The sequence below is a fragment of the Mycobacterium sp. PDNC021 genome, from assembly GCF_048282635.1.
Lineage (GTDB): Bacteria > Actinomycetota > Actinomycetes > Mycobacteriales > Mycobacteriaceae > Mycobacterium > Mycobacterium llatzerense.
The window spans coordinates 4675960-4791302 of sequence record NZ_CP182502.1 but is presented as its reverse complement, the minus strand read 5'-3'; the positions used below and the strand labels follow the sequence as shown (position 1 = coordinate 4791302).

Annotated in this window: 97 protein-coding genes and 5 pseudogenes (1 of these 102 running past the window's edge); 57 read left to right on the top strand and 45 right to left on the bottom strand. The window is 64.2% G+C overall.

What is annotated here, in order from left to right:
* Positions 1-119 precede the first annotated feature (119 nt).
* Both ACNO8X_RS22925 and ACNO8X_RS22920 read left to right on the top strand, forming a co-directional pair.
* Positions 120-1409 carry an oxygenase MpaB family protein gene (locus tag ACNO8X_RS22925; RefSeq protein WP_418002849.1) on the top strand — a complete coding sequence of 430 codons (1290 nt, stop codon included), beginning with the start codon at positions 120-122 and terminating at the stop codon, positions 1407-1409.
* A gap of 344 nt (positions 1410-1753) precedes the next feature.
* Positions 1754-2002 carry a hypothetical protein gene (locus ACNO8X_RS22920; RefSeq protein ID WP_418002848.1) on the top strand — a complete coding sequence of 83 codons (249 nt, stop codon included), beginning with the start codon at positions 1754-1756 and terminating at the stop codon, positions 2000-2002.
* 512 nt (positions 2003-2514) lie between these two features.
* On the opposite strand, the gene ACNO8X_RS22915 is transcribed toward ACNO8X_RS22920, so the two are convergent.
* The gene (locus ACNO8X_RS22915) at positions 2515-2811 is read right to left on the bottom strand and encodes a hypothetical protein (protein ID WP_418002847.1); all 297 of its coding nucleotides are present in this window, start codon (positions 2809-2811) and stop codon (positions 2515-2517) included.
* On the bottom strand, positions 2808-3131 hold the full coding sequence (locus tag ACNO8X_RS22910) for an IS3 family transposase (RefSeq protein WP_418002846.1): 324 nt from the start codon (positions 3129-3131) through the stop codon (positions 2808-2810). The genes ACNO8X_RS22915 and ACNO8X_RS22910 overlap by 4 nt, the downstream gene beginning before the upstream one ends.
* 98 nt (positions 3132-3229) lie before the next feature.
* On the opposite strand from ACNO8X_RS22910, the gene ACNO8X_RS22905 reads away from it, so the two are divergent.
* The 4 genes and pseudogenes from ACNO8X_RS22905 (at position 3230) to ACNO8X_RS22890 (ending at position 4540) form a co-directional block, all read left to right on the top strand.
* Complete coding sequence (locus ACNO8X_RS22905) at positions 3230-3520, top strand: IS3 family transposase (RefSeq protein WP_418002845.1); 291 nt, start codon at positions 3230-3232, stop codon at positions 3518-3520.
* A gap of 7 nt (positions 3521-3527) precedes the next feature.
* A pseudogene (locus tag ACNO8X_RS22900) lies at positions 3528-3704 on the top strand (DDE-type integrase/transposase/recombinase); the annotation flags it as partial.
* Between the two features lie 14 nt (positions 3705-3718).
* Positions 3719-3973 (top strand): integrase core domain-containing protein, encoded by a 255-nt coding sequence (locus tag ACNO8X_RS22895; RefSeq protein ID WP_418002844.1) that lies wholly within the window; start codon positions 3719-3721, stop codon positions 3971-3973.
* A gap of 150 nt (positions 3974-4123) precedes the next feature.
* Positions 4124-4540, top strand: coding sequence for a DUF6262 family protein (locus ACNO8X_RS22890; RefSeq protein WP_418002843.1), 417 nt, complete (start codon positions 4124-4126; stop codon positions 4538-4540).
* 20 nt (positions 4541-4560) lie between these two features.
* Here the strand turns inward: ACNO8X_RS22890 and ACNO8X_RS22885 are convergent, their stop codons facing one another.
* A complete protein-coding gene (locus ACNO8X_RS22885; protein ID WP_418006009.1) occupies positions 4561-5235 on the bottom strand; it encodes a TetR/AcrR family transcriptional regulator in 675 nt (224 codons plus the stop codon).
* A 424-nt stretch (positions 5236-5659) separates the two neighbouring features.
* Between ACNO8X_RS22885 and ACNO8X_RS22880 the strand changes: the two genes are divergently transcribed.
* The 6 genes from ACNO8X_RS22880 to phoU all read left to right on the top strand — a co-directional run bounded on the left by ACNO8X_RS22880 (position 5660) and on the right by phoU (position 12536).
* Positions 5660-6058 (top strand): hypothetical protein, encoded by a 399-nt coding sequence (locus ACNO8X_RS22880; RefSeq protein ID WP_418002842.1) that lies wholly within the window; start codon positions 5660-5662, stop codon positions 6056-6058.
* A gap of 54 nt (positions 6059-6112) precedes the next feature.
* Positions 6113-6550, top strand: a complete 438-nt coding sequence (locus tag ACNO8X_RS22875) for a DUF6188 family protein (protein WP_418002841.1) — start codon at positions 6113-6115, stop codon at positions 6548-6550.
* Positions 6547-9624: an RND family transporter gene (locus ACNO8X_RS22870; RefSeq protein WP_418002840.1), complete on the top strand. Its 3078-nt coding sequence runs from the start codon at positions 6547-6549 to the stop codon at positions 9622-9624. The genes ACNO8X_RS22875 and ACNO8X_RS22870 overlap by 4 nt, the downstream gene beginning before the upstream one ends.
* A gap of 764 nt (positions 9625-10388) precedes the next feature.
* Positions 10389-10778 carry a helix-turn-helix domain-containing protein gene (locus ACNO8X_RS22865; protein WP_418006008.1) on the top strand — a complete coding sequence of 130 codons (390 nt, stop codon included), beginning with the start codon at positions 10389-10391 and terminating at the stop codon, positions 10776-10778.
* Positions 10779-11376: 598 nt separating this feature from the next.
* Positions 11377-11817: a pyridoxamine 5'-phosphate oxidase family protein gene (locus ACNO8X_RS22860; protein WP_418002839.1), complete on the top strand. Its 441-nt coding sequence runs from the start codon at positions 11377-11379 to the stop codon at positions 11815-11817.
* A gap of 35 nt (positions 11818-11852) precedes the next feature.
* A complete protein-coding gene (gene phoU, locus ACNO8X_RS22855; protein ID WP_418002838.1) occupies positions 11853-12536 on the top strand; it encodes a phosphate signaling complex protein PhoU in 684 nt (227 codons plus the stop codon).
* A 25-nt stretch (positions 12537-12561) separates the two neighbouring features.
* On the opposite strand, the gene ACNO8X_RS22850 is transcribed toward phoU, so the two are convergent.
* Both ACNO8X_RS22850 and ACNO8X_RS22845 read right to left on the bottom strand, forming a co-directional pair.
* Positions 12562-13005 (bottom strand): pyridoxamine 5'-phosphate oxidase family protein, encoded by a 444-nt coding sequence (locus ACNO8X_RS22850; protein ID WP_418006007.1) that lies wholly within the window; start codon positions 13003-13005, stop codon positions 12562-12564.
* Positions 12998-13363: a hypothetical protein gene (locus tag ACNO8X_RS22845; protein ID WP_418006006.1), complete on the bottom strand. Its 366-nt coding sequence runs from the start codon at positions 13361-13363 to the stop codon at positions 12998-13000. Before ACNO8X_RS22845 ends, ACNO8X_RS22850 begins: the two co-directional genes overlap by 8 nt.
* A 33-nt stretch (positions 13364-13396) precedes the next feature.
* On the opposite strand from ACNO8X_RS22845, the gene ACNO8X_RS22840 reads away from it, so the two are divergent.
* The 4 genes from ACNO8X_RS22840 to ACNO8X_RS22825 all read left to right on the top strand — a co-directional run bounded on the left by ACNO8X_RS22840 (position 13397) and on the right by ACNO8X_RS22825 (position 19540).
* Positions 13397-13723: a hypothetical protein gene (locus ACNO8X_RS22840; RefSeq protein ID WP_418006074.1), complete on the top strand. Its 327-nt coding sequence runs from the start codon at positions 13397-13399 to the stop codon at positions 13721-13723.
* A 623-nt stretch (positions 13724-14346) separates the two neighbouring features.
* The gene (locus tag ACNO8X_RS22835) at positions 14347-15078 is read left to right on the top strand and encodes a DUF4436 family protein (RefSeq protein WP_418002837.1); all 732 of its coding nucleotides are present in this window, start codon (positions 14347-14349) and stop codon (positions 15076-15078) included.
* A 1298-nt stretch (positions 15079-16376) separates the two neighbouring features.
* Entirely contained in the window at positions 16377-17714 is a 1338-nt protein-coding gene (locus ACNO8X_RS22830) for an oxygenase MpaB family protein (RefSeq protein ID WP_418002836.1), read from the top strand.
* Positions 17715-18931: 1217 nt separating this feature from the next.
* On the top strand, positions 18932-19540 hold the full coding sequence (locus ACNO8X_RS22825; protein WP_418002835.1) for a TetR/AcrR family transcriptional regulator: 609 nt from the start codon (positions 18932-18934) through the stop codon (positions 19538-19540).
* On the opposite strand, the gene ACNO8X_RS22820 is transcribed toward ACNO8X_RS22825, so the two are convergent.
* From ACNO8X_RS22820 to ACNO8X_RS22810, 3 genes are all read right to left on the bottom strand, one after another.
* Positions 19537-21216, bottom strand: a complete 1680-nt coding sequence (locus ACNO8X_RS22820; RefSeq protein WP_418002834.1) for an FAD-dependent oxidoreductase — start codon at positions 21214-21216, stop codon at positions 19537-19539. The two genes, ACNO8X_RS22825 and ACNO8X_RS22820, sit on opposite strands and share 4 nt — an antisense overlap.
* 15 nt (positions 21217-21231) lie before the next feature.
* Positions 21232-22692, bottom strand: coding sequence for a cytochrome P450 (locus tag ACNO8X_RS22815; RefSeq protein ID WP_418002833.1), 1461 nt, complete (start codon positions 22690-22692; stop codon positions 21232-21234).
* A gap of 141 nt (positions 22693-22833) precedes the next feature.
* Entirely contained in the window at positions 22834-23214 is a 381-nt protein-coding gene (locus ACNO8X_RS22810) for a hypothetical protein (protein ID WP_418002832.1), read from the bottom strand.
* A 593-nt stretch (positions 23215-23807) separates the two neighbouring features.
* Here ACNO8X_RS22810 and ACNO8X_RS22805 point away from each other — a divergent pair.
* The 11 genes from ACNO8X_RS22805 (at position 23808) to ACNO8X_RS22755 (ending at position 34361) form a co-directional block, all read left to right on the top strand.
* Positions 23808-24971: a thiolase family protein gene (locus ACNO8X_RS22805; RefSeq protein WP_418002831.1), complete on the top strand. Its 1164-nt coding sequence runs from the start codon at positions 23808-23810 to the stop codon at positions 24969-24971.
* A 211-nt stretch (positions 24972-25182) separates the two neighbouring features.
* Positions 25183-25905: an ABC transporter permease gene (locus ACNO8X_RS22800; protein WP_418002830.1), complete on the top strand. Its 723-nt coding sequence runs from the start codon at positions 25183-25185 to the stop codon at positions 25903-25905.
* Positions 25902-26780, top strand: coding sequence for an MlaE family ABC transporter permease (locus tag ACNO8X_RS22795; RefSeq protein ID WP_418002829.1), 879 nt, complete (start codon positions 25902-25904; stop codon positions 26778-26780). The genes ACNO8X_RS22800 and ACNO8X_RS22795 overlap by 4 nt, the downstream gene beginning before the upstream one ends.
* Before the next feature lie 2 nt (positions 26781-26782).
* Positions 26783-27820, top strand: a complete 1038-nt coding sequence (locus ACNO8X_RS22790; protein ID WP_418002828.1) for an MlaD family protein — start codon at positions 26783-26785, stop codon at positions 27818-27820.
* Positions 27817-28818, top strand: coding sequence for an MlaD family protein (locus tag ACNO8X_RS22785; protein WP_418002827.1), 1002 nt, complete (start codon positions 27817-27819; stop codon positions 28816-28818). The genes ACNO8X_RS22790 and ACNO8X_RS22785 overlap by 4 nt, the downstream gene beginning before the upstream one ends.
* 68 nt (positions 28819-28886) lie before the next feature.
* Positions 28887-29828, top strand: a complete 942-nt coding sequence (locus tag ACNO8X_RS22780; RefSeq protein WP_418002826.1) for an MlaD family protein — start codon at positions 28887-28889, stop codon at positions 29826-29828.
* Positions 29822-30946 (top strand): MlaD family protein, encoded by a 1125-nt coding sequence (locus tag ACNO8X_RS22775; RefSeq protein WP_418002825.1) that lies wholly within the window; start codon positions 29822-29824, stop codon positions 30944-30946. The genes ACNO8X_RS22780 and ACNO8X_RS22775 overlap by 7 nt, the downstream gene beginning before the upstream one ends.
* A 38-nt stretch (positions 30947-30984) precedes the next feature.
* Positions 30985-31926 (top strand): MlaD family protein, encoded by a 942-nt coding sequence (locus ACNO8X_RS22770; RefSeq protein ID WP_418002824.1) that lies wholly within the window; start codon positions 30985-30987, stop codon positions 31924-31926.
* Positions 31923-32879, top strand: coding sequence for an MlaD family protein (locus ACNO8X_RS22765; protein ID WP_418002823.1), 957 nt, complete (start codon positions 31923-31925; stop codon positions 32877-32879). Before ACNO8X_RS22770 ends, ACNO8X_RS22765 begins: the two co-directional genes overlap by 4 nt.
* A gap of 443 nt (positions 32880-33322) precedes the next feature.
* Complete coding sequence (locus tag ACNO8X_RS22760) at positions 33323-34030, top strand: Crp/Fnr family transcriptional regulator (RefSeq protein WP_418006005.1); 708 nt, start codon at positions 33323-33325, stop codon at positions 34028-34030.
* Between the two features lie 79 nt (positions 34031-34109).
* On the top strand, positions 34110-34361 hold the full coding sequence (locus tag ACNO8X_RS22755; protein ID WP_418002822.1) for a hypothetical protein: 252 nt from the start codon (positions 34110-34112) through the stop codon (positions 34359-34361).
* 1502 nt (positions 34362-35863) lie between these two features.
* Here ACNO8X_RS22755 and ACNO8X_RS22750 read toward each other — a convergent pair.
* The 11 genes and pseudogenes from ACNO8X_RS22750 to ACNO8X_RS22700 form a co-directional block, all read right to left on the bottom strand.
* A pseudogene (locus tag ACNO8X_RS22750) lies at positions 35864-37115 on the bottom strand (IS3 family transposase).
* A 316-nt stretch (positions 37116-37431) separates the two neighbouring features.
* Positions 37432-38103: pseudogene (locus tag ACNO8X_RS22745) on the bottom strand (AMP-binding enzyme); the annotation flags it as partial.
* 472 nt (positions 38104-38575) lie between these two features.
* Positions 38576-39502: a DNA-binding protein WhiA gene (gene whiA, locus ACNO8X_RS22740; protein WP_418002821.1), complete on the bottom strand. Its 927-nt coding sequence runs from the start codon at positions 39500-39502 to the stop codon at positions 38576-38578.
* 1099 nt (positions 39503-40601) lie between these two features.
* Entirely contained in the window at positions 40602-41189 is a 588-nt protein-coding gene (locus tag ACNO8X_RS22735; protein WP_418002820.1) for an APA family fibronectin-binding glycoprotein, read from the bottom strand.
* A gap of 87 nt (positions 41190-41276) precedes the next feature.
* On the bottom strand, positions 41277-41948 hold the full coding sequence (locus ACNO8X_RS22730; RefSeq protein WP_418002819.1) for a hypothetical protein: 672 nt from the start codon (positions 41946-41948) through the stop codon (positions 41277-41279).
* Between the two features lie 160 nt (positions 41949-42108).
* A complete protein-coding gene (locus tag ACNO8X_RS22725; protein ID WP_418002818.1) occupies positions 42109-43398 on the bottom strand; it encodes an oxygenase MpaB family protein in 1290 nt (429 codons plus the stop codon).
* A 164-nt stretch (positions 43399-43562) separates the two neighbouring features.
* On the bottom strand, positions 43563-44054 hold the full coding sequence (locus ACNO8X_RS22720; RefSeq protein WP_418002817.1) for a hypothetical protein: 492 nt from the start codon (positions 44052-44054) through the stop codon (positions 43563-43565).
* Positions 44051-47095, bottom strand: coding sequence for an RND family transporter (locus tag ACNO8X_RS22715; protein ID WP_418006004.1), 3045 nt, complete (start codon positions 47093-47095; stop codon positions 44051-44053). Before ACNO8X_RS22715 ends, ACNO8X_RS22720 begins: the two co-directional genes overlap by 4 nt.
* 31 nt (positions 47096-47126) lie before the next feature.
* Entirely contained in the window at positions 47127-47702 is a 576-nt protein-coding gene (locus tag ACNO8X_RS22710; RefSeq protein ID WP_418002816.1) for a hypothetical protein, read from the bottom strand.
* Between the two features lie 127 nt (positions 47703-47829).
* Positions 47830-49281 (bottom strand): aldehyde dehydrogenase family protein, encoded by a 1452-nt coding sequence (locus tag ACNO8X_RS22705; RefSeq protein WP_418002815.1) that lies wholly within the window; start codon positions 49279-49281, stop codon positions 47830-47832.
* Positions 49282-49290: 9 nt separating this feature from the next.
* Positions 49291-50784, bottom strand: coding sequence for an AMP-binding protein (locus tag ACNO8X_RS22700; protein WP_418002814.1), 1494 nt, complete (start codon positions 50782-50784; stop codon positions 49291-49293).
* Positions 50785-51272: 488 nt separating this feature from the next.
* Here ACNO8X_RS22700 and ACNO8X_RS22695 point away from each other — a divergent pair, with 488 nt between their 5' ends.
* Both ACNO8X_RS22695 and ACNO8X_RS22690 read left to right on the top strand, forming a co-directional pair.
* Positions 51273-52601, top strand: a complete 1329-nt coding sequence (locus ACNO8X_RS22695) for a geranylgeranyl reductase family protein (RefSeq protein WP_418002813.1) — start codon at positions 51273-51275, stop codon at positions 52599-52601.
* Between the two features lie 601 nt (positions 52602-53202).
* A pseudogene (locus ACNO8X_RS22690) lies at positions 53203-54375 on the top strand (IS3 family transposase).
* Between the two features lie 420 nt (positions 54376-54795).
* Here ACNO8X_RS22690 and ACNO8X_RS22685 read toward each other — a convergent pair.
* From ACNO8X_RS22685 to ACNO8X_RS22675, 3 genes are read right to left on the bottom strand one after another with little or no spacing between them, the layout of a single operon-like run.
* Complete coding sequence (locus ACNO8X_RS22685) at positions 54796-55941, bottom strand: Rieske 2Fe-2S domain-containing protein (protein ID WP_418002812.1); 1146 nt, start codon at positions 55939-55941, stop codon at positions 54796-54798.
* Positions 55942-55984: 43 nt separating this feature from the next.
* Positions 55985-56803 (bottom strand): SDR family NAD(P)-dependent oxidoreductase, encoded by an 819-nt coding sequence (locus tag ACNO8X_RS22680; RefSeq protein ID WP_418002811.1) that lies wholly within the window; start codon positions 56801-56803, stop codon positions 55985-55987.
* On the bottom strand, positions 56800-57267 hold the full coding sequence (locus tag ACNO8X_RS22675) for a nuclear transport factor 2 family protein (protein WP_418002810.1): 468 nt from the start codon (positions 57265-57267) through the stop codon (positions 56800-56802). Before ACNO8X_RS22675 ends, ACNO8X_RS22680 begins: the two co-directional genes overlap by 4 nt.
* 142 nt (positions 57268-57409) lie before the next feature.
* Here ACNO8X_RS22675 and ACNO8X_RS22670 point away from each other — a divergent pair, with 142 nt between their 5' ends.
* Together ACNO8X_RS22670 and ACNO8X_RS22665 are read left to right on the top strand one after the other, a co-directional pair.
* Positions 57410-58291 carry a helix-turn-helix domain-containing protein gene (locus tag ACNO8X_RS22670; protein WP_418002809.1) on the top strand — a complete coding sequence of 294 codons (882 nt, stop codon included), beginning with the start codon at positions 57410-57412 and terminating at the stop codon, positions 58289-58291.
* Between the two features lie 48 nt (positions 58292-58339).
* Positions 58340-58891, top strand: coding sequence for a nuclear transport factor 2 family protein (locus ACNO8X_RS22665; protein WP_418002808.1), 552 nt, complete (start codon positions 58340-58342; stop codon positions 58889-58891).
* A gap of 700 nt (positions 58892-59591) precedes the next feature.
* Here the strand turns inward: ACNO8X_RS22665 and ACNO8X_RS22660 are convergent.
* The 5 genes from ACNO8X_RS22660 to ACNO8X_RS22640 form a co-directional block, all read right to left on the bottom strand.
* Positions 59592-60542, bottom strand: coding sequence for an oxidoreductase (locus ACNO8X_RS22660; protein WP_418006003.1), 951 nt, complete (start codon positions 60540-60542; stop codon positions 59592-59594).
* 90 nt (positions 60543-60632) lie between these two features.
* Positions 60633-61535 (bottom strand): SDR family NAD(P)-dependent oxidoreductase, encoded by a 903-nt coding sequence (locus ACNO8X_RS22655; protein WP_418002807.1) that lies wholly within the window; start codon positions 61533-61535, stop codon positions 60633-60635.
* A gap of 45 nt (positions 61536-61580) precedes the next feature.
* Positions 61581-62381: an SDR family NAD(P)-dependent oxidoreductase gene (locus ACNO8X_RS22650; RefSeq protein WP_418006002.1), complete on the bottom strand. Its 801-nt coding sequence runs from the start codon at positions 62379-62381 to the stop codon at positions 61581-61583.
* Between the two features lie 367 nt (positions 62382-62748).
* Positions 62749-63612 (bottom strand): SDR family NAD(P)-dependent oxidoreductase, encoded by an 864-nt coding sequence (locus ACNO8X_RS22645; protein ID WP_418002806.1) that lies wholly within the window; start codon positions 63610-63612, stop codon positions 62749-62751.
* Between the two features lie 895 nt (positions 63613-64507).
* The gene (locus tag ACNO8X_RS22640) at positions 64508-64939 is read right to left on the bottom strand and encodes an integrase core domain-containing protein (RefSeq protein WP_418006001.1); all 432 of its coding nucleotides are present in this window, start codon (positions 64937-64939) and stop codon (positions 64508-64510) included.
* A 363-nt stretch (positions 64940-65302) separates the two neighbouring features.
* Here ACNO8X_RS22640 and ACNO8X_RS22635 point away from each other — a divergent pair, with 363 nt between their 5' ends.
* The 7 genes and pseudogenes from ACNO8X_RS22635 to holA all read left to right on the top strand — a co-directional run bounded on the left by ACNO8X_RS22635 (position 65303) and on the right by holA (position 72568).
* On the top strand, positions 65303-66790 hold the full coding sequence (locus ACNO8X_RS22635) for a flavin-containing monooxygenase (RefSeq protein ID WP_418002805.1): 1488 nt from the start codon (positions 65303-65305) through the stop codon (positions 66788-66790).
* A gap of 318 nt (positions 66791-67108) precedes the next feature.
* The gene (locus ACNO8X_RS22630) at positions 67109-67429 is read left to right on the top strand and encodes a hypothetical protein (RefSeq protein WP_418002804.1); all 321 of its coding nucleotides are present in this window, start codon (positions 67109-67111) and stop codon (positions 67427-67429) included.
* A 169-nt stretch (positions 67430-67598) separates the two neighbouring features.
* Positions 67599-67748 (top strand): annotated as a pseudogene (locus tag ACNO8X_RS22625) (IS3 family transposase); the annotation flags it as partial.
* A 119-nt stretch (positions 67749-67867) separates the two neighbouring features.
* The gene (locus ACNO8X_RS22620; protein ID WP_418002803.1) at positions 67868-68680 is read left to right on the top strand and encodes a ComEA family DNA-binding protein; all 813 of its coding nucleotides are present in this window, start codon (positions 67868-67870) and stop codon (positions 68678-68680) included.
* Positions 68677-70173 carry a ComEC/Rec2 family competence protein gene (locus ACNO8X_RS22615; RefSeq protein ID WP_418002802.1) on the top strand — a complete coding sequence of 499 codons (1497 nt, stop codon included), beginning with the start codon at positions 68677-68679 and terminating at the stop codon, positions 70171-70173. Before ACNO8X_RS22620 ends, ACNO8X_RS22615 begins: the two co-directional genes overlap by 4 nt.
* A 30-nt stretch (positions 70174-70203) precedes the next feature.
* Positions 70204-71562, top strand: coding sequence for a glutamine synthetase (locus tag ACNO8X_RS22610; protein WP_418002801.1), 1359 nt, complete (start codon positions 70204-70206; stop codon positions 71560-71562).
* Positions 71563-71605: 43 nt separating this feature from the next.
* A complete protein-coding gene (holA, locus tag ACNO8X_RS22605; protein ID WP_418002800.1) occupies positions 71606-72568 on the top strand; it encodes a DNA polymerase III subunit delta in 963 nt (320 codons plus the stop codon).
* Between the two features lie 66 nt (positions 72569-72634).
* Here holA and rpsT read toward each other — a convergent pair whose 3' ends face one another.
* The gene (gene rpsT / locus ACNO8X_RS22600) at positions 72635-72895 is read right to left on the bottom strand and encodes a 30S ribosomal protein S20 (RefSeq protein ID WP_071286160.1); all 261 of its coding nucleotides are present in this window, start codon (positions 72893-72895) and stop codon (positions 72635-72637) included.
* Positions 72896-73124: 229 nt separating this feature from the next.
* Between rpsT and ACNO8X_RS22595 the strand changes: the two genes are divergently transcribed.
* From ACNO8X_RS22595 to ACNO8X_RS22575, 5 genes are all read left to right on the top strand, one after another.
* Positions 73125-74780, top strand: a complete 1656-nt coding sequence (locus ACNO8X_RS22595) for a circularly permuted type 2 ATP-grasp protein (protein ID WP_418002799.1) — start codon at positions 73125-73127, stop codon at positions 74778-74780.
* A complete protein-coding gene (locus ACNO8X_RS22590; RefSeq protein ID WP_020102144.1) occupies positions 74780-75751 on the top strand; it encodes an alpha-E domain-containing protein in 972 nt (323 codons plus the stop codon). The genes ACNO8X_RS22595 and ACNO8X_RS22590 overlap by 1 nt, the downstream gene beginning before the upstream one ends.
* A gap of 1 nt (position 75752) precedes the next feature.
* A complete protein-coding gene (locus ACNO8X_RS22585) occupies positions 75753-76592 on the top strand; it encodes a transglutaminase family protein (RefSeq protein ID WP_043394198.1) in 840 nt (279 codons plus the stop codon).
* Between the two features lie 66 nt (positions 76593-76658).
* Positions 76659-77090 carry a CBS domain-containing protein gene (locus tag ACNO8X_RS22580; RefSeq protein ID WP_043394196.1) on the top strand — a complete coding sequence of 144 codons (432 nt, stop codon included), beginning with the start codon at positions 76659-76661 and terminating at the stop codon, positions 77088-77090.
* Between the two features lie 72 nt (positions 77091-77162).
* Positions 77163-77771, top strand: a complete 609-nt coding sequence (locus ACNO8X_RS22575) for a GNAT family N-acetyltransferase (RefSeq protein WP_418002798.1) — start codon at positions 77163-77165, stop codon at positions 77769-77771.
* Between the two features lie 5 nt (positions 77772-77776).
* Here the strand turns inward: ACNO8X_RS22575 and ACNO8X_RS22570 are convergent, their stop codons facing one another.
* Positions 77777-78379 carry a type II toxin-antitoxin system PemK/MazF family toxin gene (locus ACNO8X_RS22570; protein ID WP_418002797.1) on the bottom strand — a complete coding sequence of 201 codons (603 nt, stop codon included), beginning with the start codon at positions 78377-78379 and terminating at the stop codon, positions 77777-77779.
* A gap of 69 nt (positions 78380-78448) precedes the next feature.
* On the opposite strand from ACNO8X_RS22570, the gene lepA reads away from it, so the two are divergent.
* Positions 78449-80344, top strand: coding sequence for a translation elongation factor 4 (gene lepA / locus ACNO8X_RS22565; protein WP_418006000.1), 1896 nt, complete (start codon positions 78449-78451; stop codon positions 80342-80344).
* Between the two features lie 56 nt (positions 80345-80400).
* Here lepA and ACNO8X_RS22560 read toward each other — a convergent pair whose 3' ends face one another.
* The 4 genes from ACNO8X_RS22560 to ACNO8X_RS22545 form a co-directional block, all read right to left on the bottom strand.
* A complete protein-coding gene (locus tag ACNO8X_RS22560; protein WP_418005999.1) occupies positions 80401-81315 on the bottom strand; it encodes a zinc-binding dehydrogenase in 915 nt (304 codons plus the stop codon).
* Positions 81316-81481: 166 nt separating this feature from the next.
* The gene (gene mddA, locus ACNO8X_RS22555) at positions 81482-82246 is read right to left on the bottom strand and encodes a methanethiol S-methyltransferase (RefSeq protein ID WP_418002796.1); all 765 of its coding nucleotides are present in this window, start codon (positions 82244-82246) and stop codon (positions 81482-81484) included.
* A 220-nt stretch (positions 82247-82466) separates the two neighbouring features.
* Positions 82467-84296, bottom strand: coding sequence for a family 2A encapsulin nanocompartment cargo protein cysteine desulfurase (locus ACNO8X_RS22550; RefSeq protein WP_418002795.1), 1830 nt, complete (start codon positions 84294-84296; stop codon positions 82467-82469).
* Positions 84283-85206: a family 2A encapsulin nanocompartment shell protein gene (locus ACNO8X_RS22545; protein WP_043985206.1), complete on the bottom strand. Its 924-nt coding sequence runs from the start codon at positions 85204-85206 to the stop codon at positions 84283-84285. The genes ACNO8X_RS22550 and ACNO8X_RS22545 overlap by 14 nt, the downstream gene beginning before the upstream one ends.
* A gap of 316 nt (positions 85207-85522) precedes the next feature.
* Here ACNO8X_RS22545 and ACNO8X_RS22540 point away from each other — a divergent pair, with 316 nt between their 5' ends.
* Complete coding sequence (locus ACNO8X_RS22540) at positions 85523-86761, top strand: thioester domain-containing protein (protein WP_418002794.1); 1239 nt, start codon at positions 85523-85525, stop codon at positions 86759-86761.
* A 58-nt stretch (positions 86762-86819) separates the two neighbouring features.
* On the opposite strand, the gene ACNO8X_RS22535 is transcribed toward ACNO8X_RS22540, so the two are convergent.
* Positions 86820-88856 carry a glycoside hydrolase family 15 protein gene (locus ACNO8X_RS22535; protein WP_192830199.1) on the bottom strand — a complete coding sequence of 679 codons (2037 nt, stop codon included), beginning with the start codon at positions 88854-88856 and terminating at the stop codon, positions 86820-86822.
* Between the two features lie 111 nt (positions 88857-88967).
* Between ACNO8X_RS22535 and ACNO8X_RS22530 the strand changes: the two genes are divergently transcribed.
* The 6 genes from ACNO8X_RS22530 to ACNO8X_RS22505 all read left to right on the top strand — a co-directional run bounded on the left by ACNO8X_RS22530 (position 88968) and on the right by ACNO8X_RS22505 (position 93313).
* Positions 88968-89162 carry a hypothetical protein gene (locus ACNO8X_RS22530; protein ID WP_043394180.1) on the top strand — a complete coding sequence of 65 codons (195 nt, stop codon included), beginning with the start codon at positions 88968-88970 and terminating at the stop codon, positions 89160-89162.
* Positions 89074-89376 carry an Ms4533A family Cys-rich leader peptide gene (locus ACNO8X_RS22525; protein WP_418002793.1) on the top strand — a complete coding sequence of 101 codons (303 nt, stop codon included), beginning with the start codon at positions 89074-89076 and terminating at the stop codon, positions 89374-89376. Before ACNO8X_RS22530 ends, ACNO8X_RS22525 begins: the two co-directional genes overlap by 89 nt.
* A gap of 121 nt (positions 89377-89497) precedes the next feature.
* A complete protein-coding gene (locus ACNO8X_RS22520) occupies positions 89498-90538 on the top strand; it encodes a sulfate ABC transporter substrate-binding protein (RefSeq protein ID WP_418002792.1) in 1041 nt (346 codons plus the stop codon).
* A complete protein-coding gene (gene cysT / locus ACNO8X_RS22515) occupies positions 90535-91419 on the top strand; it encodes a sulfate ABC transporter permease subunit CysT (RefSeq protein WP_418002791.1) in 885 nt (294 codons plus the stop codon). The genes ACNO8X_RS22520 and cysT overlap by 4 nt, the downstream gene beginning before the upstream one ends.
* The gene (gene cysW / locus ACNO8X_RS22510; RefSeq protein WP_418002790.1) at positions 91416-92228 is read left to right on the top strand and encodes a sulfate ABC transporter permease subunit CysW; all 813 of its coding nucleotides are present in this window, start codon (positions 91416-91418) and stop codon (positions 92226-92228) included. Before cysT ends, cysW begins: the two co-directional genes overlap by 4 nt.
* Before the next feature lie 23 nt (positions 92229-92251).
* Entirely contained in the window at positions 92252-93313 is a 1062-nt protein-coding gene (locus ACNO8X_RS22505; protein ID WP_418002789.1) for a sulfate/molybdate ABC transporter ATP-binding protein, read from the top strand.
* 133 nt (positions 93314-93446) lie between these two features.
* Here ACNO8X_RS22505 and epsC read toward each other — a convergent pair whose 3' ends face one another.
* The 7 genes from epsC to ACNO8X_RS22470 form a co-directional block, all read right to left on the bottom strand.
* Positions 93447-94043: a serine O-acetyltransferase EpsC gene (gene epsC, locus ACNO8X_RS22500; RefSeq protein ID WP_418002788.1), complete on the bottom strand. Its 597-nt coding sequence runs from the start codon at positions 94041-94043 to the stop codon at positions 93447-93449.
* A 35-nt stretch (positions 94044-94078) separates the two neighbouring features.
* Positions 94079-95014 (bottom strand): cysteine synthase A, encoded by a 936-nt coding sequence (cysK, locus tag ACNO8X_RS22495; protein ID WP_418002787.1) that lies wholly within the window; start codon positions 95012-95014, stop codon positions 94079-94081.
* Positions 95015-95233: 219 nt separating this feature from the next.
* Entirely contained in the window at positions 95234-97150 is a 1917-nt protein-coding gene (locus ACNO8X_RS22490; protein WP_418002786.1) for a potassium transporter Kup, read from the bottom strand.
* Between the two features lie 302 nt (positions 97151-97452).
* Positions 97453-98184 (bottom strand): sirohydrochlorin chelatase, encoded by a 732-nt coding sequence (locus ACNO8X_RS22485; RefSeq protein WP_418002785.1) that lies wholly within the window; start codon positions 98182-98184, stop codon positions 97453-97455.
* Positions 98163-98864 (bottom strand): phosphoadenylyl-sulfate reductase, encoded by a 702-nt coding sequence (locus ACNO8X_RS22480; RefSeq protein ID WP_043985246.1) that lies wholly within the window; start codon positions 98862-98864, stop codon positions 98163-98165. Before ACNO8X_RS22480 ends, ACNO8X_RS22485 begins: the two co-directional genes overlap by 22 nt.
* A gap of 8 nt (positions 98865-98872) precedes the next feature.
* Positions 98873-100537, bottom strand: coding sequence for a nitrite/sulfite reductase (locus tag ACNO8X_RS22475; protein ID WP_418002784.1), 1665 nt, complete (start codon positions 100535-100537; stop codon positions 98873-98875).
* A gap of 123 nt (positions 100538-100660) precedes the next feature.
* Positions 100661-100783 (bottom strand): Ms4527A family Cys-rich leader peptide, encoded by a 123-nt coding sequence (locus ACNO8X_RS22470; RefSeq protein ID WP_377042186.1) that lies wholly within the window; start codon positions 100781-100783, stop codon positions 100661-100663.
* 99 nt (positions 100784-100882) lie between these two features.
* Here ACNO8X_RS22470 and hemW point away from each other — a divergent pair, with 99 nt between their 5' ends.
* The 4 genes from hemW to ACNO8X_RS22450 all read left to right on the top strand — a co-directional run bounded on the left by hemW (position 100883) and on the right by ACNO8X_RS22450 (position 107063).
* Complete coding sequence (hemW, locus tag ACNO8X_RS22465) at positions 100883-102025, top strand: radical SAM family heme chaperone HemW (protein WP_418002783.1); 1143 nt, start codon at positions 100883-100885, stop codon at positions 102023-102025.
* A gap of 83 nt (positions 102026-102108) precedes the next feature.
* Positions 102109-103911, top strand: coding sequence for an ABC transporter ATP-binding protein (locus ACNO8X_RS22460; RefSeq protein ID WP_418002782.1), 1803 nt, complete (start codon positions 102109-102111; stop codon positions 103909-103911).
* A gap of 2 nt (positions 103912-103913) precedes the next feature.
* Positions 103914-105668, top strand: coding sequence for an ABC transporter ATP-binding protein (locus ACNO8X_RS22455; protein ID WP_418005998.1), 1755 nt, complete (start codon positions 103914-103916; stop codon positions 105666-105668).
* A 42-nt stretch (positions 105669-105710) separates the two neighbouring features.
* Positions 105711-107063 (top strand): salicylate synthase, encoded by a 1353-nt coding sequence (locus tag ACNO8X_RS22450; RefSeq protein ID WP_418005997.1) that lies wholly within the window; start codon positions 105711-105713, stop codon positions 107061-107063.
* A gap of 1 nt (position 107064) precedes the next feature.
* Here the strand turns inward: ACNO8X_RS22450 and ACNO8X_RS22445 are convergent, their stop codons facing one another.
* On the bottom strand, positions 107065-107553 hold the full coding sequence (locus ACNO8X_RS22445) for a MarR family winged helix-turn-helix transcriptional regulator (RefSeq protein WP_418002781.1): 489 nt from the start codon (positions 107551-107553) through the stop codon (positions 107065-107067).
* A 114-nt stretch (positions 107554-107667) separates the two neighbouring features.
* Here ACNO8X_RS22445 and ACNO8X_RS22440 point away from each other — a divergent pair, with 114 nt between their 5' ends.
* A complete protein-coding gene (locus tag ACNO8X_RS22440; RefSeq protein WP_418002780.1) occupies positions 107668-108369 on the top strand; it encodes a hypothetical protein in 702 nt (233 codons plus the stop codon).
* On the opposite strand, the gene ACNO8X_RS22435 is transcribed toward ACNO8X_RS22440, so the two are convergent.
* The 3 genes from ACNO8X_RS22435 to ACNO8X_RS22425 are packed head-to-tail and all read right to left on the bottom strand — an operon-like array spanning position 108310 to position 112071.
* Positions 108310-109665 carry an acyltransferase family protein gene (locus ACNO8X_RS22435; RefSeq protein ID WP_418002779.1) on the bottom strand — a complete coding sequence of 452 codons (1356 nt, stop codon included), beginning with the start codon at positions 109663-109665 and terminating at the stop codon, positions 108310-108312. The genes ACNO8X_RS22440 and ACNO8X_RS22435 overlap by 60 nt on opposite strands.
* 43 nt (positions 109666-109708) lie before the next feature.
* Positions 109709-110371, bottom strand: coding sequence for a VC0807 family protein (locus ACNO8X_RS22430; RefSeq protein ID WP_418005996.1), 663 nt, complete (start codon positions 110369-110371; stop codon positions 109709-109711).
* Between the two features lie 53 nt (positions 110372-110424).
* Positions 110425-112071: a (2,3-dihydroxybenzoyl)adenylate synthase gene (locus ACNO8X_RS22425; protein ID WP_418002778.1), complete on the bottom strand. Its 1647-nt coding sequence runs from the start codon at positions 112069-112071 to the stop codon at positions 110425-110427.
* A gap of 96 nt (positions 112072-112167) precedes the next feature.
* Between ACNO8X_RS22425 and ACNO8X_RS22420 the strand changes: the two genes are divergently transcribed.
* On the top strand, positions 112168-115343 hold the 5' portion of the coding sequence (locus ACNO8X_RS22420; protein WP_418002777.1) for an amino acid adenylation domain-containing protein. It continues 313 nt past the right edge of the window; only the first 3176 of its 3489 coding nucleotides appear in the window; it begins with the start codon at positions 112168-112170; its stop codon lies off the right edge, out of view.

Sequence of the window (115343 nt, the reverse complement as noted above, 5' to 3'; positions counted from 1 at the left end):
ACCACTAGGGGTTGGGAATGCTGATTTAACTGGGTAAACATCGCACCATCGACGGCCTGTTGACACAACATACTGGAAATGTATCATCATGCAAAGTGGTCCAACGGATAGGAGTCGACGTGACAGACGTAGTTGACGTAGGCGGTGCGGAGGTTCAGCGGGTTCCGGACCCGGACGATCTGGTCATCGAAGACATCCGAATCGGGAAGAATGTGTACTTCGCCGGCAGCGTCATCAAGGAGCGTTCGGGTGATGACAGCCTTCGGCCCAAGCAGCGCAATCAGCGTCCGGTTCCGGCTAACTCGCTATTGTGCAAATATATGGGAGATGCGGCGCTTAGTTTTTCCACCGGGCAGCGTCTCGCGATTGTGGAGAATATGTGGCCGCAGCTTGGGCAGGGGTCCTCGGATCATTCCTTGATTTTCAACTCAGGTGGATTTGGGGCGCTGCAGCAACGGGTAAGGAACTCGTTTAAGACCATCAATGGGGTTCTTTATGCTCCGCCAGACGAGGCGATGAAGTTTGGAGTGCAGGTTCGCAATTTTCACAAGTCCGTCCAGGGTGATATGCCAAACGGCCGCGCGTACCATGCGATCAACGCAGAAACCTTTTATTGGGCGCACGCCACCTTCTTCGAGAACCTTTATCGCGCCAACGAGCTGGGAGTATTCGACCAACCTTTGACCCGCGCTGAATGCGAACAGATCTTTGAGGAATCGAAGGACTGGTTCTCGATGTACGGCGTGGATGACCGGGCGCAACCCCAGACTTTTGCCGAATTCGAAGTTTACCGGGCGAGTGTACTAAAAGAGCACCTGGTGAACACTAAAGCGGCGCAGTTCACTGTGGGGTTAGCGAAGCCGAATGCGAACTTCGATCGGTTCATCCCGCCGCGATTCCTGCCACTGGCTCGCGCTGCCAAACCCGTGCTGGTTCCCTTTTTGCGCATCTTCACTGCTGGTGCGTTAGAACCATATCTGCGGGAGCGGCTGCAAATCGATTGGTCCGAACAAGACGAACGCGGGTACCGCCGCTTCATCGCGACCATACGTTTGTATCGGCGTTGGTCGCGGCGGCTACACCTGCCGCTGAGTTTCCGCTATGGGAAGGTGGCAGTTGCCGCTTTTGAGCGCGAGGGGGTGAATCCTGATGACATCACGTTGGAGTCGGCGCGGGAAGCGTTGCGGTTGTCCCGCCTCCACCGCGACGAGTCATTGGTTTCCGCGGGGCAGCCGGTAGCGGTCACGATGGCACCGGCGGACGCCGTATGTGTCAGATGTGAGCGGCCGCTTGAAGACTGTAAGGAATGCGCTGCCACGGGTTTGGTGGATGCCGCACCATGCGATGTCTGCCACGGCGCGCGGCGTGGCTGCCGGGTGCACCACGATCAGTGGGATGTCCTCGCTTAGTGGCTACCGGGGTCCGATGTCTCGGGCCGCGAACCCGACCGCGGCGTACTTGGGCGGGCGATACGTCGCCTTGGTTGAATTGCCTTACGGTCCGAGATCTCGTTGGATTTTGACGGTTTCGCCGTGAAGTTGCACGTGCGGGTGGCCCTAGGTATTTCCGGTTGGACGTGAATACCTGTCAAATAGTTGCGCGCCAATAGGTACGCGGCTCAAGCGGCAGTAGCTTTGTCCGAGTTGTCGGCAGTTATGCCGGGTTGGTCAGGTACGGATCTCGGTCATCAAGCTCGGGTCGGTTCAATCTTTGGCACCACCACCCAGATTTAGGTTTTAGAGGAGATACTTAAATGACTGAATCTGCAAAGAATATTGTTAGAATTGCCGCAGCTGTTATCGCCGCCCCCATCGTCCTGGCGTACCCGTATGCGGCCGTTCCGCTTGTTGTCGCTGCGGTCGTCGTCATCTGCCGCGAGCGCCACGACCGTCTAGCGGCGCAGGTGATCGACGAAGTCGCAGTCGCAAGAGAAGTCGCCCAGCTCACCGACCAAAATCTGGCGTGGGCACTGCGCTCGTGGAGCCGAAACGAGGCGAGATAACGATCTGATTCGAGGTCGTAGGAGTTCGGTCTGGGATTGGTCGCGCACGGCCAGCTGTGTTCATCGACGACAGTTGTGCGGCGTCGCAATTCCCTTCTGGTACGTGGGTTGGCCTGACTGATCGATAGAGCCAAGCGATCTGCACCCGGGTTGTTGGTCAATCGTCGTGAGAGTCGAGGGGCGAATGATCATCGTGAGGCCACATGCCCCTCAGTGTTCGTCGTCGGTCCGCCGGCAAATCGTTGCTCGGCTGCTGTCGGCTACACATGGAATCGGGGCCTGGATTGCGGTGTTGGCGGCACTTCTACCGTGGTTTTGGAAAGCGTTTGGAGGTTCTAGTGCGTAGGCTGATCTTGGTATTGATTCCGGTGGCCTTGCTGGTGGCGGTGTGGTCCATTGTTTCCTACCGGTGTACGTCAGTTGTGACTGAGTAGGCCGCTGCCGCGAGCATTCACTCTGTGGAGACTTAGGGTGTTCACCTCGACAGTCAGAGGCGAACTTTGATGCGTCGTTCATGTTTGAGACATCGTCGGCTGGGACGTTGATAGTCGAGCGTAGTAGGCGCTCTCGTACTCCACCGGTGGGATGTAGTCCATCGGGCTGTGCAGGCCCCGGTTGTTGTACGAGTGGACCCATTGCATGACCGGGTACTCCACATCGTCGAGGGTGCGCAAGGGCCCGGTGCGGAACGGGCTGCCGTGGTGATCACGGCGCCACAACGCCATCTTCAACGCCGTAGTGATCATCGCGGTGCCGTTGACCGCGCAGACCGGCCCGCCGACGATCAACCGCGAAAAGCAGTCGATCACTCAAGGCCGCATAGACAAACCCCGACCTGTCGGCACGTAGATGAAGTCGGTGACCCACTTCCGGCTTGGCTCGTGACGATGAAGTAGCGCTCGAGCAGATCCGGTGCCCGCGAGGCGTTCCTGTCGGCGATCGTAGTGTGATGTTTTCGGCCCCGAACGATGCCTGAGGGGCTCTCGTCACGCATCAATCGGTCCACGGTGCAGCCAGCGACGTCGATGCCCGAGCGGCGCAGATCGGCGGTCATCTTGCGCCGGCCACACCTGCCTTCGGGGGTACCGGTGGTGGTCAGCAGCGCACCGGTGATGCGGGCATCGGTCACGGTCCGCTCTGAGGGTTCGGCGGTTTCCTGTTGCGGTAGGTCCGTGGGGCAACCTGCACACCCAGTTCGCACAGGGCAGCACAGGTCGACTCGACCCGGTGGCCGACGGCCCGCATCTGGCCGATGACCGCGACTCCGGCGGGACGTACGGTTCGCCGCGGATCACCGCTGACCTGTGCGCGGCCGGAGAGCAGGTTTCAGAGAAGGCGGTCGCCAAGATCATGGCCGAGATCGGTCTGGCCGGGATCAGCCCGCGTACCTTCAAAGTCCGTACCACCGTCGTCGATCCCACGGCCTCGTTCCGGCCGGATCCGGGTCGAGCGTCGGTTCGACCAGGGCCGCCCCGATGCGGTGTGGAGCTCGGACATCACGTATCTGGCCTGCGGTGAAGGTGACATGTATCTGTGTGCGATCCGCGACGAGCACTCCAAGCGGGTGCTGGGCTGGTCGGTGGCCGATCGCATGCGTACCGAGTTGGTCACCGAGGCACTGGCCCAGGCGGTCGTGGTGCGGGGCGGCCAGGTGGGCGGCACGATCATGCATTCCGACCGTGGAACTCGGTACACCGCCCAAGCGATGGCCACCGCATGTACCGACGCTGGCCTGCGTCGATCGATGGGTGCCACCGGATCTGCTGGGACAACAGTGGTGCCGAATCGTTGTGGTCGACGTTCAAGCGCGAGTACTACTACCGCCATACCTTCGCCACGACGACGGAAATTGTTGCAGCCGTGGATAAGTGGATGCATTTCTACAACGCTCAGAGGCGACACTCCACGATCGGAATGCTCAGCCCCATCGCCTACGAACAAACACTCAATACGGTCACTCAAGCCGCATAAACCCTGTCCACTTTTCGGGGGGAACCTCAGAGCAGGCGCTAGAACTGCTCGACGAGACGCGCATCCGGCTGATGGAACCCCAGGCCAACAGATCTCAACGCGAGGCAGTCACGAATCGGTGCTGCGTGAAGCCGGCCCCGGCACGCCGCGATGACCTGCACGCCCCCGCCGCCGCCGTCGCAGAACGCCAAAGCGGCTCTGGCCAAACACCGCGATGCGGTCAGCGACGCGAAACGTCGGGCCATCGAGAAGGCGATCGGCCACCTGCGCAAGACTAACGCCGTTCTCAATGTGTCGACGGTGGCCCGACGTGCCGGGGTGACCCGCAAAACGGTCTACAACCACGACGACCTGATGGCGGCTATCGACGCTCATCGAACCCACACCAGCGCCACCGCTGTGACGCAGGCAACCGGCCGCGACAGCAGCATCGTGGCCGCACTGCGTCGCAAGATCACCGCCCAATCAGACGAGATCGAAACACTCAGAACCACCTTGACGCAACAACAAGCCACCATTGGACTGCTGTACGGGCAACTTGAAGACCGCCACCACGGCACCACCTGACCGTGACCGCGCAGCGCGGCTCATGCACCGGTTGCGTCGGCACTTTCGGTGGGCGCTGGCGAAGTGCGGCGATGGGCGGTCAAGAAGTCATCGACGATGGCGACACAGTCGTTGTGACCCATGACGCGAAACCCGGTCATGCGGGCGAAGGCCAAGGGGCCAACCAGCTGGCACAGCACCCGTTCCAGGTCGAAGTCGCCCAGTTCTGCGCGGGCCTGGTCGCTGCGCAGCAGAGCGTCGAACGGCTGGCGGTACTGATCGATCACCAGTGCTCGTACGGCACCGGCCGGGTATTGGTCCTCGGTGTCGGGTTTGGTGGTGGTCGGGCCCAGGGCCAGCCATGCCAGGGTGGTGATGTGCAGCGAGGCGTCGTTGAACAGCGCCGCCTGCCGGGAGAGCAATTCGATGAGCTGTTCGCGCAGCGGTCCGCTGCGCGGTGCCGGAGGGGTCACCTGCGGCAGCAGCCGCTCGAAAGTCGCGGCCAGCAGGTGCGAGGAGGTTTTGAAGTGGCGATACAGCGTGGTACGGGCCACCTTGGAGGCTTTGGTGACCGAGTCGACGGTGACCGCTTCAACGCCGCCGGCGTTCAACAGGGCCGCGGCCGCCTCCAGGAGCCGGTTGCGTGACCGGATACGCCGCGGGTCGACATCATCATCACCAGAGCCGTCGGCGCTGAAGTCGGGCCACTCACTCACAGTCACTCACTTTATTGTCCAAAGCCTCCGGTGTGGCGAATCGTCGATGCCCCACACCACGAGAAAGTTATGCTACCGCGTATAGCGCAGCGAAACCGCCTATGCCAGGAGATTTGGGATTGTCTGATTACACCTGGCTATCAGCGTTTTGGCGCCGTGCAACCCGATCTGCAAGGGATGGCCGACACCGGATCGGTGTCGGCTCGGGGCGCAGCGATGAGAGTCGCGGCAGGCCTGCCCGCACGTGATAGCCGGGACATCGCGATCCTCGATGCCGCCGTCTCGGTCGCCTCGACAGGCGGCTACGACGCAGTACAGATGCACGGTCGCCCAGCGCACGGGCATCGCCGTCAGCTCCATCTACCGCCGCCTTCCCTCCAAAGCCTATTTGCTGGCATGCGCACTAACCCGCGAGGTCGAGCTGGTGCAGGCCCTGCGCGACTGGTCGGCGGTGTCCGGTGGCCCCCAGCAGCGACTTGTCGCGCTCAGCAACTGTCTGCATGAGCAGTGGCAGCGTGATCTGCCGCTGACCGAGGCGCTGACCCGGGCGCTCGTGGTTGCCGACAGCGCCGCGGCCGCCGAGGTCGAGCAGACAGTGACGATGCTCAACCGGCTGCTGGCAACCGCGCTTGGCGGCCCGTCCCCGTCGCCGCGCGACCAGCTACTGGCCTGCCTGCTCGGCGACGTGTGGTTGGCCAATCTGACCGCCTTGATCAGCGGCCGGGCGCCCGCCACCACCGCTCGGGACCACATCGACCGAGCGATGACCCTCATCCCGCGCGCCGGGCCCAATATCATTGCCATTCAACGCTACGTGATGTAGCGTTCCGATACTGCTTAGTATCGTTTTGCTGGTGCGGGGACAGGGGGAGCGATGATGCTCGATCAGTGGATTGAACGGTGCACCTTGCAGCGGGTGTCTTTGAATGACGGGCTGGTGTTGAGCTTCGAGGACTACAACGAGGTGGTCGTCTCCCGACCGTTTCGCCTGGGGTTGCCGCCGGTGGGTCCGTACCCCGCTGAGGTCGTGGTCCTGGACCCGCTGAACATCGCGCCTGCGCACCGCGCTTTGCTGGACCTGGCCGGGTCGATGTGCGTACGGGCATACAGCCACGACGGCGGGGCACTGCACCTAGAGTTTTCCGACGGTCACACCATCGACGTGGAGCCCGATACACATGCCGCGGCGTGGGAGCTATATGGGAAACACCACGGATATGTGGCCTGCATGCCCGGAGGCCGGGTGCAGATGGTCCGACATGATTTGCCCGCCGCGGACAGCGCCGACTACGACACGGCCCCGGCCAGCCAGTGAGCGATCCACTGCGCGGGGGACCGACCCTCACCGCAGCACCCGGGCTACCGCCGCGCCGTCGGCGCGCACGCGCCGAGACCGCGCCGTCGAGTGAATACAGCCCAGCGCTGGCCTGCCTGGGGGCGTTCACCCTGCGCCACAAGGCGCTGGTGATCGGACTGTGGATCGGGGCCGCGGTGCTGTTGGCGGTGCTTTTTCCGCAACTGGAAACCGTGGTCCGCCAACAGTCGGTGGACTTGGTGCCCCACGACGCGCCGTCGTTTCTGACCGTCGACAGGATGAGCGAAGCATTCGGCGAACAGGGTTCCAAGACCGTGCTGTTCGTCGCCTTCGAGGACCCCGCCGGCCTGACCCCACCGACCCGCCAGAAATACGCACAGCTGGTCCTTGCGCTGCGCGCCGACCCCGGCCATGTACTGCTGGTGCAGGACCTGCTGGCCGATCCGGTCACTGCACCGCGCGCCGTCAGCACCGACGGGCACGCGTGGTACCTGCCGGTCGGCGTCGCCGGCACCCTCGGCGATCCGACCGCCGCCGAATCGGTCACCGTCGTGCGCGCCATCGCGAACCGCGTCTTCGCCGCCAGCACCACCACCGTGCACGTCACCGGGCCCGCCGCCACGTTCAGCGATCAGATCGCCAACGCCGAACACGATCTGCTGTTCATTTCCATGGACACCGCCGGACTCATCGCCCTAATCTTGCTGCTGGTCTATCGGTCGGCATTCACCGCGCTCCTGCCGCTGTTGGTGATTGCGCTGAGCTTGGCGGTCGGGCGGGGGGTGCTTTCGGCCCTCGGCGAAGCCGGCTTACCGGTGTCGGAATTCACCGTGGCGTTCATGACCGCGATCCTGCTGGGCGCCGGGACCGACTACACGGTGTTCCTGATAAGCCGCTACCACGAACAGCGACGCGCCGACATCGCCCCGCCGCAGGCCGCGATCTACGCCACCGCCAGCATCGGACGAGTCATCCTGGCCTCAGCGGCCACCGTCGCACTGGCCTTCCTCGCCATGACATTCGCCAAACTCAGCGTGTTCGCCGCGCTCGGCCCCGCCTGCGCAGTGGCCGTGATGGTCGGATTTCTGGCCACCATCACCCTGCTGCCACCGGTGCTGACGCTGGCCGCCCGCCGCGGCATCGGTGACCCCCGGCCCGACCGCACCCGCCGCTACTGGAACCGCATCGCGGTCGCCGTCGTGCGAAAACCCTTGGCGCTGCTGGCATTCAGCCTCACCATCCTGCTGGCCCTGGCCGCGGCAGCAACCACCATCACCATCAGCTACGACGACCGCAAAGGCCAACCCGCCGACACCGAAAGCAACCTGGGCTACCAGCTGCTCAACCGTCATTTCGCCACCGACATGGTCTTCACCCAATTCCTTGTCGTGGAAAACCCCACCGACATGCGCACCGGCAAAGGCCTCGCCGACCTCGACGAACTTGCCTCCCGCATCGCACAACTGCCTGGCGTCAGCAAAGTATCCGGCGTCACCCGGCCCGGAGGCACCCGGCTCGAACAAGCCCAATTGTCCTGGCAGAACCAACAAATCGGCGACAAGATGGCCACCGCCGCCGCCGACGCCAACGCCCACAAAACCGACCTCGCACAGCTCACCGGCGGCGCCGACCTACTCGCCAACGGCCTGGCCCAACTCGACCGCACCCTAGGCACCGTGCTCACACCGCTGACCGGCCTGCTCAATCAAGCGCACACTGCCAATAGCCATATGCAGCGATTAGCCCCGATGCTGCAACAACTTTCGAACACTGCCCCCGAGATCGACCACGCCATCCAGGCAGGACCCGGACTACGCCCCCAAGCCGAACAAGCCCGCAACGCCATCGCCGCCGTCTCGCCACTGCGCGACCTCCTCGACACCGCACCTTGGTGTGTCGCCACACCTCAATGCACCGAACTAAGCCACCAGATGCGCGTCCTGGATGCCCTGCGCATCAACGGATTCTTCGACCGCATCGCTGAGCTGGGCGACCACTACAACCCCGCCACCAACGCCACCGTCACCACCACCCTCACCGACGTCCAAGACTCAATCACCAGCCTGCAACATGCCCTGGGCACTCTGGGTGACCCCGCCGACGCGGCCACCAACATCGCACGCCTGCAACACGGCATTAGCCAACTCGCCTCCGGCTCGCGAGCACTGGCAACGGGCGTGCACGCCCTGGCTGACAGCAACATTCAAATACTCGCCGGGATGAGCCAAATCGCCGCACAACTGCAAAACTCCGCACGTGCCAGCGCCAACTCCGACGCTTCCAGCGGCTTCTACCTGCCCGAAACCGCTTTCAACAACCGCCAATTCACAGACGTCGCAAAACAATTCATCGCGTCCGACGGCAAAACTGCCCGCCTCCTCATCGAATCCACCTTCGACCCCTACAGCGGCGCCGCCATGGCACTGGCCCACCACATGATCACGGTCGCCGACGCCGCCCGACTGAACACCGCCCTGGCCAACGCCACCATGTCCGTCACCGGATTCCCTGCCGTCAACGCCGACATCCAGCACCTGCTACAAGCCGACTTCAGCCAACTCGCCGTCGCCACCCTCGTCGTTGTGGGACTCATTCTGGTCCTGCTCCTGCGCGCGGTGCTGGCCCCGCTCTACCTACTGGGCACCGTCGTGCTGAACTACCTGGCCTCCATCGGCGTCGGCGTCGTGGTTTTCCAATGGATACTCGGTTACCAAATCGCATGGCCCGTACCACTATTGGCGTTCATCATCCTCGTCGCGGTGGGCGCCGACTACAATATGCTGCTGGTGTCACGACTACGCGAAGAATCCGAACGGAACATCCGCGTCGGTGTCCTACGCACAGTCGCCAAAACCGGTTCGGTCATCACCTCCGCCGGACTCATCTTCGCTGCCAGCATGTTCGGACTGATGGCCGGCTCCATCGCCATCGTGATCCAAGTCGGCCTGATCGTCGGCTGCGGACTACTGCTGGACACCTTCCTCGTGCGCACACTCACCGTTCCGGCCATCGCCACACTCCTGCGCGAAGCCAGCTGGTGGCCCCAGAAACAGCCCACCCGGGCCCGGCCATGAAAACGTTACTCCCACAACGGTATCGAGCCGCCACCACCCGAACCCAACCAACCATCGACAGCGCCGCTGACCAGCCCACCCGCGCACCAGCCGGCACCAACACCACACCGGACAACACCAAACACCGCCGTCCCTGCCCGATCCACTGGCCCCGCCCCCTACAGGGCAAGAACCCCTACTTCCACGGCGAGCACGAAAAACTCTTCCGAGAAGCGCTCATGGAACGCGAAATGTACCGGCTCTAAACATCACAACCCCCGGCAAGCCATCCGCCACCTGACAACGCCAACACAACTTGCACGCACCAGCGACCACAACATCGCCGACCGAAAGCGGGAACACCCCCAACCACAGCTGTTCCCGCCTACCTCAAACCCACCACCATCACCTCAGCCAGCCGGATTCTCGCAAAGTCGCGCGCGCTAGGGCCAAAAGTCCCGACTATCCGCAGCAACACGGTGAAAAACACCATATGAACAAAAAGGCGAATCTATGTAAACATTCATAAGCACGCACCAGCTGGTGGAATGCGCAGTCACTCTGGGGAGGGTGACAGAACAAGGGGGAATTGCCACGTGACCACGTCTGTTCGACCGGCTCGTGATCGCCGAGATACCAACATGATTGGCCCGAATCGGCCGGCTGCCGCGACACCGGAAGCGATGGCCGAAAGCCGCAAACCGGGCCGTGACAGTCAGGCCTCAGATCAGACCGAGCAGGTGCGCAGCACCCACCGAACGCGACGTCACCGCCGGACGGGACCGATCGAGCCCGGCTCCCTAGCACCGCGCCTCAACCGCTTGTTCGACACCATCCGTCCGCCCGGCCGCGGACCGCTGCGCAATGTCGAGGTCATCAAAGCCCTGCGCGCCCGCGGGATCGAGTTTTCCTCGCCGTACCTGTCGCAACTGCGGGCCGGCCGCCGCAACCACCCCAGCCTCGAGACGTTACGTCAACTCGCCGAAGTCTTCGGCGTGTCCGTCGCCTACTTCACCGACCCCACCAGCGCCTACAGCAGGTACCTGGACGCCGAATTGTGTTGGCTGCACATGGCACACGACCCGGACGTCCGCCGCATCACCACAGCGCTGCTGGCCCTGCCGCCCCACGCCCGAGAAGAGGTCCTGCAGTCCCCACACTGCGCGGCTGAATAGACACACGGCACGTCAACCGCAATAGGCCAAAATCAGCGCGGGTTCACAAGCATTGCCGCACAACAACTTACAGCCCGCCCAGCTCGAAGGACCGAAAAATCTGATGATACTCACCGCCGCGACCCGCCATCACACACACCCACACGCCGCAGCGGGCCGCATACCCGACGCATGTGTGCGTTAATGGGCCCGCGGGCTCGGTAGTCGACCCCCGCAGGTGCAGACGCAGCCACCCCCCGGGCTAACAACGTCTGCGCCACCACGACCACCGAGCCCGCTCCACCAGATACGTTGCCCACAGACAACATCATTCGCCGTCGGCCACACGACGTCCAACGAACCGCACCGCGAATTCGATCCTTTCAGCGGTAACCACCTCACAACCGACACCCGAGGCCGGAACTCACCTGCGTCGCGGGACCTTGGACCCTACTACGCTGACCGCGCAGATCAGCAAACTCGGAAGATGCTGCAAACACGTCGTTCGGGACATCCGAGAAAGGGGAAGTTATGGCCCTTCGATCCATCATCGGCGCGCGCGCTCGACCGTCCCGCGACGCCGGCCGGCTCGGCTTCACCGCCGCAACGGCGGTGCGTCATGGCCGCGTCTAACCCGCCGCTGCGCACCAGCCACCGCGTCGCCACCGCCCTCGGTAGCACCGAGGCCATGAGACTGCTCGCCAGCATCGATCACGGGCGAGTCGTCTTCACCTGCAACGCGTTACCGGCAGTACGGCTGGTCAATCATCTCGTCGATGACGGGCAAGTGATCCTGCGCACCCGGCTGTATCCCACCGTCTCGACGACGCTGCGGCCCCTTCAGCGCTCAAGCGTCATTGTCGCCTACGAGGTCGACCACGTCGACCTCCATGCACGCACCGGGTGGAGCGTCGTCGTCACCGGAAATGCCACCACCATCAACGATCCCGAGCGGCTCACCCGCTACGAACGACTGAACCCGTGGGTCAACCTGGACAGCGACAGCGTTCTGGCCATCACGCCGCAGATCGTCCACGGCATCCGCATCAACGCTGGCTAGCTGACTAGCCGCGACCTACGACGTCAAGCGAGGCCATGCGCACTGCGTTCCACGAGCAACTCGACGCTCTCAAAGACAGTGTCGCCGAGTTGTGCCATGACACCGCCACGATGATCCACCTGGCCACCGACGCGTTGCTGCACAACGACATGGCCGCAGCCGAACAGGTCATCGCCCGCCGCGACGAGATCAATCAGGTATGCGCCGCACGAGAAGCGGACACCTTCACCATCTTGGCCCGCCAAGCCCCGGTCGCGCGCGACCTGCGCGCCATCCTCAGCGCGTTGAAGAATGTGGCCGATCTGCAACGCATGGGCGCCCTGGCCGCGCACGTCGCCCAGATCAGTCGACGGCGCCACCCCGACACCGCGGTACCAGCTGACGTGATCAGCTACTTCGCCGAGATGGGGCACATCGCAGTCCGGCTCGCCAACGACACCAAACATGTTGTGGCCGAATCCGACTCTGACAGAGCCGCGCAACTCCACGCCGATGACGAAGCCATGGACAACATCCACCGCCGGCTGTTCACCCTAGTGTTGGACCCCCGGTGGTCCCACGGCACCACAGCCGCCGTCGACGTAACCCTGCTCAGCCGCTACTACGAGCGCTTCGCCGACCACGCCGTCGACATAGCCCAGCGCGTCATCTACCAACGCACCGGCACACTCCCGTCACTGCAGGGTCGACACCAGCAACGACGATCGTGGACTGCGTGATTCTGCTGGACCGGTCGCGTCACTATCATGTGCGTTGGTTTGCGCTGATACGGATTCCGCTGATGATCTGTGGTGTGATGGCGAGGACATTGTCGCTCGCTGGGTTCACCCACGGGTGTAGTCGCTCGTAACGGGTGAGCTGCTCCGGATCGTTGATCGTAGTGGCCATTCCGGTCACTACGACGCTCCAGCCTGTGTGCTCTTGGAGATCGAGTTGGTCGACTTCGTAGGCAACGACGACTCCTGCGTTAGGGATCGGCCGTACTGCCTTCGTCAAGGCCTGATTCAGTCGGGTGCGCAGGATCACCTGCCCGTCGTCAATGAGGTGGTTCACCAGGCGAACGGCCGGTAAGGCGTTGCGGGTGAAGATGATCCGTCCGTGGTCGACGCTGGCGATCAGTTTCATGGCCTCGGCGTCGTTGAGGGCGATTAGGGCAGGTTGGTTAGCGCGCGGCGAGCGACTAGACATGGTCATGGTGTCGCACCGCGGGCGTCATGAGGCCGAGACTGCCGTCATATCGTGGGTAGAGCAGTTGGCCTCGGCCGGTGTTCGGGTTGGTGTAGAACAGGAACCGCAAGCCGTGTTCACTGATACGGGTGACTGCCTCGGCCTCGGTCAGTATCGGTGTGGGGCGGGAATTGACGATTAGCGGGACTGGGGGAGGGGCGCCTGTAGCCGGTGCCCAGGACCAGCCCGGCGGATACATACGCCGTTGACGGGCCAGCCGTAGCCCAGATGGTCCGGCCCGGTATACAACTGCGTCTTCGCCGGTTTCGTGATCGGTGAACAGATATACGTCAAAGTCCATCGCGTCCATGACGGCCACTGTCTCTAACGGTGCGGTGATCTGTAGCGCAACGTGCTTACGCCGACCGATCACGGGCTGTCCACCGACCGCGGACAGGATCCGGCGGGTTCGGTCCGGCCAGGGGCGTGGGCGCCACGGTTCCCACGTTCGTATGATCTGACGATCCAACCGCGCGAGGGCTACCCCAAGATTGCCCACGCCGGCGGTGATTGCCTGCATGCGGGTTGGCCGGTCTCGCACCTGCAGGTTCACTTGCATCAGGAGGGGCCCACCCATGCCATCCCGCGTGGTCAGTCGTACGCGCGCATCCCCTGTGATGTGCCGGTGCTCGAGGATCTGACCCACGGCGTCTGCGACCTGCGCAGCCTGCGGCGGTGACACCCGGCCATCCGATAGTACGTAGACCTCTCGCGCTGCGGCAGGCATCGGTCTGCGCGCCAAGTGTGCCCCTCTCTACCGATGTTCTGGGCCGCCGGTTCGGCAATGAGAGTCGAGTCTGCGGGACCACTGGACGGGTCAGTAGGGTCCAAAGTCCCCGAGTCGGAGTGAACCCACTCGGATGCGTGATCGTTTGTGGTACGGGTAACATGAATGGGCGCGATTCGATCGAGCCGCGCGGCTAAGACGCTGTGGGTCAACACCTTCCACGCTACCTAGGGACCTTTGGCCCTACTGGCACCGGCCCTGCGGCAATAGTTTCTGCGGCATTTGCGTCGGTATGGAAGGTCTTAGGGGGTGAAACTACCTGCGATGACCTCGAACTCGGCACGGGAGCCCGCGCACGCGCGCACGAATAGTGCGCCAGACTTGACGCACCGACACGAGAATTATTGCCGAATCGCCGACATACGGAGGTCACCAGTTTGATTTGGAATCTGCGCCCATCCATCAACAGGCGCGCTCTATTCCTGCCGGCGGCGGCGGTGGTGGTCGCGGTCAGCGCAGGTGTCTGGATACAGGGCGGTGAACGCATAGATGCGGACTCCGCCCAAGTCGCTGGAATGTCCGAGGCCCCCGATCGAGTCGACATCGAGGCCTCCGTGCAGCGGGTGGACGCGGCCGCGAGGGAGCTCACCCTGCGCATACGGGTCACGCCCCGCGGCGGGCTGAGCACAGACCACGGACTCTCTCCGGCAGCGGACCTCGTGCTCCTGACCTCACCGGCGGTCCAGCAGGACTTGGAGTTTCGGGCGGATACGAGAATTTCCACCGTCGACGTCCCGGTCGCGCTGTCGGGCGGCTCCATTACGGACTACCCGTTCGACGGCTATCAGACCGAGGTCGAGTTCGCCGCCCGACAAGGAGGGCGCCCCGTCCCGGTCGCCATGAAATTGTCAAACAACGACGCCCTCTTCCACCTCACCCTTGAGGCCGGCGGAGCGGGCGATGTCGCTGCCTTCGGGGTGGGCGTGAGCAGGTCGAACAGCGTCCTGCTCTTCGCGTTCTTCATGATGGCCGCCATGTGGGCCCTGGCTATTGCCGTTATCATCGGTACCCGATTTCTGACCTCCCGCCGCCTCGGCCTAGTCTGGCCCGCTCTCGGCTGGATGGCAGCCACACTTTTCGCCCTCGCCGCCTTCCGCAACACAACCCCAGGATCCCCGCCCATCGGATCGTTGCTGGACTACATCGCCTTCCTGTGGGCTGAGGCGGTCATCGCCCTGTGCGTTATCATTACCGTCGTCGCGGGAGCCAAGGCAGAACCACCCGCCGAACCGCCGCCGCCCTCCTGATTTGCGCGATCGAGTTGGCCACGCAAGCACCGCAGCTTGAATCCACGCGAATGTGGGATCGCTACCGAATCCGTCGTTGACCGCCGCGACGGCATCGATCGCGAATGTGCCAGCCTAGAACCGGACATCTAAGAATTTTCGTCCGACAGGCACTGGTCGCCTGCAATCTACATGGCCAACCTGCAGCGCATAGGAGCCCTGCAGCTCATATCGCCAACCCAGTCGGCGTCGCCACCCGGGCAGGCCGTGCCCTGCGATGTAAGCGCCCATTTCGCTGCGACGGGACGTATCGAGGTCCAGCTCGGCCCCGATACCAAAAATGTTGTGCTCGAAGGTAACGCCAAGAGGTCAACTCAGTTCAACGCTGATGACGAAGCGATGGACGACATTTACCGACGTCTGCTCGCCGTCGCAATGAACCCGCCTAGCCCCGCGGTACAAGGTTGCCGTTGATGTCACCGTCCTTAGTAGTTACTGCGAACGCTTTGCCGACCACACCGTCGAGATCGCCGACCGCGTCGTCTAAAGACCACCAGAACGGGCGTGTGCCCGCCGCGGGTCCTGGCGCTGACTGCGCCGCTCGAATACCCGGATCGCCTCGCGTCTCTTCGTATCCACAGGCGAACCGGCGATGCGCTTTGGCGCGCAGCAGTGTTGGGCGCGGTATTCGGACGGTCGTCCCGGGCAATGCGCCATTGGTCCATCGGGTGATGATTGCGCTGTACACCGTGCTGGCATACCTGGACCCTCCAGGCGATCTCCTCAGCGAACCGTCCGACGTGCCGGCGGGGGTGAAGTCGTGTTTGTCGTCGCCGTGCTGCCCGGGTCAGCGCAGCAGGTCACGTCGATCGCGGCGTACGTGGGCCGGTTGGTGGTCTGCCCCTACCCGGACCGCATCGCGTCGCGCATTCCTGTAGAGGCCGGGCATCGATCACTATTTGTGATACATATCGGCACAATCAGTTCGTTCAACCGATTTGACGTCGTGAGAGAAATCTCGATAGCCCAGTGGACCCGTGAAGGTTCTCTGTCGGGCTTGGGTCGCCACAGTGGGCGGTTGCGCGGGTTGCCAGCTGCGGCAAGTCGAGCTGTTTATGCAGTTAACTGGCATTCGAACCCACCTGACGGCGGTCCGTGGTGGGGCAGACCTTCCACGCTTCAGGATCAACGAGGTCTGGCTAGACCAGTCGGCTGCCTCGTCGGTGTCGAGAGATACTGGGAAGTAGTAACCACCCAGCTGATACAATAATATTCATCCGTATCACATGCGAATGCAGCTCAACCCGGAGGAGATTGACATGACCGAAGTCGACGTGCCGAAGGCTGCGTCCAACCCTGGAGCGGACGAATCAGCGGATGACCATCTGCTGACTGACACCCCGATCACTAAGAACGTCATCTACGGGCCTGCCTATGTACCGCGGTTGGAGGGTGACGACAGCCTTCCGCGTCGTCAGCAGCACCCAATCCCAGTGCCGGCGAATTCGTTGCTCTGGAAGTACTTCGGCGAATACTCGGTGATGCTTGCCGGCGTGGCAAACGCTGGATTGCTGCAGAGCCTCTTTCCACAGGTGGCGCAAGGGGTTTCCGAACACTCGCAGCTGCTCAACTCGAAGGACTATCGGGACATCTTCCAGCGGATTATCAACACCCAGGTGGGTATCACCAAGGTGATGTATTCGTCACCGGAGGTCGCCAAGACTTACGGGATTCAGCTGCGTAACTACCACAAATCGGTGAAAGGTGATATGCCCAACGGGCGTACCTACCATGCACTCAATGCAGAGACATGGTACTTCACCCATGCCACGTTCTTTATGACCATCATGGAGGCCAGTGATGCCGGGCTGTTCCGTAAGCCGCTGACATGGGCGGAGAAAGAGCAGATCTTCGAGGAATCCAAGGCGTGGTACTCGCTGATGGGTGTCGACGACCGCGCGCAGCCGGAGACGTATGCCGACTTTGAAAAGTACTGGGAAAAGACGCTGAAAACGCAGATGTTCGCCAGCAAAATGTCTGATTACAACTTTGTGTTGGTACGCGGCGGAAACTTCGACAAGCTGGTGGCGCCGCGGTTGCGCCCGGCGATGCGACGGGCGGCGCCGCTGATTCGTCGGATGATGCGGCTCATTTTTGTGGCACCGCTTAAGCCGGAGCTCCGGGATGCACTGCGGGTCAACGACGTTTACTCGCCGATTGATGCCATGATCTTCCGCGCGATCATGCGGGTGCAGCGTTGGGTCCGTCAAGGGATGATAATTGCTCGCGTGCCGTTGAAGTACCGTTATATGCCGGTCGCGGTCGAGGCGTTCGAGCGTGCGGGCATACACCCGGACGACATCACATTAGAGTCGGCGAGGGAGGCTCTGCGGCAAGCCCGTGCCGAAGCCAGTGGCGCCCGATCGCTGTCCACGGTAGCTGGCGCCGAGATGGCTCCTGAGGGCGCTGTTTGTGCGAAATGTCAACGGGAACTTGAGGTGTGCGCAGACTGCCAGGGCACCGGTCAGGCGAATGGCGACGTGTGCGATGTGTGTGACGGGGCTGGGCGGGGGTGCAAGGTGCATCACAACAACTGGCGAGAACCTGGTCGCGGTAACGGCGTCGGACTTGAGGACGACTTCTCGGTCACCGACTAGGGCGGTTCTCCTCCTACATGGCGGCGTGCCGAGCCGCTTTTTAGCTGGGTGGCGGCGGTTTCTCGGATTCCCTTGTTGAATGTTGATCAATAGGATCGGGTTTCAGCGCTACGGCGGTCGAGGTCGGGCAGGCGTGGGTAGTGTGCGTTTTGGTGACAGTTGTCCTGTAGCGGAGGCCATCGTGTGCCGGCTTCGGACCAGCCTCGTGTGGACGTCATGTGCCGCGATCGGAATTCGGCCCGCGGTGGATGGTATGGCCCGTCGCGGCTGGGCCGGGGCAGGCTCAGCCGTCGCTGCCTGCCTTCGTGAACGGACAGTCGGTCGCGCGGCGCTGCTGGGTCACAACTTACTGCTTTACCGCGTTTCATTGATCAACGCAACGAGGACCCGTACCGATGAGGTCAGGTCGGGCGAGTTGCCCGACACGATTCGGTAACCGGCAATGCCGGCGCATGTTGAGACGTAATCGACCATGACTCGCCTACTTAGCACTAAAGCACCGAATATCGCACATATCTGATACAAATAGTGACAATAAACTCAAGGTCATGTTTCCACAACCCGACGGAGCATTCCGGTGACCGATACCGAGGTAGTAAACAACGATACGGCACGCCACGGGATCGCCCCGGATGCGTTGGCCATTGACACAGCCGTCGGACGGAATGTGTTCTACGGTGGCTCCCGGTTACCGAATCGCGGTGAATTAGGCCGCACCGCTGTGATGACCGTGGTCGACTCCGAACATCGCCGTAGCGCAGCTCACCGATGCGGTCTGCTGGCTACCGCGCTATCGATGCTTACGGCCAGCTTGTGCGGGAGTTCTCACGCGGCCGCAGAGCCGGAACACGTTGTCCGATATGTCGTCACGGCAGACGCCGGTCAAGAGATGACGATTCACTTCCGGATCGCCCCCCAGACGGAGCGCTGGAGCGGGGCACATTCGGAGAACTACTGGGTCGGCCCAGATGAGCCGTGGGAGCAGAGCGTCACGCTGGAGGACCCGGGTGGCGCCTACGTGTCGGTGAGAAACGTTTGGTGGAATCCAAGTCTGCATTGTGAGATCTGGGTCGATGGCAAGCGGACAATGGAGGGCGCTGGCGTGTGTATTCCACGCCCCGCGCCAGTTGCGGAGTGATAGGCACCCGGTGCTCGCGCAAACCGCTGGTACGATAGCTCACTGTTGTCTCAGATCAACCATCAATACAGGAGGTACGGTGTCGGCTCGGGAAAAGAACCTGATGCACGGGTTTGAAAGCACCGCTGACGATCAGATCCTTGAGGCGGCACAAGACGAGTTCAGTATCTCCGGAATCCAGCGCACCAATATGGATGCGGTTGCGCGTAACGCCGGTGTCAGCCGGGCAACGCTATATCGCCGGTTTCCGACGAAGGCCTCGCTGCTGGATGCGGTTGTGGTGAGGGCTGGGCTATGGGGCGGCAAGCGTATTGCTCGGATGACAGAGGGCCAGACTCCTCAGGAAGCGGTGGTTACGGCGTTCGTCGAATCGGCGCGGATGCTGCGTTCGGTGCCCTTTTTCAGCGAGCTGCTCGACTTCGTTGTGTCGAAGCACGTCGATGGTGATCGCATGCTCACCCATTTATTCAATAAGTACCAGTTCGGTTCAACATTCGTTCACGGCATGACACTTACCTTAAGGCGTGCGGGTGCCACGATGCCCGATGACGAATTGCATGTTGTCGCCGAGATGATGTTTCGGATGGCTGTTTCGATCACGCTTTCACCGTCGCCTGCCATGGATATCTTGAATCAGAAGGCAATGGCGAATTTCGTTCGGCAATACTTAGCCCCGATGGTGTATTAGGCGGGTGTGCTTTCGGCGCTTTTTGGACCGTTCGCAACCTCCAGCATCGTGCGGATGTCGACAAACTTTTCCCGGGGCGCCCCTCGCAACCGGCCGCGTACCGTCTCTGCTGAGTCGATTTTCTCCCAACCCCGCCCGTCGACAATGGCGACTCCCCGACGCCGAAGTAGCGTCAGCGCACCGTCTGCTGCGCCGGTCGGTTCCGGCAGTGTTGCATCGTCGAAGTCAGCCAGCAGACTGTTGGCGGTTTCCAAGCTGCACATCCGGTTGCGGCCGATTCCTCCTTGTGGGCCCCGCTTGATCCAACCTGCTACATAGGTGCCTGGACGCCCGGTGACGGCGCCGGCCTGGTTCGGAATGACGGCGAGCCGGGCGTCGAAAGGCAGCCCGGAGATGGGGCTGCTTCGATAGCCCGTTGCCCGGATGACAAGCCCAGCGGCAATAATCTCTTCGTCGCCGGATACCAGCTGCCCATCCGGTCCGTAGTGGCTGGGCCGGACTCGGACTCCTGTGCATCCAGATTCGCTCCCGACGATCTCCTGCGGTGTCGCGTGAAACCTGAGGCGGATGGTGCGAGACGGGTGAGTCGGCGCCGTCGGTCCACGTTCGGCGATATCGCGCGCGAACCGAATCTTCGCAGCGACGGTGGAGTCGAGAGTGCCTTCGACGAATGCGTGCTGGGTGTCCGGATGCACGCCGAGGTTGCTCGAATCGATCTCGACGCCGGCGTCGAGCAGCTGTGTGAGCGCTAGGAACTCCGGTGTCGAGTAGGCGGCATGTCCGACATCCCGGCGAGCCAGCACAGTGACCTCACGGATCTTGCTTCTTTGTAGGACCGCGAGCACGTCGGACGGGATGTCGGAGCGCCGCAGCTCCTCGGGCCCGAGCGTCAGGATGCGTGCCACGTCAAGTGCGACGTTGCCGTTCCCAATGATCACCGCATGCCGAACCGACAGGTCAATAGGGAGATTCGGCTGATCGGGGTGCCCGTTATACCAAGCCACAACGTCCCGTGCAGACAAGGAATTAGGTAGTTCCTCACCCGGTATCCCGAGCCTGCGGTCATCAGAAGCTCCGGTGGTGTAGACCACCGCCTGGTAGTGCCGCGCCAGTTCGTCGTGAGTGATGTCCCGACCGACGTCGACATTGAGGATGTACCGGAACCCCTCATGCCCGGCAATCTTCTCGAAAAGGCGTTGCACGTTCTTGGTGTCCTGGTGGTCAGGAGCCACGCCGGCGCGTACTAGACCGTAGGGTGTCGGCAGCCTGTCGAACATGTCTACTGCTGCATTCTTGTGCTCCAATAAGCGTTCAGCGACAAAAAACCCCGCTGGGCCCGAGCCGACGATCGCCACCCGAAGCGGGGACGGAAGCGCAGTTGGGGCTGCGCGCCACCGCATGTACGTCCCCGTGCGGACATCGTGATCTCGGTAGTAATCGGCGTTGATGGTCAAATAGGGCCAATCACGCGGGCTCATCTCATCGTCTCGGACAATGGCAGACACTGGGCATTCATCGATGCATTGCCCACAATCGATGCACGTCGCGGGATCGATATAAAGCATCTCCGCGCTACCGAACTCCGGTTCGGACGGGGTTGGATGAATACAATTGACCGGGCATACCGCGACGCAGCTGGCGTCGTTGCAGCATGAGCGGGTAATCAGATGTGTCATTAAATCCAAAGTCCTTTAGGCGGCGTCATGCGTGCTTACGCGAGTACCCGATCGCCATCGCTCCAGGAGCGACCTAAAATAGGCGACAGGGGCTGAGTTTGGTGCAATTCCCCATTCGACCTCCTGATTGCCTTCGGTAACGAGCTGTGTTTGCAGCGTGGCGGGGTCAAACTTGCGTACCGAGGCAGGGAACCCCTCAGAGAACGCCAGCGAGTTCTGCAATGTGGGCAAGATATGCTGTTTATCGACGCTCCATTCGAATTCTCGTAGCAGCGTGTGGTAGACGGAGAATATCTGCATTTTCGCAAAGTGCATTCCGATGCATTTGTGCACCCCTCCGCCGAAGGGCATCCACTTTGCCCGGTGGTCCTTGTCCTCGGCACGTTCCGGAGAGAATCGGTCCGGGTCGAATTGCCGTGGATTGGTCCAAACGTTCGGATTCGTGTGATGCGACCATGTCAACGCTGCTATCGCCGTGCCACGTGGAATGCGATATCCAAGTATTTCGGTATCCCGCACTGCGTTGCGGACCATGCCCGGTACGGGTGTGCGAAAACGCAGCGTCTCCTTCATGATGTTCTCCAGCTCGGTCATTTTGCCGAAGTCTGTGAGGCTGGCGCTCTCTGGAAACGTGTATGCCTGAGCCCGCGCGCGGCGCTGCCACTGAGGGTTGAGGCCAAGGTAATAGGCCATGTTGGTCATGGTGATCGTGGTGGTGTCATGGGCGGCGAACAGAAAGAACAGCAGATGCCGCATGATCTGCCGATCGCTGAACCGATCGCCGTCCACCGTCCGAGCCCGGCACAGTTGCGACATGAGGTCCGGTGTATCGGCGGCCCGCTTCGCGGGTATCCATGAGAGCAGGAAACGATGAAGGTACCGCCGCGCGAGAGTCTGCTTGACAATGTTGACGCTCACCAGGTCATCAAAAGCTTTGCCGACTTTGGCCACCTCATCGGGAGACAAGGTGATTCCCATGAAGATCTCGATGGTAACGCCCATGTTGATGCGTTTGAAAAGCTTGCGCTGATCGACCGTTTCGCCAACAGGAAGGGCGCACACAGCCGACCTGATTTTCGGCGCCACCTGTTCCATATAGTTAGACAGCTGCAATGGTCCCATCGCTTGCTGAAGTAGCAACCTGTCATGCCGATGTTCGTCGAAGTCCATCTGCAGAATCGATCGGGTGAATTGCCCGGCGCGGGAAAGGATGATGCCCCACCCGCCCTCGGCGGAGATATCGTCGTTCTTGTTAAGGGCCACGGCCTCGGCAAATGACGGATCGCCACTCACAATCGCTTGTGGGAACACGAACGGCACGCGGAAGGCTAAACGTACGGCGGGCGCTTCGTACCTTTCTTGCAACTTTCCCAGTGCCTCTCCGGGGGCCATGGACAGGGAGAACCAGGCCAGTCGCAGGTAGTCGAGAAGCCTCAAGGCTGGAACCTGTGGGGCGGTGCTTGCGATCTCGCTCATCAGATGACTCTTTCGCGCTTTTGCCAAAGTGGAGACTGATCGACGCGTCTCCACGACCGTATTGAGACGTAATATCTCATTTGTTTCGGTCCAACGCAACAGTGTGCGCCAATGAACCCCGTTGACTCCGTGGCATACTCACTATGCTCGACGGGACGGGAGTCCGCGCTTGCCGTCGCATTTCTGATTCAAGTCCGCAACGACGTCATCAACGGCCTGGACTTGTGCAGCCGAGGCCGCCTCGTTGTTTGCGGCGGTCTGAAGGTCGTCCATGGCGGCCAGAAGTGTCCTTATTTCCGGACGGATATCGGGGCTGCCCCACACGTCGGGATGCCAGAACGACGCAAACCCCGCGGTCTTGAGCAGGGGGATCACCCTGTTATAGAGCATGTTCATGCGATCCACATCCCGCTGGCTCGGATTGGTGCGCAGGGGTTCGGAGATCAATGCGATCCGTGGGCCATGACTCTCGGCAATGTCGCACCACGACTCGTAGGCGCGGGCGTCCGGCGCGGTGGTCACCCCTAGGGTGAGGCAGACGGCAATCCCCGCCGGAATGGATAGCAAATATTGTCTCATCTCTGATCGAGACTCCTATTGTCGCAGGTCAAGTGGACTATACCACCGGATATCGATATTTGAGTGTTGGTTCTGAAAACCGCCTGAGAGGGCTTCATGGGCACATGAATCGGAGGGAATGCGATGGGCGCAAACATTGGTTGCGAGTCAAATGTGAATCAAGATCGGGCGTTGTTGCGTCCTATTCTCGCCTTCGAAGCTTGGGAGAAGCGGCACATAAGCCCATGTAGAAGTGGTATTACTCCGGCCATGCCGTTGCCATTGGGTAAGCAGTGGTCGCAGCAAAGCCCCGAGGATCTGGTCGCTGCAGTCCAGGGGTAGCAACACAATCCAACTTGATACAGATTGTGAAAATTGCTTTGACTGGATCATGTCTTGTGTGATGATGGGGACGCGTGAGCGAGGGTGTGGCGGCATAACGTCCGCTGCCGGACCGATACCACCTTCTCGAAAGGATCAGTGCAGCAGGTGTTTTCATTGGCATTAGACAGGTGGACGCAGTTCTTGGGATCTGACTGGCAGTGGAGCGGCGCGTGATGCGGGTGAACCACCCGGTGATCGTCGACGCGGTCAGGACGCCGGTCGGTCGACGCGGCGGTAGCTTGAGCAATTGGCATCCGGTGGACTTGTTCGCCTTGACGCTGCGCAGCCTTGTCGAGCGGAACCTCCTACCGCCAGGTGACATCGACGATGTAATCACCGGATGTGTCCTGCAGTACGGGGAGCAGACGGGAAACCTTGCGAGGCATGCGGTACTGGCAGCGGGTTTGCCGGAATCCGTGCCAGGAGTGACGGTGGACCGCCAATGCGGCTCGGGCCTGCAGGCGGTGAGCTTCGCGGCGCAGGCAGTGGCATCGGGTATGCAGCGTGTGGTTATCGCCGGCGGGGTGGAGTCCATGTCGAGGGTGCCGATGCCCCCAGCCATGGTGCCTGGCGCGCCTCTCGGTCCCCAGTATTCGGACAGTGAGAAGGCCCGCTATGACGGGCGATTGACCGCCCAGGGCCCGTCATCTGAGCTTCTCAATGTCACATTCGGTCTCACCCGCGGAGAGTTGGACGAATTCGCTGCACGTAGTCACGAACGGGCAGCGGCAGCCTGGCGTGCCGGTTGTTTCACCGCCGACGTGGTTCAGCCACCCGGAGGCGAAGTAGTCCCGACCGACGAGGGCATTCGCGAGAGTGTCGACCGAACCAAGATGGCGAACCTCAACGCGGTTTTCAACCCCGCCGGCGCGACGACCGCGGCCAACTCGTCGCAGCTGAGCGATGGTGCGGCCGCGCTGCTGATAACTGATCGGCGATATGCCGCGGGGCGAGGACTTGCGGCTCGGGCACGATTCTGTGCGTCCTCGGTGGCCGGCTCGGACCCGGTCATCCAATTCACGGGGATCCTGGATGCCACCGACAAGGCGCTCCAGTCCAGTGGCCTGTCGATCGGCGACATCGATCTATTCGAGGTCAATGAGGCGTTTGCGGGAGTCCCCCTGGTGTTCCAGAAGGTCTTCGGAGTCCCGATAGACAAGCTGAACGTCAACGGGGGATCGATCGCCATCGGTCATCCGCTCGGGTCCACCGGCGCGCGGATGCTCACCGACTTGATCGGCGAACTGGAGCGGCGTGACGCCCGGCGTGGCCTGTTGACGATCTGTGAGGCGTCGGGCACCGCAAACACCGTGATCGTGGAGCGGATCGTCGCGTGACGGCGCGTTCACCGTGGAGATGTTAGGAGCGCAGGAATTGACGGACCTAATTACCCCTGAAGACGTGGCGAGAGCGGAATCGGCCAGCCAAATGGTGAGGCGCCGCCGCGCCCCGCGGCCGGCCATTGCCGGGACGATCCGAGCATTCGTTACCCGGCTGACCCTAACCAGTACCGCGACCGTCGGTCGGTCGGTGCAATTGGCGGCCTCGGTGCTGCGCTACTTGGTGACTGACTGCCTCCGATTGCGGCTGCCGGTGGGGGAGACGCTTACCCAGGCCTGGTCGCTGTTGACCGTGACGGTGGTCCCCGCGGTGCTGATGGCGATTCCGTTCGGGGCGATCATCACGATGCAGTCCGGGGGAATTCTCCACGATGTCGGTGCCTCGTCCATGGCGGGTGCGGCCAGCGGTCTCGGCATTGTGCGACAGGGGGCGCCCATGGCGTCGGGGTTGTTGATGGCCGGTGCAGCGGCCTCGGCCATCGCTTCGGATTTGGGTACCCGAGCTATCAGGGAAGAGTTGGACGCGATGCGGGTCATGGGAGTCGATCCGGTGCAGCGACTGGTGGTGCCGCGGTTGGTGGCGATGCTGATGATCGCCCCGGTGATTCTCGCGACGATCGTTCTCGTAGGGGTGGGGTCCGCGTTCTTTATCGCGGTGCGGCTGACCGATGTCAGCCCCGGCAGCTTCTGGGCGTCGTTCGGCGCTTTCGCCAGCCTCACGGACTTGATGTTCGCGCTCGTCAAGACTTTGGTCGCTGCGGCTCTTGTGGCCCTGATTGCTAGCCTGCGTGGTCTTGAGGCACATGGCGGGCCACGCGGTGTTGCCGACGCGGTGAATGCTGCCGTGGTCCTTAGCGTGGTGACGTTTGTGTTCGCGGCCCTGGTGTTGACGCAGCTGCAGACGATGTTCTTCCCGGAGCAGTTCGCATGACGCGGGGCACGCAGGTCTCCAGCTACCGGCCGCTGCCATGGATCACCGGCCCCGTCGAGCGCGTGATAGCCCGCCCGGCGGCCAATTTCTTGGCCACGCTGGGCCAGGTGGCTCTGTTCGTCGGGACCACAATCTGGTTGCTGCCGTCCACCGTCCGCTGGTACCCGAAGCAGACGATCAAAGTTTTGAACAATCTGGCCTGGGGACGTGGGGCCCTCATCGTCGACGGAGGCGTCGTCTCCACGATGTTGCTAGTCGGGTTCGGGATCGGCGCGATGGTGTCCATCGAGGCGTTCGCGGCAATGGACATGATCGGTTTCGGCGCCCTTACCGGTGTCGTGGGTGGCATGGCGAACGTGCGCGAAATGGCGCCGATAGCGGCCGGGATCGCCTTCGCGGCGCAAGCGGGATGCCGGATGACCGCGGAGGTTGGCGCCATGCGGGTATCCGAAGAGATTGATGCGATCGAGGCGCTGGGCATCCGGTCAATTCCCTTCGTGGTCGGCACCCGGCTCTTGGGGGGCGTGCTGTCCGTCGCCCCGGCCTATCTGGCGACATTGTTGCTGAGCTTCGTAGTGAGCCGAACCTTCGTGACGGTTGTGCACTCCCAGTCTGAAGGCACCTACCAGCACTACTTCGAGCAATTCGTCGATCCTGTGGGGCTGGTGTGTTCGCTCGTCAAGGCCGTCGCGTTCTGTGCGGCAGTGACTTTGATCCATTGCTATTACGGGTTCTTCACCACCGGCGGCCCAGCGGGCGTGGGGGTGGCCAGCGGCCGCGCGATCCGGGCCAGCCTGGTGATGATCATCGTCCTAGATCTCGTGTTGTCGGTAATCATGTGGGGCTTGCTCCCTCAATACGTGTTCCGGGGCTGACCATGTCCGAGCTGGTACGTGGGACCGATGCGCAACAGCGCAGAACCTTGGTGCGCGTGGGTGCGTTGCTGGCCGCGGTGATCGCGGTGGTAGTTGCCGTGGTGGCGGCGAGGCCGGTCGATCGGCCGTTGGGGACTCTGGACGTGGTGCTGTCCACTCCAAGTGTGGGGCAGGGTATCAACATCAACTCCATTGTGATGCTGCATGGGGTGTCTGTGGGTTCGATCTCCGCGATGGACAATCGGCGTGGTCTGGTGGATATGCGTATCCGACTGAACCGCAACCAGATTCGCGGGCTCACGGACTCCTTCGGATTCGACTTTCGGCCGCAGAACACCTTCGGTGTTTCGGCGGTGAGTATCACGCCGCGTGAGGGTGGGAGCCTGTTGATTGACGGGCAGCATATCGACCGTGCGCCCGATATCAACGCCACCATGTCGCAGCTGCTCAACAGTGGCATCGCGGTGGTGACGGGTGTGCTCACCGATGATCTGGTCAGATTTATCCGCCGCGCCACTGAATACACCGCCGCGCTGGCGCCGCTCATCGAGAGCGGGCTGGTACTGACTAGTCTCGTCGCCGAAACTCAGAGGGGGAGCGCCGCGGACCTTGTCGCGAAACTGAGCGACGTCATTGAGCCGATCCCGTCTATTGTCGATCTGAGCTTTCCGGCGGCGCACAGGTTCCGGTACCTCAAGGGCTATAGGTATGCCATCTCGGATATCGGCAGTATCGTGGCTTCCCTAGAGGAGATCAGTGACGGTTTATTCGGGCAGTTGGGTGACATCCTTGCCAGTCACCGGACCGAGCTGACACCCAGCACTGAAATCGCTCGGTCGTTCGCGGACGCCGTAACTGCGCTAGTACAACGATCCCGCGGCTCCCTGCGACTGGACAAGACACTCGCCGGTCTTGGAGAGATATACAACGGCCCAGACAGCAAGAGATCGCTGAAGTTTCGATTGCTGTTGGAGCCCTTGCCGGTGTTGCAGTCTGCGATGCCGCCGCCTGCCGATCTCGACGGAAACGGAGCACGATGACGGAGACCCGACGTGCGCTCGTCTACCTCGTGGTGACCGCGGTGCTGACCGCTTTCATCTACGTGGTGGTTGTTAATGGGTTGCGCAATCCCCTCGCGACACGCACAGCCTCGTACCAGGCGTTGTTCAGCGACGTATCTGGGCTGCGAGTCGGTGCCGACGTCCGCAGACAGGGGGTCCAGGTGGGCAAGGTGACCTCGATCGCGGTGTCACGTGCCGGGGACGTCAACATCGCCGAGGTGGGATTGGACTTGTCGCGCGATCAGCGAGTAACCACTGCGACACGCCTGAGCGTGAAGTTCCAGAACCTCACCGGTGCGCGGTATATCGACATCCGTGACGAGCCGGGAGTCGCTGGTGAGGAGGTAACGCGAGTTCCACTGCGACAGACCACCGGTTCGTTCGATATCACGGCGATCTTCCAGGGGCTGGCGCCGGTCCTACACACCGTCGACCCTACCGATGTCAACGCACTCAGCGAGAAGCTTGCGGTCTTCCTCGATGGGGATGGGGCCGGTGCTGCCGATCTGCTGGACAGCATCCGCACACTCGCCGCCACCACCGGTAACCGGCAGCAGGTCATCAGCACCCTGGTCGGGAACATCTCGGTATTCGCCCGCCAGCTCCGTGGCAGATCGGCGGCACTGATCCAGAACTTGTCCGCTTTGCAACACGTGACGAGTCAGATCCAGCCGTTGATGCCACAGTTCGGGGCCCTCGGGGAGTACGGCCCCACCTTTTTCACCGCCGTGAATCGGTTGATGTGGTTGCTGGGCCTACGTAAGGGTGCGGTGCTGGATCAGAGGTTCGATGTATTGCGGGCCAATCTGTACCGCATCCCGGAATTTTTCGAACGCATGCCGGGCGCCTATGGCGGACTGCAGCCAATGCTCAAAGGCCCTGGGTCGGACCTCAACTGCACCAACGGTCAGCTCACAATTCCGCCCATGGTGAAAGTCTTTCTCGGCGACGAACAGGTGGTCTTATGCAACCGCTAGCCACGGCCACTCGGCGCCTGCTGGCCAACCCTCGCACTCCAGAGGCCGCGCGCGCTCGCCAACTTGTGGTGGGATTGTCGGTCTACGTGGTGGCTGCTCTTGTGGCAGTCTGCGTCGGCTACGTCTATCTGCAGCCGCCGGCACGCCGCAGCGTGTCGTTCCTGATCACTGACGCGGCCGCCATCAAGGCGGGAACTCAGGTACGGGTGGCGGGAATACCTGCCGGGACGGTCGAGGCCGTTCGACTGGGGACCGACGCCGTGCGCGTTGAACTAAGTGTCGACAGCGGCATCTACCTGGGCGACCAGACCTCCGTGGATGTGCGGATGCTCACCGCGGTTGGTGGCTACTACATCAACCTCAGCTCCAGTGGGGATGTTCCGTTGGGCAGCAAGACGATTGCTGCCGAACGGACCCACGCGCCGTACAGCCTGCCCGACCTGTTGGCGGACAGCGCAGCGACGGCGCAGAAAATCGATGCCCGCCAGCTCGGTGCAAACCTCGACAACCTGGCCGGCGCATTGGAGGCGAACCCCGGATCTGTCTCCACGATTGTCGACGGAGTCAAGGGGGTTGCGCAGATCGTTAACCGCCAGCAAGACCAGTTGCGGTCGATTCTCGACGCCAGCGCCGAGTTGCTCCACGCGACCGTTGCCGATGGAGCGATGCTGGCCTCCCTGGTTCGACAGGCATCGATACTCGTCGCGACGTTGGACACCTACAAGGTCGGCATTGCGGGTGCGGGCACAGGTCTCGCGAAATTGATCGACGCGCTGGTGGTCGCAACCGATTTCTACCAGTCTCATCGAGACTGGCTTATCGACAGCCTGAAACGAGTCGACAACGCGCTCAAAGTCATCAACACCGATATCCCCAGGATCATTGGGAATCTGGGGAACTTCGTCAACAACGTCCGTGGTGCCATCTCGCCGGGAGGCCTGCGGCTCGTACCCGAACTGCCGGTACTGGCGACCGATATGTGTGTGCCCATCCAGGGGCGCACATGTTGATTCGCGAGGCTGTGTCGAAACCCCTCGCCGTACTCGTGGTCGCCGTCACGCTGGGGGCAGACACGTCATGTTCGGTAACCGACCGCGCCCGGCATGCCATTGCTCACGCGCAGGGCACGGCGGAGTACTGCGCCATCCTGAGTGACGCGATCGGTCTGTATCCTGGCAATTCGGTATCGCGGATGGGCATTCCAATCGGCCGGATCGCTTCTGTCGAGGCGGCGGCTACCTCGGTGCGGGTCACGTTTGCGCTCGATCAAGGCATATCAGTCCCCGCCGATGTTATGGCGATCACCCGGGCTCCCACTATCTTGGCCGATCGCACGTTGGAACTCACCGGTGGTCACGCGCCCGGAACATTAGTGCCCGGCCAGTGCATCCCGATGCCGCGGACCAGGACCGCCAAGAGCATCACCGAGAGCACGGCGGCGATCACCAATGTAGTCAGGCAACTCTCCGGCGCCGGTCGCGGTAAGACCGTGGATCGGTTGGTCACCGCTGCCGCCGCGCAGCTCGGCGGCACTGGACCCGGTATGCACGACGTCCTTGCCAACGTTGCAGGCGCGGTCGGCGACCTCAGCGCCTTCGACGCCGATCAACTGATCAGGGACATCGCCACGACCATGAGAGGTATCACCGCAAACTGGACCGATCTGGAGAATTTGCTGCGGCTGGCGCCGACGGGTATCGACTCGCTGTCTCTCGGGCTATTCCAAGCCGTCTCAAACTTGATCGGTCCACGCTTGAATCCGATTATTCAGATGGTGCTCGATGCGGCGACTCATCTACACGAGATCGTGTGGAACACACTTGATACGGCCACCAGCACCGTGCGGCTGCTTTCCGAGCACACCGGCGTAATCGTGATGTATGCAGGAACGCTGCCGAACATCCTCGACGGGATACGCAACTTCTGGGCGCGGGTCCGCACCCGCGAGATACCGATCATGTCGCCCAGAGTCGAGGCCGGACCGTCGAGCAACGGGACGGTCTGTTCCCGCACTGACTTGGATCCTCAGAGTAAGGACCATTGCGGATTCTTCTACGGCGTGCCCGACGGGATCACTTCGATAGACCTTCTTCAACTCGTTCTCAAAGGGGGTGTCAAGAACCCGTGATCAAGATTCCAATGCGAGGTCCTCTGGCGGGGGTCGCCGTGATCGCATTCTCCGTCTCTGGCTGCGGGCTCAACCCCGTCAAGATGCAACCGCCCGCCATCGGCGGGCCTCCGACGTTCCAGGTGGTGATTGACTTCAGCAGCGCGCTGAACCTGCCGGCGGGCGCGAAGGTTACCTACGAAGGCGACAATGTCGGATCGGTGCGATCGGTCGTTCTCCAAGCTGGCGTGGTTGCCGTCACAGCGAATCTGGATTCGCAGGCGCGAATACCTGCGGCCAGCACAGCGGCCATCGTGCAGGACACAGTGCTGGGAGATTCGTATGTGAGCCTCAGCAGACCCGCGGGTGGAGAAGCCGGGCCTTCCCTGGCGGAAGGCGCGCGGATCCCTGTCAGCCGTAGTCGACCGCCTGCCTCGATCGAGGACATGATGACGAGCCTTTCGTCGTTCATCGGCAGCGGCTCGATCCAGCGTCTGCAGAAGGTGGTACGAAACGTCAATGCCGCGATGCCGCAGACCACCGGCGAGGCCCGCAATACCGCCGCGACCCTCGCGCGCGATCTGCGCAGTCTTGCGACCAACAGTGCCGAGGTCGATCGCAGCATCGATACGCTCGGTGCGCTGGCCGCCAGTTTGAACAACCAGGCCGGAGTTCTCGATGATTTCCTGACGCCGGTCTCTGCGGACTTCTGGACCAAGTTCTGGACGGCGATCAGCAGTGTGGTCCGCACGCTCGGCGGCTTGGGCGATATCGTCCGGAAGGGCGCGTGGCTGGTTCCATTCCTGGATTCGGTATCCACGGCGTTCGAGCAGACCGGCCCTCCCGGCGGAGGCTCCACAATTGACACGTTTACCAACCAAACCTTGCTGCCCTTCCTATTCGACCCGCGGGTCGAGATCACCGAGGTAACCACACCGGACGGCACCAACCGTACCGCTGAAACCAGGCAGGTAATGGCCAGGTTAGGAGCCCTGCGGTGATCCGCAACGTGGTCTCGATCTCCGCTCTGCTCACCCTGTTGGTGGCATCGATAGTGCTCATCGGGCGGCAAGGAGTTCCCTTATTAGCATCGGATGACGGCCAGCAGCGAGTCACCCTTCAGGTGCGCGACTCGGCCGGACTGATCCCGGATTCACGGGTGCTGCTGCGCGGCGTGCCAATCGGCAAGGTCACCGCCGTCAATGCGGACGCTCACGGTGTCGCGGTGGAGTTCGCCTACCCAGCCACGGTTCATGTACCCGTGGACAGTGAGTTCCGTATCGAGAACCTTTCCGCTCTCGGCGAGACCTATCTGTCCATCAATCCTGCCGCTGAGGGAGGCGCGCTATTGGCCGATAAGCAACAATTGGCCGCGGAACCCGGAACTGTCGCTGGGACCATTGGCGAGGCGGCGGTTGCGCTGACCCAGCTTCTCGGCGGCCTGAATCCGGACCTGGTCCGCGGCATCGTTGGCGAGCTCAATACTGCACTCTCGGATGATTGGGCGGCGCCCGTGCTGGCCGACGCGACCAGCAATTTCAAAGCCCTCGTCACCGCACGCAAGGATGACCTACGTGACGTTCTTGTTCTTAGCCAAAGCTTGTTGGATAAGCGTGACGTCCTCGCACCGTCGCTCACGGAATTCCGACGAGTCGCCCCCAACTTCTTCGAGAACTTGCAGACAGTGGTGGAAGGCGCCCTCGTCCTGCTTTTCGAGACCGGCAAGTATCCCGACGACATCAAAAACGGGGCCAGTCCGGTGCTGGGACGTCTGAGGCAGTTCGTGACGGATATCGGCCCCGACCTGTATAACCTTACCGAGCCGCTGCTACCACCGCTACAGGCCACTGCGGCGGCATTGACGACTTTTGACACCAGTCGGTTGCTAGACAGCGCTATCGATTCGATCTCGACGCCCGGTGCGTTCACTGTGCATGTGGTTCAGAGTCGATAGCGGAGCGGATGCGTCTGCTGTACGAACAGGTGATAGCTCTGGCGTGCCCCGCCTCAAGGGTTCCAATTTTAGTGACAAACACACTGACTCGGCTTGATGAAATGCGCCAGGCATGCGCGCAGCGAATGAGACTAACTGATGTGTCCCAGCCGCTCCGAGCAGCAGTTATGCCAGTTGGGGCGCGATCTCGCCGCGTGCGGCGGGATCGATGTGCGGTTCAAAGGGGAAGTAGGGACAAAGCCCGTTCGCTGTGGTGAGTCATGTGTAAACGGCCTTAACGCGGCTCTACTGCCGTCCCTTTGGTTCGGCCTAGGTGCCGGGGCACCTAGGCCCGGGAGATTGGTGTTGTGAAGATTTTGGAAGGTAGTCGATACGCCGGCGCCGGAGCCGTTCGTTCAACGCCGGATCGTTCATGCCGACAAGGCCTTTCGCCATATGAGGCATTGTTGCGCGACAGTATCTTTGGCGACGCTGCTCCGAGTGTTGTGGCAGCCGTGGCTGTGCATCTGCAGCCGGTGTGGTATCGCCAACGTCGCCGGGTGTTTAGCGAAGGTGACACTGGTGATTGCCTCTATATCATCGGTGCGGGCAAGGTGAAAGTCAGCCGCACGTCAGGCGGCCAGGACAGGGCTATCAGTCTGTTAGGTCCGGGGGAGGTGTTCGGTGAGCTGGCGGTGTACGACCCGGGGCCGCGGGCGTCCACCGTGGCGACGCTGACTGAAGTGCAGGCGCTGATACTGACCGCTGACGCCTTGCGCTCGTGCATCGCCGACCATCCGGAGATCACCGTTCAGCTGTTTCGTTTGCTGGCAGACCGTCTGCGGCGCACCAATGACGTGGTCTGCGATCAAGTTTTCACCGATGCCCCGGGACGTGTCGCTGCCACGCTGCTGGACCTGGCCCGCCGATTTGGCAGCCCACACAACGGGGTGATGCGCGTGGCCCACGGGCTGAGCACTAGCGAGCTTGGTCAGCTGGCCGGCACTAGTCGTGAATCGATGAGCAAGGCGCTCTCAGCGTTCGCCGATCGTGGGTGGGTGCGGCAGCACTCCAAGGTGATCGATATCTGCGACCCGGCGGCCTTGGCCCAGCGCGGTTCTAAGCTACACGGGCCTGCGCGCAGCGGATTGAGAGGGGCGGGGTGTCGTTGACCAGTGACGGTGACGTCGCGTGGGCCTCGGTGGAATGCATCGATTCGCACTTGACGACCGAACGCGTACTAACGCGTATGTGGTCTTGGGTGTCGGCGAATTCGACTCCGCGATTCAGGCGGCGATGACGATCGTCGAACGCGAGCGGCTCACGTTGCCCGTTAACCTCATCGAGCGACTCTCGACGTGGTGTGCGTTGCGCCATCCCGATGGCCCGGCATCCGAGCGCGTGGCGCGTCCGGATCAATTTGTTGCCCTGGTGGTGAGCTTGTCGCGCAGAACGCTGGCATCAGTGGGCGTCCTGCCTGCGGTACGGGGCGCGGTTCGATGAGTTGTTCCTGCGTCGGGCTGGAGACAATCTCGCAGGGGAGGATTCGGTACATGTGTGGCGGTCGTCGGCCTATTCGACTGTTGGCCGCGGTGTCAGCGATGTTCGCTGTATCTGTCGTTGGATGCGTATCCGTATCAGGTGCTGTGCTCCTGATAATGGTCAGCGCCGGTGGTGTATCTGCCGACATCGTTGGCGCGGCCCATGCCTGAGGCTCCGTGGCGGGTGAATCCGATTGGGGGAGCAGAGGTTTCTTCGACCACCCCGCGAAGCCAGGCCGCCGACATGAAACAACCCCTGGCGGCAGCGCGGGATTATCGACGTTCACCGTGCCGATGTGGGCCAAAGACGGTATCTACTTCCCGACAACCCGGTCCTCCAGAAGGATCGCACTGCACCTCCCCGCACAGTTCACGCTGCAGCCGGCAGCATGGTCGGGGTGACGCCGGAGCGACCTAAGGCTCCAATAACGTTGACTATCAGGTTCTTCCGTTCGCCGGCGGTGGCGGCGACATCGCCGTTCATCGCAGAACCATCTTCTCGCCGTCGGACCTGCAAACCGGCGTCATAGTGCCAGATGACCCCTACATAGCGCTGGTGGCACGACGGTTTGGGCATTCCGGAGCCGTCCGGGTCGGGGTGCCTTCTCGAAAGGAGAACTGGAATAACATGTTTAGCCGTCTACTGTCGCTCGGCCGTGCCACCTTGGTCCTCGGCGGCGCTGCCGCGATCCTCGGCACGTTGCTAGCTATGGCGATCCCTGTGCACCTGGGATATGTGGATCGGGCTGGATCTCGAATTCCGTGTGGAACTGGCTTTCACTCACGCTTGGACGTAGCCCGGGAACAAGACCAGCTCAATTTCCTGCAGCACAACAGCGACGGGTCCATGTTCTTGACGAGCGATTATGTCGAGCAGTGCCAATCGACATTGTCTGACCGTCGATCGACCGCGCTGCCGTTTGGCGCCGGTGGCGCTGTGGCACTTATCGCCGGTGCTGGTTTTTGGCGCCACCGGCGTGCCGACTTGGGACATCGCGTTGCCGCAGCGTCCGTGGTCACAACAGTCGATCACGCTAGTGTCCTGAGTCATAATTCGAGTGCAATCGTTGCCGATGCTGGCCAGGATTTGGGCGGCGAGCGTTGGAGCGCGTCCACCAGACCGCTGCCCCGGTGACGCGCGAGGATCTCTGTCAGTTCGCGTCCAGGCCTCGGAGCTCAGCGATCACCATCGGTTCGCCCAGCTGGTACGCGCCCGCGTCAACAACACCGTGCGCACCGCCGCGATCAGCGTGGGCTGTACTCGTACCACGGCGCCGGAACCAGAGGGCGCCGCAGCGCTCACCACGCTGCTCGCTGAAGCAAACAGCCTGCTCGCTTTGATTATCTGTGGGCACTGCAGGGGCGTACTCGACTGTGTCCCACGGTGGCATTCGGAAGTTGAGGGACCGTCGAAGGCCACCTGGTAGCGCCTGACGTTGAACCGTCCCGGGTTTGATGCCGGCTTCATGTTTGAGACATCGCCGGCTGGGACGTCGGTAGTTGAGCGTAGTAGGCGCTCTCGTACTCAGCGGGTGGGACGTAGTCCAGCAGGCTGTGCAGGCGGCGGTTGTTGTACCAGTCGACCCATTCCATGACCGGGTACTCGACATCGTCGAGGGTGCGCAGCGGTCCGGTGCGGAACGGGCTGTCGGGTCCGAGGGCTTCGGTCTTGAACAATCCCATCGTCGTCTCGGCCAACGCGTTATCGTAGGCATCCCCGACACTGCCGATCGATGCTGCGATCCCTTCCAGCACAAGAGTTTCCGCGAAGGTGATCGACGTATATTGCGATCCTGCGTCGCTGTGATGGATCAGCCCATCGGCAACGGCCTGCCCGTGGTGATCACGGCGCCACAACGCCATCTTCAACGCCGTGGTGACCATCGCCGTGTCTTTGACCGCACAGGCCTGCCAGCCGACAATCAACCGGGAGAAACAGTCGATCACCAACGTCACATACACGAACCCCGACCAGGTCGGGACGTAAGTAAAGTCGTTGACCCACTTACGGTTTGGTGCATTGGCGGTGAAATCGCGGTCCAGCAGATCCGGTGCCCGCGTGGCGTTCTTGTCCGCGATGGTCGTGCGGTGCCGGCGGCCCCGCAGGATGCCGGACAGGCCTTCATCGCGTATCAGCCGGTCCACGGTGCAGCGGGCCACGTCGATGCCTCGACGGCGCAGATGGGCGGTCATCTTGCGCCGCCCATACATGCCCTCGGGAGTGTCGATGGTGGCCAGCAGCACGTCGGTGAGCTGCGCATCAGCGACGGTGCGAGCCGAGGGTTCGGCCATTTTCCAGTTGCGGTAGGTCCGTGGGACAACCTGCACACCCAGCTCACACGGGTTGCGCAGATCGACTCGACCCGGTGGCCGGCCGCCCTCATCTGGTCGATGAATCCGCAGATCAGCGGCGGCGCGGGTCGAGTTCGCGCGCGAAGAAAATCGAGGCCGACTTCAGAATCTCGTTGGCCTCTCTGAGATCCCGCACCTCCCGCTCAAAGTCTTTATTCCGCTGCGCCACCACGGAGCTGACACCGGGACACTGGTCCTGATCAATCTGGGCCCGCAACACCCAGCGGCGTAACGACTCCACACCCACCCCGACCTTCGGGCCGATCGCCTGGCACGCGGCATACACCGACCGATACTCACCGAGATGATCGAGCACCATCTTCACCGCACGCCCACGCTGCTCGACCGGGTAATGCTTGGGCACAATCGCCATCCTTCTCACAGAAGGAAGCGGTGGCAAACCCAGGACGGTTCAGTAATGAGCTTGGCCGCCTTGGGGCGTCGAGCAAACAACTCGGCCTTCCAGTGCACGACAGTGGCTCGGTAGTCGAGCTTGCCGCTGCGAGTCGCGGCGTTGCGACGCAACATCTCTGGAGATCATCGACCCCGTCGCCTCGGGACCTTGAGCGCGTCACAGACCGGTTGTCGACTACCGGCTGGCCGGTAGTCGACACTTTCCGAGTGTCTCTTTTCTAGGATCAGACTGGCCATATCACGGCCCAACAAATGACTTGGCGTCTCTAAAGGGTGCGGTCGTCGATGAGTTGTTGTCGTAATACTTTTCCGTTGGGGTTGCGGGGGATTTCGTCGACGACTGTGAAGCGTTTGGGGATCTTGTAGCGCTCCAGGGTAGTGCGCAGGAACGCCCTCAACTCATCGGTGTCGATGGTGGCTTCTGGTCGGGTGACCAGGAAGGCGTTGAGCACTTGTCCGAAGTCGGGATCGTCGACTCCGACGACGACCGCGTCGGTTATGGCGGAGTGTTCGGACAGGGCGTCTTCGACTTCGCCGGGGAACACGTTTTCCCCGCCGGAGACGATCATGTCGTCGGAACGCCCGGAGAGGAACAGTCGCCCGTGGGTGTCGAGGTAGCCGACGTCGCCGGTGTCGACGTAGCCGTCGAGCACCTTTTTCGCCGTCGCCGGCGCGGACGGGTCGGGGGTGTAACCCTCATACCCCAGCGGTCCGCGGACCAGGGTGCGGCCGGGGTGGCCGCGGTCGACGGGACGGTCGTGCTCGTCGAGGATGCGGATGGACACACCGAGCGCGAGAGTCCCGACGGTTCGGGGGTCGGCGTGCAGGTCGGCCGGAGTGCTGACCGACACCACCCCGGCCTCGGTGGATCCGTACCCGTTGATCAGGACCGGTCCGAACCGGGCGTTGAAGTCCCGGACTGTGGCGCTGGTGATGGGGTGGGGGTGGTTTGTCAAAACTGGCGGCGTGAAACCCAAGATCGATGCAGCGCCAAGGAAGTACACCCGGCTGACCTTCGCCGAATGTGTCGGCAAGCGGCAACCTGCCGTTCCTATCCTGGATCATGGCCGCGCACACGATGTCAGAAGCGGGACAAGTCGCCTCCCACAGTGCTTCGGCCGCTGTAGGCAGTTCAGACTCGATCACACCGCGAGTCGGTAGCGGTCGCGGTGACCTCGACGCTGTGAGCGATGCTGCTGGTGTCACTGGGCGGCGCCGGGGAACGTTTCGTGTCGGCGTTCCGGTCGCGCGTGGACTCGGCCAGCGGTGCGCGCAGGTCGGCGTTTGGGATCTGCGAGCACTGCATTAACCGTGCTCTGTGGATCGCCGTGGTGAAATATGCTGCTGTGCAGCATGTTCGAGACAAGGAGGTTCGGTCGTCCGCGCGTGCAGTCGCTGTGCGGCGAAGGCTCAACTGGCGTCCGAAACGGTGGCTCGTTGGACTTCCCGATCGGCCATTGTCAGCAGGCGCCGTAGTCGGCCGGCGATCGCGTGCTTGCTCAGGGGTGGCGCAGCCAGGCGGCCCAACTCATCCAAGGACAGGTCGGGGTTCTGGATACGCAGAACCGCGGCTTCGACGAGATTGTGAGGTGCCTTGTCCCCGAGGACGTGCAGGGCGTGTTCGGCGCGAATCGCGGTCTCCGTTGCCGACTCCTGCGCGCGACGGTGGTTGGAGTCAACTAGTGCCGCGCCGATGGCCTGTGGCGTGGCGCTATTGCGATGCACTTGCCAGGCCGCGCAGGTTTGTTGAGCACCAATGCGATTCAGCAACGTGGTGATCGTGTCCGCGTCACGCACCGTGATGCGGTCCGCACCCCGCACGTGGCGGGCCCTGACGTGCACGCCCAGTCTGCGGGCTGCTCCTGTCAATGCGGAGGCGGCTTCGATGCCGGGGCATTGCATTTCCAATCCCCGCGTGCGACCCGCTAACGACAGCGAGCCTCGGGCCAGGAATGCCCCGCGCCACATCGCTTCGGCTTCTGCCGTTCCGCCGCCTACGATCTGGGCCGGCATGCCGCGAACCGGGCGCCCGTAGCGATCGATCAACCCTGCCCAGCGGGCCACATCTTCAGCGTGGTGCGCAACGCGCACCATATAGCGACGACGCTCACCCACACCCGGAACAACCCGTATTTCGGCCGCGTACCCGCAGTCCGTGAGACCCCGGCAGACACGGTTGGCGGCCGATGCCCGGTCCAATTCGGCATCGATCACGACATGCCCTCGGGCGATGCGCAGCCCACCCGCGAACTGCAGTATCGCAGCCACCTCAGCCCTCCGCGCACTCGCCAGTTGCACGACCGTGTGGGCAAGTTCATCCTTGGCCCTCGGAGTCAACACACAAATCTCCCTCCGCTATGTTCTGGCTCGCCGCCGAGCGACACGTCGCGCCTGCCTTTCGTTTGACACCAACGAATCTCGGTCGTTCCTATCCCGGCGGTCACCGACCCAAGAAAAATCAGATGCACGCCTATTCGGCCCTGCTGTGTGGGGATTCTGCGGACCGCAGGATGTCTTCTTGAGCATTAGGTGGCAGGGTAAGCAACGCCGTGGTGATCCGGCGAACGTCGGGGTCGTGTGCCATTTCCAGCCAACACAATTCAGAGTCCAAGTACCCGGTGTAGCCGCCATCACCCTCGGTGAAATACTCGACGGACAAACCAAAGACCTCAGCGAGTTGGCGCAATGTGCTCACGCTAGGGTTCCCGCCGCTGCCGGTGCGTAGCTGGGACAGGTACGTTCCAGCCATCGTGTACCCACGGGCGCGGAGCACTTGTATGACCTCGGCGTCGCGGAGCGGGCCGCGGCCGGGGGTGGACGGATCGTGTCGAACAAGCGGTTGAGGCGCGCCGTGAAGCGGCCGGGATCGATCCAACCCGTGCGCTCACGAGGTAGCTGTCTACGATAAGGGGCGCTTACATGAGCGTTCAGTTTTGAGCCGCGTGCGTTACCGGCCGTCGGTGCAATGTCGGTCATCGTTTCGGGCCAGCCGACCCGCTCCGCGCGCCACGTGCTATGTCGATCGATCACCAGTCCCGCCGATTGATGCTTGTACACAATGATGTTCTTCCCTCCGGTGTCCACGCACTGACGTTCCCCCTTCTCGACGTAGATTGAGCCGCTCAACGGCAAGAAGTAGACGACCCGGGTCCGTGTTTGCAAACGCGATCTTCGGCAACCGCCACGATGTCTGTGGCTGCCAGTGGCGCATTTTCGCGCTCGGCTATCGCGCTCCGATCGAATGCGAACTGCTCTGTGCAGACACCTGTACCCGCCTGAAGTTAGCCATATTGAATGGAACTCAAACCGTGTGTGAGGTCAAATTGGCACCCTTCGGTGCAGCTGACTGACTAAGTGTGTTGCGCCGCGAAATGAAGAGGCTCGCAATGCCAGTCGCGGAATCGCGCGAATAGGGCCGACGGTGAGCGAATCGGATCTAGTAAGGTCGGATTGATTCGGCCAATGTCTGGGCAGCGGCCCGGTCGATTGGTGAGGATGCGGTACCGCGCCACAACGCAAAGACTCGGTTGATGTCGTATCCGACTACCGCCACCCACAGTTGACTGCTTTCCCTGCGGGGGTCATCGTATTTCGTTTCGTAGGATGCGGTGGCGGCCGGCATGCCGGCGACATCTAAAATTTGATCGTCGGAATTGATCCGGTTGCCCGGATACGGCATCAAGAATGTGCCCATATCCGAGGCCAGTCGAACAGCCGACTTTCGGTTGTCCGGATATGAGGGATATGTTCCGGCGAAAAGCTTCAAATCTAGCGGGCCTAATAGGATCACCGCGTCCGGGACCGACGGATTGGTCAGCAATGTACTGCCGTATGTCAGATGATCGCCGTCCGAGCGCGTCCACCCCTGCGGGACTACAAAACTGAACTTTCCCTTTGCGTCGTGGGTCCTTCCGAGCCCATCGGCTGGGTCTGCAGGAGTTGGCGGCTGAGCAGCGGCGCTCATCAACGTGACGACACTTGCGGCCGGACCAACAGAGTCTGCAGCCATTGGATGTGCAACCACAGCACCTCCTGCGGCTGTGATTGTCATAATTCCGGCCAGATTGGCAGTGAGACGAACACGCCGCATAGTACGCAATCGGAACCTGCCCTAGTTTCCGGCTTTAAGCGCTGAATCGAGCCCGCCAACATCCGTGATTGTCCAGTTGTCATTTTGGTTGACGGTGACGGTATAGGTCGCCGTTGACTGGATTCCGTTGGGCGCCTGAGTATTTTTTGTCATTACGCTCACGAAGCAGTTGACGACGAAGATCCCGTTGTGGTCGGAGCGGGTGGCGGCGGTGATGGGGGTGGGGGCGGAAGTCCACTGCAGGGGCACGATGATCTGTTCCATCGAGGCCGCCGCATCCTTGAGTTTCTTAGCTAGCTCCGGAGAAGTGTTGGCAGTCAGCTGCTTGGTCCAGCCGGGGATGTCCTTGAAGTCCATCTGCGCGGCCCCCTTCGCATAGCTCAAGGCGACCTCTTCGGCGTGGTGTCGGGAGGCCGCCGCGTCCTGCGCAGCAGCCAACTCGGATTTTGCGGCACGCTCGGATTGCACGCTGTGGTGCCACATCCAGCTTAGCCAGGCGCTGCCCGCCAGTGAGATCGCGAGCAGCACTGACATCACCACTACATCCCGCCGCACCGAGAGGGTCAGCTCTCGCCGAGACTCTCGGTCGGCAGGCGCGTCGCTGTCGAGCTGAATCGCGCTTCCGGCAGTCGCTCCATCCTCATCACCCGATAGGGTGACTGCGTCATTGCACACCGACGTGTCAGTTGCCACTAGGAACCTCCGCAAGATCCGTACTGGACAAAACTGTAGTTTTGTCTCGACTATGGTAGCCGGTAGAGGCTATATTCGCGAGGAAAACGACAGAGGATCGTTCAGGTATCACGATGTGCATCATGCGGCATGTTCGGGTGCGTTTTGGGAGTCGACGTGCCTAGTGGGCCACCGCCGGAGTCGTCCATTCCGCGTGATGCACCGGGCATCCCCGCTGGGCGCCGTTGCACACATCGCAGCTCTCGCCGTCAACGAGTCCCGTCGCCCCGCACTCTTCGCAATCTTCGAGTGTGCGCTCGCATTTGGCGCAGATTCCGCCCTCGGGTGCGGGGGTCAAAACTGCCGAGAGTAGACGACTATCTCCGAGCCGTACATTATTGGCGGCCTTGGCCTCCGATAATGCCTTGCGCGCTGATTCGAGGGTGATGTCGTCGGGGTGGATACCTTCACGTTGAAAAGCCTCAACAGCGAAGGGCGCATACCGATATTTCAGTGGTAGCCGATATTTCGCCCCGACCTTGTGTGCATGGCGCAGAACTGTCAGCAGTAGCCGGTACCGTCGCTGGTCTTTGGCGGTCCAGTATTCGGTTAACTTTAGCCGCTCCAGCAGCTCGGGTTCCATGTGCCCCATGGTGGTTATTCGTAGCATCGCGGCTATCGCCGGTGCCATCAATCGCATTGCGGGGCGCACCCTGGGCGTGGCCATGCGCACGAAGTAATCGGGGGTTTTCGCCGATCCGGTGGTGTATCGGGCGATTCCCGAATCGATGAGCTGGTTGGCCTTGACGTCGTCCAGGTATTCCTCGAACTGTGCATACGTGATTGGCTGGGCTCGATCGTCCACACCGTAGAGCGAGAACCAGAACTTGCTCTCCTCGAAGATCTGCTCCTTTTCCTCCTGGGATAAGGCAAACACACCGAGCTCACTGGTTCGATAGATCAGTTCGAAAAAGGTGACATGGGCCCAGTAGAAGGTCTCGGAGTCGAGGGCGTGATACCGGCGACCGTTGGGCATTTCACCCTTGATCGACTTGTGGAAGTTCCTGACCTGCACGCCGTACGTGGTGGCATGCTCTGGTGTTCCGTACAACACGCCGCCGATGGTTTTGAAGGTGTTGGCGGCCCGTTCCTGCAGTGCCCGAAAATCCCCCCTGGTCACCAGCACCGAGTGGTCAGAGACTCCTTGGCCGAGTTGGGGCCACATGGTCTCCAGGATTGCACCTCGTTGGCCGGTGACCAGCAGGGTAGACAGGGCGCCCATGTATTTCCAGAGCAGCGAGTTGGGCGGTACCGCATGTTGCACTCGGTCTTTCGGGCGCAGGCTGTCGTCGTGCGGGCGGTCGGGAACTATGGTGCCGGCACGGTAGCTGTTGTTCCCCACCTTTGTATCTGTCGCCACCAGGTCCGGGTTGTCACTAGGTGAATCAGGTCGAGCTATCAAGTCGGTCATCTACGGTCTCCTAGCAGTGAATTAGATTATCAAAAACATCTCATCCTTTTGACCATTCGTCAACCATTGATCCGCATGAGCTGCTATTTATGAGGAAATCATCTGTTGGGATGAGGCAATCGGCCAACGCTGATTCAGCTGTGGACCCGTGGTGATCTGAGGTTCTATGGCAATTCAGTGTTCCTGCGGCTCGCCTCGGTGGTGATGACCTCGTGCAGGCTCTCGAAACCAATCCGGTGCAGTTTCTTGAGCTGGCGCAGGATGGGGCCGGGTGTCAGCAGTGTCCTGAATTCGACCCATGTATCGACGGTGACGTGGCAACCCTCCGCCGCGGGGGTGACGTGAATATCGCAGCCGCTGGACTTGACCTGACGGCTGGAGGTGACACGCCATCGGCAGCTCGTATCGGTCCACTGGTACTCGGTGGTCATGTGGTCCTTCATGCCAAAGGCGGAGGTTGTGGTGCACACTTCGGCGGGCAGCCCGGAGGTGTCGCGTTTGGTGACGGTGGCGGTGATGTCGACGATCGCCCACGCCGGGAGGTAAGGCTTTGTCAGCGCCGGGAGCGCTTCAACGTCTTGCAGGATGCTGATTACCATGTCCGGCGGGACGGGCAGATGCCATTGGTACTGGTCGGATTTGGCGCGAGCCGTCATGGTCGGCCCCTTTCTGTGGTCGTGGCTTCTTCGGAGCGTGCTGGCCACCAGCTGAGCTGGCCGAATATCTTGGCCAGAGCGGGGACCATGAGAGTGCGCACCACAAAGGTGTCGAGCAGGATGCCAATGCCGATGATGAATCCGAGTTGGACCATCTGGTCGATGCTTGCCGACATCATGCCCAGTAGCGTGGCGGCGAAGACCAGGCCGGCGGATGTGATGACCGAACCCGTGTACCCGACTGTCCGCAAGATGCCCAGTCGGACGCCCAGGGTGCTCTCCTCGCGCAGGCGGGAGATGAAGAGCATGTTGTAGTCGGCGCCGACTGCTGCGATGAGCACGAATGTCATTGCGGGAATGGCCCATTGGATTTGAAGCCCGAGGACCTGCTGGAATACCAGCACGCCCAGGCCAAGGGCGGCGCCGTAAGTAAGGATGACGGTGCCCAGCAAGTAGATGGGGGCGACGACGGCGCGCAACAGCAGGCACATGACCACGAAGATGATCAGCAGCGCCACCACGACGATCTCGGCAAAGTCCTGGTTGAAGACGGTGTTGAGGTCGGCGTTCATGGCGGGGAACCCACCGATTGAGACGGTGGAGCCGGCCAGGCTGGTATTGGGTGTAGCTTCGGAGGCCACCCTCGCCATGGTTCTGCTCAGCGCCATGGCTTCTTCGCCGTAGGGGTTGAGGGTGGACTGAATCATGTACATGGCGGTGTGGCCGTCGTCCCGGATGAAGGCTTCGGCAGCGGTCTTGAAGTCCGGGTACTGCATGATCGCTGCGGGTAGGTAGAACCCGGACCCGTTCGGCGTACCGGCTTCCTTGCCGATCGTCTGCAGGTATGCGGCCGCTTCGGTCATGGCGGCCATCGAGTCACGCATTTGGGCGTTGAGCTCAGAGAGCTTGGTGCTGAGCCCTTTTGCGTTGGTGACGTCGACGCCGAGGGCCTGCAGCTCGCCAATGTATCCGTTGAACGTCTCGTACTGCCGCCGGTAGTCGGGGACCTTGTCGAGCATGCCGCGTACGCGGGTGAGTTGGCTGTTGACATCGTCGATCAAGGGTTCCAGCCGGGCTGACCCGGTCGTTTCTGCTGTAATGCTGAGCTTCCGTAGCTCGGTAGCGAGCCCGGTGTTCTTCAGTTCCATCAGCGTGACCAGTTGCGCCCGTAATCGATCGCAACTGGGGTTGTCGGCGCAGAGCGGTGAGTCGTTGAGTGCTTGGGCGGCCGGACCTGTCGACGTGAGAACCGAATCGAGTGCGTCGGACGCCTGTTGCAATGAGGGCCCGGCTTGCGTCAGTTGGTCGAACAATGGTGCCGATTTGCCGATTTGTTCGAGAACTTGCTGGTAGAGACCGGTTTGGTCGGTCATCTGCTGCGCCAATGCCATGGTCTGTGCAACAGATTTTTGGAGTCTTGGCAGATCGAGTGTGTTCAACTGCGACATCATCGCGGAGATGACGTCGGCGATCTTCTGCATCCGTTCCAGCTGCGGCTGCAGCTGGTGGTCCAGCTTCCCCGAGGTGGAGTGCATGCGGCTGCCCATGTATCCGATTTGCCAGGCGAGCGTGGCCTCGGTGATCTTGTTGCCGTCAGGCCGCGTGAGGCCGACGACCTTGTTGACACCGGGAAGCTGGGAGATTCGTGCCGCCATGTTGTCCAGGTCGGCCAGGCCTTGAGGAGTGCGCATGTCCGTCAGGGCATGCACCAGTACGTACTGAGGCATGGTGACGTCCGCTGGGAAATGTTCGGTGAGGATCTTCATGCCTTGAGCCGATGGCATGGAGGGCGGTATCGATGCGGTCATGTCGTAGCTGGGGCGAATGGTGATGGCCGACAGTGCTAGTCCGACCAGGATGACGGCGCTTGCGGCCAACACCGTTCGACTGCGCCGCACGACGAAGACTCCGATCCGACGCCAGGTGGCTCGGGTGCGGTCCGTGCCGGCAAGGCACAGGCCGCGGCGGGCCGCTAGATGCAACGTGGCGGGCAGCAGGGTGACCGCGACGAGGAATGCCACCACCACCGCGATGCATACGGCTGGGCCGACAGCGGCAAGGAACTGGAGCTTGGCCGTGAGTTGCGCGATGTTCGCGATAGCGACTGTTGCCGCAGCCGCGAGGATGACTCGGGCCATCGAGCCGCAGGAATGGGCCAGGGCATCGTCGACGGCTTCACCGGCCCGTAGCCGCTCGTGATACCGCCCTACCAGGAACATCGTGTAGTTAACACTGGCGCCCATGAGGACTGCCATCATCAGGGCGCCTGACACCGACGAGATGGGGATGATCCCTTCGCTAGCCAGTCCCGCAACGACGCCGCGGGCGACCAGGAGGCTGACCCCCATCACCACGAGCGGAAGTCCCGCCGTAAAAACCGATCTGAAGACGATCAGCAGGATGATTCCGACGACCACCACCGACACGACGCCGACCTTGGGTAGATCGTGAATTCCCATGAGTGCCAAGTCGTTCATGGTGGCGGACATGCCGGTCAGACGTGCCTCCACGGGTGATCCGGCAAACGTCTGGCGGACCAGATCATCCACCGAACGAAAGGAGCGTGCGGCTTCCGGTGAGCCGAGGTCGCCGCGAAGGCCGATGACGACGAACCAAGCCTTGCCGTCCGCGCTCATCACCTGACTGCGTGCCTGGGCGACTGCAGTCAATCTGGAGTCATTGAGGAGATCGCGGACGAAGGTGACGGACTGTGTGTTTCCGTGCAGTCTCTGGACCAGTGCCGCGTATCGTATTCTCGCCTCGTCATCGAAACCGTTGTCGCTCTTCATGATGATGACGATTGCGTTGTCGATGCCTGGTTGGCCGAACGATTTGGCCATTTCCTTCATCGACTTCAGTGCCGGGCTCACCGACTCACTGGGAAGTGGATTAACCGAACGCTCATTGGCTACGGTCTCTAGTTGTGGCCACCCCAGATTCGTGAGGGCAGCAATGCCAATCCAGAAGAGCGCGACCGCAATTGCATGTTTTGAGACGAACCGGCCCACATGTTCGAATGTCGGGCTGTATTGATGAGCTATCGCGGACCTCGCATTCCGTCGACGTGATGCACTATTTGTTAAAATTCTCGGTGCTATTTTCGAAAAAGGTTGGGATCGTAAATGTGGGAATGTTGGGTATACCAGGCACGCTGGCAATCGGCACGACGGTATATCGCAACGTCGGAAGGTCAGATGTCGAATCCTCGCTCAGTGTGATGATGTACTTCTGCCCCAGATAGACAGTCGTGCCTTGGAACTCGTGGCGGTCGTAACCGGATTCAATGAGAAGTTGATTCGCCCTGGGAATCGCTGCCTTGTCGATACCGCTCACCAGCAAGGTCTTCGCGTTACTTTCTGGGTTCGCCTCCAGAACATAGCGGCCGCCGACTACAGGAACATCGCTAGGGAATTCGCGTGGAACCGTGGATGAGCCAGTGCTGGACACGGCCGTCGGTGAGGTAACCGCTGGATACACCGTGGTTTCAACTTTGCCGCCAACAAAATCGTCGGACGAACATGCTGCGCAAACCGCGACCGCAGCTATCGAAATGATAGTCGGACTCAACCAGCGGGTTGTTTGGGTGGCGACAAGGGATTCGCAGCATTCAGGAGCGCGTATAGTCCAATTCTCACCGTTGAGAATCATTGCGATGTCCTCCAGAGCTGCGCGCGTTGCAGATTGATTTGGCAACATGCTGCGCGTATCAATTACTGACCGTTGGAAGCAGGTTGCCGTGAGGCCTGGTGAGAAGATCTCGGGCCGCGGCTCGCTACTAGCCAAGAAGTCGCAGGAGACCTGGCATTATTCGGGACGTTCTCGACAGCATCTTAGGTGTGGCGAGTGAGCTCAATGATGCCCGCCCGTTGTATGTGACAAGTGCGCGGGCGTGGGAGAAAGTCTGGATACTGTACTTGCCGTGGTAATAACCGTACCCGCTATTTCCAATACCTCCGAATGGTACATCGGCGGTCGGGATCATATGCAGCATGAATTCGTTTGAATTCACCGAACCGGTCCTGGTGCAAGCGATCAATGCTTGCTTGCGTTCGTTGTCCGGCCCGTACCAATACATGGTAAGTGGGCAAGGACGGCCGTTGATGAAGTCGATGACCTCCGCTATATCGTCATAGGTATACAGCGAGAGCACGGGGCCGAATATCTCGTCCGCTTCGATGGTCATCCCAGGCGCTAGGCCGGTGATCATGGTGGGTGGTATCTTCCGTGCTTCGCGGTCCGGAAGATTTTCGCGCGGCGGGATGTGCTGATGGACCGTGGCACCCAGTTCTCGGGCATCCTCGATGTGGCCGACAATGCGGTTGTAGTTCGCTTCATTGATGATCGACGTGTAGTCCGGGCTGGACTGAATTTGTGGGCACAAGCGCTGCCAGGTCTCCAGCACACTGGCCACGAAATCCGGAAGTAGTTGTGTGGGGACGAACACGTAATCGGGACTCAGGCATACCTGTCCGCTGTTCATTAGCTTCGCGGCGGCGATCCTGCGGGCTACACGGCTGATGTTGGCGTCCCGGTCCACCACCACGGGGTTCTTACCGCCCAGTTCCAGTGCGACCGGAACTAGGTTGGCGGCACAATCGCGGGCAACTTCACGCCCGATTTCCGGCGAGCCCGTGAAGAAGAACGAGTCGAAGGGCAGCCGCGAGAACGCCGATCCCGGGCCGTAGTCGGCCGTGATGACACTGAATTCAGTGGGGTCGAAGTATTTGGCCACCGCCTCGGCCAGTACTTCACCGGTGCGGGGTGTCTGCGATGAGGGGCGCACCATCACGCGGTTTCCGGCGGCGATGGCGCCCGCGGCGGGCACCATGGACAGCTGGATGGGGAAGTTCCAGGGCCCGGCAACTCCGACCACACCGAGTGGAGTGGGACGGATCTCCTGCGACAGACCCAGCGCTCGGCGCAGCCGGCGGGGTGTTTCCGACTTGACCCACTTTGGCAAGAAGGCTCTTAGCTCGGCGATTTCGGCAACGGTGTACATGACATCAGTGGTCAGCGACAATGTGCGAGGTCTTGTGCCGAAGTCGGCGTCGATGGCTGTCGCCAGCTGTTCGGAGTGACTGACCAGTGCATCCTGCAGCCGTTTGAGCCGGTCGCGCCGGGTGGGGATGCTGGCGACCCCTTCTTGGATGAAGGCTTCCTTCTGCGCGCCAAGCAGGTCCTCCAGGCTTGGCTTCGTCGTAGACAGGTTTGGCTCCGTGATTGTCACATGCACTCCTTACAGATTCTTTTCGCGCGTCGGCGCGTCGACCGCTGCCTGCTGGCCATCGAGTTCATCCAGTGTCGACCTGGTGACCTTTCCAGTACCGGTGCGCTTGAGGTCGGCGATGTAGATGATGTCACGGGGTACCCGCGACCGCGATAATTCTTGTGATACATAGGTTTTGATCTCATCCGTGCTCGGTCCGGGATCACGGGCAAGCACCACGTACGCCTTGAGTCGTTGGCCGAAATCGTCATCGGCCACGGGTATTACTTTGGCGTCCTTGATATCTGGGTGTGCAAGTAAAGTGCCCTCCACTTCCTCGGGGTACACGTTCTCGCCCCCGGACACGATCATTCCGTCACTACGACCAATGACGAAGAGCCGGCCGAACTCGTTGACACATCCGGTATCACCGGTTTTGAGTAGCTCGCCTCTCGTCTCTTTGCGTCGACCATCGGTGTACTCGGGGGAGGTCAAGAAACTGCCGACGTAGATATCGCCGACTTCGCCGACGCCGGCCTCGGCGCCACCGGAATAGATCTTCACCGTCACACCAGTTGGCGGCGAGCCCGCTGACTCCGGATCGGCAATCAAGTCGCAGGGTGTCGCGATGCTGATGAATGCGGCCTCGGTGGCGCCATAGAGATTGTGCAGCACAGAGCCGAACTCCTCGCGCACCGCTTCTACAAGCGATCCTTCGAGCCGCGCACCTCCGGATCCGATGATGCGAATCGCCTTGTGGTCAATGGGCCTGAGCGCCTCGTGGCCGAGGGCCAGCAGCCTGCGGATCATCGTGGGCACCATGATCAGGACGGTGCAGCGGTGCTTAGCGATGAGGTCGACGGCATTGCCTGCGTCGAACCCCGGTCTCAGTACCAGGGTTGCGCCAAGGGCGAGGGCCGAGCAGGCGCAAATGGCTCCCCAGCCGTGATACACCGGCGGAGCAAGGTAGACAACGTCGTCGGGGCGAAACGGAATCTTCTCGAAGAACCCCGCACCGCCGGCTATCGACGGACGTTGACGGTTGCCGCCGCTGCGGCTGCTTCCCTTTGGCGCGCCGGTGCTTCCGCTGGTGAGTATGACCAACTGAGGCGCGTGTTGCGGGCGTTTCGGGCGTCCGGCAGGTGCTCGGGCGATAAGACCGGCCAAGTCGTCATGTGCGTCGCCGGAGGTGCTTCGGGCCGCAATCATGCGACGTACTCCCGGATCTAGTCCATGCAAGCGTTTGGCGAATACCTCGTCGTGGATCAGTAATTGCACGCCTTCTCGGGTGCAGACTTCATTGATTTGTTTACCGCTCATGTCGGTGTTCATCGCGATGACCTTCGCCCCGACCCCAATCGCGCTCATCAGGGCGATGAAAGTGTGTCTGCTGTTCCGGGTCATTATCGCGATGACGGGGCGGTCACCCGGGGGCAGTGTCAAGCGGAGGCCGGTGGTAGCGGCCGAGCAGAGCGCCCCAAGCTCGCGGTATGTCAGAGACCCTTCCGGATCGATGATCGCCACCCGATCGCCATGAAGCCGACTCAGTATTGCGCCACTGGCTGCGGCGCCGCTCCTGAGTGCCTCCCATGCAATCGCAGGGACTGTTCGCAGTGCCGGAAACAAGCCGGCTGACCTCAAGACGGTCAGTCCGTGCCACTCCCGCGCGATCTCAGAACACGCCCCGCGTATGACACCGCCCATATAGCCCGCCTCGCTTGTCTTTGGCGCCTGGCAGCGCCGTTTGGTAGCTGCCATGTGCAACAGAGTCGCCGTAAGATATCACGACTGCCGCATTGTCGGTCCAGGCTTAACTCCTGACCGATTTGCCTACAGAGATGAAATGGACATGTGAACGCACTTATCCCAAGCGTTTTCCGTGGTCGGCGGTGGTGATTGGCGATTGTTGGGGCCGGAACAAGGTGAATCGAATCGCTCTCTGTGTATCATCATCGGCGCAGCTACGGAAGGATGTCATGGACGAGTCTCGGGTGCGTGCGGGTACCGAACCAGTGAGCAAGGAGCTGACAGCCGATGTGTTGGTGATCGGCGCGGGCCCAGCGGGCGCCGCAGCCGCGTCGTGGGCGGCGCGTGGCGGGCGCGATGTGCTGCTCGTCGATATGGCGCGATTTCCGCGGGACAAGACATGTGGCGACGGACTCACGCCTCGGGCTGTCGCGGAGCTGAACCTACTGGGGCTATCGGAATGGGTACTCGAGCATCCGGTGACACGCGGCCTGCACGTCCATGGATGGGGCCGGGATCACCAGTTGCCCTGGAACGGTCAGTCCTTCCCCACCTATGGAGGTGTGATCAGCCGCACCGAGCTCGATAACCGGCTGGTGCAGGTGGCCGAGGCATCGGGTGCGCGTACCTTGTTCGGATACCGCGCGGCCGCAGCTTGTTTCGATGGAGACCGAGTGGCCGGGGTGGAGCTGCGGCCGTCACCCGGGGACGGTGACGACGCGTCGTTGAATGTTTCGGTACGCACTGTTCTTGTCGCAGACGGGGTTCGATCGAAATTCGGTGCGTTGCTGGGGCGCCAGTGGCACCGGGAGAGCGTTTATGGCACGGCCATGCGTGCATTCATGCGTGTGGACCAACAATCGGAATGGCTAGTTGCGCATCTTGCTCCGCCGATGCCTGATGGCTCCTCCCTGCCCGGATATGGCTGGATATTTCCGCTCGGTCACTCTCAGGGGAACGGCCAGTTGGAGGCGGGGCCCGGTCCGCTCGTCAATGTCGGCGTCATCGCGTACTCCGCCAAGAATCACGAGCTGCATTCGGGTTTGTTGCCGCTGCTGGACAGGTACGTGGCCGATGTCCGCGATGAGTTCGGGTTGCGCGGCTCGCCTATGCAGGTCAAGTCGGCGCTGCTGCCGCTGGGTGGAGCGGTGTCTCACATCGCCGGCCGCAACTGGATGTTGCTGGGTGATGCAGCTGGTTGTGTAAACCCTTTCACTGGAGAGGGTATTGACTATGCCTTGGAGAGCGGGCGGTTTGCCATTGAACACTTGGACGAGGCCGACCACAGCGTGACCTGGCCGCACAGGCTGAACTACGAGTATGGGCCAATGTTCGCGGCGACGCGGCGAATCGCCCGCGGCTTCTTCAAGCCGTGGGCACTGAATGGTTTCGGTCAGCACATCATGAAATCGCGTCGGGCGATGACTACCGGCAGCAGGTTGATGTCGAATCTTGTCGCGCCGGCTGACAAGGATCTGCCGGTGCGGCTGGCAAGGCTCGGAGGTTCGTTGGCGCAAAGGCAAGAGGTTCGGCGTCCTTTCCTTACGCCGTCGCATGAGTTTCCTCTGCTCAGTGGCTCCGCACGACGCCGCTGAGTAGACGAGTCCTCGGCCGTGCGTGCGGCGTAATCCTCGTGCTTGACGGCGTCGGACGAAGAAAGCAAACATGACGTTTCAACATGGCGAGGGGTGTAAGTAATCATGAAGTGGGAAAGTTGGTCGATGAACCGCGATCTAGACGCAGTGGCTGGCGCTGCTGGTGTGCGCACTTGGTGTGCGTTTAGGCCTCAGCGGGAATGGCTGACGGTCAAGGTCAGGACTGATTCCTGGTGGGATGTCGTGGACCATCCCGAAGTGATCGTGCACGGTTTGGACGGCTGGATCTTTCTCTCATGCAGTGAATCTGAGGATGGCGATGGGGTCGCCGTGTTGACGTATTACCGAGATTGCACGCCCAGCAACCAGTGGGCACCTACCCCACACAGCTGTAACTAGATAGCTACTCGCAGTCGACGCCAGACGTCCGGCGCGCTGAGCTTGACGACAAGTTCTTGATCCGCCCTGTGGCGGTTCTCCTTCGCAGGGCCAGCGGCGAGAAGCGACCCGCGCATCGGAAATGCCGCCGAGATGTCTTGCAGTTGATTGAACCGCCCCGAGTTTGATGCATACCTTCTTTCGAGGGAAGGTTGTTCGCATCCTGCCGAAGAAGGACGGCGAGGAGTTCAAGGCCCGGGCGGTGCGGTTGGTGACCGACCATGCCGGTGAGTACGGCACCCGGACGGCCTGCATTATGGCGGTGGCCAAGCGGTTGGGAGTCTCGTACGAATCGCTGCGCCGCTGGGTCAACCCAGCCGAGGTCGATGGCGGGGTTCGCGAGGGGGTGCCCAGCGATACGGCGCGCAGTTGCGCGAGCTCAAACGTAAGAACCGTGAGCTTGAGGAAGCCATCGAAATCCTCAAGGCGGCAACAAGTTTCTTCGCGCGGGAGAGCGACCCGCGACACCGCTGATCTGTACGTTCATCGCCGAGCATCGGGCTCGGTTCGGGGTCGCTTCGATCTGCCGCGTGCTCACTGAGCACGGCTGTGTGATTGCCCCGGGAACGTCGATGCCAGCCGGAATCGCTATACGGCGCCACGAAGATGTGGGCTCACCTGCAGCGCCGGGGCATCAGCGTGGCGCGTTGCACCGTGGAGCGCCTGATGCGGGCCAACGGCTGGCGTGGCATCACGCGGCGCAAGAAGGTGCGAACCACGATTGCCGATCCGGGCGCTGAGCGGGCCCCGGATCTGGTGGACCGCCAATTCGGTGTCGATGCTCCGAACGTGTTGCTCGTCGCAGACTTCACGTACGTCCGGTTGGCCTTGGGGGTGTTTCGTGTACACCGCGTTTGCCATCGATGCCTACGCCGGACGGATCGTGGGCTGGACGTGCTCGGCGGGCAAGAGCGATGCCTTCGTGCGCCGGGCGATCCGGCATGCCGCCGAGCTCCGTCACCGCGAAGGTAATCCATTGTTGTACAACACTATTCATCACAGCGATGCCGGGCCCCAATGCACCTCGGTGAAGTTCGGGGAAACCGTGTCGCTCTCTGGGTTGATCCCATCGATCGGGTCGGTGGGCGATGCCTATGACAATGCTCTGGCCGAGACGACGATCGGGTTCTACAAGAACGAAGCCGAGCGCGAGGATTCACCGTTTCGCCGCGGTTTACTGGACCGTCTGACCGACGTGGAACTGCTCACTGCCGACTGGGTGCACTGGTACAACACCGACCGGCTCATGCACCGTCTGGTCCGCATCCCACCGGTCGAATACGAAGCCACCTACTACGCTACGACCACAGCCCAATCGGAGGCTGCACACCAATAACCGGTGAGCATCAAACTCGGGGCCGTTCACTCTGTATGCACGACCTTCGGTGCCTCTGCCGAGACGTAGCCACCAAGTGCCTGCACCGATCCGCTTAGCGGGCCGGTCCCTTAGTCGTCGCCGTGCGGCTTTCGTCCGGCGATCTGGTACTTGACTAGCGCGACCAAAGTCATGGGGTTGCGTGCGATCGCGTTAGCGGCCTGCAGACTCAGTTCTATTTTCTGTTTGAGCGATAGTTGCGGGCTTGGGTCTGTCATTGCTGGGTCTTCCTGTCTCGGTTTGTGCGTTTTGGTTGGATGTTTGGCGGAACCATCGATCCTGCGGTGGTGGGGGTGGCAAGAGTTGCCCCGTGCCCTTTTCCTACAGGTGATTCCATCGGACGCCGTTGGTGAGGCAGGTTACGTCCTTTGCCCGGATGGGTTAGTGATGTTGCGGGATTGGTTCGTGCTCAGCGTTTTTGGATGTCGCGAGGTTGTTGGCGACTTCGGCGGTCCAGATCTCGGCGGCGTTGGTGGTGTCGACCTGGAATTCGAACCGCTGAGTCATCTCGGGTGCGACGTCGGCGGCATCGACGAAGAACTGTTGATACCAGCGGCGCAGGTGATAGACGGGGCCGTCTTCGTCGGTCAGCAGTGGATTTTCCATTCTGGTCTTGCTGCGCCAGATTTCGGCGTCCTGGACGAAGCCGTCGGTAGCGGCCGTGTCGAGGAGGCTGGCCAGGCCGGCGTTGCCGGCGTCGTCGAGCTCAGGCAGTTTCCTCGTAGAGGTGGCCCATTGCAGCTGGAACGAATTGTGATCGATGGGGTAATTGCACAGCAGCAGAATCGAATCGATGTCGAGTTCGCCGACCCGGCTGGTGAGCCGAGCCGGCAGAAAGGCCGGGCCGTGGTAGGTGGAATCGGATACCAGAACGGAGTTTCCGGCGAAATCGGCGCCTGGCCCGGTGTCGGGCCGAACCCGTGAGCGGATGTATTGGCGTGCGGTGTGGCCGTCGAACACGTTGAAGAACTCGTCGACGATCGAGAAATGCACGTAGAAGAAGTGCGCCATGTCGGCGTGGTTGTCGACGACTTCACGCGGATGTGCACCCTCGATGATGGTGGTGTGCCAGGTCCACTCACTCCACTGGGGATTATCGAAGCATTCCAGTTCGGGGATGGTTACCTCCGGTTGTGGAGGGTTGCCTTCGGTGTCGTGCCAGACGAAGAGGATTCCGTTGCGTTCGAGGGTGATCCAGGTGTGTGTGCGGGCTAGTCGAGGTGCGCGTTTGGCGTAGGGGACTTTTCGGCAGACGCCGTCGCCGCTCCAGCGCCAGTCGTGAAATGGGCAGGCAACAGCGCCGTCTTTGAGGGTGCCTTGCGACAGGTCGCCTCCCATATGCCGGCAGTAGCTGTCGATGACCTTCAGTTCGTCGTGTTCGTCGGCGAAAATGACGAGCTTCTGACCAAAAGCGTTGATTCCATGGGGTTTACCGTCTCTGAAGCCTGCCGCCAGGCCTAGCGCGTGCCATCCGCGGGCATATCGTTCGGCGGGCGCGCCGGTGTCGACTTCGCGTACTTCGGTCATGGTTGTACTCCTTTGCATTGACAGGGTGATCTGAGGGACAGGGTTAGCGCATGGCGAGGTAGATGAGTTGGTCAGCGAGGGCAGTGGGCAACAAGTGCAGCAGGCTGCGCTGCAGGTCAGGTCGCACCGAGTAGCGGATGTCGGGATGCTTGCTGGTTGCTGCTTTCCACACCACACGGGCCAGCAACTCCGGGTCGTGTGCACGTCGATGGGCTTGCGCCCCGACTGCGGCCGCTTTGCGCACCAACGGGGCAAATGGTGAGCCCGGGATGACAGCGCGGGCAAATGCGTCGGTGATGCCTTGGGTCAGGGTGGTCTGGAATGGTCCCGGCTGGATGACCACGACCCGTACCCCGACGAACATCAGCTCGCGGCGCAGCGCATCGGAGTACGCCTCGATGGCATGTTTGGTCATCGCGTACGGGCCGCCCAAAGGGACGCCGCGCTGCCAGCCGGTCTCGGAACTGATGTTGATGATCCGGCCCCGACGCCGCTGGACGAGCGGAAAGGCTGCCTTGTTCACGCGATAGGTGCCCAGGACATTGATGTCGAGAATCCGGCACATCCGCTCGTCCGGTATTTCAACGAGGGGGGCGATGTCAAGGACGCCGGCGAAGTTGACGACCGCGTCGAGCCCGTCGGGGCAATGCTTCTCGATGAGGTGGACCGCTTGGTCGATGCTGTCGAGGTCGGTGACATCCATCGCGATCGGGACGAGGTCCGCGCTAGCTGGTGGGGGAACGAGGTCGGCCCCGAAGACCGTCCACCCACGAGCGGCGAACATGCTGGCGGTGCTGCCGCCGAGTCCGCCACCGGCTCCGGTGATCAAGACGCTACGGCGGCCGGGCGGCTCGGTGCTCATCGCGGCGGGGCCGTTGGGGCGGCGGGGGTGATGGTGGCCAGGGCGCGGTCCGGTTCCCAATGCGCACGCAGGGACGTGATCAGTCCCTTGTCGTTGATGGTGTAGACCAGGACCGCGTCAATGGTCATAGCTGTGCCATCGGCGAGGGTTGACGTAATGGTGGCGACGTTGGCACATGCGTTACCGCCGACGAACGAATCGGCCACGTGGAACTGGAAGTTGGCGATGTTGGCCACGGTTTGGTCCCAGAAATGCGCAATCTGGGATGTGCCGCGGTGGCCGAGGCCGTCCGGATCGAGCCAGGATGGACCAACAGGGTCCTCGACAACAGCGTCGGTAGCGAAGAGCGACAACCATTGCTGTTTGGCGCCGACTGCTACGGCCGCGATCGAGCGCCTGCTGGCTGTCCTCGCCGGGTGATCGGCGTCGGGCGCATCCCATTTGATGGCGGTGTTGGCGTTCATGGTCGACGAGTGTTGCAGAGCACCGCCCACAACCGACACGAATATTCGTGTCGGTTGGTTCGAATAGCTGTCTACAGTCGGGGTGTGGCGAGGAGCAGGCACGGTGTGCTTGTCGCCTCACGACCAGGCCGCCAGGAGAATCATGTCCGAGAATGTCGTACCTTCCCCGCCGACGCTGCGGGTCATTCAAATCGTGGAACTGCTCGCCTCGGCTGAACTCCCCGGCACCGTTGCTGATATCGCCGACCGGCTGGAATTGAGCCGCTCGACGGTGGCTGCCATCCTGGTCACCTTGGAGGAGCGCGGATGGGTGGTGCGGCTACCGGACCTGACCTATCGAATCGGTTCGGCCGGTGTCGAATTCGGAGTACGCGCAAGCGCACAACTTCCACTCGGCGGTAGTGTCATCGGTGAAATCGACGGACTCGCGCAACGCGTTGGCTGTGACGCCGCGTTGATCATGGGCAGTGCCACCCATCTGGCGTTCATCTACGTGACCACGGGGTACGGCCGCATCCCCACTCCACTGGGCACCGGCGCCCGAATTCCGTTGCGTGCGCCCATGGGAGCGACCATGGTCGCCTACGCATCGCCGAGCATTCAGCAACAGTGGCTCGACACCGCGCCGCCCGAGTGGCGCCAGGACTTCGCGGACGTCTTCGAGCAAATCCACCGCACCGGTGTCACCGCCTGGGGCCTGGACACGCGCAATCTCGACACCATCATGCTGCTCGGCGATATCGCCAACCACCTGATCGACGACGCCGCCACCGCCCTACGCGAGCGCGTGATCGAACTACTCACCGGCCTGAGCTTGCGCCCCTACCTGGCCCAAACGCTGGCAACGGATCGGGCTCTGCCGATCAGTTGCATATCGGCACCAGTGTTCAACACCGAAGGCGATGCCTGCTGGGAACTGCAACTAGGCCCCATGCATCCAGCGATGCCACGCGCCGAACGCGACCGGTGCATGGACGAATTGGCTTGCACCGCAAACTCCCTGAGCAAGAACATCCATCCCTAACGCCCCACAACCACACATCCACCCGGATCGACACCAAGGAGAATAGCCATGCCCAAATGGAATCGCGATGAGATCGAGGCCGCCTTCGACCACTACCGCAACACTACGAATGAATGCGGAAGCACAGGTGACTGGAATCCGTTCGTCGACCTGTTCACCACCGACGCCACCTACATCGATCATGTCTTGGGCACTCACACCGGTCGTGAGGCGATCCGCGCTTTCATCGTGCCCACGATGGCGGTCTTCCCCGCCAAGCTGATGACCAGCTTTCGACTCGGCTGGCACGTGGTCGACTGCGAGCGCGGCTGGGTGGTCTGCGCGATGTACAACCAGCTCACCGACCCCGGCGACGGCACCGTCTTCGAAGCCCCCAACTGGACGGTCCTGCACTACGCCGGAGACAATCTGTGGAGCTGCGAAGAAGACAACTACAGCCCATTCGAGATCGCGCAAGCCGTAACAGAATGGGGTCGCCACGCCCGCGGACTGGACACGCCACTCGATGATGATGTTGTCGCCGGATTAGCCGCACTCGACAGCTCCGTCGCGGGAGCCGTCGACGACGCGCGCACAACCGTGGCGCCGGGACACGGCTAGCGGAAAAGGTCGCGACTCGCAGCAGGTCGGGAATTATGCTGCAGCCGGCGAACGTGGATGTGAGCGAATCCTCACCGTCAGTGTCTTGCGGTAGACGCTGGGCGGCGTCCACAACACGGTCGCCGCTCTAGCCTGCCAGCCGGCCGCTCGCTGGCCGCTGGGCGGTGCGCGAGCTCGCCGTCCAGGGTAGCGATGATTGGTGTGGTGCTCGCGTAGCTGGGTTTTCAGCTCGGCGAGCTGAGCGGCGCGAATCGCACCGGACTGCAAACTGGCACAACGACTATCGGCCCGAGCCGGATTGGGCTCGAGGATCTACTGCTTCGTACACATGTCTTGAGGTGTTCGGTGCACCTGATCATTTGGGACGGGCTGAGCGAGGCCCGCCGCGCGGAACTCGTTGGCGCCGTGGCCAATGCCCACGGGATCGGCCGCAGCGCCACGCTGCCTCACGACCCGTGGCGACCTGCGCGCAGAGTTTCGCGCGGACCGGCGAGGTGACCGATGAACGTTTCGGGGCTCGAATCTCACCGTCGTGTCGGCAACTACGCTGCCCGCTCTATACGCTTTGCCACCGAGCGATCATCGAGAGCGGGGTGACGATCTTAGAGATCGTGGGCTGCTCGTCCGGCGCATCAAAGACCACGCGGTCGTCCTCACTCGCCGCGAAACGCGCGCTCAGTAGAGATCGATGGCGCCAGGCTTAGTTCAGTTCGCTGAACTGAGCGCCGGTCAATTCGATCGAACGCTCCCACAACTGCACGGCCAGATTCTCGTCGCAGGCTGCGCTCGAGCGCGCCGAATGACCCACAGGCCCACGTATGTCGCCGATGCCGTTGGGGCCCAGGTAATCGCCGTTCTCGACGTCGGGCATGGTTGCCGCGTACAGCTGGCTGAGCGCACCCTGCTCTTCGCTATTTGCGATCATCCGAGTGCCGAGACGCATCAGCGCTACCATGCCTGGAATCGGCGGGGCTATGGACTCAACCAGAGTAGTTGCTGCTAGACCGGGGTGCACACCGACGGAAACGATTGTCGCACCCGACTTTTCGCTGCGTCGTGCGAGTTCCGAACTGAATAGCACGTTCGCGAGCTTCGACTGGTAGTACGCGACGAGCGGCACGTATCGGCGGCCGTCGAAATTCAGGTCGTCGAGCACGATGCGGCCGCGCTTGTGCCCGATGCTGGACAGCGTGATCACACGTGGGGTAGGTGCCTTCAGCAAGGCAGGCAATACGGCGTCGGTAAAAGCGAAGTGTCCCAAATGGTTTATGCCGATCTGCATCTCGAACCCGTCGGCTGTGCGCCCGAACGGTACGGCCATCAGCCCGGCATTGTTGATCAGCACGTCGATCGCAGGGGCGGCGGAGCGTGCCTGCTCGGCAGCGGCGCGCACCGACGACAGGTCGCCCAGGTCGAGCTGTATCAGCGTGTGGTCGGCGTCGGCGTTTACCGCTGTGACCAGTTCCAGTGCTCGCTTGCCGGTCTCTTGATTGCGGCAGGCGAGCAACACGCGTGCGCCGGCACGGGCGAGCGCGGTCGCGGCCTGCAGTCCAAGCCCGTTGTTTGCACCGGTGACGAGGATCACCTTGCCGGACTGGTCGGGGATGTCGGTAGTACGAAAGGTGCTGGCCGCCCGCACTTTGCCTGGCATCTGTATTCCTATTCTGGTCGGTTTCAAATCAACGTGCCGCGACTGGATGCTGGCGGTGGTTTCCTGCGGCACTGCGTCGATCCGTGGATCTCATGACTGGATGCCCTTGCTGCTGGGAACCGACGCTGGAAAGCGGACACCGGTAAGATCCTCGGAAAGAGTCCAGAGCAGCTGTGCCTGTTCATAATTGCGCGAGAGGCTGCTTGAGACGGAAGGCACGACTCGCCGCCCTCGGTATCCGAAACGGGGGCCGTAGAACTCGCCGCCGTAGACCTGATCCCCAAACGCGGCGTGCGCAATGGGCGCCACTCCTTCCGCCACAGTCCCGCCTGCGGCGGTGACCAGAGGCTTCAGCCGCTGCAAGAGGGCGAGTGAGCTGTGGTCATACAAGCCAGTGGAAACCACTCCTGGATGCGCGGCGACCGAGATGACTGGTGAGCCGGCTGCAACCAACCGGCGGTTCAGTTCCCGGGAAAATATCAGGTTGGACGCCTTGGAATTGGCATAGGCGACTGCTCGCCGGTAAGGGTGGCGCAGGAAGAGCGGATCGGCCAGGCTGCCTCGGGTGGCAACTAGGTGCGCGAGGCTTGAGACCGTCACTACCCGGCCTCGGATGCGTTCCAGGAGCAGGCCGGTGAGTGCGAAGTGCCCCAGATGATTTGTGCCGAAGGTGCTTTCGTATCCATCTACGGTCGCGCCATGCGGAACGTTCATGATGCCAGCGTTGTTGATGAGCACGTCGATGGGTTCATCTACGCGGCCGGCGAATGCCCGTACAGATCCCAGGTCCGAGAGGTCGAGCCGTTCGACAATGGTATCGCCGTCGATGCCGTCGGCCACGGCACAAGCGGTGTCGACATTTCGGCAGGCCATGACCACCCTTGCTTTGCGTGCTGCGGCCAGGGTAGCGATCTGTGCGCCGAGCCCGCCGTTGGCACCAGTGATGACGACGGTCTTACCGGTGAGATCGGGCACGGGATTGGCTTCGGGCATTGGTTGTCCTCCGACGGAATCAATGGGATAGGAATGCCGTGCTGACTAGTTGCCGCGCATCATTGCTTGTGCCAGCACAGCGTCCGGTACCAGCGCGGCGACGAGGCCGAGCCCCCGGGCGATGCGCGGTGAGATTTGTTCGGGGCGGTTCTCGATGGCGTGCACGATCCATTCCGCCGCCTCGGTTGCTGAAAGAGACGGCCGGTTGGCATATTTCGCGGTCGGAGCAGCCATCGGTGTTCGAACGAGGGGGTAGTACAGTGTGGTGACGTCGATGTTCTCGGGTCCAAGCTCTGCGGACAGTGTCCGCCCGAAGACGCCGAGGGCACGTTTCGAGGCGGCGTAGGCGGAGTATCGGGGTGCTACCCCGATCAGGGCGGCGGCGGTTGAAACGTTCACGATGTGGCCGAATCCGCGATCGCGCATCCCCGGCAGGAACCCCAGTGTTAGCTGCACCGGGCCGAAGTAGTTCAGTGCCATCGTGCGTTCGTAATCGTGGAACCGGTCTGCCGCGTCGCCGATGTTTCGGCGAATCGATCGGGCGGCGTTGTTGACTAGCACGTCTGGCGTGCCGTGCTCTGCGATGACGCGCTCGATGAGATCTGCGCGCGCTTCGGAGTCCGATAGGTCGGCGCAGTACCAGTGTGACACCCCGCCGGTCTGGGTGATCTTCTCCTGCAGTGCTTCCAGCTCGGGCTCGCGGCGGGCGACCATGATGACCTCGGCCCCGTGGTCGGCGAGCAGCTGTGCCGCCATTGCGCCTATGCCCGAGGATGCTCCGGTCAACACTATTTTCAGACCTGGCAAGGTGTTTTCGACGGGTCCGCCGGATCTGGGTCTGGACATGGCGTGTCGTGCCAGCCGATTGATTAGGGGGGTCGTTGGAGAGACTGATCGTTGCATGGTCGGCATCGTCCAACCCTGCCACAGTGTTGTGAGATAATTCAATGGCAATGTCTCCTGCGTGATCAACGCTACACAGCGTATTCGGACTATTTGAGACAAATTAGAATAATTGGTGCAGCTAACAACGTGGGGCTTGGAGTGTCCAGACTCCGTAATCCCACGCCTATGCGGCGAGCGCGCCGGCGTGGGATTACGGACCCGTTGGCTCTCATTCCGCGGCGGCAGAGTGGGAGCCGTTTCGGCACCAATCTCGCGTCGGCTCAGGTCCACAGCGGCGGTGGTGTTGGTAGAATCCAAACGTGGGAGTTCAGCTTAGATTGTCACCGATCGGTGCAGCAGATCCTTTGCCTATCCGCGCGTTGTAGGTCTCGCGGAGTTCGTCATTGGCGACCATGAATATGTCTGCGATGCGTGGCGATCTCAGCAGCCGGCGCTTAACTCCACCAGGAAGGGCGCCTGCGGCTGCGACAACGCCTAAGCCGGGAATCGGGTAGGCGTGAAGTTGTTGCGTCCTTATAACTTTCAGAATCGTCCGAGCAACACGTTCAGGCGTGGTAGGCGGAATGCCTCCGGTACTCAAGCCGGCGATGAGGTCGGTGGCGGTGTGCATGGGCTGAACGGTGGATACTCGAACACCCTCGCTTTCGAGTTCGGCGTTGAGCGATTCGCTGAAGCCGACGACCCCGAACTTTGCCGCCGTGTATAGCGAGAGCCCGGGCGCTGGCAGTCGTCCCGCGATCGACGCAACGTTGATGATATGGCCGCTCGCCCGTCGCAACATTCGATCGGCGGCTAACTGTGAACCGCTAATTACCGCAAGTAGATCGATGTCGATAGTGCGCCGGATCAGCTCTTCGTCGTAACCAAGGAGAGGCCCGGTGGGCATGATTCCAGCGTTATTGATCAAGACGTCCACAGGTCCGAGCTCGACCTCGGTGCGATCGAGGAACGCGGCGAACGAGTCCCGTTGCGTAACGTCTAGTTTGACTCCGGTGATGCCCAGGTCGCTGGCCGCCTTGCGCACCATGTCCTCATCGATATCGCCGATAATCACCCGGGCCCCGGCGGCGGTGAGCGCTTTCGCTGTCGCAAATCCAATTCCACGGGCGGCTCCGGTGATCGCGACGACCTTGTCAGCGACGCTATTGGCTGCATGCAGAGCAGAGCTCATATTGCATCTCCTAATCTGTGGCACTCGTGCTGTGCGGGAAGTTGATACGTTGTGCTGGACCTGGAACTAGAAGAACCGTGAAACGGGGAGAACCTCGGATAGTTTCCAGGGCGCCCGCACCGGCTTTTCGTGTATGGGCAGCTGGCTTGACGGTGAGCCGACCGCTTGTCGCGTACTGATCATCTCCAGCCGAAGTCGCTATCGCTGCGCGCCCACGGCTTCCACGAAGGGCCTGCTGCTTCGGTCGTTTCATTACCGTTGGCGATCACGCTGCCCATCGCCACTCATCATCGTGATGTACGTTCGAGCCTGATCGACACGATTGGTGATGTTTGTTGCGTAGTCTCGCCTTGCATCAGGAGAATTTGCCAGCTTTTGATACATATGTCAACAGGTGTGTCTGCTGTCTAGATCTGGGTAGGCTTGGCGACGTTCCATGAATTTCAGACCTTTGAGACGGTCCGATGAGGTGAGGCCCTATCGATATCGCGGCCGCGGCCGGTCATCTCCAAGTCACTCCCGCGGCAGTCCGTCGCTGGCTGCGGTCAGGATGGTCCTCCGAGCCGTGTGCGCGCCCCCCGCCGCGGGGTAGCGGATCACCGATCCCCAGCGGGCGCATCTCGATGTTGAGGAATCCAACGAACGACGATACGTGCACGCGCTCAACGCAATAGCAATCATCGAGCGTGAACAAACGATCTCTCCGTGGGAGAAACAGCGATGGCTAGACAAACACTGCGTTGCGGTCGTGGCCGTCCCGTCCGCCAGTGGTCTCTGCTGTGATGCTTTCGTCCTGCGATGTTGTACTTGATCAGCGTGACCAAAATCGTGGGGTTGCGTGCGATCATCCTCAGCGGCCTGCCGTCTCTGAACCGTCCCGGGTTTGATGCCTGCTTCATGTTTGAGACATAGTCGGCTGGGTCGTTGATAGTCGAGCGTAGTAGGCGCTTTCGTACTCCACCGGTGGGATGTAGTCCATCGGGCTGTGCAGGCGCCGGTTGTTGTACCGGTGGACCCATTGCATGATCGGGTACTCGACGTCGTCGAGGGTTCTCAGTGGCCCGGTGCGGAACGGGCTGCCGGGCCCGAGCGCTTCGGTCTTGAACAACCCCATCGTGGTTTCAGCTAACGCGTTGTCGTAAGCGTTTCCGACGCTGCCAATGGATGCCGCGATCCCTTCCAGCGCAGATGAAGTCGGTGACCCACTTCCGGCTTGGCTTGTGACGATGAAGTCGCGCTCGAGTAGATCCGGTGCCCGCGAGGCGTTCCTGTCGACGATCGTGGTGCGATGTTCTCGGCCCCGAACGATGCCTGAGAGGCACCGCACGCCCACGGTGCTCGATCGGGTAATTCTTGGGCGCGATCGCCATCGTTCTCACAGAAAGAGGCGGCATCAATTCCGGGACGATTCAATGTGGAGACAGCGATGTTCTTTGAACTTGATTGAGGTCTTGACGGGGCTGCGTAGGGAGAGCTAGTTTCGAATTTGATTCCATTCTCTGGATCCGAACCGCCGTTAGAGAACCAACTCAAGCAGCACGTACGTATTGGTCAGGAACGCTACAAGGTCCCGAAGCGATCCATTGCCATCGCCGATATCCCGCGCAATGCAAGCGCGAATGTCTCTCGGGCGCAGATGAAATCGCTCGACGGCATCTCTTAGAACGTCAGCTCACCGAGAGGAATCATCATGGCATCACCGACCACCAACGACCCCACCATCGTCATCATTGGTGCCGGCATCGCCGGTATCACTGCAGCCATCACGTTCAAACGTGCCGGCTTTGACCGGTTTGTCATCCTGGAGAAGGGTTCCGATGTCGGCGGCGTCTGGCATTGGAACCGCTATCCGGGAATAGCTTGCGACGTACCATCATTCGTCTACCAGTTCTCCTTTGCTCTGAAGCCCGACTGGTCACGTATTTGGTCCGACGGCGACGAAATTCAGCGCTACCACCGCGACGTAGTGGACCGATTCGGTTTACGCGAACACCTCAGGCTCAATGCGGAGGTCGTTGCTGCGGAATTCTGCGACCCGGACTGGAAAATCACCCTCGCTGACGGAACATCACTGACTGCCGACTTCGTCGTCGCGGCAACTGGGGTCCTGCATCACCCGTTCATCCCCGACATACCCGGCCTCAGCGACTTCCAGGGGGCCGTCGTACATAGTGCTCGCTGGGACGACTCGGTAGAAACGAGTCGCCGCAAGATCGCGGTAATCGGCAGTGGCTCAACTGCTGTGCAGCTTGTGTCCGCCCTGCAACCAGAAGCCGCTCACCTCACACAGTTTTCGCGTTCTCCGCAGTGGGTTATGTGGGCCCCTACAGACCTTCTCCAGTCCCGACTGATGACCCGGATCCTCGCATCGGCACCGTTAGTCAATCGCAAACTCCACGATGCGGGGTTGTGGGCGACGGGACTCCTCGCCGATGTCGTCCTTCGCCCTACATGGCGTCGACGCCTCGTCCAACGATTCGCGCGCTGGTCACTGCGTGCGCAAATTCACGACAAGGAACTTCGACGCAAACTGACTCCGGACTATCAGCCGCTGTGTAAGCGCCAGGTGCTTTCCGGCACCTACTACCAGGCCATCGCTGCACCGAACGCAAAGTTAGTTACCGACTCGATCACTCACATCACCGAATCGGGCGTCGCCACGGCAGACGGCGCTCATCACAACGTCGACACGATTGTCTTGGCCACCGGCTTTCATCCGCACAACTACATGCGCCCGATGAATCTGCGGGGCCGCGCGGGCGTCACCATCGACGAAGCGTGGGTCAACGGCCCACGCGCATACCGCATGACGGCCATACCGGGATTCCCGAACCTGTTCACTGTGCTCGGCCCCAACTCGCCGACCGGATCAATATCCCTGCAGTACTCCGCAGAATTAACGGCACAGTACATTACGCACTGGCTACGAAAATTCAGGGACGGCCAGCTGCTGACTGTCGAGGTCACCGAGGAAGCCACCGAGCGGTTCAACGACGCCGTCGTGAGTGCCATGGGCCCGACGGTCTGGAACACCGGCTGCAATTCCTGGTACTTCACCGATCAGAAGACGATCGACCTGTGGCCGTTCGACCGCAAGGCGATGTGCAGGATGCTCGAAAAACCCGACGAGCGCGACTTCATCGTCAAACACGACGCGCAGACAACCGTCTACCGATAGCCATCGGTCGCATCGTGAATGCGCCAACTAACCAACCCATCGTACCGTCGAAAGATGGATAATGTTGTGTCACAAAGCAATTAACTGTTTTTCACTGATCCACTTAGCCGGCGCCGTCGTCGTCACCGGCGGCGGCCACGGGTTCGGCACCGCCGCTGATGGATAATTCGGACGCAAGGCTGCCTGTCTGGTGTCGTTGACGTTGGCGTTGCTGCGACGACCTATAGGGAGATTTCTAGCAGCTTCAGCGCTCAACTGGATGTTATCGCAGGGATTTGAATCGTCCCGGGTTTGATGCCGCCTCCTTCTGTGAGAACGATGGAGATTGCGCCCAAACATTATCTGGTCGAGCAGCGTGGGCGTGCGGTGAAGATGGTGCTCGATCATCTCGGTGAGTATCGGCCGGCGTGTGCCGCGTGCCAGGCGATCGGCCCGAAGGTCGGGGTGGGTGTGGAGTCGTTGCGGCGCCGGGTGTTGCGGGCCCAGATTGATCAGGACCAGTGTCCCGGTGCCAGCTCCGTGGTGGCGCAGCGGAATAAAGACTTTGAGCGGGAGGTGCGGGATCTCAAAGAGGTCAACGAGATTCTGAAGTCGGCCTCGATTTTCTTCGCGCGGGAGCTCGGCCCGCGTCGCCGCTGATCTGCTGATTCATCGACCACATGCAGGCGGCCGGCCACCGGATCGAGTCGATTTGCGCTGCCCTACAGACACCACAAGATGACCGCTCATCTGTGTAGTACGGGCGTCGACGTGGGGTGGACCGGCTGATGCGCGATGCCGTGATCACGACGGGCAGGCGGTTGCCGATGGGCCGATTCATCACAGCGACGCAGGGTCGTAGTACACGTCGATTGCGTTCGCGGAAATCCTTGTGCTGGAAGGGATTGCAGCATCCATTCGCAGCGTCGGGGACGCCTACGACAATGCCTTGGCCGAGACGACGAGGGGATTGTTCAAGACCTAAGCGCTCGGGATACCCCTCCATTTTCATCCACAGAACGCGATTGATCCACAGGCAGCGTGTTTTGGCGGGTTTTCCGGGAGTCCCGGTCGGGGCCGGTGCCTAACGTCGCGAACATGGTCACGCAGACACCGATCGACCGGACCCAGCGGCGGCTGACCGCACAGCCGGGAGACACGACGGACCCCGACGTCGAACCCGACGCGCACGACGACACCTCGCTGTCGCGCTGGCTGCCCGACGCGGTGCCCGGCAGCCCGGGGTGGCTCGCGACGGTGCGGGCCGATCCTGGGCGTGCTGGAGTGATCGCGCTGGCGGTGGTCGGCGTGGTCGCGGTCCTGGTGACGGTGATCGCGGTGCTCGGTGACGACAAGCCACCGGTGACTGCGGCGAAACTGCCTCCGGTGCAGATGGTTTCGTCCTCCGCGCCGGGGCCGCCCGCGCCACCGGGGAAGGCCGAGGACGTCGTGGTCAGCGTGGCGGGCCTGGTGCACAAGCCGGGTTTGGTGACGCTCCCGGCTGGTGCGCGCATCGCCGACGCGGTGACGGCCGCCGGGGGAGCGCTGGCCGGCGCCGACCTGGTCGGCCTGAACATGGCCCGCAAGGTGGCCGACGGCGAGCAGATTCTGGTCGGTATCACCGCGCCGGTGGGTGCGCCGGCGGTGATGCGCAGTTCGGCCGGAGCGGCGCCCACCGCGCCAGAGAAGGGGCCGCCCGGTGGGGGCAAGGATCCCAAAGGGCCGGTCGATCTGAACACCGCGACAGAGGAGCAACTCGACGGCCTGCCCGGTATCGGCCCCGTCATGGCGAAAGCGATTGTGGCGTGGCGTACCGCCAACGGTCGGTTCGCGAGCGTCGACCAGCTGGGTGAGGTCGACGGCATCGGGCCGAGTCGGCTGGAGAAACTGCGTGAGCTGGTCAAGGTGTGACGGGAGCTCCCGCGCCGGACGTCCCCGGCATCGACCTGAGATTGGTGCCGGCCGCACTGACGTGCTGGACGGTGACCGCGGTCGGCGTGTGGTGGGGGCCGTGGGCAGCGCTGGCGGCGGTCGTCGTCGCGGTGGCTGCCGTCACGGGTGTCGGTCTGCGGGTGGGTTCGGTGCGCTGGCCCGCGGTGCTTGCCGTTGCGGCTGTGGGTGCGGCGTTCGCGATCGTCGCGACGGTGCGCGTGCACGCGGTCGACACCCATCCGCTGGCGTCACGGTTCGGCACGACGGTGACGGTGACCGTCACGCCGGCCGAGTCCCCGAAGACCATCCAGGGTGGTCGGCTGATGTTCACGGCGTCGTTGCAGCGGCTGCAGGATACCGAATCATCCGGGCGGGTCATGGTTTTCGCTCCGGCCATCGGTTATTCGGAGGTCGGCGTGGGTCGACCGATGGCGTTCCGGGCCAGGGTCACCCGGCCGAAGCGGCGGGACCTGTCGGTGGCAGTGCTGGCCGCAGTGGGCGAGCCCCGATTCGGGACGGCGTCGACCGGGCAGCGCGCGGCAGCGCACGTACGGGCTGAATTCGGCGAGGCCGCACGGCTGTCGCTGCCGCCGGATCAGGCGGCGATGCTCCCGGGACTCGTGCTGGGCGACGTGTCGGCGATCGAGTCGGACACCACGGCCGCGTTCCGCCGAGCGGGATTGACGCATCTCACCGCGGTGTCGGGCGCGAACGTGACGATCGTGTGCGGCGCGGTGCTGCTGAGCGCGGCACTGGTCGGACCTCGGATCGCTGTCGGGTTGGCGGCGGTGACGCTGTTCGCGTTCGTCGTCATCGTGCAACCGTCGCCGAGCGTATTGCGCGCCGCCGCAATGGGTTCGGTGATGTTGATGGGGATGCTGGTGCATCGGCGGCGGCAGGCCATCCCGGCGTTGTCGGCCAGTGTGCTGGTGCTGATGGTGATTTCCCCGGCGCTCGCGGTGGACGCCGGATTCGCGCTGTCGGTGGTGGCGACGGCGGGACTCGTGGTCATCGCGCCGGGGTGGTCGCGCCGTCTGGTCGGCCGCGGCTGGCCGAAGCCGATCGCTGACGCCGTCTGCGTGGCCGTCGCTGCGCAACTCGTGACCGCGCCGTTGGTGGCGGCGATATCGGGCAGCCTGAGTCTGGTCGCGGTGGTCGCCAATCTCCTTGTCGCGCCGGTTATTCCGCCGATCACCATTCTCGGCACCGCGGCCGCTGCGATGGCGTGGTGCTGGCCCGCCGCGGCGCAACTGCTGATCAGGTTCACCGGGCCGGAACTGTGGTGGCTGCTGTATGTCGCGCGGTGGAGTGCCGCGGTTCCAGGGGCGGCGGTGAGCGTCCCGTCGGGCTGGGGCGGCGCGCTGCTACTCGGAGCGACGACGGCCGCCGTGGCGCTGCTACTTGCCGCATGGCGCCGGCGACGAGGCGGTGATCCCCTGGCCGCCGAAGGCGGACGCGCGATACGCCCGTGAACCCCGGCGGCGCGATGCAGAATTATTGACGTGAATGACCATTCAGCCGAGTCCGTGGCGACAGCTGTTGCGGCACTCGAGGCGGCCGGCGCCGGCACCCTGATCGGCACGGTGGTCAACGCTGCAGGGCTGACGCAGGTCAAGGTGGTTCCGCTGAACCGGGTGGCGGGGTTCGCGGACCACGGGCTCGGCACCAGCCCGACGTGGCATGTATTCGCGATCGATCAGACCGGCATCGTGTTCGGCGACCAGACCGGTGTGGTCGGGGATCGCCGGGTACGCATCGACCTGGCGGGACTCCGCATGCTCGGTGACGGACTCGCCTGGGCGCCCGGTGCGTTCTTCACACAGGACGGCAACCCCGACCCGCACTGCGGTCGCGGTGTGCTGCAACAGGTTACGCAGCGATTGGCTTCCGCTGGTTTGACGGCCACTGTCGGGCATGAGGTCGAGTTCGTGCTCGTCGGCCCCGATGGCGCGCAGCTCCCGGCCGCCCTGTGGGCGCAGTACGGCTTGGCCGGCGTGCTCGAATTCGAGGGGTTCGTGCGGGACGTGATGGATGCCGCCAGTGCCGCGGGCGTGGCGATCGAGCAGTTCCATCCCGAATACGGGGCCAATCAATTCGAATTCTCGCTGGCGCCTCGTGATCCGGTGGCTGCCGCCGATCAGCTGGTGCTCGCCCGGATCATCAGCAGCCGGGTGGCCCGCCGCCACGGTCTGCGCATCAGCCTGTCTCCGGTGCCTTTCGCCGGCAGCGTGGGTTCTGGCGCGCATCAACATTTTTCGCTGAGTCGCGACGGGGTGCCGGTGTTCTCTGGCGGTTCGGGAGTGCGGGGCATGACGGCGGCAGGCGAGTCGGCGGTGGCGGGGCTGCTGGCCGGGCTGCCCGGCGCACAGGGTGTCCTCTGTGGCTCGATCGTGTCCGGGTTGCGCATCCAGCCGGGGAGCTGGTCCGGCGCCAATGTCTGCTGGGGCACCGAAAACCGGGAGGCTGCCGTCCGGTTCGTCAGCGCCGCATCCGGAAATCCGTACGGCGCCAACGCCGAGGTGAAGATCGTCGACCCGTCGGCCAGCCCGTACCTCGCCTCGGCGACCATCCTCGGGCTGGCGCTCAACGGCATCACCCGGGAGCTGCCGCTGCCGCCCGAGGTCACCGCCGACCCGGCGTCCCTGACGGCGGCACAGCGCGAGCAGGCCGGCGTCGTGATGCTGCCGGCGAAGCAGGCCGAGGTGCTCGACGCGCTGCGGGGGAGCGACGTGGTTCGCGGCATCCTCGGCGACGCGGCCACGGACGCCGTCCTGGGTGTCCGCGGCTACGAGCAGCAGAACTACGGCGACTTGTCCGACGCCGAACTGGCCGAGAAGTTCCGTTTGGCTTGGAGTGTGTGAGTGCGTGCGAGTGCGTGTCGGCGCGACATGAAACGATCAACGGGTGAGTGGATCGACCGAGGCGTTGCATCTGGTTTTGGGCGACGAGGAACTGCTGGTCGAGCGGGCCGTGGCCGACGTGTTGCGGGCTGCGCGAAAGCTGGCCGGCAACGACAACGTGCCGGTCGATCGGCTGCGGGCCGGTGATGTGTCCACCAGCGAGCTCGCTGAACTGCTGAGCCCGTCGCTGTTCGCCGAGGAACGCGTGGTGGTCCTGGAGTCCGCCGCTGAAGCGGGCAAGGACGCCGTCGCCCTCATCGCCGACGCCGCGGCCGACCTGCCCGGCGGCACCATGCTCGTCGTCGTACACTCCGGTGGCGGCCGCGCCAAGGCGCTGGCTGATCAGCTGAAAAAGCTTGGTGCCCAGGTGCATAACTGTCCCAAGATCAAATGGCCGAACGAGCGTGTCGACTTCGTGAAGAGCGAGTTCCGCGCGCTGAAGGTGAAGGTCTCCGAGGAGGCCGTCAACGCGTTGGTCGATGCCGTCGGCGCCGACGTTCGTGAGCTGGCGGCGACCTGTTCGCAGTTGGTGGCCGACACGAACGGACAAGTCGACGTGGTCGCAGTGCACCGATATCACTCTCGCAAAGCCGAGGTGAAGGGCTGGGATATTGCCGACATGGCCGTCGTCGGTGATGTCTCAGGTGCGGCAGAGGCACTGCGATGGGCGATGCTCAGCGGCGAGCCGCATGTGGTGCTGGCTGATGCGCTGGCCGAGGCCGTGCATGCGATCGCGCGCGTCGGAGGCGCGTCAGGAGATCCTTACCGACTCGCCGGGGAGCTGGGTATGCAGCCGAAGCGAGTCCAAAAGGTACAGCGGCAGGCCCGGCGCTGGTCCCGGGACACTATCGCCGAGGCGCTGCGGGTGGTCGCGGCGTTGAACGCCGACGTCAAGGGCGCCGCGGCCAGTGCCGACTACGCGCTGGAATCGGCGGTGCGTCGCGTCGCCGAGCTGGCCGACAACTGAGGCGAACACAACAAAACCGCGGCCCGATCATCGGGCCGCGGTTTCGCGAAAACTACGAGTTTGAGCTCAGAGCTTGTTGAAGGCCAGGGTCAGCGCCGACTTCTTGTTGGCGGCCTGGTTCTTGTGGATGACACCCTTGGTGGCGGCCTTGTCCAGCTTGCGGTTGGTAGCGACGAGCAGCTCGCCGGCCTTGTCCTTCTCGCCCGCGTCGACGGCCTCACGGAAGCCGCGGATGGCGGTACGCAGCGCGGACTTCACCGACTGGTTACGCAGACGGGCAATCTCGTTGGTGCGGATGCGCTTTTCCTGCGACTTGATGTTGGCCACGCGTGTCGTTCCTTCTAAATCTCATTTTGGGCATGTTCTCCAGAGGAGCATGCTCGGTCTTAAGTCTGTGCTCTTCGCCCGTCAACGGGCAGCGACTGTTCAGGTTACCAGCGTCCACGCAAAAACCCCAAAGCGCGGAGTGCGCGCACTGGCTGGCGACGACCCTGAGCATATCGGTGAATATCTACTTGCCCTGCCGAAACCGCCAGGTTGATGCAGCATGTCTGGCATGAGCCCACGGACATCGCGCAGTGGACCCGTACGGTCGCGGCCAACCACTCCAGGGAATCGCTACGACGGCGTCTTCAACGGCTACGACGACGTTGACAGTTATTCCGAGGCGTACGACGAGATGTTCGACGCCCAGGGCGTCGTGCGCGGCCTCTACAAAGGCGTCTTCGCCGAGCTGGCGCCGTCGGACACGTCCGAATTGGCGGCTCGGTCCGAAGCACTCGGCCGCGCGTTCACCGATCAGGGCATCACGTTCTCGCTGTCCGGTCAGGAACGGCCGTTCCCGCTGGACCTGGTGCCCCGAGTCATCGCGGCCGCCGAGTGGGCAAAACTGGAAAAAGGCATCAAGCAGCGGGTCAAGGCGCTGGAGATGTACCTCGACGACGTCTACGGCGATCAGGAGATCCTGCGTGACGGGGTGATCCCGCGCCGGTTGGTGACCTCGTGCGAGCACTTCCACCGCGAGGCGGTCGGCATCGCCCCGCCCAACGGCGTCCGCATCCACGTCGCGGGCATCGACCTGGTTCGCGACGACAAGGGCGACTTCCGGGTGCTCGAGGACAACCTGCGCTCGCCGTCGGGGGTGTCCTACGTGATGGAGAACCGGCGCACCATGGCCCGAGTTTTCCCCAACCTGTTCGCCACGCACCGGGTCCGCGCCGTCGGCGACTACTCGTCGCACCTGCTGCGGGCGCTGCGCAACGCGGCAGCGTCCAACGAAGCGGACCCGACCGTGGTGGTTCTCACCCCGGGCGTCTACAACTCCGCCTACTTCGAGCACTCGCTGCTGGCCCGGCAGATGGGCGTCGAGCTCGTCGAGGGCCGCGACCTGTTCTGTCGCGACAACGTCGTCTACATGCGGACCACCGAAGGCGAGCGCCAGGTGGACGTCATCTATCGGCGGATCGACGACATATATCTGGACCCCATGCAGTTTCGGCCCGACACCGTGCTCGGCGTCGCCGGCCTGCTCAACGCGGCGCGGGCGGGCAATGTCGTCATCTCCAGCGCGGTGGGCAACGGGGTCGGCGACGACAAGCTGGTCTACACGTACGTGCCGACCATCATCGAGTACTACCTCGGAGAGAAGCCGCTGCTGGCGAACGTCGACACGTACCGCTGCTGGCTCGAAGAGGAGTGCGAGGAAGTGCTCGACCGGATCCGCGAGCTGGTGATCAAACCGGTCGAGGGTTCCGGGGGTTACGGCATTGTCTTCGGGCCGGACGCCTCGGAGAAGGAGATCGCCACGATCTCGAAAAAGGTCCGCGCCGACCCGCGCGGCTGGATCGCCCAACCGGTGGTGCAGCTGTCGACGGTGCCGACGCGGATCGGCGACAAGCTGGCTCCGCGGCACGTCGATCTACGGCCGTTCGCGGTCAACGACGGTGACGACGTCTGGGTGCTGCCCGGCGGGCTGACCCGCGTCGCGCTGCCGGAGGGCTCGCTGGTGGTCAACTCCAGTCAGGGTGGCGGCTCGAAGGACACCTGGGTGCTGGCGTCGCGGGCGTCGACCGCCACGCACGAGCTCGGCGCCGCCGAAGTCGTCCGCTCCCTGCCGTCGGCCGGCCAGGCCGCTGACGAGGGACCACCGCAGCAGGCCGTGCAAACTGCCCATCAACAGCAGCAGCAACAGCAACAGGCGGTGATGTACTGATGTTGGCGCGCAACGCGGAATCGCTGTACTGGATCGGCCGCTACGTCGAGCGGGCCGACGACACCGCCCGCATCCTGGACGTCACCGTGCACCAGTTGTTGGAGGACTCGAGCGTCGACCCCGACCTGGCATCGCGAACGTTGTTGCGGGTCCTCGGGATCGAGCCGCCGGCGGCCCCGCTGGACATGTGGTCGTTGACCGACCTGGTCGCGTTCGGCCGCGGTGACGGGCAGAATTCGATCGTCGAGTCGATCTCGGCGGCCCGCGAAAATGCCCGCGGCGCACGCGAAGTCACGTCCACCGAGATGTGGGAGTGCCTGAACACCACCTACAACGCCCTGGCCGAGCGCGAGCGGGCGGCCAGAAGGCTTGGGCCGCATGAGTTCTTGAGCTTCGTGGAAGGCCGGGCGGCGATGTTCGCCGGTCTGGCCGACTCGACGCTGTCGCGCGACGACGGCTACCGCTTCATGATGCTGGGCCGGGCGATCGAGCGTGTCGACATGACGGTGCGGCTGCTGCTGGCCCGCGTCGGTGACAGTGCGTCGTCGCCGGCATGGGTGACGGTGCTGCGCTCGGCCGGCGCGCACGACACCTACCTGCGGACCTACCGCGGTGTGCTCGACGCCGGCCGCGTCGTCGAATTCATGTTGCTGGACAGGCTGTTTCCGCGGTCGGTGTTCTATTCACTGCGGCTGGCCGAGCGGCATCTGGACGAGCTGCACAACAGGCCGCACGACCGCATTGGTGCCACCGGTGAGGCGCAACGCCTCCTGGGCCGGGCGCGCAGCGAGCTGGAGTTCCTGCAGCCGGGCCTGCTGTTGGACTCCCTGGAGGATCGTCTGGCGGGTCTGCAGCGCAGCTGCCGGGAAATCGGAGAAGCATTGGCGCTGGAGTACTTTCACGCGGCGCCGTGGGTCGCATGGACGGACGCGGGCCACCCGGTGTCGGTTATCGAAGAAGGTGAAATCTGATATGTGGCGGCTCAGAGTTGTCCATGCCACCGGGTATGCCTACAAGTCGCCGGTGACGGCGTCGTTCAACGAGGCCCGGTTGACGCCGCGCTCGGACTCGCGGCAGAACGTCGTCCTCAACCGGGTGGAGACCGCTCCGGCCACCCGCTCCTACCGGTACATCGACTACTGGGGCACTGCGGTGACGGCCTTCGATCTGCACGCGCCGCACACCGAGCTGGAGGTGACGTCGTCGTCGGTCGTCGAGACCGACAAAGGTGAAATGCCCGCGGAACTGGTCACCTGGGACGACCTGGCGGGTGCCGGCGTCCGTGACCGGTTCGACGAACTGCTCGTCCCGACCGCGTACACGCCCATCAGCAAGCGGCTGCAGCGCGTCGGCCAGCGGATCATGAAGTACTACGACCCGCAGGAAGCGGTGATCGCCGCGGCGAACTGGGTCAACACCGAGCTGGACTACGTCCCGGGTACCACCGGTGTGCACTCGTCAGGACTGGATGCGCTGCGCGAAGGCAAGGGCGTCTGTCAGGACTTCGCGCACCTGACACTGATCTTGTTGCGCAGCATGGGGATTCCGGGCCGGTATGTCTCCGGTTACCTGCACCCGCAGCGCCGGGCGGAGGTCGGCGACACCATCGAAGGGCAGAGTCACGCCTGGGTGCAGGCCTGGACCGGCGGCTGGTGGGACTACGACCCGACCAACGACGTCGAGATCAATGAGCAGTACGTGACCGTCGCTGTCGGACGGGATTATTCGGACGTCACGCCGCTGAAGGGCATCTACTCGGGCGAGGGGTCCACCGATCTGGATGTCGTCGTGGAAATCACCCGGCTCGCTTGACTTTCCCGTCGTACCGTCCGGCGCCGACTACCATGGTGTGAGGGAGATCACGATCGGAGGCGGGCGATGCGGATCGCGGACGTGCTGAGTAACAAGGGTGCCGCGGTAGCGACCATCGCCCCGGAGACCACGGTGTCCCAATTGTTGGCCAGCCTCTCGGCGCTGAACATCGGTGCCATGGTGGTGGTCGGGCCGGACGGCTTGGCCGGCATCGTGTCCGAACGCGACGTGGTGCGTGAGCTGCACAAGCGCGGCGGTGGCCTACTGGGCCAGCCGGTTTCGGAGATCATGACGACCGTCCTGGCGACCTGTACGCCGCGCGACACCGTCGACCACCTCGTGGTGCTGATGACCCAGAACCGGGTGCGGCACGTGCCCGTCCTCGACGACGGCCGGCTGGCCGGCATCGTCAGCATCGGCGACGTCGTCAAGACCCGCATGGAAGAGCTGGAGACCGAGCAGCAGCGCCTGCAGGACTACATCACCCAAGGCGGTTAGCTTTTCCCGCGAGCGGCCGTGTCAGTACGGCGACACGCCGGTTTCGGCGCGCATTTCGGGCAAGCTGGCGGCATGCGTGAAATTCAGACCCGGGCGGCCACTCGTTCCGACATCGGTGGCATATCGCACACCCTGGCCCGCGCATTCGCCGACGATCCGGTCATGAAATGGATGCTTCCCGACGATGGACTGCGTCGGCGCCGATTGCCGCGCTTGTTCGCGGCGCTCACCAAATACCAGCATCTGGATCACGGTGGCGTCGAGGTCGCCTCGTCTGCGGACGGCATCGGTGCGGCGGCACTGTGGGATCCGCCGGGCAAGTGGCAGCAGTCGCGCAGTGCCGAGCTGCGGGCCGTGCCCATGATGCTGCTGACGTTCGGCACCGCGGTGTTGCGCGGACAGGCGGCCGCGGAGTTGATGAAGAAGCATCACCCGGAGGAGCCGCATTGGTATCTCGCGGTGATCGGTAGCGCCCCGACGGTCCGCGGCGGTGGTTTCGGGCAGGCCCTGATGCGGTCGCGGCTGGACCGCGTTGACGCCGAACATGCGCCGGCGTATCTGGAGTCGAGCAATCCGGTGAACGTGCCGTACTACGAGCGGTTCGGGTTCGAGGTCACGGGCGAGATGAAGCTGCCCAACGGCGGACCGAGCCTGATTCCGATGTGGCGGCAGCCGCGGTAGGGGGCTCAGCTCCAGGAGTAGCTGGCACGCAGGCGGGCGGCGATGAGCTCGAACTTGTCGCGTTCGAGGATCGCGCCCTCTCGGCGGATGCCTTCTTCCGGCACGTCGAGCACGCGATCGAGGCGCACCCAGCTGGCGCGTCCCTCGTAGTCCCAGCTGCCGGATCCGATGCCCACCCAGTCGGGGTCGGTCTGGTGGTGGTCCTGACTGGACAGCATCAGCCCCAGCAGGGTGGTGCGGTCGCGGCCCACGACCAGCACGGGACGGTCCTTGCCGCGGGTCGGGTCGTCTTCGTAGACGACCCAGGTCCAGACGATCTCGCCAGGGTCGGCCTGGCCGTCCAGGTCGGGTGCATAGACGACGCGACGGGCGCGGTGGGCTGTCGGGACCATGTTCTCGGTGACGGGCCGCCCAGCGGTGATGGCCGCCTGCGACTCCGTCGGCACAGCGCCGAGCGCCGTCAGACCCACCTCGATACCGAACCGGATGCCCTGCTGGATGGTCCGCGACAGCCCGTCAGGCTGCTGCAAGGTACGGATGAGTTTGGGCGCCTCGTTGAACACCAGTTGTTCCGCCAGACGCTGGAACGTCCTCCACTGCGACGCCATGGCATCGAGCATAGGGGAGTTTCCGGGCGGCGATTTAGTCGCCGGGGTCCTCGCTAGATACCCTGGTAGCTGCGCGTCGCGGCAGATGACGGCGCGCAGGCCGACCTTTATCAGGAGATTCCCATCAGCAGTTTCGCCGACAAGACGTTCACTGCGCCGGCGCAGATTCGGAACTTCTGCATCATCGCCCACATCGACCACGGCAAGTCGACGCTGGCCGACCGGATGCTGGGGATCACCGGTGTCGTCGCCGACCGCGATATGCGGGCCCAGTACCTGGACCGGATGGACATCGAGCGCGAGCGCGGTATCACCATCAAGGCCCAGAACGTGCGGCTGCCGTGGCAGGTGAACGGTGAAGATTTCGTGCTGCACCTCATCGACACCCCAGGCCACGTCGACTTCACCTACGAGGTGTCCCGCGCGCTGGAGGCCTGCGAGGGTGCGGTGCTGCTGGTGGACGCCGCACAGGGCATCGAGGCGCAGACGCTGGCCAACCTGTACCTGGCACTGGACCGCGACCTGACCATCATCCCGGTGCTCAACAAGATCGATCTGCCCGCCGCCGACCCGGACCGCTATGCCGGCGAGATCGCGCACATCATCGGCTGCGAGCCGTCCGACGTGCTGCGGGTCTCCGGCAAGACGGGCGAGGGGGTGCGCGAACTTCTCGACGAGGTGGTGCGGCTGATCCCGGCGCCCGTCGGCGACGCCGACGCACCCGCGCGGGCGATGATCTTCGACTCGGTCTACGACATCTACCGCGGTGTGGTCACCTACGTGCGCGTGGTGGACGGCAAGCTCAACCCGCGCGAGAAGATCAAGATGATGTCCACGGGCGCGACACACGAGCTGCTCGAGGTCGGCATCGTCTCGCCGGAGCCGAAGGCCTCCGACGGCCTCGGCGTCGGTGAGGTCGGCTACCTGATCACCGGCGTGAAGGACGTCCGCCAGTCCAAGGTCGGTGACACCGTCACCTCGGCCAGGCACGGCGCGACCGAGGCCCTGACCGGCTACCGCGAACCGCGGCCGATGGTCTACTCAGGCCTGTATCCCGTGGATGGCTCGGACTATCCCGTGCTGCGCGAGGCCTTGGACAAGCTGCAGCTCAACGACGCCGCGCTGACCTACGAGCCGGAAACCTCCGTGGCGCTCGGCTTCGGTTTCCGCTGCGGCTTCTTGGGCCTGCTGCACATGGAGATCACCCGCGAGCGCCTGGAACGGGAATTCAACCTCGATCTCATCTCCACGGCGCCCAACGTGGTGTACCGCGTCGTCAAAGATGACAACAGCGAGCTGATCGTGACGAACCCGTCGATCTGGCCAGAAGGCAAGGTGCGCAGCGTCTTTGAGCCCGTCGTGAAGACGACGGTGATCGCGCCCAGCGAGTTCATCGGCACCATCATGGAGCTGTGCCAGCAGCGTCGCGGCGAGCTGGGCGGCATGGACTACCTGTCCCCGGAGCGCGTCGAGCTGCGCTACACGATGCCGCTCGGTGAGATCATCTTCGACTTCTTCGACTCGCTGAAGTCGCGCACGCGCGGCTATGCCAGCCTCGATTACGAAGAGGCCGGCGAGCAGGAAGCCGACCTGGTGAAGGTCGACATCCTGCTGCAGGGCGAGGCCGTCGACGCGTTCAGCGCCATCGTGCACAAGGACGGTGCGGCCGCATACGGCAACAAGATGACCACCAAGCTCAAGGAACTGATCCCGCGCCAGCAGTTCGAGGTACCGGTGCAGGCCGCCATCGGGTCGAGAATCATTGCGCGCGAGAATATTCGGGCCATCCGCAAGGACGTGCTCTCCAAGTGCTACGGCGGTGACATCACCCGTAAGCGCAAGCTGCTCGAGAAGCAGAAGGAGGGCAAGAAGCGCATGAAAACCATTGGCCGGGTGGAAGTTCCGCAGGAAGCCTTCGTCGCGGCGCTGTCCTCCGATGCGGCGAGCGACAAGCCCAAGAAGTAGCGAATTTGTGCACGATTTTCCGCGGCTGCCGCGGAAAATCGTGCACAAATCACACGTCAGACGACCCGCAGCACGGCCTTGCCCGCGACGGTGCGCCCCAACAACGCCTGCGCGGCATCGGCGATGTTCTCCCACGAGTCCCGCAGTCCGATCTGCGCATCGATTTCGCAGTCGGCCAGCAGCGTCAGCAGGTAATCCAGATCGGCGCGAAACGGTGCCCGGACGGTGAACGGCTCCAGGCGTTTCCGCGTGCCGGTGCGCCGTTCGGCCTCGAAGTTGATCGTGGTGGGTTCATTGGAGGCCATCCCGATGGACTGCACCGAGCCACCGTCGGACACCAGGCTGAAGGCCTGTGCCAAGAGCGTGCCGCCGATGTTGTCGAGTACCCCGAACACCGGCTCGGTCACCGCATCGAGCCCGACCACCACTTCGGCCGCGCCCAGTTCCGCCAGGCCTTCGCCGCGGGGTGCGCTTCCGACCGCGGCCACCACATGGGCGCCGGCCCGAGCCGCCAGTTGCACGGCGAACCGTCCGACCCCGCCGGAGGCACCGGTGACCAAAACCCGGCGGCCGACGACCGGGCCGAGAGCGCGCAGTGCCTGCAGTGCGGTCACGCCGGCCACCGGAAGGGCAGCGGCATCCTCGAATTCGACGAACTCGGGCAGCTCGGCCAGATTGTCGGTCGACACGACACGTCGTTCGGCCCAGCCGGCCTCACCGCCGAATCCGACCACGCGTGCCCCCACCTGAGGCCCCGAGCCGTCGGCTGCGGCCCGAACCACGACGCCCGCACTGTCCCACCCCGGAACTTCGCCCGGACGGCGCATCTGGTCGATGAAGTGCAGCTCACCGAAGTTCAGTGCAATCGCATGCACGTCGATCAGGGCCTGAGATTCGGTGGGTGAAGGTTCGGCCACCTCGTCGAACCGCAGATTGGCAGGGGCGTCGGGGGCATAGACGAGTGCGCGCACCAACAGGCCAACCCCGAAGGGTTTGCCGCTATTCCCCATATCCGCGGCCTGATTGAGCTGCGCGGGCTTCGCCCAATCCAGCTGCCGGTGGACCGCGATCCGTGTTTCGACCGGCGGACACGAACAACCCCAATTCCCAAGGGAATTGGGGTTGTCTGCTCGCGGGCTACACCGCGTGGTGCGGGCCGGCGGAGTGACCGCCGTGGTGGTGTAGCCCGGGGATCATCATGGGTACCTCGGCACGGTAATTCCGGTACGAGTCGCCGAGACTCGCCGTCAGGTCGTGTTCCTCGAGCTGGATCGCGATCAGGATGTATCCGGTGGTGGCGAGCGCGAACATCAGATGCCCCGCCGTCATCGTCGGGGTGGCCCAGAAGGCGATGAGGAATCCCACCATGATCGGGTGGCGCACCACCCGGTAGAACAGCGTGGTCCGGAAAGGCAAGTCGCGGTAGGGTTCTCCGCGCCACGCAAGGTACACCTGCCGCAGCCCGAACAGATCGAAGTGGCTGATCATGAACGTCGACATCAGCACGATCGCCCAGCCCGCCCAGAACAGAGTGAGCAGCACGTAGCGCCCGGCCGGCGCGCTGACGTGCCAGACGACCTGTGGCATGGTCCGCCACTGCCAGAACAGCAGGCCCAACAACAGACTCGACATCAGGACGTAGGTGCTGCGTTCGATGGACTGCGGCACGAAACGGGTCCACATCTGTTTGAACGCCGGCCGCGCCATCACGCTGTGTTGCACTGCGAACAGGCCGAGCAGAACCAGATTGACCACCACCGCCTCGCCGACGGATGCGGCGATCCCGTGGTCGACGGTGCGGGGCACCACCACGTTGCCCACGAAGCCGATCGCGTAGAGGAACGAGACCAGGAACACCGCGTAACACAGCACGCCGTAACCCAGTGTCAGATAGCGCTTCATCCTGTCCTCCGAATCTCGAATGGTCCGGTGACGCAAGAGATGGAGGAGGGGCCGGCAGACTGCCGGTCCGTGACGTCATACCTGGCGCTGCAGCCCCTGGTCACTCTTTCAATATATTCCTGAAACCCGCAGGTGGGTATGTATTTCTTCGGCGGTCCAGGAGACGTGAAGACCCCCAACTCCTGCAGGAATTGGGGGTCTTCACGACTGCTTGCGAGGGCTAAGGCGAGCCCTCTGCGATCCGGCGGACCGCGTCGATGAACACGTCGATCTCCTCGAACGTGTTGTAGAACGCGAACGACGGACGCACCGTCGCTTCGAGTCCCAGGCGCCGCAGGATGGGCTGGGCGCAGTGATGCCCGGCCCGCACCGCGATGCCCTCGGCGTTGAGCGCCTTGCCGACCTCCAACGGTTCGTGCCCGGCCAGCACGAAGGACAGCACGCTGGCCTTCTCGTCGGCCGTGCCCACCAGTCGTACTCCCGGAATGGCCGCCAACCGCGGGGTGGCGTACTCCAGCAGGGCGTGCTCGTAGGCCGCAATCCGTTCGATGCCAATGCGTTCCACGTACCGGATCGCCTCACCCAGTCCGACCGCGTCGGCGATGTTGCCGGTGCCGGCCTCGAACTTGTTCGGCGGACCCTGGAACACCGAACGCTCCAGCGTCACGTCGGCGATCATGTTGCCGCCACCCTGCCACGGCGGGGTTTCGGCGAGCACGTCCTCGCGTCCGTACAGCACTCCGATGCCCGTCGGCCCGAAGATCTTGTGCCCGGAGAACACGAAGAAATCCGCGCCGAGTTCGGCCACATCGATCGGGATGTGCGGGACGGACTGGGCCCCGTCGATCAGCACCCTGGCCCCGTAGCGGTGGCCCAGCTCGACGATCGTCTTGACCGGTGTCACCGTGCCCAGTGCGTTCGAAACCTGCGTGGCCGCAACCAGTTTCGTCCGCGGGCCCAGCAGGTCCTCGAACTCGCTGAGCAGCAGGTTGCCGGCGTCGTCGACCGGGGCGACCTTGATGACCGCGCCCGTCTGCTGCGCAATCAGTTGCCACGGAACGATATTGGCGTGATGCTCCAGGTGGGTGATGACGATTTCGTCACCCGGGCCCAGATGCTTGCCACCCCACGAGTAGGCCACCAGGTTGATGGCCTCGGTGGTGCCGCGGACGAAGATGATCTCCTCGGTCTTCGACGCCCCGATGAACCGCCGTACCGCCTCGCGGGCGTCCTCGTAGGCGTCCGTCGCCCGCGCCGCCAACTCGTGCGCGGCGCGGTGGATGTTCGAGTTCTCGTGGGCGTAGAAGTACGCCAGCCGGTCGATGACCGACTGTGGCTTCTGCGTCGTGGCCGCGTTGTCGAACCAGATCAGCGGCTTGCCGTTGACCGTCTCCTTGAGGATCGGGAAATCGGCGCGGATCGCGTGGACGTCGAAGACCTCGTGATCTTCCGGTGCCGGAGGCACCGATCCAGCCGGCGCGATGGACGACCCTGATTCCACCGGCTCAGGAGCCGCTGCAGGGGACTGCAGGAAGTAGTAACTCGCGGCATCCTCAGACGGCGCCGCTGCTCCTGACCATCCCAGATCCGGCACCGACGGCACCGTCCCCGGCCAGGTCGGAGCACTCCCTCGCGGAGCGGGGGCAGCTGATGGCGGACCCGAAGCCAGCACACCCGGCACCGTCGGGACCAGGCCCGTCGGTACCGCGAACGCCTCCAACCCACCGAACGGCGAGACCGGACTCACCGCGTTACCGCGCGGCGCGACCGGTGCCGTGCCCGGCGGAATCCCTTCCGGCCCAGGCGAAGTCGGCGTCGGAACCAGTACCTCCGGCACCGACACGAACTCGCCGGGGGTGCCGGGGTGGGCCAGACCGGCGGCCGTGGCGCCCGCCGACGTCGCCGTGGTGGCATCCGGGGCCACCCCGCGCGGTGCCACCTGGGTGGTCACCGGCGGGCTGTCCGGTCCGGGGCGGAAGCTGGTGGCGAACAGCTGGCTGGCCAGTGCCGACAGGGCGCCCTCGCTCAGCGGCAGGTCACTTGTACTCATGGAAGTGGTCCACTCCGACGTCCTCGAGGACCGCCAGTGCGTCGTCGGTGAGTACTGCCAGCGACGAGTACAGGGTGACCAGGTAGGACGCGATCGCCGACCGGTTGATGCCGGTGAAGCGCACCGACAGGCCCGGGGCCTGCTCGCCGACCAGGCCCGGCTGGAACAGGCCGACCACGCCCTGGCGCTCCTCACCGGTGCGGACCAGGACGAACTTCGTCTTCCCGTCCACGACCGGCACCTTGTCCGACGGGATGATCGGGATGCCGCGCCAGGTGATGAACTGCGCGCCGAACAGGCTGACCACTGGTGGCGGCACGCCGCGCCGGGTGGCTTCCCGGCCGAACGCCGCCACGCCGAGCGGGTTGGTCAGGAAGAACGCGGGGGTCTTCCACACCTTGGTGATCAACGAGTCGAGATCGTCCGGGGTCGGGGTGCCGCGCAGCGTCTGGATGGTTTGCTCGGGGGTGACCTGCGACAGCAACCCGTACTCCGGGTTGTTGATCAGCTCGGACTCCTGGCGCTCCTTGATGGTCTCGATGGTCAGCCGCAGCTGCTGGGCGACCTGGTCGTGCGGGCTGGAGTACAGGTCGGAGACCCGGGTGTGCACGTCGAGCAGCGTCGAGATCGAGCGCAGCGTGTACTCGCGGGGGCTGGTCTCGTAGTCGACGTAGGTCTCCGGCAACGGGTCCTCGTTGCCCGAACCCTGCTCGGCCGCAATGGCGACCTGCTCGGGGTTGACCACGCGGTTGACGCGGTAGATACCGGCCTCGACAGGCACCCAGCTCAGCAGGTGCAGCAGGAATCGCGGGGTGATGGTCGACAGTTGCGGAACTGTCTTGGTGGCATTGGCAAGCTGCCTTGCGGCGAGATCGCCGAGGGCCTGCGATTCGTTCTGCGCAGACGTCATGAAGCTACCTCCGACGGGTCGTGGTGGGGATGCGGCGGCCACGTTACGGCTTTATTGGGGTTCCCACAGGGTTAGCGCGCATCACGGTTATAACCCGATTTGCTGTGACGAATTCGGCCGTGGCTTTTCCGCGCGCGTGCCGTATGGTAGGCGGCATGACCCACGACGGATCGCTGCGCATGCCCATGCGGCGCTGCTTCGTCGTGCCGTGTTGTTGTTGTTGATTTTCTGACGCCGGCCCTCTGCGTTCTGCCCGCCCATCTTCTGGCGGAGCACGTAAACGCGCTGTTCACAGCCTCCAGAAAGCAACACAGCAATGTCTTCCTCTCTGCTCGAATCCACCCGCACCTCCGTGGCGGTCCGCCGGACCGTGCGCCGGGACGCCGAGATCACCCGGATGACCCGGTACCGCGGCGGCACGTACTCGTCGACCGTCGACACCGTGGTGTTCGCCGACGGGACCACCGCGCGCACCGACCTGATCCGGCTCAATCCGAACATCGACGCGTACTCGCTGGACTTCCTCGGAGTGGCCCCGACCCGGCCCTCGCAGTACCGGCCCGCCAACTGGTCGGCGGTCCCCAACGTGGCAGCGCGCGCCTTCGAGGCCGAGGTGGACTGGATCATCCGCAACTCGTACCCCACGCTGGGCACCGCCGAGCTGAGCCGTCGGGTCCGGGCGGCCGGCCACCTGAGCGGTGACGCGCACCTCGCCGAGCACGAGGCCATCGCCGCGACGCAGGCCGCGATCTGGCATTTCACCAACGGCCTGCGGTTGGACAACCGCCCGCTCAATGTTCCCGTCGCCGTCACCCAGGAGCCGGGCGCCGTCACCTTCGAGTTCGACGGCGAGCCCCAGTTGGGCAGCTACACCGTCGAGTTGACCAGCGACGCCGCGGTCTCGCTGGTGCTGCAGAAGTCGGTCGACGGCACGTCGTGGCGCGACGTCGCCGCGTCGGGGCTCAACGTCGCGGCCGGTTACGGGCGCCACCGCCGGGGCATCGGAGTCGGGGCCACCGCATCGGACAGCCGCCCGGGCCGTCAGCACCGCGGGTACCGCTTCTACCGGCTGCAGGTGCTCGCCGACCGCGACGCATTCGTCGATATCGAAGAGGTGAGCTTCACCCTCGACGGGTCCGGCAACTACCGCAACGCCGAACGCGTTGTCGCGCTGTACAACTACCTCGTCGCCGGTGCCGAGGCGGCCCGGAGCCTGACAGTGGTGCCGCGGCTGATCGCCGACCGCGCGGTGATCGGCGACATCGTCGGCCCGTTCCGGTTCGAGGCCACCGACGCCGCCGCGCTCACTGCTGTGGGCGGCACCCTCGTCGACGCGGCGGGGGAGCCCATCGCCACGCCGGTGGTCCCCGGCAGCGACATCTATCTGCGTCCCGCGCCTGCGGTTCGCCGCGTGACCGTCACCGCGAGTGTGCCTGCGGCACAGAACGGATTCGGCGGCCGGGTCATCACCGGCGTGGCGTACGACAGCAGTCTGACGCCCGTCGCACTCGCGGTGCCGACCCCGACCGTCATCGACTTCGAGCTCACGTTCTGACAGTGATTTCGGCGTGATCCGTAGCGGTCAGCGCTACGAATCACGCCGAAATCGCGAGTTACATCGGGGCGTTCGCGGGCTGGAACACGCCGCTGCTGTCGGCTTCCTCCTCGGCGCGGATCACGTGCACGACGGCGTTGATCAACGCCAGGTGGGTGAACGCCTGCGGGAAGTTGCCCAGGTGCCGGCCGGTGCGCGGCTCGATCTCCTCGGCGTACAGGTGCAGCGGACTGGCGAATGACAACAGCTTCTCGCACAGGTGCCGGGCCCGGCTCACCTCGCCGATCTCGACCAGCGCCGACACCAGCCAGAACGAGCAGATGGTGAAAGTGCCTTCCTCGCCGGACAATCCGTCGTCGGTCTCCTCGGTGCGGTAGCGCAGCACCAGACCTTCCTCGGTGAGTTCCTCGGCGATGGCGAGCACCGTCGCACGCACCCGCGGGTCGTCCGCCGGCAGGAACCGGGTGAGGATCGCCAGCAACAGAGAGGCGTCCAGGGCGTCGTCGCCGTAGCGCTGGGTCAGCACGCCGCGCTTGTCCACGCCGTGGGTCAGGACGTCTTCCTTGATCTCGTCGGCGATCTTGCGCCACTGCTGCGCGTAGGACTTTTCCCCTTGCAGCTCAGCGAGTTTCGAGCCGCGGTCCAGCGCCACCCAGCACATGATCTTGCTGGACGTGAAGTGCTGCGGTTCGCCGCGCACCTCCCAGATGCCGCGGTCGGGTTCCTTCCAGTGCTTGACCGCTTCTTCCACTTGGTTTTTCAGCACCGGCCAGAGCATCTCGGGAATCTGCTCGCGGGACTTGGCGTGCAGGTACACCGAATCGAGCATGGTGCCCCAGATGTCGTGCTGCATCTGGTTGTATGCGCCGTTGCCGATCCGCACCGGCCGCGAGTAGTCGTAGCCCGACAGGTGGTGCAGTTCCTCCTCGACCAGGCTGCGCTCGCCGCCGACGCCGTACATCACCTGAAGGGGGTGGCGCTCACCGTTGTTGGCGCCGGAGACGTCGGCGATGAACGAGAAGAAGTCGTCGGCCTCGCGGTCCAGCCCCAGGGTATACAGGCCCCACAGCGCGAACGTCGAGTCGCGGATCCACGAGTACCGGTAGTCCCAGTTCCGTTCGCCCTGAGGCGTTTCCGGCAGCGACGTGGTGCTGGCCGCCAGCAGGGCGCCGGTCGGGGAGTAGGTCAGCCCCTTGAGGGTCAGCGCGCTGCGCTGCAGGTACGACCGCCACGGGTGGTCCGGGAAGTCACCGACGTTGATCCACTGCCGCCACGCCTCGCTGGTCTTCCACATCTTGTCCGAGGCCTCTTCGAAGGTCTGCGGCGCCGGGTGCTTGGACCACGACAGCGCGACGAACACCTTGTCGCCCTCGGTCAGCCGGGTCCGGGCCCGTGCCTCGTGACCTTCCAACCCGATCCGCAGGTTGGTGGTCAGCCGCAGCGTCGGATGCGCCTCCGGGTTCTTGCCGGCCCGCGCGATCGCCTCGCCGTAGGCGGCGGCCGAGTACTCCCAGGCCGCGCTTTCGCGGTGGTAGTCGAACGACGGCTCACAGCTCATGACGAACTCGACCGTGCCGCTGACGCAGCGGACGGTGCGCAGCAGGATGTGCTCGGCGTCCCAGTCCATCGGAGTACGACGGTGGGTGCGCGAGCGGGTCTCGATGTCGTGCCACGGCCCCATCACGAGGGCGTCGCGCACGATGGCCCAGCCGGTGTGCGTCTGCCAGGTGGTCTCCAGGATCAACGAGCCCGGCAGGTACCGCCGTGCCGACGGCACCGTCACCCCGTAGGGCGCCAGCCGGAAATGGCCGGCACCGCGATCCAGGATCGAGCCGAAGACGCTGGGGGAGTCCGGCCGCGGCACGCACATCCACTCCACCGACCCCGCCGAGGAGATCAGGCAGGTGTTCTCGCAGTCGGACAGGAAGGCGTAGTCCGCGATCGGTGGAAACGGCGTACGGACCGCCGTCGAGATCGCACCGCCGGTCACCGAGTCGTCGCCCGCCGCGGCAAGGTGAGGAATCCCGTGGCCGTTCGCCAAGATGTGGCCGGGGTCGCTGGATTGTCCCGACTTGTCAGTGTGTGGCAGCACCATTCGCACATCATCGACTGCATCTGCGGTTGGCGTCCACCTAACGCCCCCTACGGGGCCCGGCAGATTCCACCCACCGCGATTCGAAAGGGCCCACACCGTAGGCTGGAATCGATGAACGGCTTTCTGAATTGGTGGGACGGTGTGGAGCTGTGGCTGTCCGGCCTGTCGTTCGTGTTGCAGACGATCATCGTGATGCCGGTGGTGCTGGCGCTCGCATATGGCCTGGCAGTGCTGCTTGACGTGGCCCTGGCCTACGCGACCACGCTGCTGCACCGGGCCCGCCACGTCGAGGAGGAAGCGCTGTGAACGGACTGCCTCAGTCGCGGGTGACGTTGATCCTGGTGCTGCTGGTGGTGCTGGTCATTGTCATGTGGCTGTTGACTCGCTGAGCAGTAGCTATCAGGCAACCTCTGATATTCTTCCGGCCATGCACGCAGCGTCCGGCACTACCGAGGGCCACATCCTGGCACTCATTGCCGTGGGTACCCGCGCTGTTGCTGACGTCGCCTGTTGTCGCTGACCCGTTTCCGTCCGCGGTTACTGGGGTCGGCGCCGGCTTTAGGTATGCCCACGTGCTGATTTCACCTCCTTGCCGTGTGACGGAGTAGTTCATCCGTAAACCCGCAAGGAAGGTCCATCAAATGCACAAGATCATCAAGAACTGGCGGCCGGCCACCGCTGTCGCAGCCGTTGTGGCCAGCACCACGGTGCTCGCCGCCTGCGGTGGCGGAGCGAGTGACGTCGCCGGTGGTGGCGGTGCACAGTCGGGTACAGACACCACCCTGACCCTGGTGGCCTACGCCGTGCCGGAGCCTGGATGGAGCAAGGTCATCCCGGCCTTCGCCGCCACCCCCGAAGGCAAGGGCGTCGCGGTGACGACGTCGTACGGCGCCTCCGGTGACCAGTCGCGCAAGGTCGAGTCGGGAGCTCCCGCCGACATCGTCAACTTCTCGGTGGAGCCGGACGTCACGCGCCTGGTGAAGGCCGGCAAGGTCTCCAAGGACTGGAACGCCGACGCCACGAAGGGCATCCCGTTCGGTTCCGTGGTCTCGCTGGTCGTGCGCAAGGGCAACCCCAAGGGCATCAAGGACTGGGACGACCTGCTCAAGCCGGGCATCGAGGTCGTCACCCCGAGCCCGTTGAGCTCGGGTTCGGCCAAGTGGAACCTGCTGGCGCCGTACGCGGCGAAGAGCAACGGCGGCAAGGATGCCCAGGCCGGTATCGACTACGTGCGGCAGCTGGTCGTCGAGCACGTCAAGACCCGTCCGGGTTCGGGCCGGGAAGCCACCGACCTGTTCCTGCACGGCACCGGTGACGTGCTGATCAGCTATGAGAACGAGGCGATCAACGTCGAGCGTCAGGGCAAGGACGTCGAGCACGTCAACCCCGCGCAGACGTTCAAGATCGAGAACCCGGTGGCGGTCGTGACCTCCGGCCCCCACCAGGACAAGGCCAACGCGCTGAAGAACTTCCTCTACACCGCCGAGGGACAGAAGGCGTGGGCGCAGGCCGGATTCCGCCCCGTCGATCCCGCCGTCGCGGCAGAATTCGCGAAGGACTTCCCGACCCCGGAGAAGTTGTGGACCATCGCTGACCTCGGTGGATGGAAGACCGTCGATCCGGCGTTGTTCGACAAGGAGAACGGCAGCATCACCAAGATCTACAAGCAGGCCACTGGATGACACCCACCACCACGTTCGACGGCGTCCCGGCCCGGCCCGAGTCCACCAGCAATGGTGGTTCGGCCGGGCCGGGTCCCGGCGTGAGGAACGCGTTCGGCACCACGTCGTTGCGGGTCGGAGCGGCGAGCATCTGGCTGTCCGTCATCGTGCTGCTGCCGCTGGCCGCGATCCTCGTGCAGTCGGCCCGAGGCGGCTGGGGGTACTTCTGGACCGCCGTCACGTCGAACTCGGCCGTGGCATCGTTCCGGGTGACGCTCGAGGTCTCGGCGGCCGTCGCGCTCATCAACCTGGTCTTCGGCCTGTTGGTGGCGTGGGTGCTGACCCGGGACGACTTCGTCGGCAAGCGGTTGGTGGACGCGGTCATCGACCTGCCGTTCGCGCTGCCGACCATCGTGGCCAGTCTCGTGATGCTGGCGCTCTACGGTCCGGCCAGCCCGGTCGACCTGCATCTGCAGCACACCAAGTGGGGCATCGGGGTGGCGCTGCTGTTCGTCACGCTGCCGTTCGTGGTGCGGTCGGTGCAGCCGGTGCTGCTCGAACTGGACCGGGAGACCGAAGAGGCGGCCGCATCGCTCGGCGCCAACAACTTCGTGATCTTCACCAAGGTGGTCCTGCCGGCGCTGCTGCCGTCGCTGCTGTCGGGGGCCGGCCTGGCCTTCTCCCGCGCGATCGGCGAATTCGGCTCGGTGGTGCTGATCGGTGGTGCGGTACCCGGTGAGACCGAGGTGTCGTCGCAGTGGATCCGCACCCTGATCGAGAACGACGACCGCACGGGTGCGGCCGCGATCTCGATTGTGCTGCTGGTGCTTTCGTTCGTGGTGCTGTTCGTGTTGCGGGTCATCGGATCGCGGGCAGCCAAGCGTGAGGAGCTGGCCCCATGACGTTGTCACCGGTGGTGCGCTACCTCGCCCGCTACCTGGCGCTGGCCTACATCACGGTGCTCGTCATCGTGCCCGTCGGCCTGATCCTGTGGCGGACATTCCAGCCCGGCTTGGGTGCGTTCTTCGCTCAGATCACCACGCCGGCAGCCGTTTCCGCGCTGCAGCTCTCAATTCTGGTGGTCGCCATCGTGGTGCCGCTCAACGTGCTGTTCGGGGTGCCGACCGCATTGGTGTTGGCCCGCAACCGGTTCCGCGGAAAGAGTGTGCTTCAGGCCGTGATCGACCTGCCGTTCGCGGTGTCGCCCGTCGTCGTGGGTGTCGCCTTGATCCTGTTGTGGGGGTCGGCCGGCCTGCTCGGCTTCGTCGAGAACAGCTGGGGTCTCAAGATCATCTTCGGCTTCCCCGGCATCGTGCTGGCGAGCATCTTCGTGACGGTGCCGTTCGTGATCCGCGAGGTCGAACCGGTGCTGCACGAGCTGGGCACCGACCAGGAAGAGGCGGCCTCCACCCTCGGTGCGCAGTGGTGGCAGACGTTCTGGCGGATCACGCTGCCGTCCATCCGCTGGGGCCTGACGTACGGCATCGTGCTGACTGTCGCCCGCACGCTGGGGGAGTACGGCGCAGTGATCATGGTGTCCTCCAACCTGCCCGGCCAATCCCAGACCCTCACCCTGCTGGTCTCGGACCGGTACAGCCGCGGCGCCGAGTACGGCGCCTATGCCGTGTCGACCCTGTTGATGGCGGTCGCGGTGATCGTGCTGATCGTGCAGGTAATCCTCGACGCCCGGCGTGTCCGGGCGGCACAATAGCTTTCGATAGGAAGAAACCGATCATGAGTGACGAGCAGAAGCAGGGCAGCCCTCCCGCCATCACGGTGCGCGGTGCCAACAAGCGCTACGGCGACTTCGCGGCCCTCGACAACGTCGACTTCGACGTGCCCGAGGGGTCGCTCACCGCGCTGCTCGGCCCCAGTGGGTCGGGCAAGTCCACGCTGTTGCGGGCCATCGCCGGACTCGACACCCCGGACACCGGCACCATCACCATCAAGGGCAACGACGTCACCGGCGTGCCGCCGCAGCGGCGCGGCATCGGGTTCGTCTTCCAGCACTACGCGGCGTTCAAGCACCTCACCGTCCGCGAGAACGTCGCGTTCGGCTTGAAGATCCGCAAGAAGCCCAAGGCGGAAATCAAGGAGAAGGTCGACAGCCTGCTGGAGGTGGTGGGTCTGAGCGGTTTCCAGACGCGTTACCCAAGCCAGCTCTCCGGCGGTCAGCGTCAGCGCATGGCGTTGGCTCGGGCCCTGGCGGTCGACCCCCAGGTGCTGTTGCTCGACGAGCCCTTCGGCGCGCTCGACGCGAAGGTGCGCGACGACCTGCGCACCTGGCTGCGTCGTCTGCATGACGAGGTGCACGTGACCACCGTGCTGGTCACCCACGATCAGGCCGAGGCGCTCGACGTCGCCGATCGGATCGCCGTGTTGAACAAGGGCCGCATCGAGCAGGTCGGTTCGCCGACCGAGGTCTACGACAGCCCGGCCAATCCGTTCGTCATGTCGTTCCTCGGTGCGGTGTCGACGCTCAACGGCACGCTGGTGCGTCCGCACGACATCCGCGTGGGCCGGAACCCCGACATGGCCATTTCCCTGGCCGACGGCGATGTGGCGGCCACCGGAGTGCTCCGGGCCAAGGTCGACCGTGTTGTCGTGCTCGGCTTCGAGGTTCGCGTCGAGCTGACGACTGCGGCGGACCACACGCCGTTCACCGCGCAGATCACCCGCGGCGACGCCGAAGCGCTGCGGCTCCTCGAGGGCGACACCGTGTACGTCCGGGCTACCCGCATCCCCCCGATCGCGGGACAGACGCAAGAAGTCGAGGCGGTCCTCGCTCGGGCGTGATCCCTAGGGTTTGCACCGCGACCGTGCAACCAGGCTGACCGATCTTGCGATCCGAGGTTCTGGTTGCACGGTCGCGGCGCTTTTGCGTTGATCCTGACTGCAGGGTCAACGCCACTCGGCCGTGCGAAGAGTGTCAGATGTACATCGCGGGGTCGATGTAGGTCGTCGGGTCGACGGCGGGCTCGCGCTGCTTCTCGGTGCGTGGACGCACGATCGCCGGAATGCCGGTCGCGATGGAGTCCGCCGGAACATCGTGTGTGACAACGGCATTCGCGCCGATAGCGGAGTCGTCACCGACGAGGATGGGTCCGAGCACCTTGGCGCCGGCGCCGACGGTCACCCGGTTGCCGATGGTGGGGTGGCGCTTGCCCTTGTTGAGGCTGCGGCCGCCCAGCGTGACGCCGTGGTAGAGCATCACGTCGTCGCCGATTTCGGTGGTCTCGCCGATCACCACGCCCATGCCGTGGTCGATGAAGAACCGCCGCCCGATGGTCGCGCCCGGGTGAATCTCGATACCCGTGAAGAACCGCGTCGCCTGAGCCAGCAGGCGCGCAGGCCCGCGCCAAGCCGGCCTGGCCCACAACTGGTGGGCCAGACGGTGCGACCAGATGGCATGCAGGCCGGAGTACACCAGGGCGTTCTCAAGGTCGCCGCGCCCTGCCGGGTCGTGGCTGCGTGCGTTGTCCAGGTCCTCGCGGAGCGTGGAGACCAGCCCGGCGAACAGCGCCATGCTCAATGTATTTCCCGTCGCTTCGCTCGTCCCCGTCAGTCCCGGATGTGCTCGTACAGCGCCGTGGAGACGTACCGCTCGCCGAAGTCGGGGACGATCACCACGATGAGCTTGCCGGCGTTCTCGGGGCGCTTGGCCAGCTGCAGCGCCGCCCACACGTTGGCGCCCGCCGAGATGCCGCCCAGGATGCCCTCATCGGTGCCGAGCGCGCGCGCCACCTCGATGGCGTCCGGGAAAGCGACGTCGATGATCTCGTCGTACACGGAGCGGTCCAGCACCTCGGGGACGAAGTTGGCGCCGAGGCCCTGAATCTTGTGCGGTCCGGCCTGGCCGCCGGTGAGGATGGGGGAGTCGACCGGTTCGACGCCGACGATCTTCACCTCGGGCTTGCGGGCCTTGAGGACGTGTCCGACGCCGGTGAGGGTACCGCCGGTGCCGATGCCGGCGACGAAGATGTCGACCTCACCGTCGGTGTCGGCCCAGACTTCTTCGGCCGTGGTCTTTTCGTGGATAGCGGGGTTGGCCGGGTTGGCGAACTGATCGGCCGCGACGGAGTTCGGGGTCTCGGCGAGTATCTGCTTGGCCCGCGCCACGGCGCCTGCCATGCCCTCGGCGCCCGGCGTCAGCACGATCTCGGCGCCGTACGCGCGCAACATCACTCGTCGTTCGAGGGACATGGTCTCCGGCATGGTCAGGATGACCTTGTAGCCGCGGGCGGCGCCGACGAGGGCCAGGGCGATGCCGGTGTTGCCGCTCGTGGCCTCCACGATGGTGCCACCGGGCTTGAGCTCACCGGACTGCTCCGCGGCGTCGACGATCGCCACGCCGATGCGGTCCTTCACGCTGTTGGCTGGGTTGTAGAACTCGAGCTTTGCGACGACCTGAGCACCAGCGCCCTCGGTCAACCGGTTGAGCCGGACCAGTGGGGTGCGCCCGACCAATTCGGTGACATTGGCGTAGATCTTGCCCATCGACAACCTCTCGTCATACGCAAGCTCACCGCGTGGGTGGCTCGCAGCGGACCTGCTGGTGAAATTGTGGGTGCCCACGCGGCACCGTGGTGCCACGCACGACCGTCACGCCGCGAAGTGCACCTGCCGAATCTGCTGAATCGCAGGTGCTCCGTCAAGGGTTTCGATCATCACAAAATCTATCTGCTTGGGACAACGCGTGCCCCACGGGTGGGTATTTCACACCTCGATGCGCGAGCCCAGGATCACAGTGCGGTCGGGCGGCAGCTGGAAATAGGCCGCGGCGTCGGACGTGATGTACGACGTACCGATGAAAAGCCTTGTCCGCCACGGGGCCATCGACGGCTCCTTGCCCATCACCAGGTCGACCTTCGACAGGAAGTAGGTGGCGCCGGAGAGGTCCAGTGGCCCCTCGGTGTGGGCCGAGTCGAGTAGCGCCAGGGCGGCCGGCACGTTGGGCCGGTCCATGTAGCCGTAGGTGGCGGTGACGTGGATGATGCCGTCGTCGCTGTAGCCCAGATCGTCGACCGACAATCGGTCGGCGTCGGCGATGCGCGGCACCGTCGTCGTCGTCAGGGACAGCACGACGACGTGCTCGTGCAGCATCCGGTTGTACTTGACGTTGGCGCGCATGGCCAGCGGCGCGGTCTCGACGCCGCGGTTGAGGAACACCGCGGTGCCCGGGACCCGGGTCAGCGGCGGATCGCTGGAGACGATCTCGTCGACGAACGGGCGCAGCGGCCCTTCGACCTGATCGCGGGCGCGGGTGACCACTTTGCGTCCCGCCTGCCAGGTCGTCATCACGGTGAACGTCGCCAGACCGATCAGCAGCGGCAGCCAGGCGCCGTGCACCAGCTTCGTCATGTTCGCGGCCAGGAACAGCAGATCAACGGTGAGGAGGGTGGCGCCGAGGCCGATCACCTGCCACAGCGGCCAGTTCCAGCGGGCGCGGGCGACCGCCAGGAACAAGATGGTGGTGATCGAGATGGTCCCCGTGACCGCCATTCCGAAGGCGTACGCCAGCGCGGCCGAGCTGCGGAAGGCGAACACCAGGGTCAGCACCGCGACCATCAGGATGGTGTTGATCCAGGGCACGTAGATCTGGCCCATGGTCGACGCCGATGTGTGCAGGATCCGCAGCCGCGGCAGGTATCCGAGGTGCGCGGCCTGGGCGGCGACGGAGAAGGCTCCGGTGATCACCGCCTGCGACGCGATCACGGTGGCTGCCGTCGCCAGCAGCACCATCGGCAGCCGGCCCCAGTCGGGCGTCAGCAGGAAGAACGGGGCGTCGTGGACCGACGGATTCTGCAGCAGCAGCGCGCCCTGACCGAAGTAGCTCAGCGTGCAGGCCGGAAACACCAGCAGCAGCCAGGCCAGCGTGATCGGCTTGCGGCCGAAATGGCCCATGTCGGCATAGAGGGCCTCGGCACCGGTCACCGACAGCACGATGGCGGCGAGGGCGAAGAACGCGATGTGGAAGTGCCCGGCCATGAAGCCCAGTGCGTACATCGGGTTCAGCGCGCGCAGGATTTCGGGCTCCCTGCTGATGCCCATGACGCCGCAGGCGCCGATCGCGCCGAACCACAGGATCATCACGGGGCCGAAAAGCCGGCCGACCGCCGCGGTGCCGTGCCGCTGCACGCTGAACAACACGGCGATGATGACGGCGGTGATGGGCACCACCCAGTCGGCGAGACCGGGGTCGATGGTTTTCGCGCCCTCGACGGCGGACAGCACCGAAATGGCCGGGGTGATCATCGAGTCACCGAAAAACAGTGCGGCGCCGAGGATTCCAAGACTGGCCAGAATGCCCGCGGTGCGCTTGCCGAGCTTGTCCGACGACCGCTTCACCAGGGTGATTAGCGCCATGACGCCGCCCTCGCCGTCGTTGTTGGCGCGCATCACCAGGCTGACGTAGGTGATGGTGACGATCAGCATCACCGACCAGAAGATCACCGAGACCACGCCGTAGATGTGGTCGCGACTGATCGGCACGGGATGCGGGTCCCCCGGATCGAACACCGTCTGCATCGTGTAGATCGGGCTGGTGCCGATGTCACCGAAGACGACGCCCAGCGCGCTGACGGCCAGGCCGGCGCCCAGCCCTTTCCGACCGGTGTCGGGGTGTGTGCCCACGCGCGGTGTCTCCTTCGTCCGGATCGTTGGTCGACGGTCCGGATCGTAGGCGACGTGGGCGGGGTGCGTGCTCAGGTTCGAATCGCGGGCGCCTGCGGGTTGCGGCGGTTGGCGCGTCGGCACAGCAGCAGGACCGATGCCGGCAGCGCCAGCATCGACAGCAGTTGCAGCAGATCAGACATCGGCGGTCCGAAATATTCGCATGAGCCGAGTCAACCGGCGCCGACGTTCCGTCGCCACGGTCTATACGAGATCCATACGGCGACGGCCGCGGTCTTGCCGGGATTTCGACGGGCTACGGGTTACGCCGCATGCCGGGCGGCCGCGACGTCGTCGAAGCGGTCCAGCACGGTTTCGGCGACGAGCCGGTGCGAGCCCAGCGGCTGCGCCATCGGAATCCGGTGCGCTGCGGCGAATTCGGCGACCCGGTCGGTGATGGTGCCATGGGCCAGGAACCAGGGTGCGATGACCAGACGCGTCGCACCCTGGGCCAGCATCAGCTCGGTGGCCTCGGCCAGGTTGGCCTGCGGGCCGGTGGCGAACGCCGTCGTGGCCTGCCAGTGGGTGCCCGCAACCAGGCCGGTGGCCACTGCGGCGGTACGTGCATTGGCGGCGGCCGACGACGACCCGACGGCCGTCACCAGGACACCGACGCCGGCGTCCAGCCGGGACACCCCGCAGTGGGTGAGCCGTTGGCTCAGCACGTGAATCAGCCGGTCGTCCTCACCGAGCACGCCGGCCTGCAGGACCGCTGGATTGGCGTCGGCGATCATCTCGGGAATGTCGATGCGGGCGTGATAGGCGTCGGCCAACAGCAGCGGCACCACGACACCGCCGGCGGGGGAGTCGGCCAGTGCCTCCCGCAGATTCGGCGAATTCTGTTCGCAGAACGCCACTTTGACGTCGACGTCGCGCCGCAAGGCGGCCACTGTACGGGCCACCTCGCGGGCGTTCGCCGCGGACCGCGGATCGGCACTGCCGTGCGCGGTGAGGATCAGTTGCACGGGCTGCCTCAGGATGCGTGCAGACCGCATTCGGTCTTGGCCAGACCGGCCCAGCGACCGCTGCGAGGATCGGCACCCTCGACCGGCTTCTGGGTGCACGGTGCGCAGCCGATGGACGGATAGCCCTCGTCCACAAGCGGATTCACCAGGATGCCGTTGGCTTCGATGTATTCCTGCATCTGCTCGTCGCTCCACGCAGCGATCGGGTTGATCTTCACCAGACCGAACGCCTCGTCGAAACTGATCAGCGGCGCGTTGGCGCGCGTCGGCGCCTCGACCCGGCGGATGCCCGTCACCCACGCCGTGTAGCCCTTGAGGGCCTTGGACAGCGGCTGCACCTTACGCAGGCTGCAGCAGCGGGCGGCGTCGCTGGCGAACAGGTCCTTGCCCACGAGCTGGTCCTGCTCGGCAACCGTCTGCTCGGGGGTCACATTCACGACGTTCACGCCGTAGACGGCCTCGACCGCGTCACGGGTGCCGATGGTCTCGGCGAAGTGGTAGCCGGTGTCCAGGAACAGGACGTCGACGCCGGGGTGGACCTTCGCGGCCATCTCGACCAGTACGGCGTCCTGCATGTTGGAGGCGACGACGTAGTGGCCGGAGAAATTCTCCTCGACCCAGCGCAGCAGTTCCTCGGCGCTGGCATCGGCCAGTTCCGCGGCCCCGCGCTCCGCCAGTTCCCGTAAGTCGGTTTCCGATACGTCCGTCATGTCAGCGGTCACCTCAAGTCAGCTTCGTCGGCCCGAATGGCCCACTGGGCAAAACGCTCGCCGGCCTCGCGTTGTTTCACGAAGTTGCGCACGACACGGTCGATGTAGTCGCCCAGCTCGGTGGCCAGCACCTTGTGCTGGCGCAGCTTGCGTCCGAAACCGCTGTCCAGGCCCAGGCTGCCGCCCAGGTGCACCTGGAAACCTTCCTCGGGGCCGTTGCCCTCGTCGATCATCTGGCCCTTGAAGCCGATGTCCGCGATCTGGATGCGGGCGCACGAGTTCGGGCAGCCGTTGAGGTTGATGGTGACCGGCACGTCCAGCTGGGCGTTGAGGTCGACGAGCCGCTGCTCGAGCTCGGGCACCAGCGACTGGGCCCGCACCCGGGTCTCGGCGAACGACAGCTTGCAGTACTCGATGCCGCTGCAGGCCATCAGGTTCTTGCGCCAGTGCGACGGCCGCGCCTGCAGACCCAGCGCCTCCAGCCCGGCCACCAGTTCCTCGACCTTGTCGTCCGCGACATCGAGGATGACCAGCTTCTGGTACGGGGTCAGGCGAATCCGGTCGGAACCGGCGGCCTCGGCCAGGTCGGCGACCTTGGTCAGGATGGTGCCCGAGGAGCGGCCGGCGATGGCCGCGACGCCGACGGCGTTGAGGCCGTTCTTGAGCTTCTGCACGCCGACGTGGTCGATGGTGTGCGGGACCTGCTCCGGCGCCGGGCCGTCGATGAGCTTGCGCCCGAGGTATTCGGTCTCGAGAACTTCCCGGAACTTTTCCACGCCCCAATCCTTGACCAGGAATTTCAGGCGAGCCTTCGACCGCAGGCGGCGGTAGCCGTAGTCGCGGAAGACCTTGGTGATGCCCTCCCAGACGTCGGGCACCTCGGCCAGCGGCACCCACGCGCCGAGGCGCTGCGCCAGCATCGGGTTGGTGGACAGGCCACCGCCGACCCAGACGTCCAGGCCGGGGCCGTGCTCGGGGTGGTCTACGCCGATGAACGCGATGTCGTTGATCTCGTGGGCGACGTCCTGCAGACCGGAGATGGCGGTCTTGTACTTACGCGGCAGGTTGGAGAACTCCGGGTTGCCGACGTAGCGGCGCACGATCTCGTCGACGGCCCAGCTCGGGTCGAGCACCTCGGTGAGGGACTCACCGGACAGCGGGCCGCCGAGCACCACGCGCGGGCAGTCGCCGCACGCCTCGGTGGTCTGCAGGCCGACCGATTCGAGGCGACGCCAGATCTCCGGCACATCCTCGACCCGGATCCAGTGGTACTGGATGTTCTCGCGGTCGGTGATGTCGGCACTGTCGCGGGCGAACTCGGTCGAGATCTCGCCGATGGTCCGCAGCGCGGCGCTGGTCAGGGCGCCGCCATCGCAGCGCACCCGCATCATGAAGTACGGGGCCTCCAGCATGTCGGCGTTGTCGTCGCCGGTGAAGGTGCCGTCATAACCCTGCTCGCGCTGGGTGTACAGGCCCATCCAGCGGTAGCGGCCGCGGAGATCGTCCTTGCTGATCGACTCGAAGCCCTGCTTGGAGTGGACGTCGATGATGCGCTGCCGCACATTGAGGGCGTCGTCTTCCAGCTTGAACACCTCGTTGGGGTTCAACGGCTCGCGATTGCCCAGCGCCCACTGGCCTTCGTCGCGGGTCTTGGCGGGTTTTGCTGTTGTCACTGGGTGGTTTCCTTCGCGCAAGAGCAGGCGTTGGATCACGCGTTCGCCGGGGGCTGTCCGGCACTGCCGATCCTGTGCCGGCTGAAAGATCTGGTTGTCAGAGCTGAAGCAGCTAGGCAGGCATCAAGGCAGACAGCAACAGCTGCATACACGCTTGAAGTCGACATGCCGCCGCATTACCAATGCGGAACCGAGGGCGCGGTTGAGGCTGGCGGACACCCCGTCATTCTGCCACGAACAGGACATTCGGCCTAACCGGGCCAGGTTCGGAATCATCGCGAGCAAAAAGGTGCCTGCCGCGCCGTGGACATTGCTCGCCAATCGCTCGGTGGGACACTGGTTGCCATGACCGACGCCCATACCAGCGACACCGGGCCGTTCGGCATCTATATCCACGTGCCGTTCTGCGCGACCCGGTGCGGATACTGCGACTTCAACACCTATACCGCCGGTGAGCTGGGTGGAGCCAACCCCGAGGGCTGGCTGGCCGCGCTGCGCACCGAGTTGTCGATGGCCGGCGGCCAGGTTGATCTGCCGGTCGACACGGTGTTCGTCGGCGGCGGTACCCCGTCCCTGCTCGGCGGCTCCGGGCTGCGGGCGGTGCTCGACGCGGTCCGGGACAATTTCCGCCTGAATCCCGATGCCGAGGTGACCACCGAGTCCAATCCGGAGTCGACGTCACCCGAGTTCTTCACCGAGCTCCTCGACGCGGGCTACACCCGGGTGTCCCTGGGCATGCAGTCGACGGCGCCGCACGTCTTGGCGGCACTCGATCGGACCCACTCGGCCGGCCGGGCGCCCGCGGCGGCGCGGGAGGCGCTGGCGGCCGGGTTCGAGCACGTCAACCTCGATCTCATCTACGGCACGCCGGGGGAGTCCGACGACGACCTGCGCCGATCCGCGGACGCCGCGATCGAGGTCGGCGTCGACCACGTGTCGGCGTACGCGCTGATCGTGGAGGACGGCACTGCTCTGGCCCGACGGGTCCGGCGCGGCGAGCTCCCCGCGCCCGACGACGACGTGCTGGCGGCCCGCTACGAGCTGCTCGACGCACACCTGAGCCGGGCCGGGCTGGACTGGTATGAGGTGTCGAACTGGAGCCGCCCGGGCGGCGAGTGCCGGCACAATCTGGGTTACTGGGACGGCGGCCAGTGGTGGGGTGCCGGACCCGGCGCGCACGGGTATGTGGGGGCCCGTCGGTGGTGGAATGTCAAGCACCCCAACGCTTATGCCCAGGCGCTGGCCGAGGGCAGGCTGCCGGTCGCGGACTTCGAGGAATTGGACGACGCCACCCGGCACGTCGAGGACGTCATGTTGCGGTTGCGGCTGCGCTCCGGTTTGCCGGTTGCCGTGCTCACCCCCGCGGAGCGGGATCGGGCACAGGAGGCAGTGGCCGACGGTCTGGTGGCCGTCACCGACGACCGTCTGGTGCTGACCGACCCGGGTCGGTTGTTGGCCGACGCCGTGGTGCGGACCGTCCTGGACTGAACTCCAGCGGGCGGGTACTCACACCCCGCAGCCAGTCGCTATGGTTAGGCAAACCTTAGTCTTCGGGTGGAGTGGGTATTCGTATGACCAACGCAGAACCGTCGCCGCGTGAGCAGCTCAAACAGGCCAAGCTCGCGGCGGCGCAGGACCGCGTGGCGCTGAAAGAACTGCTGGCTCCGGTGCGCGGCCGCACCGCACTGGCGCAGTTGCTGCAGCTGATCGCCGCAGCGGCGACAGTGGTGCCGTTCATCGGCATCGTCGAGTTGGGCCGGTATCTGCTGGCCGGCGACCCGATCGACGCGGCACGGGTGTGGACCATTGTCGCGGTCCTGATCGGTGGCGGCCTGGCGGTGCGCACGCTGGCCGGCGGTCTGGCGCTGACCCTCACCCATCACGCCGATGTGCAGTTGCAGGGCGAGCTTCGTCGTCGATTGGTCACCACGCTCGGCCGGCTGCCGCTGGGCTGGTTCGGCGCGACGTCGTCCGGCGAGGTGCGCAAGGCGGTGCAGCACGATGTCGGCGAACTGCACCACCTGGTGGCCCATGCCGCGGTCGAGAAGACGGGCGCGCTGGCCACGCCGGTGTTCGGCCTGGCGTACTGCTCGTACCTGGACTGGCGGCTGGGGCTGCTGGCCATCGGCACCATTCCGATCTACCTCGTGGTCTACGGCGTGCTGATGCGCGGCGCGATGGCCCGGATGGGGCAGATGAACGAGGGCATCGCGCAGATCAGCGCGACCATCGTCGAATTCATCGCCGGCGTCTCCGTGGTCAAGACGTTCGGCGAAACCGGCAAGGCGCACAAGCGATTTGCTGACGCCGCCGACGAGTTCAACGACGGCTTCGCCGGTTTCGTCGGGCCCATGGTGCGCCTGCGTGCGGTGTCGTCGGTGGTCGTCGAGGCGCCGGTGGTGCTGCTGGTGAACCTGGCCGGGGGCCTGTGGTTCATCCGCAACGGTTGGGTGACGCCCATCGAGGTGCTGGGCTCCACGCTGGTCGCGGTCACCATCCCGACCGCGGTGCTGGCCGTCGGATACTCGGCTGCCGCGAGCCGCCAGGCGGTGGCTGCGGCCGGACGTCTGACGGCGCTGCTGACTGCCCCCGAGTTGCCGATCGTCCAGAACCCGCAAGTGCCGCAGGGCAATTCGGTCAGCTTCGCCGGCGTCGACTTCTCGTACGACGGCACCAACACTGTGCTGCACGACATTTCGCTGGACCTGCCTGCCGGCAGCATCACGGCGCTGGTCGGCCCGTCCGGCAGCGGCAAGTCCACGCTCGCGACGCTCGTCCCGCGTTTTCACGACGTCACCGCCGGTGAGGTGCGCATCGGCGGTGTGGACGTCCGCCAGATCGACCCCGCGGTGCTGTACCGGCACGTCGGATTCGTCCTGCAGGACGTGCAACTGCTGGGCATGAGCGTGGCCGACAACATCCGGCTGGGCCGCTCCGGCGCCGACGACGAGGAAGTGCGGCGGGCCGCGCGTGCCGCGCACATTCACGACCGGATCATGGCCCTGCCCAACGGATATGACTCGGTGGTCGGGGAGGACGCGCACTTCTCCGGTGGCGAGGCGCAGCGCATCAGCATCGCCCGCGCATTGCTCGCCGACACCCCGATCCTGGTGCTCGATGAGGCCACGGCCTTCGCGGACCCTGACTCGGAGGCGCAGATTCAGGCGGCGCTGTCGACCTTGATCGAGGGGCGCACGGTGCTGGTGATCGCACACCGGTTGGGGTCGATCGTCGGTGCCGACAGCATCGTTGTCCTAGGGGGCGGGCGGATCGTCGAGCAGGGCCGGCACGGCGAATTGCTTTCTCAGGAAGGTGTTTTCGCGCGCATGTGGCAGACCTACACGGCGTCCGGCGAGTTGGAGGCATCGCGATGACGATGATCAGTGGGTTCCTGCGGATCCTGGGCGCCGAGCGCGGTCGGATGTACAGCTTCCTGGCCTGGGCCGTCGGTTACGGGCTGCTGCACGGTCTTTCGATGACGCTGCTGGTGCCGATCTCGCTCGCGCTGTTCGACGGCGACTTCGGTGCGGCGGGCCGCTGGTTGGTCGTCCTGGCGGTGGTGGTGCTGCTCAGTGCTGTCGCGCACTACGTGCAGGCGGCGCAGTCGATGCGGATGGCGCTGACCACCATGCGACTGCTGCACCACCGCCTCGGCGACCACATGGTCACCCTGCCGCTGGGCTGGTTCACCCGGGAACGGGTCGGCCAGGTATCCCAGATCGCGGTCAAGGGCACGACTTTCGTCGGTACGAGTAGTGCGCACCTGGTGACGCCGCTGGTGGTCAACACCACCAGTGCGCTGACCGTGGTGGCCGGCTTGTTCGTCTTCGACTGGCGGATCGGTATCGCCGCACTGTCCGGTGGGGTGGTCCTGATCCTGGCCACCCGGGCCTCGGCCACGTTGATCGCGTCGGCCGAGGCGCGCACCCACGCTGCCGAGATCGAGGTGAACTCCCGCGTCATCGAATTCGCGCGCTGCCAGCCGGTGTTGCGCGCGTTCGGGCGGACCGGCGCCGAGTTCGATCCACTGACCGGGGCCCTGGCCGAGCAGGAGCAGGTAGGCAAGCGGGCACTGTGGGCGTCGGTGGCGGGCATGATGCTGAGCGGCGTCGGCGTGCAGGCGGTGCTGGGCGGGCTGATCACCGTGGGCGTCTGGCTGGCGGTCGGCGGCGAGATCAATCCGGTGACGCTGGTGGCGATCCTCGGCCTGGCGGCGCGGTTCACCTCTCCGCTGTCGGAACTGGCCGAATACGGCTCCGCCATGCGGATGGCCGGTGCCGAACTGGACCGCATCACATCGGTGCTGGACACCCCGGCGCTGCCGGAACCATCAGCCCCGCAACCGGTTTCAGAGCGCGGTCAGGTTCAGCTGGACCACGTCGGATTCAGCTATCCGGGGCGCCGGGTGCTCGAGGATGTCAGCTTCGTCGCGGCGCCCGGCACCATGACGGCGCTGGTGGGTCCGTCGGGCTCGGGCAAGACGACCATCACCCGGCTGCTGGCGCGGTTCTACGACGTGGACGCCGGCGTGGTCCGGGTCGGTGGCGTCGACGTCCGCGATCAGGGCACCGCGGAGCTGATGGGGCAGCTGTCCCTGGTGTTCCAGGACGTGTACCTGTTCGACGACACCCTGTGGGAGAACGTGCGGATCGGTGCGCCGACCGCATCAGACGACGACATCCGGGAAGCGGCCCGCACCGCCGGGCTGCAGTCTGTCGTAGACCGCCTGCCGGCCGGCTGGCAAACGCGGGTGGGTGAGGGCGGTTCGGCACTGTCCGGCGGTGAGCGGCAGCGGGTTTCGATCGCGCGCGCTTTGCTGAAAAACGCTCCGGTGGTGCTGTTCGACGAGGCCACCAGCGCACTGGACCCCGAGAACGAACGCCATGTCGCCGCGTCCATCCGCGAACTGGCGGACCGCAGCACCGTCATCGTGATCGCGCACAAACTGTCCACGGTTACCGCCGCCGACAACATCGTCGTGCTGTCCGATAGCGGCACGGTGGACGACAGCGGCACCCATGAGCAGCTCATGGCGCGCGGTGGCCGCTACGCCGATTTCTGGGCGCAGCGGACGTCGGCCAGTGGCTGGACCGTCGCGAAAGCGGCGGCCAAGGCTGATGCTGGGGCGTGAATCACAGGGGCGGGCGGTGTTTTTTTGGTGAGGTTAGGCTAAATTAACTTTGTGACTGCTGAAGCTATAGACGCGGCGTCTGTGACGCGGATTGCTTTGCCCGCCGATGTCTCCCCGGCCGATCTGATCGCGCAACTGGCAGCCGAACTGCCGGAGCGCTCCGGCGCCGACTACGTCGGCTACGAGTATTCGGGTGAGTGGGTGCTGGCCATCGGAGTGCGCACCGCCATCGAACTCGACTGCGACGAATTGCGGATCGTCGACGCCGGCGGCGCAGTCTCCCGCCAGGCGTGGAGCGGCCGGCCCGGAGAGGTGCTCGGCGACGCCGTCGATCGACTGCTCCTGGAGACCGACCGGCTGTTCGGTTGGGTCGCTTTCGAATTCGGCGCGTACCGGTTCGGGCTGCAGCAGCGCCTGCCGGCGGGGACCCCGTTGGCGCGGGTCTTCAGCGCGCGGACTCAGGTGGTTGTCGCAGGCGGCGAGGTTTGCGTGCTGGGCGACGTCGACGTCGTGACCGACACGCTGAATCGTCTGTTGCAGTCGGGGATTCCGGCGGCCGGCGTCACCCGCGCCGTCGATGTGAGTGTTGACGGCAGTGACTACCCGTCGCGGGTTGCCGCGGCCGTCGCCGAGATCGTTGCCGGCGACTACCAGAAGGTGATCCTGTCCCGTCGGTTCGAGGTGCCGTTCGCGGTCGACTTCCCGGCGACGTTCCGCGTGGGCCGGGCGAACAACACCCCGGTGCGGTCATTCCTGTTGCGGCTGGGCGGGATTCGCGCCCTCGGCTTCAGCCCGGAGTTGGTGGCCGCGGTGCGCGCCGACGGCACCGTGATCACCGAACCGCTGGCCGGCACGCGGGCCTTCGGCCGCGGCGCCGACCATGACCGTGCGGCGCGTGCGGATCTGGAATCGAACTCGAAAGAGATTGTCGAGCACGCGATCTCGGTGCGCAGCTCCCAGGAGGAGATCGCCGAGGTGGCCGAGCCCGGCACCACGGTCGTCAGCGACTTCATGACGGTGCGCGAGCGCGGCAGCGTGCAGCACCTGGGCTCGACTGTGTCCGGCCAGCTGTCGGAGCAGATGAACCGGATGCACGCGCTGGAGGCACTCTTCCCGGCGGTGACCGCTTCCGGAATCCCCAAGGCCGAGAGCGTCGACGCCATCATGCGGCTCGACGAGTCGCCGCGTGGGTTGTACTCCGGCGCAGTGGTGATGTTCAGCGCCGACGGCGGCATGGACGCGGCGCTGACGCTGCGCTCGGCCTACGAGGCCGACGGCCAGACCTGGCTGCGGGCCGGCGCCGGAATCATCGCCGAGTCGACTCCGGAACGCGAGTTCGAGGAGACCTGCGAGAAGCTGACGACGCTCGCGCCGTACCTGGTGCCCCGCAGCTGAGCTAGAAGTCCAGGCCGGCCGGGGCGTCGGCGGGCGGTTCGCCGCCTGCTTCGCTGAACGCGTGCAGCGCGCGGACCATGCCAAGGCGCTCGCGGGCCGGCATGATCTCGACGACCCGGGCGATCTCGGCGCGGCGGCGTTTGGTCACGGTGTCCACGACGGCGCATCCTCGTCTGGTCAGCTCGATGACGATCTCGCGGCGGGAGTGCGGGTGTGTGCGCCGGTCGATCAGGCCCGCGGTAACCAGGCGCTCGGCCATCCGGCCGATGGTCGACGGTTGGACGTCGAGTTGACTGGCCAGCGTGGTCAGGTTGGTCGCGCCGCGCGACGACAGGATCACCAGAACCCGCAGCTGGGGGACGGTCAACGTGTCGTCGACGCCCGCGACCGAGCGGGCCGTGATGTCCAGGAGCAGCCGAGATGCGGTGACGAGAGCATCGGCGATGGCGTCGACCGACGGCTCGGCGGTGGTTCTCGGTCGGGCGGTCACCGCGGTTCCTCCTCGGCTGGGTACCGCAAATTTACCTCTCGCGCAAATTAAATTTACCGGTGAGGCGAAATTGAAGCCGTTACCAAACGGTGACCTGCGGGGTATGGTGCACCGGTGGACAAGCCCGGATTAGCTACCGCGACGCGCGCACGGCGCCGCTGGTCGGTGGCTCTGGCGGCGCTGGTGATGCCGGCCGCGGCGTTCGTCGCTGCGGGCACCGCGGCCCACACCGGCACTGAGGTGGACATCTGCTGCGCGCAGGTAGTCCTGGCCGAGTCGACCGCTCCGCATCCGGGTTCGCTGATCGTCGCCGAGGCGGCCGAGAGTTCGCGCGCCATGGTGCGCAGCATCGCTTTGCCGGTGGGTGTCGCCGCCGAGCGGGGGCTGCAGATCGACACCATCCTCGCCGAGCGTGCCGTGAGCGCGGCGTTCCCGGAAATCCACACGATGACCGGGGTTCGCCCGGACTCGTTGCGCTGGCATCCCGAAGGCCTGGCGCTGGATGTGATGGTGCCCGACTACGGGTCGTCCGCCGGCAAGGCGCTGGGCGACCGCATCCTGTCGTACGTGCTGGCGAACGCGCGGCGGTTCGATCTGAACCATGTGATCTGGCGGCAGGCGATCTACTACCCGGACGGCACCGCCCACCGAATGCCGGACTACGGCGGTCCCGACGCCAATCACTACACCCATGTGCACATCTCGACCAACGGTGGCGGCTACCCGACCGGCAACGAGGCGTACCTCATCTCCGCGTCAGGGCCGACGCTGGTCAAGGGTGGCGCACCGACCGTGACCTTCGTCAGCGCGCACTGAAGCAGCCGAGTTGCGCCGTCCCGCGCTGATCCGTGCGCCGGCGAGCGCGAGAATGAAGAACGCCAACATTGACCAGCCCGAGCCGGTGCCCAGCCCATTCTTGGCCATCAGCAGCAGCGCCACGCCGGCAGCACAGACCAGCACACCTGCCACGGTCGACGGGCTTCCGGTCGCCTGGACCCGGGTATCCCACCACTTCAACGGGTTGTGCTCGAGTGGCGACAACAGCAGGAACATGACTGTCATCACCACCGCGAAGACCAGCGCCCGAATCGCGATGTTTCGCCAGAAGTACGGGGCCGCAGGGTCGTAGGCGTCCAGGCCCACCGCGTGCAGGCCGAACGTCGCGATCGCGATGGCCGCAATGTGCCACAGGTACAACGTCATCGCCCCGCTGTTACCCACCACGATCAGATACCAGATGCGGGGACGCTGGGCCCACCGGCGGACCCCACCGGCGCACGCGATGAACAGGCAGGACATCCAGATGCACTGCAGCGCAAGCAAAAGCGTCGGCGGGGTCACGTTCGACATCCGTTCAGTGCCGGTGACCACCAGTGACACCTCGTACGGGCCGTACCTGGCGACCAGCACCTGGGCGGCCAGGGTGGCGGCGGCGACCAGCAGCGCCGTGCGAGGAGCGACGAGGCGGTGCGCGTAGGCCGCGCCGATGACCATCGGAATCAGCCAGACCACAACCAGATTCGCCGCGCCGGCCTCCAGGGTGTGGGTGCTGATGCGGGCCCAGTCGCCGAGCGCCGCGATCGCCATCAGGGCCACGACCACCAGGGTGGCAGATCGGGCCGAGCGCAACCGGGCCAACGCGGGAACGAATGCCAGCACGATCAGATAGGTGCCGAGGAACCAGAGCAGCGCCACCGATTCGTTGCCCAGGGCGGCTGCCGATTCGGCGCCCATGGTGAACCGCACCCCGACCAAGGCGACCGTCCAGGCGGCCAGGTACCACAGCGCCGGTCGGCACAACCGTTGCGCCCGGGTGAAAAGCCAGGTGCCCCAAGGTGTCCCGTCCTGCCAGCTGTAGACGCCGGCCGCAGCTCCGGCGAAGAAGAACAACGGCATGACCTGAAGAACCCAGGTGGCCGGTTGCAGGCGGGGGACCGCACCCAAGGTATTGCCGATCTGGATACCGTCGGCAGTGATGGTGGCAAGCAGCAACGCACAATGGCCGAAGATCACCACGATGAGTGCACCGAGTCGGGCCACATCGATGCTGCGATCGCGGTCGGGTGCGGTGCTGTCGATCACGGTGCGGAAGTCGGGCAGGAGTCTCGGCATGAGCTGATGATGCCCGAGCGCCGCGCGGCGCGGATGAGTGTGACTACTCAGAACCGGTGGGTATCGCCACCGCCTCGGCGGCAGCGTCGTGCTGTCCGACGAAACGACGAATGCGGGCCACCGCGAACACGATGCACAGCACCACGAGGGTGGGCCCGGTCGCGACGATGACGAACTGCGAGAGGTCGACGGGATAGTTGAAGATCATGTACAGCGCGAAGACGGGATAGAAACCGCAGAGCAGCCCGAGTCCGACGCACAGCTGGGTGTGCAACCGGTGCCAGTCCTGGAGGCTCTGCTCGGTCCAGCCGCGTTCGGGCAGGGCCGGCTCGGCAAGGGCGGGGGAGATGACGCCGGTCATCTTCTTCGAATTCGGCTTGCGCAGCAGCCCGCTGATGGCGAACGACCACACCAGCAGGGACATCGGGACGAGCTCGAGGGCCTGGACGATGCGCGGGTTCTTGGTGGTGAGCGCGATGGTCAGCGAGCACACGGCGCCGACGATCACCACGACGTTCGCGGGCTCGACCTTCCGCTTGCGCACCATGGTCAGCGCGCCCTGCACGGCCGCGGTGATGATCGCCCCGACCAGCGCCAGGTACGGCTCGAAGTCGAACATGCGCAGCACGTAGTACGCGACCAGCGGCGGCACGGTGTTGATCGCCGTGTTCGTGATGTATTCGCGCAGACTCTTGGGTGTGTCCATGCCGGCGTCGGCTTGCTGTGACATTCGGGTTGCTCCTGTGGGTGTTCGGAAGATCAGGCGGGTGCGGTGGTGATCGCCCGGGTGATGGCCTTCTTGTCGACCTTGCCGACCGCGGTCACCGGCAGCGACGTCTGTGCCACCAGGGTGTCAGGTCGGCTGTGTACTGCGACACCGCGGCCGTCGAGGTAGCCGTTGAGGTCGCTGAGGCTGACCGGCGGTCCGCTGAAAACGACCACCGCACAGATTTTTTCGCCCAGGTAGGGGTCGGGCAGCGGGACCGCGGCGGCGGCCCGGATCGACGGGTGGGTGAGCAGGTGCTCTTCGAGATCGAGCGCCGAGATGGTCTCGCCGCCGCGGTGGATGACGTCCTTGATGCGTCCGGTGACCTCGAGGTAGCCGTCGGCCCTGCGGCGCACCCGATCCCCGCTGCGGTAGTAGCCGTCGGGGCTGAACGACCGCTCGTTGTCGGACGGCGCGCGGTAGTAGCCACCCAGGGTGTACGGCCCGCGCACCAGGAGTTCGCCTTCGCTGCCGGCCGGCACGTCGGCGCCCTCGTCGTCGACGATGCGCAGCTCGTCGTCGGGGCACAGCGGCGCGCCCTGGGTGTGATCGAGCAGTTCGGGGTCGTCGCCGGGGCGGGTGTAGTTGATCAGCCCCTCGGCCATGCCGAAAACCTGTTGCAGGCCGGGCGTCAGCGCGGCGCGGGCGGCCGCCGCGTCCGGTGCGGAGAGCTTGGCGCCGCCGACCTGGAGCAGTCGCAACGTGGTGGGGCGCTGCGGTTCCCAATCGCACGCCAGCGTCCAGAGGGTGGCCAGGGCGGGCACCAAGGCGCAGACCGTGACGCCGTGCCGGGCCATTGTGGCGAACGCGGATTCCGGGCTGGGATCGGTGGTGAAGACGGTGGTGGCACCCACGGACATCGCACCGAGCATGCCGGGGCAGGACAGCGGGAAGTTGTGCGCCGCCGGCAACACCGTCAGATACACGTCGTCGCCGGTCATTTCGCACAGCGCGGCGCTGGCGGTGGCGTTGTAGTAGTAGTCGTCGTGCGTGCGGGGGATCAGCTTCGGCGCTCCGGTGGTGCCGCCGGATACCAGTAGCAATGCGGGTTCCGCTGTGTTGATTGTCGGCGCGGATATTGGCGCATGGCCGAAAAGGGAAGCCCAGCTGATGAATTCGCCGGCCTCGCCGTCGACGATCACCTGCCGGAGCCTTGGGTGCTCGGCGACCAGCTCGCGCGCCATGTCCCGGTAGTCGAAGCCGCCGAACCGGTCGGCGATGACGAGGGCGACCGCGCCGCTGACCGTGGCGAAATGACTGAGTTCGGCGCGGCGATGGGCGGGCAGGCACATGACGGGCACCGCACCCGCGCGCTGCAGCCCGAACAGGGCGATGGCGAAGTTCGCGGTGTTGGGCACTTGCAGCAGGACCCGGTCGCCGATTCCGATGCCAAGTGCGGCGAAGCCGGCGGCCGCCTCTGCGGCCAGCTCATCGAGTTTGGCAAACGTGTATGACGCGGACGGATCGATGACGGCAACACGGTCCGGCCACTGCCTCGCGCCGTCGGTAAGCAGGCTGTCCAGTGGTTTACCGGCCCAGTAGCCGGCTTTGCGGTAGCGCTCGGCGCGATCGTGCGGAAACGGTACGAATCCGTGCAGCAAATGCTGATCGACCTCGGCGGAGGCAGTGGTGCGCGTCACGGCAGATCCCTCGGGGTAGGCATGGAGGTGGCAGCAATATAGGGTAGCCTAATCAAAATTAGGACAGCCTGTCTTTAACGTATTTGGAGGGGTGTTGTGGGCGTCGTGGCAGTGAATTCGCAGGCCATCCGCGAGGAGGTTGCCGAACTGCTGGGTGCCCGCGCTGACACCCTCGATCCCGGCGCCGACCTGATCGGTCAGGGGCTGGACTCGATTCGCATGATGTCGCTGGCCGGACGCTGGCGGAAGCAGGGCATCGACATCGACTTCGCCGCACTGGCAGCGGAGCCGACCATCGCGGCCTGGTCCGAACTGCTGTCCGCGGCGGGCGGTCTGCAGCGCGCCGAAGCTTCGGTACCGCAAGATAATTCGGAACATGACCAGCCGTTCGGGCTGGCGCCGATGCAGCACGCCATGTGGATCGGCCGGGAAGACGACCAGCAACTGGGCGGCGTCGCCGGACATCTCTATGTCGAATTCGACGGCCAGGAGGTCGATGCGGAGCGATTGACCACTGCCGCAACGGCATTGGCGGCGCGGCACCCCATGCTGCGCGTGCAGTTCCTGGCCGACGGCACGCAGCGCATCGCCGCGCTCGACGGTGACTTCCCGGTGACGGTCACCGACCTGCGGGCCTTGCCGGCCGATCAGATCGCAGAGCAGCTAGCCGCCATCCAACGCCGCAAGGCGCATCAGCAGTTGACCAGCCAGGTGTTCGAACTGAGCCTGACGCTGCTCCCGGACGGCGCCACCCGCCTGCACGTCGACCTGGACATGCAGGCCGCTGACGCGATGAGCTACCGCACCTTGATGGCCGACCTCGCGGCTCTGTACCGCGGCGTCGAGCTGGTTCCGCTGGCCTACACCTACCGCGAATATCGCATGGCCACAACACAATCAGCTGAACAGGTCAATCTCAGGGCTGATGCGGAACGGCAGTGGTGGGGCGACCGGCTCCCGGAACTGCCCGATCCGCCTCGCCTGCCGCTGGTACCGGCCGCCGAGCAGAACGACCCGCGACACACCACCCGGCGCTGGCACTGGCTGGCCCCCGACGTGCGGGACGCGCTGTATGCCGCCGCGCGCCGGCGCGGCATCACGCCCGCGATGGCCCTGGCCGCGTCGTTCTCCGACGCGTTGGCCTGCTGGTCGGCCGGGCAGCGCTTCCTACTGAACGTGCCGCTGTTCGGGCGCGACCAACGCCACGCTGATGTCGACCGCCTGGTGGGCGACTTCACGTCGTCGCTGCTGCTCGACGTCGACCTGACCGACGCGGCCACCGCGACCGGGCGATGCGCTGTCCTGCAGGACGCATTCCGCAGCGCCGCAGCACATTCCGACTACTCCGGGCTCGAAGTCCTCCGGGACCTGAGTCGGCACCGCGGCACCCAGGTGCTGGCGCCGGTGGTCTTCACCAGCGCCCTCGGCCTCGGCGAACTGTTCGGCTCGGCGGTGATCGAGACGTTCGGCACCCCGGGGTGGATCAATTCGCAAGGGCCGCAGGTGATGCTGGATGCCCAAGTGACCGAGTTCAACGGCGGCGTGCTGGTCAACTGGGACGTCCGCGAAGAGGCGTTCCCGGCGGGCGTCATCGACGCCATGTTCGCGCGGCACATCGCCGAGTTGGAGCGGCTGGCCATCGACGACACCGCGTGGGAGGCCATCACGCCGGAGCCGTTGTCGGCGGCGCAGCGCGCGGTCCGCGACGAGGCCAACAGCCGCACAGCGGCGCCGAGTGGCGCGGCGCTGCACACCGGCTTCTTCGCCTCGGCTGCCGCGCGGCCGGCTGCCACGGCGATGATCGGCGAGACCCGGCAGTGGACGTATGCCGAACTGGCCGAAGAAGTTTCGGCCGTGGCCTCGGCGTTGCGGATCGCCGGCATCACACCGGGGGACACCGTGGCCGTCCTCGGCCCCAAGGGCGCGGAACAGATCATCGCGCTGCTGGCCATCCTGGCTGCCGGCGGCGTCTACCTGCCGATCGGCGTCGACCAGCCCGCCGACCGCACCGAAAAAATCCTGGCGACCGGCGGCGTCCGGATGGCGCTGTACTGCGGCGACCTGACACCGTCGTGGAAGCCGTCACTGACCGTGACGGAGGCGATGCGGATCGGGCGCCGCGCCGACGGGCCGTTCGTCCCCGCCGCCACCGATCCGCATGAGCTGGCCTACGTGCTGTTCACCTCCGGTTCCACGGGCGAACCCAAGGGCGTCGAGGTCACCCATGATGCGGCGATGAACACCGCCGAATTCCTCTACGGGCACTTCAACATCGGACCGGCTGACCGCTGCCTCGCGCTGGCCACCCTGGAATGCGACCTGTCGGTGCTCGACATGTTCGCCACCCTCGCCACCGGCGGCAGCATCGTGGTGGTCGACGAGCCGTACCGGCGCGACCCGGACCACTGGGCCGCCCTCATCGCCGAGCACGGCGTGACGGTGCTCAATTTCCTGCCGGGCTGGCTGGAGATGCTCGTAGAGGTGGGCGCGGGACGTCTGGACACCGTGCGAGTGGTGCTGACCGGCGGTGACTGGGTCCGGACCGCCATGGTGCGGCACCTGCAGGCGCAGGCACCGGGTGTGCGTGTCGCCGGGCTCGGCGGTGCCACCGAAACTGCCATCCACGCAACCATTTTCGAGGCCGGCGAGCTGCCCGACACCTGGTCGGCGGTGCCCTACGGCGTGCCGTTCACGAACAACGCATGCCGGGTGGTCAACGAGGCCGGCCAGGATTGCCCCGACTGGGTGGCCGGCGAACTGTGGTTCACCGGACGCGGCATCGCCTCCGGCTACCGTGGCCGGGCGGACCTGACCGCCGACCGATTCGTGCGCTACGCCGGCCGAACCTGGTACCGCTCAGGGGATTTGGCGCGATACCGGACGGACGGCGTCCTGGAGTTCGTCGGGCGTGCCGACCATCGCGTGAAGATCAGCGGCTACCGGATCGAGCTCGGTGACGTCGAAGCCGCACTGCAGCGGGTGCCCGGGGTGCGCGCCGCCGTGGCCGGTGTGGTCTCCGGAGGAGAACGCGGGCACGACGTGCTGGCGGCGCTGGTCTCGGTTGACGATCCCGACCTGACCTCCGAGCGCATCGGCGCGGCGGTGGCCGAACTCGTACCGCCGCATATGATCCCGCGCCAGCTGCAGGTGGTTGCGGCGATTCCGTTCACCGTCGGCGGCAAGACCGACCGTCGGGCCGCAGCCGGTCAAATGACGGCGCTGGTTCAGGCGGCCGACGGCGCCGGCCGGGCACTGCCGGAGACCACGCTGGA

Bases quoted from the DNA above. Each gene is read 5' to 3' on its own strand.
- ACNO8X_RS22920 (WP_418002848.1), top strand. From the start codon at position 1,754: ATGACTGAATCTGCAAAGAATATTGTTAGAATTGCCGCAGCTGTTATC.
- ACNO8X_RS22895 (WP_418002844.1), top strand. From the start codon at position 3,719: ATGTACCGACGCTGGCCTGCGTCGATCGATGGGTGCCACCGGATCTGC.
- ACNO8X_RS22890 (WP_418002843.1), top strand. From the start codon at position 4,124: ATGACCTGCACGCCCCCGCCGCCGCCGTCGCAGAACGCCAAAGCGGCT.
- ACNO8X_RS22875 (WP_418002841.1), top strand. From the start codon at position 6,113: ATGCTCGATCAGTGGATTGAACGGTGCACCTTGCAGCGGGTGTCTTTG.
- ACNO8X_RS22860 (WP_418002839.1), top strand. From the start codon at position 11,377: ATGGCCGCGTCTAACCCGCCGCTGCGCACCAGCCACCGCGTCGCCACC.
- phoU (WP_418002838.1), top strand. From the start codon at position 11,853: ATGCGCACTGCGTTCCACGAGCAACTCGACGCTCTCAAAGACAGTGTC.
- ACNO8X_RS22850 (WP_418006007.1), bottom strand. From the start codon at position 13,005: ATGTCTAGTCGCTCGCCGCGCGCTAACCAACCTGCCCTAATCGCCCTC.
- ACNO8X_RS22835 (WP_418002837.1), top strand. From the start codon at position 14,347: ATGTCCGAGGCCCCCGATCGAGTCGACATCGAGGCCTCCGTGCAGCGG.
- ACNO8X_RS22830 (WP_418002836.1), top strand. From the start codon at position 16,377: ATGACCGAAGTCGACGTGCCGAAGGCTGCGTCCAACCCTGGAGCGGAC.
- ACNO8X_RS22820 (WP_418002834.1), bottom strand. From the start codon at position 21,216: ATGACACATCTGATTACCCGCTCATGCTGCAACGACGCCAGCTGCGTC.
- ACNO8X_RS22815 (WP_418002833.1), bottom strand. From the start codon at position 22,692: ATGAGCGAGATCGCAAGCACCGCCCCACAGGTTCCAGCCTTGAGGCTT.
- ACNO8X_RS22805 (WP_418002831.1), top strand. From the start codon at position 23,808: ATGCGGGTGAACCACCCGGTGATCGTCGACGCGGTCAGGACGCCGGTC.
- ACNO8X_RS22795 (WP_418002829.1), top strand. From the start codon at position 25,902: ATGACGCGGGGCACGCAGGTCTCCAGCTACCGGCCGCTGCCATGGATC.
- ACNO8X_RS22790 (WP_418002828.1), top strand. From the start codon at position 26,783: ATGTCCGAGCTGGTACGTGGGACCGATGCGCAACAGCGCAGAACCTTG.
- ACNO8X_RS22785 (WP_418002827.1), top strand. From the start codon at position 27,817: ATGACGGAGACCCGACGTGCGCTCGTCTACCTCGTGGTGACCGCGGTG.
- ACNO8X_RS22775 (WP_418002825.1), top strand. From the start codon at position 29,822: ATGTTGATTCGCGAGGCTGTGTCGAAACCCCTCGCCGTACTCGTGGTC.
- ACNO8X_RS22725 (WP_418002818.1), bottom strand. From the start codon at position 43,398: ATGACCGACTTGATAGCTCGACCTGATTCACCTAGTGACAACCCGGAC.
- ACNO8X_RS22720 (WP_418002817.1), bottom strand. From the start codon at position 44,054: ATGACGGCTCGCGCCAAATCCGACCAGTACCAATGGCATCTGCCCGTC.
- ACNO8X_RS22710 (WP_418002816.1), bottom strand. From the start codon at position 47,702: ATGATTCTCAACGGTGAGAATTGGACTATACGCGCTCCTGAATGCTGC.
- ACNO8X_RS22685 (WP_418002812.1), bottom strand. From the start codon at position 55,941: ATGACCGAAGTACGCGAAGTCGACACCGGCGCGCCCGCCGAACGATAT.
- ACNO8X_RS22680 (WP_418002811.1), bottom strand. From the start codon at position 56,803: ATGAGCACCGAGCCGCCCGGCCGCCGTAGCGTCTTGATCACCGGAGCC.
- ACNO8X_RS22675 (WP_418002810.1), bottom strand. From the start codon at position 57,267: ATGAACGCCAACACCGCCATCAAATGGGATGCGCCCGACGCCGATCAC.
- ACNO8X_RS22670 (WP_418002809.1), top strand. From the start codon at position 57,410: ATGTCCGAGAATGTCGTACCTTCCCCGCCGACGCTGCGGGTCATTCAA.
- ACNO8X_RS22665 (WP_418002808.1), top strand. From the start codon at position 58,340: ATGCCCAAATGGAATCGCGATGAGATCGAGGCCGCCTTCGACCACTAC.
- ACNO8X_RS22660 (WP_418006003.1), bottom strand. From the start codon at position 60,542: ATGCCAGGCAAAGTGCGGGCGGCCAGCACCTTTCGTACTACCGACATC.
- ACNO8X_RS22655 (WP_418002807.1), bottom strand. From the start codon at position 61,535: ATGCCCGAAGCCAATCCCGTGCCCGATCTCACCGGTAAGACCGTCGTC.
- ACNO8X_RS22650 (WP_418006002.1), bottom strand. From the start codon at position 62,381: ATGTCCAGACCCAGATCCGGCGGACCCGTCGAAAACACCTTGCCAGGT.
- ACNO8X_RS22645 (WP_418002806.1), bottom strand. From the start codon at position 63,612: ATGAGCTCTGCTCTGCATGCAGCCAATAGCGTCGCTGACAAGGTCGTC.
- ACNO8X_RS22635 (WP_418002805.1), top strand. From the start codon at position 65,303: ATGGCATCACCGACCACCAACGACCCCACCATCGTCATCATTGGTGCC.
- ACNO8X_RS22630 (WP_418002804.1), top strand. From the start codon at position 67,109: ATGGAGATTGCGCCCAAACATTATCTGGTCGAGCAGCGTGGGCGTGCG.
- ACNO8X_RS22620 (WP_418002803.1), top strand. From the start codon at position 67,868: ATGGTCACGCAGACACCGATCGACCGGACCCAGCGGCGGCTGACCGCA.
- ACNO8X_RS22595 (WP_418002799.1), top strand. From the start codon at position 73,125: ATGAGCCCACGGACATCGCGCAGTGGACCCGTACGGTCGCGGCCAACC.
- ACNO8X_RS22590 (WP_020102144.1), top strand. From the start codon at position 74,780: ATGTTGGCGCGCAACGCGGAATCGCTGTACTGGATCGGCCGCTACGTC.
- ACNO8X_RS22585 (WP_043394198.1), top strand. From the start codon at position 75,753: ATGTGGCGGCTCAGAGTTGTCCATGCCACCGGGTATGCCTACAAGTCG.
- ACNO8X_RS22580 (WP_043394196.1), top strand. From the start codon at position 76,659: ATGCGGATCGCGGACGTGCTGAGTAACAAGGGTGCCGCGGTAGCGACC.
- ACNO8X_RS22575 (WP_418002798.1), top strand. From the start codon at position 77,163: ATGCGTGAAATTCAGACCCGGGCGGCCACTCGTTCCGACATCGGTGGC.
- ACNO8X_RS22570 (WP_418002797.1), bottom strand. From the start codon at position 78,379: ATGGCGTCGCAGTGGAGGACGTTCCAGCGTCTGGCGGAACAACTGGTG.
- mddA (WP_418002796.1), bottom strand. From the start codon at position 82,246: ATGAAGCGCTATCTGACACTGGGTTACGGCGTGCTGTGTTACGCGGTG.
- ACNO8X_RS22550 (WP_418002795.1), bottom strand. From the start codon at position 84,296: ATGAGTACAAGTGACCTGCCGCTGAGCGAGGGCGCCCTGTCGGCACTG.
- ACNO8X_RS22545 (WP_043985206.1), bottom strand. From the start codon at position 85,206: ATGACGTCTGCGCAGAACGAATCGCAGGCCCTCGGCGATCTCGCCGCA.
- ACNO8X_RS22540 (WP_418002794.1), top strand. From the start codon at position 85,523: ATGTCTTCCTCTCTGCTCGAATCCACCCGCACCTCCGTGGCGGTCCGC.
- ACNO8X_RS22535 (WP_192830199.1), bottom strand. From the start codon at position 88,856: ATGGTGCTGCCACACACTGACAAGTCGGGACAATCCAGCGACCCCGGC.
- ACNO8X_RS22530 (WP_043394180.1), top strand. From the start codon at position 88,968: ATGAACGGCTTTCTGAATTGGTGGGACGGTGTGGAGCTGTGGCTGTCC.
- ACNO8X_RS22525 (WP_418002793.1), top strand. From the start codon at position 89,074: ATGGCCTGGCAGTGCTGCTTGACGTGGCCCTGGCCTACGCGACCACGC.
- ACNO8X_RS22520 (WP_418002792.1), top strand. From the start codon at position 89,498: ATGCACAAGATCATCAAGAACTGGCGGCCGGCCACCGCTGTCGCAGCC.
- cysT (WP_418002791.1), top strand. From the start codon at position 90,535: ATGACACCCACCACCACGTTCGACGGCGTCCCGGCCCGGCCCGAGTCC.
- cysW (WP_418002790.1), top strand. From the start codon at position 91,416: ATGACGTTGTCACCGGTGGTGCGCTACCTCGCCCGCTACCTGGCGCTG.
- ACNO8X_RS22505 (WP_418002789.1), top strand. From the start codon at position 92,252: ATGAGTGACGAGCAGAAGCAGGGCAGCCCTCCCGCCATCACGGTGCGC.
- epsC (WP_418002788.1), bottom strand. From the start codon at position 94,043: ATGGCGCTGTTCGCCGGGCTGGTCTCCACGCTCCGCGAGGACCTGGAC.
- cysK (WP_418002787.1), bottom strand. From the start codon at position 95,014: ATGGGCAAGATCTACGCCAATGTCACCGAATTGGTCGGGCGCACCCCA.
- ACNO8X_RS22485 (WP_418002785.1), bottom strand. From the start codon at position 98,184: ATGCGGTCTGCACGCATCCTGAGGCAGCCCGTGCAACTGATCCTCACC.
- ACNO8X_RS22480 (WP_043985246.1), bottom strand. From the start codon at position 98,864: ATGACGGACGTATCGGAAACCGACTTACGGGAACTGGCGGAGCGCGGG.
- ACNO8X_RS22470 (WP_377042186.1), bottom strand. From the start codon at position 100,783: ATGTCCTGTTCGTGGCAGAATGACGGGGTGTCCGCCAGCCTCAACCGC.
- hemW (WP_418002783.1), top strand. From the start codon at position 100,883: ATGACCGACGCCCATACCAGCGACACCGGGCCGTTCGGCATCTATATC.
- ACNO8X_RS22460 (WP_418002782.1), top strand. From the start codon at position 102,109: ATGACCAACGCAGAACCGTCGCCGCGTGAGCAGCTCAAACAGGCCAAG.
- ACNO8X_RS22455 (WP_418005998.1), top strand. From the start codon at position 103,914: ATGATCAGTGGGTTCCTGCGGATCCTGGGCGCCGAGCGCGGTCGGATG.
- ACNO8X_RS22435 (WP_418002779.1), bottom strand. From the start codon at position 109,665: ATGCCGAGACTCCTGCCCGACTTCCGCACCGTGATCGACAGCACCGCA.
- ACNO8X_RS22430 (WP_418005996.1), bottom strand. From the start codon at position 110,371: ATGGACACACCCAAGAGTCTGCGCGAATACATCACGAACACGGCGATC.